Raw genomic sequence first — 111,862 nt, 5'->3', positions numbered from 1 at the left:
CCGGGGGAAGGCGTTCGTCCCCGCGCCGACTACAAGGGAGCTGTCTCGGTCAGTGCGGTGAAAGTGGACAAGAATACCCGGGTCGGGGACATCGCGCGTCTGAGCAATGATCGGCTGCGCATCGACTGCAGCCGCGGCATCGATCTCTGCACGGCAAGCCGCAAGGATGACCGGTTCAAGGATGTCAGCACGTACTTCGGCGTCGACGATCGTCGATATGACAGCATCCCTTATGAGATCGAGTTTGGTCCAGGACGTGATGGCACCCGCTGAGCCCAAGCGTACGGCGACGGCTCTCTTCGCGACCAACTCACGACGTTTTCTGGCGATAGCGCTTTCATCGCTCTTTGCCGCATGCAGCGCCGCACCTCAGGATGAGCAGCCGAAGCAGAAGCCAGCGGCCATTTTCGAGAATGGCTCGATCCTCATCGGCTCACAGCGCGTTGAACTTGGCGCCCCCGTCAAGGCATGGATTGCCGTCCTTGGTAGCGACTATCGCTTCGCCGATCCTGAGTTACCGATCATGATGATCTGGGATGAACTGGGGATCGCTGCCTACACGGGCCCAACGAAAGAACATCGCGTCAACTCAGTCTCATTCGTCCTCCGTGTCCCTCCCAGGTCATCTGGCGGCTATGAACCTCCAGGAGAAGGAATTCAGCCACGCAAGACTTTTTCGGGTGCGGTATCGTTCTCGGGCACTCCTGTGAACAATACGACGCAGGTTGATGACATACCCCGACTGAGCGGAGGTTTACTGGAAGTACACTGCAGCCAGGGAATTGCCCTCTGTAGCGCGAACAGGACAGATCAGGCGAAGCTGGATTACTCCTTCTATTTCTCCGTGGACGATAAGCGCTACAGCAGCTACATATACAAACTCAACATCGAGAAAGACGACGCTCCAGATTGAGGAGGCACGGAACCACCTTCACAAGCAGTGACCACTCGGCCTCATCATCGACAGCGGGCAATTCAACGGCGACATGAAGATCTGCGACATCCCGGCCGCCCGATGCACGATGTTTGAGATTCACTGCAGCGAGGGCATCGGCACATGCATCAGAAATCGGGTTGATGGCACTACTCGTGGCTGCTCCATCTACTTCAGGGCTGACGAAAGGCGATACGATCGCCTCCCGTACACCATCGAAGTCAGCCGCGAGACCAACTGATGTACGCTGCGGTGCCATCGAGAATCCTCCTGATTTCGTTTTCTGTGCTTGCATTTGCTGCCTGCGATGCCAAGCATGCCCCGGGCTCAGGCGAAAGCAATGCAGCCCCTTTGGCTTTCCAGGATGACTACGTCAAGTACAACGGACAGCGCCTGGATTTCACTCAGGACCTGTCCGACTGGATCAACGTGCTTGGCCCCAACCATCGCACCGCGTTTCCCGATGACCCTGGCATTGTGGTCTGGGACGATCTGGGCATCCGTGTCTACACCAACCATCCCAGGAATCAACGTGTGGTCACAGCATCAGTCACCCTTCGCGGAGAACCCGAGGATTCGCTGTCCTACATCCCACCAGGCGAAGGCGTTCGACCTCGCCAGGACTATGCCTACTCCGTTCTGGTCAACGGTGTCCGCGTAAACAAGGGCACTCGCGTAGGCGACATCGCACACCTGAGCGGAGGACAGCTACGCATTGATTGCAGTCGCGGCATAAGCATCTGTGGCGCAAGCAGGAACGATGAAAAGTTCATCCAGATGAAGATGTATTTCGGAGTGGATGACCGACGGTACGACAGCACCCCCTATGTCATCGAATTCGGCCCTGGAAGCAACCCGGCTCATTGAAATTCATCAAGTACGATCAAGACCATAGTGCGCAGTCGTCAGTGGCACGAGGATCCCTTCGACAGGCGGACCTGCTACGGCGATCTGCTTGGGGAGAAGAACCAGGTGAAGCCAAAGAAATGATCAGAAGACATCTGCTCGCCTCACTCCTTGTTCTCGTTCTTGGCGCGTGCAGCGATGCACGGACGGCAGACCCTGCGCGTGGTGGAACCAGTGCTGCGGCGGACCTGGCGTTCAACGAAGACTACGTCGAGTACAAAGGACATCGCCTGACGTTCATGCAGGATCTTGCCGCCTGGGAAAAGGTACTTGGCTCCACGCACCGCAACGCGCTTTCGGATGCCTCGGACATCGTTGTCTGGGACGACCTGGGCATCCGTATCTATACGAACTACCCAAAGGATCTGACGGTCCGCACCGTCGCCGTCACCCTGAAGGGCCTGCCTGAGGACGCGCTGGCCTACATTGCGCCCGGTGAAGGCGTTCGTCCGGGCAAGGACTACACGGGCACTGTCGCGGTCAGTGGCGTGAACGTGGACAGCAATACACGTGTCGGGGACATCGCGCAGCTGAGCAATGATCGGCTGCGCATCGACTGCAACCGTGGTATCAATCTCTGTACCGCAAGCCGCAGGGATGCCCGATTCATCCATGTCAGCACCTACTTCGGCGTCGATGATCGTCGTTATGACAGCACCCCGTATGAGATCGAGTTTGACCCGGGACGTGATGATGCGCGTTGAACCCGCGGTTTCGCCGACAGGTTCCTCTCGTTTCACGCTGCTGTTCGTACTCATACTGACTGCGGCCGGCTGTGGTTCGCATCACGTGCCATCGGCGTTCATGACCACGCCATCGCTGCCCGAAGCGGAACTGACAGAGCTCTACCCTGGCACACTGCTGAAGCAACTGGCTTTCAAGGACGTAGACGGCCCGGGCCTGCTGCTGCTTTCGCGCAGCGCGCAAGCATTGCCGGCGCAGGGCGACGCAGGACCGCTGGATCAGATCACGCTGCGTGCAGAGCTGTTCCGGCGCACCGATGAGGCGAGTCCTTGGGTTTCGCGCTGGAGCGTCGAAGATCCGGTTCAATGCGAAGGCCTGGATCTGGAGGCAGGCTATTTCCTTGATCAGGTGACAGCCACCGACCTGGACAACGACGGCCGAGCCGAGTTGACGCTGGCCAGCCACAGCGTCTGTGGCGGTGGCATTGACCCGCAGCAGCTGCGCATCGGGCTTCGCCAGGGCGAGCAGTACTACGAAGTGCGTGGCGAATCGCTGGTACACGTGGAAGGCGATGAACCTTTCGGCGGCGAGCGTCAGAACGATCCTGCGCTGGCATCAGCTGCGGCGCCGTTGCGTGCGCACATCGACAGCGTATGGGAAGCGATCAAGCGCGGGAGTTCGCCATGACCGCGCCATGGTGCCAGCGCCTGCATCCGCCCGTGCTCCTGCTGGTGCTTTCGGCTGCCGCAAACGCTGTCATCGCGCGCACGCCGCCGCCCAGTCCACTGCAACGTGCCTGCGCGGCCGACATCGAGGAACGTATCGAGCTGCGGTTCGCGGACGGCAGGCATGTAAGCGCCTGCGCACCTGGCGTCGGCGACGGCTGCGCGTACGGCAGCGGGCAGACCACGCTCGACGCTACGCCCGACCTCAACAACGATGGTCGCGCCGACGCGATCCTCACCCACTTCGGCAGCAGCTACGGTGACATCGACGTCACCCATAAACTGGTGCTGGCGCAGTGCCCGGACGGAACCTATGCGCGCCTGCTGGAGGGACGGTTCACCACGCTGGCCGCACCTCCGGCACCGCATCCGGCGTGGCCGGCGCTGGAGGCATCGCGTGACTGTCCGGGCGGCCGGGAAACGATTGCACTGCACTTCGAGCGGGCTGCCGCCCGCTACCGCGGTCCGGAACACTTCGATCCCGACAATGCCTGCACACGCTGAACGACACGGCTTGATCCAGCGCATGCCGTCGCCACGGGCGCGGTGCTATGGTGGCGCCATCATGCCCTCAGGAGTTGCACCCATGAACCGATACCGTCCCACCCACCTTGCCCTGGCCGCCCTCGCCTCGCCCCTGTTGCTGGCCGCCTGTGTCAGCACGCCAGGCCCGGAGGTGAAGGGCACGGGCCGCTGTGATGCCAGCCAGCTGGGCTGGGCGATCGGCCAGCCAGCCAACGAACCCAACATCCGCCGACTGTCCAGCGAAAGCGGTGCCGGCCTGGTCAACCCGATCGGCCCCAGCACCATCACCACCAGGGACATCCGCCAGGACCGCCTGCGCGTGTACGTGGACAAGGACAACATCATCACCGCGACCCGCTGCGAATAAGCACCGCCACAGGTTTCTGTAGAGCCGAGCCTACGCTCGGCTGCTCTCCGGTCAGGCCGCACGGAAAGCCAGCCGAGCGTAGGCTCGGCTCTACAGGGTTCAGGGTTCGGTGTACCCCGCGCAATCCGGCAGCGCCTGGTCGGGGTGGAACACCCCATCACTGAAGCGGAAAAGCCGCGTGTAGCTGCACGCTGGGTCCTGCTCGGTGCGGAGGTCCTTCTTCTTCAGCGGCCCTTTGGCCAGCGAATCCTCGAAGCGCGAGACACCGGCCGGAAACCGCGTGGCCACGGTCTGGTAGCGCAGTACCGGCATGCCCTCGGCCGCCGTCTCCAGCCCCAGTTTTGCCGAGAACCCATACTCATCGTGGCAGGCACCGGCACGCTGCTTGATGTCCTGCTCGCTGAAGCAGGCGCGGATCATCGCACTGCCCAGCCACGGCACGGTCAGCACGTCGTCGTCCACCTGGATGTCGTCCTGCAGGTGGCGCACGCGTGCCAGCTGCAGCGTGGACGCATCGGCACCGCCGCCGGAATACATGCTGCTGAACGAGACGATGCCTCCCACCAGTACATTCTGGCGGGCCCGCTGCTGCGGGTCGGTCACAGGCTCGTCGCTGCCAACACCTGGGGCCAGCCGCACGATCCACGGCCACAGCTTCAGATCGCTTTCCTGCGGCACGTCGATGCTGACGTGATAGGTGTGTGGCGTGCGCTGGCCCGGCACCTTCTCAAGTACTTCCAGCACGGTCGGCCGATCACCATCTTCGGTGACCGGCTGCACGCGCACGCACCAGGCACGATCGAGGGTGCAGTCATAGAGCCCCGCTGGTCCCGTCTCATCGGCGACCAGCACCTGCCCCAGCGGCTCCATCACATTGCCGGCAGCGTCACGCTGCTGCGGCAGGATCGAGCCCTGCGCCAACACCAGCGCCGGGGTGGCCAGCAATGCAGCACACACGGTCGTGCGGGCAACGATGGGGGGCATGGGCGGCTCCTGCGGTTGGGATTCCGATGGTAACCGTTGCCCGGGCAGAGTCGAGCCATGCCCGACTTCGCCTTTGCAGAGTCGAGCCATGCTCGACTGCTTTCTGTCGGGAAGAGCAGCCGAGCATAGGCTCGGCTCTACAGTAAGGACACGTTGTATCCGTCAATGCCCATTGCAGTCGCAGCCACCCCACCCTTTCGCCTTCGACGTCTGGCCGATGCCCGGATTGAACGTATTGCTCGGGTCCAGCTGCTTGTAGAATCCGGCCAGCGCTGGCTTGGCCGGGTACAGGTGGCCGACGTTGTGCTCGGCCGGGTACTCGGCGCCGCGCTGGTCCAGCAGTGCCCACATCGCGTGCTCGATCGCCATCGGGTCTTCGCCCTTGCGCGCGATGTAGTCCTGGTGGAACACGTGGCACAGGAAGTGCCCGTAATACAGCTTGTGCAGCAGGCGGCCATCGATATCGGCCGGCAACTGCTCGAACCAGTCGGCATCATCGCGGCGCAGGGCGATGTCCAGCGCCACGATGTCCTGCACCTGGTCGCGGTGTACCTCGCGGTAGCGCACCGCGGCGCCGGCCACGGCGAAGCGATGCAGGAAGGCCTTGCGACCCTCATCGGCCGTGCAGTGGAAGTAGCCGCCCTCATGGTCGGCAAAGAAGCCGCGCAGCCACGCCTCGGTGTCCGCTGCGTCCTGCGCGGAGACCTTCAGCAACAGATGATGCTCGTAGCGCTGGCGGAACTCGCCCATGCGCTTGGGCAGGTGCGAGGGCAGCAGGCCGGTCAGCACCTGCATCAGCCGGTCGGTCACGCCGCGCAGGCCCAACCGCTCGAACCAGCCATCGACGCGGCTCTTCAGTGCGAAGGCGGCCGGCACGCGGGCGGTGCCAAGGCGGTCGATCAACAGGAAGCTGTCCTTGCCGTAGCGTTCGCCGATGTCATAGGCATCGCGGTGGATATACTCGCCGGCAATCGGCAGGCGTTCGAAGCCGGTCAGCAGTTGGCGCCGGATCGCGGTCAGGCTGTCGGTATGGTTGCTGCCGATGTAGAAGACTTCGGCCGCCTCCTTCTCGAAGGTGTCCAGGCGCACCGCGAACACTGCCAGCTTGCCGGCAGATCCCGCTGCCTCGAAGTGGCGGCTGGGGTCGGCATTGAAGCGTGCCGGCGTATCGGCATCGACCCGGCGCACTTCCTCGGCGTAGCGTGGATCGGAGGCGGCGCGGCCATCGCCGTCCCCAACGTCGGCAGCACGGTAGTCACCCGCCTGCAGGCGCTGCAGGATCTGCTCGGGCGTATCGCCCAGCGCGATGCCCAGATGGTTGACCAGCTGCAGCTGGCCCTGTGCATCGACCTGCGCATACAGTGCCAGCTCGGTGTAGGCCGGGCCACGACGCACCAGCGCGCCACCGGAGTTGTTGCAGATGCCGCCCAGTACCGAGGCGCCGATGCAGGACGAGCCGATCACCGAATGCGGTTCGCGGCCCAGTGGCGCCAGCGTCTGCTCCAGCCGGTCCAGCGTCGCGCCGGGCAGGCACAGCACCTGGCGGCCCTCGTTCAACAGCTGGATGCCGGTCAGGCGCAGCGTGCTGATCAGCACGATCGGACGCCCATAGTCGTTGCCATCCGGGGTCGAGCCACCGGTCAGGCCGGTGTTGGCCGCCTGCAGGATGATCGCTGCCCCGCCCTGCACCGCCGCCTGCAGAACACGCCACAGCTCCAGCAGCGTACCCGGGCGCACCACCGCCAGCACCGGGCCGTCGCCGAAACGGTAGCCACGGCGGAAACGGCGGGTGGCCTTGTCGCCGGTCAGTACATGGCGGTTGCCGACCGCATCGCGCAACTGCGTCAGCACGGCATCGTGGCCACTCACGGCAGGTTGACCAGCGAATCGCGGCCGATGTCAGCGATGCGGCGCGCACCGGTCAGTGTCATCGCCACGCGCATTTCCTTGGCGATCAGGTCCAGCAGGTTGGCCACGCCGGCCTCGCCCTGCGCTGCAAGCGCATAGACGAAGGCACGGCCCAGCAGCACGGTATCGGCCCCCAGCGCCAGCATGCGCACCACGTCCAGGCCGGTGCGGATGCCGGAATCGGCGAGGATCTTCAGGTCGCCCTGCACCGCATCGGCGATGGCCAGCAGTGCGCGTGCGGTGGACAGCACGCCGTCCAGCTGGCGGCCACCGTGGTTGGAGACCACGATGCCATCGGCGCCGAACTTGACCGCATCACGTGCGTCATCCGGGTCGAGGATGCCCTTGATCACCATCGGGCCCTTCCAGAACTCGCGGATCCATTCCAGGTCCTTCCACGAAATGGACGGATCGAAGTTGCTGCCGAGCCAGCCGATATAGTCCTCCAGCCCGGTCGGATTGCCGCGGTAGGTGGAGATATTGCCAAGGTCGTGCGGGCGGCCGAACAGGCCCACGTCCCACGCCCAGTGCGGATGGGTGATGGCCTGGCCGATGCGGCGCAGCGAGGCATTCGGTCCACTCATGCCGGAGTGGGCATCGCGGTAGCGCGCACCCGGCACCGGCATGTCCACGGTGAACACCAGTGTGGTCACCCCCGCGGCCTGCGCCCGCTCCAGCGCGTTGCGCATGAAGCCACGGTCGCGCAGCACGTACAGCTGGAACCACATCGGCCGCTGGATGGCCGGTGCCACTTCCTCGATCGGGCACACCGATACGGTGGACAGGGTGAACGGGATACCGCGGCTGTCGGCCGCGCGCGCCGCCTGTACCTCACCGCGTCGGGCATACATGCCGGTCAGGCCGACCGGCGCCAGTGCCACCGGCATCGCCAGCGTTTCGCCGAACAGTTCGGTTTCCAGGCTCAGGTCGGACATGTTGCGCAGGATGCGCTGGCGCAGCGCGATGTCGGACAGGTCGGAAACGTTGCGCTTCAGCGTGTGCTCGGCATACGCGCCGCCATCGATGTAGTGGAACAGGAACGGCGGCAGCCGGCGTTGCGCTGCGGCACGGTAATCGGTGGAGGCGGAGATGATCATGGGGTCAACCGTGTGGGGAAGGTAGACGCGAGGCCCGCGCACGCCGGGCTTCGTTGTCATCGAGGGTGCGCAGCGTGGTGTGCACGAACTCGAGGTGGGCATGCGCGGCGGCGCGCGCGCGTTCGGGGTCGCCGGCCAGCACCGCGTCCATCATCTCGCGGTGCTGGTCGGACAACGGCGAGAAGGTCCTCGCCGAGGTGTAGAGCTTTTCGCGGCTCTGCGAGATGTTGGTCTGCAGCAGCTCGAACAGGCCGCGCATCACCTGCAGCAGCACCAGGTTGTGCGAGGCCTCGGCGATGGACAGGTGGAAGGCTGCGTCGGCCTCCGCCTCGCCGGTGGGGTCGTCCTTGCCGTGCGCGTCCATCATGGTCTGGAAGGCCTGGGCGATGCGTGTGCGATCCTCGTCGGTGGCACGCAGCGCCGCATGCCAGGCGGTGGCACCTTCCAGCGCGTGGCGGATCTCCAGCACGTCGAAGCGGTATTCCGGATCGCCCTGGAACAACGGCAGGTACGGCGCCAGCGGTTCATCCAGCGCCTGCCGCGCGCGCGCCGCGGGTTCGGCCACGTAGGTGCCGCCACCGACCCGTGCGGTCAGCAAGCCCTGGCTGGCCAACTGCGCGATGGCCTCGCGCAACGACGTTCGCGAGACCCCCAGCTGCACCGCCAGGGTGCGTTCGGCCGGCAGACGGTCACCCGGCTGCAGCCGCTGTTCCTGCACCAGGCCGCGCAGCTGCGCGGCCACCTTGTCCGAAATACGTTGCGTGCTCATGGCACCATTGTGGCCCGAAGCGCGCAGCGGGTGGTCGGCCTGCCGTGCATGGCTCAGGGAATCATCCAGGTCAGCCAGTAGGCCTGGGCCAGGGTGATCAGGCCGACCATCGTGGTGAAGATCAGGCTGTGCTTGACCGTGAAACGGAACAGGTCCGATTCCTTGCCGGCCAGGCCGACCGCCGCGCAGGCAATGGCGATCGACTGCGGCGAGATCATCTTGCCGGTCACGCCGCCAGTGGTGTTGGCCGCCACCAGCAGCACGTCGGACACGCCGATCTGCTGCGCCGTGGTGGCCTGCAGCGCCGAGAACAGCGCGTTGGACGAAGTATCCGAGCCGGTCAGGAACACGCCCAGCCAGCCCAGGAACGGCGAGAAGAACGGGAATGCGTCGCCGGTATGCGCCAATGCCAGTGCCAGCGTTGCCGACAGACCCGAATAGTTGGCGATGAAGGCGAAGGCCAGCACCATGCCGATCGAGTAGATCGGCATGCGCAGCTCACGCACGGTCTCACCGAAGGTCTGCAGCGCCGAACGGGCCGGCATGCGCAGCGCGATGATGGCGATCACCGCGGCAAGGATGATCGAGGTACCGGTGGCCGAGAACCAGTCGAACTTGTAGATCGCCTCGTAGCTGAGCGGTGCATCCACGATCGGCGGCATCTTCTGCACCATCTGGTCCAGGCCCGGCACCGGGATCTTCAGCACCCAGCTTTCCAGGGGGCCGCCCGCCGCGAACAGCGACTTGAACGGTTTGATACTCCACAGCGTGACCATCGCGGTGAGGATCAGGAACGGCGACCACGCCTTGGCGATCTGGCCGACGCTGTAGCGTGGCGCTTCCAGTGCCTGTGCAGCGGCCTCGGCGCTGGTTTCGGTGTCGAAGCGGAAGATCCGCACCGGCTTCCAGCGGCGCAGGAACAGGGTCAGGCAGACCAGCGATGCCAGTGAGGCGGTGATGTCCGGCAGTTCCGGGCCAATGAAGTTGGAGGTCAGGTACTGCGCGATGGCGAACGAGCCACCGGCCACCAGCACCGCCGGCCAGGTTTCCTTGATGCCACGCCAGCCATCCATGATCGCCATGATCCAGAACAGCACGATGAGGGTCAGGAACGGCAGCTGGCGGCCGGCCATCTGGCCGATCTCGAACGCGTCCAGGCCGGTGACCTGCCCGGCCACGATGATCGGAATGCCCATTGCACCGAACGCCACCGGCGCGGTGTTGACGATCAGGCACAGGCCGGCGGCATACAGCGGCTTGAAGCCCAGCCCGACCAGCAGTGCCGCGGTGATCGCCACCGGCGCACCGAAACCGGCCGCGCCTTCCAGGAAGGCACCGAAGGCGAAGCCGACCATCAGCATCTGCAGGCGCTGGTCCTCGGTGACCGACAGGATCGAGGCACGGATGATGTCGAACTGCCCGGTCTTGACCGAAACCTTGTAGAGAAACACCGCGCCGATGATGATCCAGGCGATCGGCCACAGGCCGTAGACGAAGCCGAAACCGGCCGCGCCCAGCGCCTGGGTCAGCGGCATGCGATAGAACAGCAGGGCTACGCCGAGTGCGATGGCCACGGTGATCGTGCCGGCCAGCCAGCCCTTCATCCGCAGCACGGCCAGAGCGATGAAGAAGAACGCGATCGGCAGCAGCGCGATCAGGCTCGACAACCACAGGTTGCCGGCGGGGTCGTACAGGTGTTGCCAGGGCTGCATGAAGGCTCTCGACTGGGGGCGGGATGTGCTCCACCGCACGCGGTGGGTCGCCGCGGTCGCCGATCATTGGTATTACCAATAATGATATCGATCAGACCACGTGCAGCGGATTTAACCGCCACTCCGGCGAAGCGCCTATTAGACCATAGGGCTAGACGCCATATTGGTCAGACCATCTCACAATGTAAGGGTCAGAGCCCCTGCGGGGATCTGACCCTGCCTGGGCCCTTGGGGTCGGATCCCCGCAGGGGCTCCGACCCCACTCCGCGTCAGATCTTCTTCTCCAGCCGCCGCATCACCGCCAGCACCAGCACGCACGGCACGCTCACCCCGATGGCAACCACGTACTTGCCGATGCCCACGGCGATGCCGATTGCTCATCTCGCGCTCGACGCCGAGCACGCCGCCGAGCAGCATTGCTGCGGCCACGCGCAGCAGGATCGAGACATCCTGGGTGAGTTGCATGGGCAGGCTCCGGGAGTTTCCCGGAGCGTCGCGTGGCACCCGTGGCACAGAGCTGAAGGCCACACCACAGCCCGTTCACCCGACAGCGCCGGGCCGTGTCCAACGCCTGCGCCATCTGTGATCAACGCATCACTGCGCCAGGTAGCCACCATCAATGGCGTAATAGGTACCGGTCGCGAACGAGGCGTCGTCGCTGGCCAACCAGGCCACCAGTGCCGCTACTTCCTCGGCCGTGCCCAGCCGCTTCAGCGCATGCCGCGCTTCCAGTGTCGCGCGCACCTTCGGATCCATCTTCTCCAGCAGCGGCGTGTTGATGAAACCCGGGCCGACCGCATTGACACGGATGCCATCTGCGGCATGTTCCCAGGCTGCGGTCTGGGTCAGGCCGACCACGCCGTGCTTGGCCGCTACATACGCGGTGGAACCGGCATACCCCACCTGACCCAGGATCGACGCCATGTTGATGATGCTGCCACCGGAACCCGCCGCACGCATCGCCTGGATCTGCGCACGCTGGCACAGGAATACGCTGGTCAGGTTGACGTCGATCACCCGCTGCCATCCGTCCACCGGATAATCACCACTGCTGGCCGCCGGCCCACTGATGCCGGCGTTGTTGACTGCGACATGCACGCCGCCCAGTTCCTTCACCGTGCGCTGCACTGCCGCTTCGACGGCGGCATCATCGGTCACGTCCAGCGCGACGCCGATGGCCTGCACGCCGCTGTCCTGCAGCTGTGCCACCGTGGCATCCACCGCGCCCTGCTTCAGGTCCCAGACCGAAATACGCGCACCGGATGCGGCGAGGGTCTGCGCGACCGCCAGGCCGATGCCGGATACGCCGCCGGTCACGATCGCGGTCTTGCCGGTGAGCTGGTAATCGATCATCTGCATTCTCCATCTGTGGGGGTATCGATGCGGCCTGCCGCCGCCAACGCCTCACGCTACGCCTTCATCCGTGATGACACGGGCGACAACGTGTCCGCAGGCGATCGTTCCACCCATGGAACCTCAACTCCAGTTGATGTATGGAATTGCGTACGGATATGCATGCAGAACGCCGCCGTATGTTCCACGGAAGATTCAACTTGGCCATATTGACCAATCGTTTTGACCATCTCGAAATCAAATGCGGGTGAATCAAGGCGACAATGGGAAACGTTTCCAGTTTCTTCGACACACTCATTCCAATCTGGCGTTTCCCCAGCCATCCAGCGTGCCGTCGCCACCGCATCGCAGCGGGTCTGCACAGGCCACGACCGGAACTGCATCTGCAATGCAGAGCGCATGGGCGAGGTACTGCCAGCGTCCACCTCCTGCGCACGTGCCGAGCAATGTCCCGATATTTCACTTTCGCCGATTACCGCCGCTTCGGCCATCGCCATGGCTTTGATTACCGCGCCGATCCGGAACACCTGCGCGACGATCAGTGGGCCGGCCACGGCGAGGTCAATGAACAGTTCCTGCGTGGCGGCATGAGCCTGATCGCGTCCGACGTCCATAATCGTTTCCCGTATGTGGCCACTGCCCAGCAGAGCCCCGGGTTGGCCATCCGGGTGATGCTGCAGGGGCAGGTCGACGTCCGCATTCCGCGACGCGGCGGCTTCACCCTGCGCGCCGGCACCGCCATGACCGCGCACCACCGGGAACAGGTCGAGATGACCGGCTCACATCCCGGCGAAACGCGCATGCGCGGCGTCAGCGTGATGGTGCCGGGCCAGATCGATCCGGATCTGTTCCAGCTGCCGCAGCTGGAAACAGCGCTCAATACCCACCTGGAATGCCGCCACTGGGCGATTCCGCACACCCTGCTGCCGGTGCTGGGCCAGCTGTTCGACAGCCCCTGGCAGGACGGCATCGACGCGTTGTGGCGCGAAGGCGTCGCACTGCAGCTGCTGGCCGTCGGCCTGCAAGCCGAAGATCTGCAGACCGACCATGTGCGTACGCTGCGGGCTGGCCAGCGCGAGCGCCTGGAGCGCGTGCGTGCCTACCTGCATGACGATCCCAGCCACGCGCATAGTCTGATCGAACTGGCCCAGCTGGCCTGCATGAGCCCAAGTTCGCTGCGCCGTCATTTCGCCCAGCAGTACGGCTGCTCGGTGTTCGACTACCTGCACGAACAACGCATGCGCCACGCCGAGCAGGGCCTGCGCGAGGACGGCTGGACTGTCGAGCAGGCTGCGGCCGCCAGTGGCTACCGTCACCCCAGCAACTTCGCGGCTGCGTTCCGCAAGCGTTTCGGCCTGGTACCCAGCCGCTGGCGTACCGGGCCCTCAAAGGTCGGATAGCGGCTTCTGCGCTGGTAGGTGTCGACCTTGGTCGACACGCTTTGGCACCATCGCGGATGCCGGCCAGCGGCCGGCACTACCGCAGCCGCCTGAATCGACCTGCCATGGCCCAGCCCTGGTGGGTGTCGACCTTGGTCGACACGCTTTCACTCCATCGCGGATGCCGGCCAGCGGCCGGCACTACCGCGGCCGCCGGGTATCGCGCACCCGGCGTACCTCATCAAACTCAATACACCGGCAGATCGATGTAACTGGCCTGCGCCGCGCTGTGCCAGACCCGCTGCGTGGCCTTCTGGTAGTCGCCCGGTTTGGCCAGATAGATGTTCGGCACGTAGGTCTGCGGGTTGCGGTCGTACAACGGGAACAGGCTGGACTGCACCTGCACCATCACCCGATGCCCCTTCTGGAAGGTGTGGTTGGCGTTGGGCAGGTCGAAGCGGTACGGCAGCACCTGGTTCGCCGCCAGCGGCTTCGGATCACTGAAGCTTTCGCGATAGCGGCCACGGAAGATCGCCAGCGACACCGGCAGCTCGTAGCCGCCCATCTCCGGCGTCGACGCTTCCTGGTCCGGATACACGTCGATCAGCTTCACCACCCAGTCGCTGTCGGTGCCGCTGGTCGAGGCCTGCAGGTGCACCACCGGCGCGCCGCCGATGCGCAGCGGCGCGGCCAGCGGTTCGGTGATGAAGGTCAGCACGTCCGGGCGGCCATCAACGAAGCGCTGATCCTTGACCAGCCAGGTGGTCCACATGTCGCGGTCACCGAAACGCACCGGACGCGGCACGAACGGCACCGGCTTGGCCGGGTCGGACACGTATTCCTCGAAGTCGCCCTCGCCCGCCGCCGGTGCCTGGAACGCCAGCTTGCCGCCGGCACGCAGGTACAGCGGCTTGCTGCTGGCAGCACAGCCCTTGTCGCAGCTGCGTGGCCAGCCCTTCAGGCGATCCCAGTGGTTCTCGCCGGTGTTGTAGATCAGCACCGGCGGCGTATCCGCCTTCGGCGCACCGTCCACCAGGTACTGGTCGAAGAACGGCTTGAGCACATCACGGCGGAACTGCAGCGCGGTATCGCCATCGAACTTCAGCGCGCCCAGCTCGCTACCGCTGTAGTTCACCTGGCTGTGCCGCCACGGTCCCATCACCAGGTAGTTGCGGTTGTTGCCGCTGTCGCGCCCTTCCATTGCCTGGTAGGCGTGGTTGGCACCCCACATGTCCTCCTGGTCCCACAGGCCCTGCAGCCACATGGTCGGCACCTTCAATGGCGTCTTCGCCATCACCGCGTCCAGCGCCTGGCCCTGCCAGAAGCCGTCATAGGCCGGGTGCTCCACCAGTTTCTTCCACCAGGTCAGCTGGTCCACGCCGGTGAAACGTGCGTAGTCGCCAGCCGAACCGATACGCAGGAAGGTGCTGTAGTCATCGTAGCCGAGGCTGGGCAGCGGCGTGCCCTTGCCACGCTTCTCGGTCTGCATCGCGAAGTAGTTGAAATTGACCTGACGGAACGCACCGTAGTTGAGCCAGTCGTCACCCATCCAGCCATCGACCATCGGGCTCTGCGGCGCGGCCACCTTCAGCGCCGGGTGCGGGTCGGTCAGCGCCATCACCACGGTGAAGCCCTCGTACGACGAGCCGAGCATACCGACCTTGCCGTTGCTCTCCGGCACGTTCTTCACCAGCCAGTCGATGGTGTCCCAGGCGTCGGTGGAATGGTCCACCTTGGTGTTGTTCAACGGCCCGCGCAGCGGCCGGGTCATCACGTAATCGCCCTCGGAGCCGTACTTGCCGCGGATGTCCTGGAATACGCGGATGTAACCGCCATCGACAAACACCTCGTCGCCCTGCGGCAGCAGGTCGCGCATGCGCGGCGAATCACTGCGGCTGGCGCGGCCAGCTGCGTCGTAAGGCGTACGGGTCAGCAGGATCGGCGCATTGCGCGCGCCCTTGGGCACCACGATCACCGTATACAGCCTGGTGCCATCACGCATCGGCACCATCACCACGCGCTTGTCGTAGTCACGACCGACATCGGGGGCAACGAAGGGCTTGCCGCTGATGTCCGGGGTCATCGGCGGGGTTTCGGCGGCCAGCACGGTGCTGGACAGGCAAAGGGCGATGGCTACAGCAACGGCACGCACACGCATGGAGACCCCTCCCGGCAGGAAAGCCTCAAGCCTACTCCTGCCTTGTACCGTGAAGTGTGGGCGGGCTTTGCATTCTGCGGTGGATGCAGGCAGGACTGATGGCACATGTGCGGCCAGCTGCTGCGCCCGACGGCAACCGGTCGTGCCGGCCGATCAGGCCACCGGCACTTCGTGTAGCGCCAACCAGCGCCAACGGCCATCTTCCTGCCGCAGCACCGCCAGCGATTCCCGCCATGCGGGTACGCCGCCATCGATCGAATGCCCTTCGCGATAGCGCAGCACCGCCAGCGGTGACGGCGCTTCCACCGCCTGCACGGCTTCGATGGAAATCTGCAGCCCCGGCCGCGCGCCATGGCCACCCGCGAACAGTGCCTGCACGGCATTCCGATCCAGCCTGCGGCCACCGATACCGACCATGCTGAAGTCCGCGCAGAAATGCGCCATCAGATCATCCAGCACGTCGGTGCCGACGTCGGCACGGAACCAAGCCTGCAGCTTGTCGTGCAAGTGGTGGACTTCATGTTCTGCGGTGGTATCCATCAGATGTTCTCCGGTTGCGAAAGAGTGAGCAACTGCGGCCGGCGCAGCAGCGCCATCGGCAGCAGGGTCAGTACAGCAGCCAGACCCAGCGCCACGCCGGTGGCATGGGCCGGCAGCCATTGCATGGCCAATGCCAGCAGCAGCGCGATGGCCGCGGTGCCCAGGCAGAAGCTGAGCTGGCGATTGAGGTTCCAGAGTGCGCTGGCATCACCCAGCGCCTCGCCCTCGACCCCATGGAAGGCCAGCGTCTGTGCGGTGCTGCTGCACAGGCTGCCGCCGGCGCCCATCAGCGCGAACAGCAGCCCGGCCAAGGCGACGTGCGGCTGCGGCAGCAGCGCCATCAACAGCAGGCCGCCGGCCTGCAGAAGCATGCCCGTACGCAGTACCGTGGCCGGGCCGAAGCGGGCCAGCAGGCGCTTGCTGGCCGTGATCGCCATGGCCGAGGCCAGCGCCCAGGGCAGCATCAGCGCGCCGATGCGCGCCGCACTGTAACCGGCCTGGTGCAGCTGCAGGGTACTGACCAGCTGGCTGCCGATGAATACACCGGGTACTGCCAGGTAGACCAGCATCGCCAGGCGCAGGCCGCGATGGGATAGCAATGACCAGCGCAGCAGGGGTTGCGCCTGCTGCCGTGCATGCCGCAGGTGGGCCGCCGCCAGCAGCAATGCGATCAACAGCAGTACGGCGCCGGCGGCCCGATGGCCGGGTTCACCCAGCCAGGTCAGCGCCAGCAGCAGTGCGCCCAGCGCCAGCATCGCGGTGGACAGCGCATAGGCCTGCAGGCGTGGCGCACTACGCGCGCCATCGGCCGGCATCCACGCCAGCACCAGTCCAATCGCCACCACGGCCAGCGGCAGGCTGGCCCAGAGCACACCGCGCCAGGACAACCACTGCACCAGCAGCCCACCGAGCGCGGGCGCCAGTGCCGGTACCAGCAGCGCCACCAGCAGGATGCGGCGGGTCAGCGCGCCACGCTGGTCGGGCGTGCACTGTCGGTACGCTGCCGCCTGTGCCACCGGAATCAACAGGCCACCGGCCAGGCCCTGCAGCAGGCGCCAGCCCAGTAGCCAGCCGATACCCGGTGCTGCGCCGGCCAGCGCAGCGGCAACCGCGAACAGCAGCAACGCCACCAGCAGCAGGCGACGCTCACCACAGCGCGCGGCCAGCCAGGGCGCCAGCGGAATCACCACGCTCAGGCCCAGCATGTAGGCGGTGCCCACCCAGGCCAGGGTGCTGATATCGGCGTGCATCTCCGCTGCCAATGCCGGATAGGCCACCGTGGCGATGAACATGTTGACCAGATCCAGGGCGAACACCAGCAGGAAGATCGCCTCATGGCGCAGGCGGGGGGACGGCATCGGCGGCGCTCCAGCGGGGAAGCGGCCAGCATGCCGTCCGGACCTTGTTGGAAAAACACGACGGCAGCTGCAACACTGTCAAACCTGTTTTGACAATGGATCATCATGGTCAGCCTCGATCGCTTCGATATCTTCCGCGCCGTGGTCGAGGCCGGCAGCCTGACCGCCGCCGCCGATCGCCTGGGCCTGAGCCGCGCGGTGGTCAGCTTCAACCTGAAGCGGCTGGAACAGGAGCTGGGCGTGACCCTGTTGCTGCGCAGTACCCGCCACCTGGCCCTGACCGATGCCGGCGAGCAGTTCCTGCAGCACTGCGTGCAGGCGCTGGATGCAGCGCAGGCGGCGATCGATGCCGCACGCCGCGACCAGCATCAGCTGCAGGGTGTGCTGCGCCTGACCACCACCCCGGAGTACGCACAGCTACGCCTGATTCCTGCGTTGGAGGCGTTCCGTGCACGGCATCCGGCCCTGCAGTTGCACCTGTCCACGTCACCCGCGCCGGCCGACCTGATTCCCGAACGCTTCGACCTGGCGATCCGCCTCGGCCGTCTGCCCGATTCGGGCCTGCACGCCAGCGAACTGGAACGGCACCCACTGTGCGCGGTGGCGGCTCCGTCCCTGCTGGCACGCCTGCCCTCTGCCGATGCTGCCGATGACCCCGTGCAGCTGGGCACCCTGCCCCGCCTCGGCTACCCGCGCCTGGCCGACGTGCCGGTCATCGCGCCCGACGGCAGCGACGCCTTGTTTGCCACCAACCCGGGCAATGCAGTGGTGCGCGTGGATGGTGCCAGCAGCCTGCGCGCCTTCGCCGTGGCCGGCGCCGGGGTCACCGTGCTGCCACGCTGGCTGATCGAGGACGACCTGGCCCAGGACCGGCTGCGCCCGGTGCTGCGCCAGCACCGGTTCCCGCAGCAGAGCGTGTACGCGGTCTACCCGCACAGCACGCAGCCCTCACCGAAGGTGCGGCAGCTGATCGATTTCCTGCGCGGGTGGTTCGCCACATGAAAAGGGGACGGAGGGGATCAAGTCGTTCATGCATAAGCGACTTGATCCCCTCCGTCCCCTTTTTCAGACACGGCCCTGTGCCGGGCCGTGTCTTCAGGCATCAGCGCAGCACCTGCTCCACCAGCTGTACATCCACCGTCTGCAGCGGTTCGGCGGCATTGCGCGACAGCTGTACCTGGTAACTGCCGCCGTCGATCTTCCACTGGCGGGCCTGCGCATCGTAGTGGGCCAGGGTCTTCGGCTCGGCTTCGATGCGGATGCGACGCTGTTCGCCCGGCTGCAGGGTCACCTTGTCGTAGCCGATCAGGCGGATCGGCGTGGTGCTGCCGGCCGGCAGCTTCAGGTACAGCTGGGCGACGTCGGCACCGGGGCGCTTGCCGGTGTTGCGGATGTCGACGCTGGCGACCAGGCGCGAGCCTTCCACGCTCACCTTCAGGTTTTCATAGGCGAAGGAGGTGTAGGACAGGCCGTGGCCGAACGCGAAGGTCGGGGTCAGGCCCTTGGCCGCCATCCACTTGTAGCCGACGTTGGCGCCTTCGATATCGAAATCGAACACATCGCCGAACGGCTTGGCCGGCTTGAAGCCGAGGCCGTCGATGTGCGGGCGCGGCAGCTGCGATTCGTCCGTCACCCAGGTCACCGGCAGGCGGCCGGATGGATTGACCTGGCCGGTCAGCAGCGCGGCAATGCCTTCGCCACCGCGGATGCCCGGGTACCAGGCCTGCAGCATCGCCGGCACCTGCGCCAGCCACGGCGTGCGCACCGGGCCGTTGGTTTCCAGCACCAGCACGGTCTTCGGGTTGGCCTTGGCCACGGCCGAGATCAGGGCGTCCTGGTTGTCCGGCAGCTGCATGTCCGGCAGGTCCACCGATTCGGCCGCCCACTGGGTGGCGAACACGATGGCCACGTCGGCCTGCGCTGCTGCCTTGGCCGCAGCGGCGGCGTTGGTGCCGTCCACATACTCGATGGTTGCATCCGGACGCGCCGCACGCAGCGATTCCAGCGGCGAGGACGGGTGGAAGATCACCGGGCCCGGCCAGGTGGTCGGCAGCACGCCCGGCACCGCGTTGGTGCCCTTGGCGGTCACGCCCACCATCGACGAACCACCGCCACCGATCACGCCCTTGTCGGCATGGCCGCCGATGATGACGATGCGCTTCACGCTGTCGGCCAGCGGCAGCAGGTTGCCTTCATTGCGCAGCAGCACGCTGCCTTCTTCCACCGTGCGCTGGGCGACGGCGAAACCGGCCTCGGCGTCGACCTTCTGGTGCTGCGGCGGGTTGTCGAAGTTGCCGTGCAGGAACATCGTGCGCAGGATGCGCGCCACCATGTCGTTCAGGCGCGCCTGCGGCACCACGCCGCCGTGCACGGCCAGGCGCAGCGGCTCATCGAAGAACACCGCTGCGTCGAACACTTCACCGGCCGACTGCTGGTCCAGGCCGGCCAGCGCCGCCTTCGAGCCACTGTGCACGCCACCCCAGTCGGACATCACGAAACCAGGGAACTTCCATTCCTGCTTCAGCACCTGGTTCATCAGGTAGCCGTTCTCGCAGCCGTAGGTACCGTTGATCTTGTTGTACGAGCACATCGCCACGCCCGGGCGACCGGCGTCCAGCGCGATCTCGAAGGCCAGCAGGTCCGACTCGTGCATGGCCTGTTCGCCAATGCGCACGTCGTGGAAGTTGCGACGGGTCTCCATGTCGTTCAGCGCGAAATGCTTCATCGAGGAGATCACGTGCTGGCTCTGCACGCCCTGGATCAGCGCGCCAACCATCGAACCGGCCAGCAGCGGATCTTCACCGGCATATTCGAAGTTGCGGCCGTTGCGCGGGTCGCGCTGCAGGTTGACGCTGCCCGACAGCAGGATGTTGAAGCGCTGTTGCCACGCCTCGCGGCCCATCGTCGCACCGCCGGCAAAGGCAACCTGCGGGTTCCAGCTCGATGCGGTGGACGGGCCCGAAGGCATGGCCGTGGCGAAGTCGCCCGGACGGATGCCACCCGGATTGGTCACGCCGACGCCGGCATCGGCCGACTGCTGCGACGGAATGCCCAGGCGTGCCACGCCGGGCACGAAACCGGCCGAGCCGACCGCGCCTTCCGGCAGCGGGCCACCGTCCTTGCCCAGCCCGAAGTAGCTGTGCAGCATCTGGAACTTCTCATCCTCGGTCATCGCCTTCAGCAGCAACGCAGCGCGTGCATCGGCGTTGAGGGTGGTGTCCATCCACGGCGTGTCGCCGTGCTTGTCGGCGGCGTAGGCCAGGGTCAACAGCGTCGCACGCAGGGTGCTGCCTTCCACCTTGAACGGTGCGCTGCTGGCGGCCTGGAAACCATCGCTGAAGTAGCTGGCATCGGCCTCCAGCGCCACACGCGCCGGATCGAAGCCTGCGGCCTTGGCCGATTCACCGGCCACCGCGCCGAGCAGCACCGCCGGTGCACCCAGCCGCGAACGCGTAACCAGCGCCGGCAGCTGTGCAGCACCTGCGCCGGCATCGGTATAGACCGCCACGGTGTGGCGGCCATCGTCCAGGCGCAGGTAGTTCAGGCCCGACTGGTCGGGGCCGGATTCAGCGGCGATCGGCAGCCGGGTCAGCACGGCCTGGCCGCGCTGGGTCTGGCCATCGTCCTTGCCCGCAGCAATGAAGCGGTACGCGTAGCCCAGGCCATCGGCCAGCACCTGCAGCGGATCGACCTGGCCGATGCCGCGCTGCACCTGGCGCACGCTCACCGCGTCCACCTGCAGAGTCTTCAGCTGGGCGGCCAGGGCCGGCATCGCCTCGGCGGTCGGGGCCTGTTCCAGGGTCAGCACAGTGAACGCGGCGGGGTCGGCCCAGGCTGGGGCAGCCAGTGCGGCAGACAGGGCCAGGGACAGTGCAAGCGGCTTTGTAAACGTTTTCATCGGCAGGCGTAATTCCGTTGCCAAGGCAATCGGTCCAGGGAAAGTGCCGCCGAAGGGTGCAGCGTTCATGCCGCGCAGGGGTTGCCAGGCAACGTCCCGCAGGCCGAAGGACGGGCCGGTCTGCGCCTGGGACCCTCCTCCCGGCGTGACAACCTGCCTGTCCGGGCCGCGCAAGGCGACCCAATCATGTGAAGATTGTGCGAGGGCGTTCACACCTGTCAACAGGACCTAAGTCACAGGGGCAACGTGGCCTTCGGTTATCAGTCCATCACCGGCGGTCATCAGCGCGCCGCGCGAGGCTGCTGATAATGAGGGTCCCTGGCCACGAACCGAGCCCATGACCGTACATCGCGACTTCGACCATCTCTGGCGCGACCGCTGTGACACCTCCAGCCAACGCGCGCCGCGCGTGCTGATCCGGGTGTTCGTGGCCCCGGGTGAGCTGGAGCGCAGTGTGGCGTTCTACGAGCAGTTGCAGGGCGTGGTGGCCGATGCGGGGTTCCCGTTTCCGGAGGCCGGCCTGCGTCTGGCGATGGTCGGTGCGTTCCTGTTGCTCGAGGGCAGCGAGGCGGCGCTGGCGCCGTTCACTTCGACCACGGGAACGCTGCTGGTCGACGATGTTCGGCCCTATCACGACAAGCTGGTGGCGGCTGGCGCTGAAATCATCTTCCCGCTGCAGGTGGTCCCGACCGGGGCAGCGTTCAATGCGGTGCATCCCGATGGCACGGTGGTCGAGTACGTGCATCACCGGCCGGATCCGCAGGGGCGGTGAGGGTGCGCGCGGCCGGGCTGCGCCCGGCACCCGCGGTAGTGCCGGCCGCTGGCCGGCAACCTCAGAAGCAACAGCCGAAGCAACAGCGGGCTCCTGTGGGGTGGCGGGGTGGGCCCGGTTGCGGGGGACGGCGCAAGTACGTCCATGTAGCCTCGGTCGCGCCATCCATGGCGCTCACGCCCCCGCAACCGGACCCACCCCGCCTTCGACAATTCCCTGCACGGCCTGCTGTAGAGCCGAGCCGATGCTCGGCTGCTCTTCGTTCAACTGTCGGAATATTCGATTTCGATGGAGATTCATCCACGCATGGCGTGGATCTACAATTCCTCCATGTCCTCTCCCGTCCTGCCCTGGAATGGCACGCTGCTGCTGGATGCTCACGTGGCCGTGCTGCAGGGCCACGCTGGTGGCAGCGATACGCACGCGCACTACGCCCATCAACTGTTACTGAGCGACGGCGCGCCCTGGCAGGTCGAGGTCGATGGCGTACGGCAGCAGGGCCAACGGCTGTGGCTGCCGTCATTCCAGCCGCACGCAATCCTGTCGGCGCCGGAAGCGGGCTGCACGGTGTTCCTTGAACCGGCACATGCCGATCCCGGGCAGATCCAGCAGCACCTGCACGCGCTGCCGGGCAACGCGCTGGCGCTGCACGACTGGCTGCCACGGCTGAGCCGCCCGCAGCCGCTGGACCGCCGCGTGCAGGCAGCGCTGTCCCGTATCGCCGAGCACCTGCCCGGCCCGGTGCCGGCTGCCGATATCGCCGAGGCGGCACATCTGTCGACCAGCCAGCTGCATCGGCGCTTCCAGTCCGATCTGGCGGTGACCCTGCGCGGCTGGGTGCTGTGGCAACGGCTGCGCCGCGCGCTGATGCATCATCTGCGCGGGCACAGCCTGACCGACAGCGCGCATGCGGCCGGATTCGCCGACCTGGCCCATCTGTCACGCAGCCTGCGCCGCATGTTCGGCATCGGTGCCGCACAGCTGCAGGGCCTGCAGCTGCAGGCGGCCTGACACGGCCGATCATCCGCGCCTGCGCAATCCTTCCGGCAACTCCGGCACCTCGCCATGCGGCAGTTCGCGGAACGGCGCCAGCAGCTGCCCGGGGTAATCGCGCGGATAGTCCGGTTGGCTGCCGATGCCGAGGTCGCGTTGCTGCAGCCGATAGCCGGGCGCATCGAAGGCGGTCCCCAGCAGATGATCCCAGACAGTCAGGAACAGGCCGAAGTTGACGTCGCCGGCGGTGCCGTAACGCATGTGGTGGAAGCGGTGCAGCGGTGCCCAGGCCATCACCCGGCCCAGCACGCCCGGGCGCATGTCCACGTTGGAATGCTGCAGCAGCAGCTGGATGGCAATGGCGAACGCCAGCACCACGGCCACCGGCATCGGCAGGCCCAACAGCAGCAGCGGCAGCACGCCGCCGACTGCTTCGGCCGCCTGGTGCAACGGGTGCTTCATCAGGCCATTGAAGCCGTACATGCGGGTGACGCTGTGATGTACCGCGTGCAGCCGCCACAACCAGCCGATGCGATGGCTGGCGTAGTGCACCAGGGTGATGCCGAGATCGGCGCAGATGATGGCCAGCAGCACCTGCAGCGCGAATGGCCACTGCAGCGGCCAGGCCTGCCACGGAATGATGGCTGCCAGCAGCGGCACCGCCGCGATCGACAGCAGATTCAGGCTCTCGTTGACCAGCGCATGCAGGGTGTCACGCAGGCTGTCGCCGTGGTCATGGTTGAACGCAGGGTCATAGGGCCACACGCGTTCGGCGGCGAACGAAACCGCGATGGCGACCGCCAGCAAGGCCAGCAGCCATAGCGGATCACCGTGCAGGTGGCCGACCCAGACGACGGCAGCAGCGACGAAGCCCAGCAGGAACAACGGGGCATACAGGCGGAGCATTCAGTGCTTCATGGGCAATCCGGAAAGTGAGGGGCCTTCATGCTGGCGCGGCGTATGGGGCGCCGGCTTGAACAAACGGCGCAAGCGCGTGCTGCGGGTGGATGCCGAGCTTGGTCGGCACCGTGTTCCTGCATCCACGCATGGCGTGGATCTACCGATTCGCTCCGCCTTCCCACATCCACGCATGGCGTGGATCTACAATGGCGCCCTCATCGCGCCCGGGACCGGCATGGATTCCTTCAACCTGATGCGCGCCTTCCGCCGCATCGTCGAACGCGGCGGGCTGGCCCGCGCCGCCGAAGACCTGGGCATGTCGCCGGCCGGCCTGAGCAAGCAGCTGCGCACCCTGGAAGCGCACCTGGGCGTGGTGCTGCTGCAGCGGACCACGCGGCGCATGAGCCTGACCGAGACCGGCCACGCCTATTACCGCGAATGCTGCCGCCTGCTCGACGAGCTGGAGGCGCTGGAACGCGGCATCGCCGAACAGCGCGGCGACGTGGCCGGGCGCCTGCGCGTCAATGCACCGCAATCATTCGCGCTGAGCACGCTGTCGCCGCTGCTGCCACGCTTCCTGCAGCAGCATCCGCAGCTGTCGCTGGACCTTGTGATGGAAGACCGCCTGCTCGATGCGGTGGGCGAAGGTTTCGATGTGTCGCTGCGGTTGCGTGCCGAGCTGGACGACTCGCGGCTGGTGGCGCGCCGCCTGGCCTCGTTGCAGCAGGTGCTGTGCGCGGCTCCGTCCTACCTTCAGCAGCATCCGGCACCGCAGGCGGTGGACGATCTGCAGGCGCACAGCGTGCTGGCCTACAGCCTGTCCGACTCGCCCGGCAGCTGGCCGCTGCTCGGCCCCGACGGCCAGGTGACCATCACCCTGCCGGCGCGCGTCACCGTCAACAACAGCCTGCTGCTGCGCGACCTGCTGGTGGCCGGCATGGGCATCGGCGCCCTGCCCTCGTTCCTGGCGGCACCGGCGCTGGCCCGTGGCGAACTGCAGCAGGTGCTGCCCGACCACCGCTATCCGCCGCGCTTCGTGCATGCGGTCTACCCCACCTCGCGCCACCTGCAGCCCAAGGTGCGTGCCTTCATCGATTTCCTGCACGCCGAGCTGCCCGGCTGCGCGGGCCTGGATTCGTAACCGCCAGCGAAAACTGAGCTGCCCGCGGCGCGCTGTTTCAGCCACGCCGCGCTGCCTACTCTGCCGCCTCCCCTCTCACCGATGGCAGGCAGATGTCTTCCGTTCCTTCCCCCGCCACCGCCGCGCCGGTGGTCGATTTCTTCCACGACGTGGTCTGCGGCTGGTGCTTCGTGCTGGCCCCGCGCCTGCAGCAGGTCTCCGCCGAACTCGGCATCCAGGTGCGTCACCGCAGCTTCGTGCTGCAGGACTCGCGCGCGCAGATGGTCGAGGTGTTCGGCTCGATGGAGCGCGCCAAGGCGATCATCCTGCGCCACTGGACCGACTGCGCCGCGCATGAAGACAGCGCGCGCATCGATATCGAAGGCATGCGCGCACAGGACTTCGAGTATCCGTCCGGCTGGCTCGGCGCACTGGCCTGCCAGGCCGCCGGCGTGCTCGGCGGCAATGATGCCCATGGCGCGATGTTCGACGCGGTGCAATGGGCGCACCTGCACCAGCACCGCAACATCGGCGATGCCGAAGTACTGCTGGATATCGCCGAAGCGCTGGGCCATCCCCGTGGCGCCTTCGCTGACCACATGCGCAGCGACGCAGTGCGCCAGCGCGTGCAGGCCGACCGTGCCGACGCCGCTGCCCTCGGCATCCGTTCCATTCCCACCGTGATCGGCGGCAACGGCCTGCGCCTGCAGACCCTGCCGCTGCCGCAACTGCGCCAGGCCCTGGCGCACCTGGTCGCGGCCTGAGCCGCACCATCCCCACCCCAAGGAGATTCCCCATGACCCCACGTACCCTGGCCACCGCGCTGGCCCTGCTGCTGGCCGGCACCGCCGCTTCCACCACCGTGTCCGCGCACGAACGCGTTCCCTCCGGCCAGCAGGTCGGCACCAGCCCCTGGGGGCCGAAGGACGAGATCGGCCGCCTCAACCTGATCACCGAAGCCTCGCGTGCGGCGATCCTGTCGCGGGTCAGCGGCGGCAAGGCCTATGACCTGGCCACCGAATACTACGTCGGCATGCCCAGCTGGCAGGATGCCGGCGACCCGCACTACCAGTTCTGGATGACCCACACCCCGCGCGGCACGGTGATGGATGATCCGATGGGCGTGGGTGAAACCATGAACCTCACCCGCAGCTACACCGGCACCGCATTCTCGATGTACAGCCACACCGGCACCCACATCGATGCGCTGAACCACTTCGGCATCCACGGAAAGATCTGGAACGGCTTCGAGGCCGACAAGCACCTCGGTGACCGTGGCTGGAATGTCACCGGCATCGAGAAATTCCCGCCGCTGATCGCGCGTGGCGTGCTGATCGACGTGGCCGGCGCCAAGGGCGTGGACATGCTGCCTGACAGCTACCGAGTCACCCGCCAGGACCTGAAGGATGCGCTGGCACGCCAGCAGGTGAAGCTGCAGCAGGGCGACGTGGTGCTGATCCGCACCGGCCGCATGCGCCTGTTCGAACAGCCCAAGGCCTACATGGCCAACCCGCCGGGCATGGGCCTGGACGCGGCGCGCTTCCTGGTGGAGGACAGCGGCGCGATGATCGTCGGCGCCGACAACCTCAGCTTCGAGACCTTCCCCTCGGAGGTGTCCGACGACTACGTGCCGCTGCACACCTACCTGCTGGCCCAGCAGGGCGCGCCGATCATCGAGCTGGTGGCGCTGGACGAACTGGCCCGCGACAAGGTCTATGAGTTCGCCTTCATCGGCGGCCCGCTGAAGATCCGCGGCGGCGATGCCGCGCCGCTGCGCCCGGTCGCGCTGCCGGTGCGCCCGTAACCGGGGCCTGCGGGGGTGCCGCCCCTGGTCGGCATTCCCTCCCATGCCGGGTGGGTGCCGACCTTGGTCGGCACTCCTTTACCCCTTCAGCAACCTGAAACCCGACCTTCCGATTTCATTAGTAATTCTACTCACAAGGCGAGTAGCATGTCCGGTCTCAGCCCCTGATACCGGCCCGTCGATACTCGCGCCATGCCCGCCGTTTACGCCCGCTCCTGCCGCTTCCAGCCCGCCCGGCGCCTCCCTTGGAGGACCGGCTGATGGGTGCCGTCGTCGCCCTCGACCGGCTGCTGGACGGGCGCCAGCTGTGGCGCGGCCCGGCTCGCCAGGGACCGGCCAGCGACCACCTGGCCAGCGGTCACCCGGCACTGGACGCACGCCTGCCCGGCGGTGGCTGGCCGGCCAGCGGGCTGTGCGAGGTGCTGCAGGCCGCGCCCGGCGTGGGCGAGCTGGCCCTGGTCTGGCCGGCGCTGGCGAAGCTGAGCCAGCACGACCGCCCGATCGTGCTGGTCGCCCCGCCCTACCGCCCGCATGCCCCGGCCTGGGCTGCAGCCGGGCTGGACCTGGCCCAGCTGCAGATCATCCACGCCGCGCCGAAGCAGGCGTTGTGGGCTGCCGAACAGTGCCTGCGCTCGGCCGCCTGCGCGGCGGTACTGTGCTGGCCACACCAGGCCGACGACCGCTCACTGCGCCGGCTGCAGGTGGCTGCCGACAGCGGCCAGTGCCTGGGCTTCGTGTTCCGCGAGGCGCAGGCAGCGCGCAACCCCTCCCCGGCCAGCCTGCGCCTGCAGCTCGACCACGGCCAGGTGCGGGTGCTGAAGTGCCGTGGCGGCCTGCCACCCGCACAGCCGTTGCCACTGGCCATCGCCCACTGAGGCCGCGTCATGCATTGGGCCTGCCTGTTGTTGCCGCAGCTGGCACTGGACAGCGTACTGCGCCTGCAGCCGGACCCGCAGCGGCCACTGGTGCTGCTGCAGGGGCCGGCACAGCGCCGCGTGCTGCGTGCGGTCAGCCCGTCGGCACGCGCAGCGGGGCTGCGCCCGGGCATGCTGCTGTCGGCTGCGCAGGTGCTGGTGCAGGACATGCACCTGCACGACTACGACCCGAACGCCGAACAGCACACCCGGCAGCTGCTGGCCAGCTGGGCCTACGCCTACAGCTCGCAGGTCAGCCTCGATTTTCCGCACGCGCTGGTCATGGAGATCGGAGCCAGTCGCGCCCTGTTCGGTGACTGGCTGACGATCGAAAAGCGCCTGCGCGGCGAACTGCATGAGCTTGGTTTCCGCCATCGCCTGGTGGCCGCACCCACCGCGCATGCCGCGCGCGTGCTGGCCAACGTCCACGACGGCCTCGGCATCGATGCGCAGCAGCTGCCAGCAGCACTGGCGCAGCTGCCGTTGCCGCGTTGCGGCCTGCCCAGCGACGCGGTGACCGTGCTCGGTCGTTCCGGGCTGCGCACGCTGGGTGCGGTGCTCGAACTGCCGCGCGACAGCCTGGCCCGGCGCTTCTCACCCGAGGTACTGCAGCAACTGGATGCGCTGCGCGGCCTGCCCACCGCGCCACTGCGTTACTACCAGCCACCGGACCGTTTCGATGCGCGCATCGAATTCGAATACGAGATCGAATCCAGCCAGGCCCTACTGTTCCCGCTGCGTCGCCTGCTGCTGGACCTGGCCGCGTTCCTGTGTTCGCGCGATGGCGGCGTACAGCGCTTCGACCTGCACTTCGAGCATGACCTGCTGCCGGCCAGCGTGCTGACCATCGGCCTGCTGGCACCCGAGCGCGATCCCGCGCTGCTGTTCGAGATCGCACGCAACCGCATGGAAGCCTTCGCCCTGCCCGCCGGCAGCCGTGCACTGCGCCTGCAGGCCGAGCAACTGCCACCGTTCGTGCCCGCCGCGCGTGACCTGTTCGACACCCGGCCGGCACAGGCGATGCCCTGGAACCAGCTGCGCGAGCGCCTGCGGGCGCGGCTGGGCGATGACGCCGTGCAACCGCTGGCGGTGCAGGCCGACCATCGCCCCGAACGCGCCAATGGCACCCAGCCCGCGGCCAAGCCTCCATCGTACTGGCCGCTGCGCCCCGGTTGGCTGCTGGACACGCCGCAACCGCTGCGTGATCCCCGCCTGCGTATCATCGCCGGGCCGGAGCGGATCGAATCGGGCTGGTGGGACCAGGCCGATGCGCGCCGCGACTACTACGTGGTGGAAACCGCACACGGCCAGCGCGGCTGGGCGTTCCGCACTCGCAATGATCCGCATGCGCCGTGGATGCTGCACGGCTGGTTCGGCTGAGCCGTCATGCACAACGAACTGCCCGGCTACGCCGAACTGCACTGCCTGTCGGCCTTCAGTTTCCAGCGTGGCGCCTCGATCGCCGAAGAACTGTTCGCGCGCGCTGCCGGCCAGGGCTACCGCGCGTTGGCGATCACCGACGAATGCTCGCTGGCCGGCATCGTGCGTGCCTGGCAGGCGGCGAAGACGCATGGCGTGGCGCTGATCGTCGGCGCCGAATTCCAGGTCGAGGACGGGCCGAAGCTGGCCCTGCTGTGCACCGACCAGGCCGCCTATGCCGGCTTGTGCCAGTTGATCACCACCTGCCGGCGGCGCGCGGCCAAGGGCGAATACCGCTGCCTGCGCGAGGACCTGCTCGGCCTGCCCGACGGCCTGCTGTGCCTGTGGCTGGACCGGCAACCAGCGGCCACCGAACTGGAACTGTTGCGTGCCGGCTTCGATGATCGGCTGTGGTTGGCGGTGGAACTGCACCACGAACACGACGACGCACGCCGCCTGCAGCAGCTGCAGGCCTTCGGCGAACGCCACCGCCTGCCGCTGGTCGCCAGTGGTGATGTGCACATGCACGTGCGCCGCCGCCGCGCCCTGCAGGACACGCTGACTGCGATCCGCCACCGCTGCAGCGTGGCCGAGGCCGGCTGGCGCCTGTTCCCCAACGGCGAGCGCCACCTGCGCCCGCGTACCGCGCTGGCCCAGCTGTATCCACCCGAACTGCTGGCCGAGACCCTGCGCATCGCCGAGCGCTGCCACTTCACCCTGGAGCAGCTGCAGTACACCTACCCGCGCGAACTGGTACCCGAGGGCCACGACCCGGACAGCTGGCTGCGCGTGCTGGTCGAGCGTGGCATCCCCTGGCGCTGGAAAGGCGGCATCGAACCGGCACAACGCAAACAGATCGAGCACGAACTGGCATTGATCCGGGAGAAGAACTACGCCTCGTACTTCCTCACCGTGCAGGACATCGTGCGCTTCGCGCGCAGCCAGGACATCCTCTGCCAGGGTCGTGGCTCGGCGGCCAACTCGGCGGTGTGCTTCGTGCTGGGCGTGACCGAGATCGACCCGGCGCGCAGCAACCTGCTGTTCGAGCGTTTCATCTCCGCCGAGCGCGACGAGCCACCGGATATCGACATCGACTTCGAGCACGAGCGCCGCGAGGAAGTGCTGCAGTATGTATTCAAGCGCTATGGCCGCGAGCGCGCCGCCCTGACTGCGGTGGCGATCAGCTACCGTGGCCGCAGCGCGATCCGCGACGTGGCCCGCGCGCTCGGCCTGCCGATGGACCAGGTCAACGAATTGGGGGCGGCGATGGACCACTGGGGCGGCCACGTACCGTTGCCGGAGACCCTGCGCGAGCGCGGCTTCGATCCGGAAACCCCGCTGATGCGGCGACTGCTGGCGCTGACCACCGAACTGATCGACTTCCCCCGCCACCTGTCGCAGCACCCGGGCGGCTTCGTGATTTCCGAGCATCCGCTGTCAACCCTGGTGCCGGTGGAGAACGCGGCGATGGCCGACCGTACCGTCATCCAGTGGGACAAGGACGATCTGGATGCCACCGGCCTGATGAAGGTCGACTGCCTGGCGCTGGGCATGCTCACCGCCATCCGCAAGTGCCTGGCGATGCTGCAGCAGCATGGCCTGCACAGCGGGCGCATGGATGCGATTCCCGATGAAGACGGCCCGACCTACGACATGATCTGCGCCGCCGACACCATCGGCGTGTTCCAGATCGAGTCGCGCGCGCAGATGGCGATGCTGCCGCGCCTGCAGCCACGCGAGTTCTATGACCTGGTGATCGAGGTGGCGATCGTGCGCCCCGGCCCGATCCAGGGTGACATGGTCCATCCTTACCTTGAGCGGCGGCGGATCCTGCGTGAACAGGGACCGGACGCGTTGAACGACCCGGACAACCCGCTCTACCCGCCACAGCTGAAGCGCGTGTTCGCGCGCACCCTCGGCGTGCCGCTGTTCCAGGAACAGGTGATGCAGCTGGCGGTGGATGCGGCCGGCTACACCCCGGGCGAGGCCGATGTCCTGCGCCGCTCGATGGCCGCATGGAAACGCCGTGGCGGCCTGGAACCGCATCGCGAGAAGCTGCTGGCCGGCATGCTCAAGAACGGCTTCAGCCGCGAATACGGCGAGCACCTGTTCGAGCAGATCAAGGGATTCGGCGATTACGGCTTCCCGGAAAGCCACGCCGCCAGTTTCGCCCTGCTGACCTATGCCAGCTGCTGGCTGAAGTGCCATCACCCGGCCGCGTTCACCGCCAGCCTGATCAACAGCCAGCCGCTGGGCTTCTACAGCCCCGACCAGCTGCTGCAGGACGCGCGCCGGCATGGCATCCGCGTGCTGCCGGTGGACGTGCGCCACAGCGACTGGGACTGCACGCTGGATTTCGGCAAGGGGCCGGCGGCGATCCGGCTCGGCCTGCGCCTGGTCGATGGCTGCAACGAACCCGCCGTGCAGGCCATCATGCGTGAACGTGCGCGGCGCCCGTTCGACGATGTGGGCGACCTGTGCCAGCGCACCGCCCTGGATCGCCGCCAGCAGGGCCTGCTGGCCGATGCCGGTGCGCTGCGTGGGCTCAGCGGCCATCGCCATCGTGCACGCTGGGATATCTCCGGCGTGGAGAACCGGCTGCCGCTGTTCGACCAGGCCCGCGCCACCGCCGAAGCCCGCGTGGCGCTGCCCCTGCCCAGCACCTGGGAAGACATGCAGGCCGATTACCGCAGCACCGGCACCACGCTGGGCCGCCACCCGATCTCGTTCCTGCGTGCGCAACTGCGCAACCGCGGTTGCCTGGATGCCGCACAGCTGGCAGACCACGGCCATGGCCGACGCGTACGCATCGCCGGCCTGGTACGCATGCGCCAGCGCCCGCAGACCGCCAGCGGCGTCACCTTCCTCACGCTCGAGGACGAGACCGGCATGGTCAACGCCGTGTTCTGGCGGCACCTGGCCGACCGCCAGCACCGCGTACTGGTCGACACCCAGCTGATGCAGATCGACGGCCGCCTGGAACGCGTTGATGGCGTGCAGCATGTCATCGTGCAGCGCATGCACTGCCTGGATGAACTGCTGCAGGGACTGCGCAGCCACAGCCGCGATTTCCATTGACGATACACAACGTCACACAACGAACTGGCCATTGCCGGTCCGCATCCGCTATCGTCGGCACATCCAAGGAAGGACGACGCCATGCCCCGCGCACTGCTGCTGACCACGCTGGTGGTCTCGACCCTCGCCCTGCTTGTTTCCGGCTGGACCGCCTGGAGCCTGCATCGCAGCCAATCACCACAGCGCATCATCGAAGCACGCGGGCTGGTCATCCACGATGCAAGCGGCCAGCCGCGGGTGATCCTCGGCGCACCGGTTCCCGATCCGCTCAGCCAGGGCCGTACCCAGGGGCCGCGCGCCACCGCCTTGTCCGGCCTGATCCTGCTCGGCCCCGACGGCTCCGAACGCGGCGGCTACGGCACCAGCGACCGCGGCGGCGAAGCCCTGCTCACCCTGGGCGATGCCACCGGCACCACCGAAGTGTTCAAGGTCGTCGCCAATCCGGACCGTGGCGCCAGCCTGATGGTCAAGCACCAGAACAACACCGGCGCCATGCTCACCTCCTGGCAAGGCAAGCCGGAGCTGATGTTCGTCGATGACAGCGGCCAGTCCTACTACGTGCGCCCCGGCGCCAACGCCGCGCCCTGATCGGCTTCTGTAGCGTCGAGCCATGCTCGACTGCCGGTCATGTAGAGTCGAGCCATGCTCGACTGCTTCTACANTAGCGTCGAGCCATGCTCGACTGCCGGTCATGTAGAGTCGAGCCATGCTCGACTGCTTCTACACAACAGCAGCCGAGCATGGCTCGGCTCTACAAAAGCGAAGCAAAGTCGAGCAAGCTCGACGCTACAGACCGCACACCGCTGCCAGATCATCGGCCAGCTGCCGCAGCTGCGCCGATCCCAGCGCCGCACACGTAATGCGCAGCCCATGTCCCGGCGCTGCCACCGCGAACACTTCGCCTGCGCGCACATGCCATCCGCGCGAAGCCAGTGCCAGCACCTGCGGATGGCTGTCGGTTGGCAACGGCAGCCACAGGTTCAATCCTTCCATCGGTTGCGGTGTCGGCACGCCCCGCGCACGCAGCAGTTCCTGCAGCGACTGCAGGCGCTGCTGGTAACGCTCACCTGCCGAGGCGATCTTCGCCCGCTGCGTCGCCGACGCCAGCACCGAAGTCGCCGCATCCTGCAGCAGATGGCTGACCCAGCCGGTGCCGGACGCCAACCGCAACCGCAACCGCGATGCGGTCTCCTCATCGCAGGCCAGCCAGGCCAGCCGCAGGTCCGGACCCAGTGGCTTGGACAACGAACGCAGCACGGCCCAGCGACGACCATCCAGCGGCAGCACCGAGTGATAGGCCTGCTGCGAAAGCAGCGCGTAGTGATCGTCGATCAGCACCGCCACCTGCGGGTAGGCCGCCAACAGCTGCCGCAACGCCCGCGCCCGCTTCGCATCCAGGCTGGCCCCGGTCGGGTTGTGCGCGCGCGGGGTCAGCAGCACCGCGCGTGCGCCAGCCTCCAGTGCCGCACGCAGCGAATCGACCTGCATGCCATGCGCGTCCACCGCCACCGGCAACGGCGCATGGCCCACCGCATTGAGCACGTTGAGGCTGCCGAGGAAGCACGGATCCTCCACCGCGATGCGATCCCCCGGCAACAACCACGCCGCCAGCAGGCGTTCGATGCCGTCGACCGCGCCATGGGTCAGCTCCAGCGCATAGCCCTCCGGACAGTCCGCATCCAGCGAGGCGCGTGCCAGCGCCTGCAACCTCGGGTCGACCGTGCCTACGCCGTACAAACGCGGCGCTGCCGGCGCCAGGCGCAGGTTCGGCAGCAGGCGCGGGTCCGGGTTGCCACCGGCGAGGTCCTGCAGGGCCAGCCCTGGCGTGCTGCCCTCGCGCGCCAGCGTCGGCGGTAATCCGCGCACCACCGTGCCACGACGGCCCGCCGTGCTGGCCAGGCCCGCCGCATCCAATCGCTTGTAGGCAGCGGCCACCGTATTGCGGTTCACCCCCAGCTGCTCGGCCAGTTCACGCACCGGCGGCAGCACGCTGCCGGCCGGCAAGCGGCCCTTGCCGATGCCGTCGCGGATGCTGTCGAAGATCGACTCGGCGCTATGCCCGGTGATTTTCATTTTGTCCTATGCCAAAATATCTCTTGTCCTGTGCCAGTGTATCCCACCCTGGCCGCCCTGCATTGGAGGTGCCCGCATGCCCCTTGCCGCTGCCGACTGGCCCGTCGCCCAGTCCGTTGAACAGATCGCCGCCAACCTGGTCACGGTGCGCCAACGCATCGCCGACGCCTGTGCACGTGTCGGCCGCGACCCGGCCAGCGTGCGCCTGCTGCCGGTCAGCAAGACCGTCGATGACGCCCGCATCCGCATGGCGGTGGCCGCAGGCTGTCACGAACTGGGCGAGAACAAGGTGCAGGAGGCGCAGCGCAAGGCCGAAACAATGGCCGACCTGGGCGTGCACTGGTCGGTGATCGGCCATCTGCAGACCAACAAGGCGCGCTACGTGGCACGCTTCGCCAGCGAGTTCCAGGCGCTGGACAGCCTGCGCGTGGCCGAGGCCCTGCAGCAGCGCCTGCAACTGGAAGACCGCACGCTGGATGTGTTCGTGCAGGTCAACACCTCGGCCGAGCCGAGCAAGTATGGGCTGGAACCCGACGCAGTCGAGGCCTTCGTGCAGCAGCTGCCGGCCTTCGATCGCCTGCGCGTGCGCGGCCTGATGACCCTGGCCATCTTCACCCCCGAGGTCGAGCGCGTGCGCGCTTGCTTCGTGCGCCTGCGTGACCTGCGCGACCAGCTGCAGCGCGTCGCCCCGCCCGGCCTTGACCTGTCGCAGCTGTCGATGGGCATGTCCGGTGATTTCGAAGTGGCCATCGAGGAAGGTGCCACCGTGGTCCGCGTCGGCCAGGCCATTTTCGGCGCCCGCGCCACCCCGGACAGCTTCTACTGGCCGAACAGCGGAGCCCCGGCATGAAGCACGCGGTTGTGCTGCAACACGTTGCCTTTGAAGACCTCGGCACCCTGCAACCGTTGCTGCTGGCCCAAGGCTGGCAGCTGCAGGTGCTGCAGGCCGGTATCGACGCGCTGGACTCCGCCGCAACAGCCGACCTGCTGGTGGTGCTGGGCGGCCCGATCAGCGTCAATGACACAGCGACCTATCCCTTCGTCACCGACAGCATCGCCCTGCTGCAGCGCCGGCTGCAACAACAGCGGCCGACCCTGGGCATCTGCCTGGGTGCACAGCTGATGGCCCGTGCACTCGGTGCCAGTGTCGCTCCCAGTGGCGGCAAGGAGATCGGCTTTGCGCCACTGCTGCTGACCGATGAAGGCCAGCGCTCGCCGCTGCAGGCCCTGCAGGGCATTCCCGTGCTGCATTGGCATGGTGAGGCCTTCGAACTTCCGGCCGGCGCACGCCGCCTGGCCAGCACGCCGGCCTGCCGCCACCAGGCCTTCGCCATCGGCCACCACGCGCTGGCCCTGCAATGCCATCCGGAACTGGACGCGCGCCAGTTCGAGCGTTGGCTGATCGGTCACACGCTGGAGCTGGCCCAGGCTGGCATCGATCCCAACGACCTGCGCGCGCAGGCGCGTCGCTATGGCGCACCACTGGCCGCGGCCGCCACCGCAATGTTCGACCATTGGCTGCAGGACCTGCCGGAGACACCACGATGAACTACCGATTGCAGATCCACCGCGATGGTGCCCACTGGGGCCACTTCGACTGCAGCGGCCCCGATGCCCTGCAGCGCATGGACAGCATCGCCGCGCAGCTGCCTGCAGACCAGGGCTTCCAGTTGAAGCGGCAGAAGGGCGTCGGTGAAGAGCGCATCCTGTCCAGCAATGCCGATGGCCTGCGTGTACTGGCCGCGCAGATCCAGTACCGCGATATCTGACGATCGTCACGGTAGAGCCGGCCGCTGGCCGGCACTGGAATCTGCCGGCCAGCGGCCGGCACTACCCCGGCTGTTCGCCCGCGTGCGAAGCTTCACCGATGTTGACCCTGCAACGCGGCAACCATCGCGGGCTGCTTGTCGCCCCGCGCTGGCCCTCCACCCATATCCAGATCGAAGCAGAGGTGCTGCAACGCCTGCTCGATGCGCAGGCACTCCTGCCCACCGAACTGCGCCTGCTGCTCACGCGCGGCTTCGAATCACGCCACAGTCGCCTCGGTGGGTTCCGCCGCGCGGTGCGGCGGCTCGGCATTGCGGTGTTCCGCACCTGCTACCCGCAGCGCCGCGATGAAGTCGATGCCATCTTCGGTGCCAACGGTCACGACATCGATGGCCGTCACGTCGATATCTCCATGGTGTTGCACGGCCAACGACTGCGGCTGCTGCCACTGGGCGTGTTCACGCCACCCAACTGGCAGGCGCGCCGCGTCAGCCGCCATGCCTGGGCGGTCGCGCAGGTGAAGCACAGCCTGCAGCACTGCGGCTTCCAACTGCACCCCAACCCGACCGAAGCACTGCAGATCCATTGCGACTACCTGCCCCGGTAGTGCCGGCCGCTGGCCGGCAGCGGTACGCTGCACCACCCGCCATAGGCTGACGCACGCCCTCATGCAGGCGATACTCCCACCATGTTCGACGTACCTGCCCACCTGCATGGCGTCGCCTGCGATCTTCAGCAACGGCTCGATCGCATCCAGGCGCAGGCCAGCAACAACGACTACCGGCTGCTGATCGATGGAGAAGCACTGCGCTTCCCCGATCGCATCTACGCCGACGCTACGCGCCTGGAACGCCTGGCATCTTCCTTGCCGGGTGATCACCGCCTGCTGTGCCTGTGCCTGGCCACCCGGCATCCCGATGGCTTCCTGCGACAACGGGCTGTTGAGGCATTGGGGCAGGCATCGGTGCCGTGGGTTCTGGCATTCCACCTGGCGCTGCTCAGCGAGTATGTCGAAGAGATCGCGCTGACGATCGACCACCATGCCCGGAAGATTGGCCTGGCCGCCTACGCACCCTTGGCCCGCGAGAACGCCGCCTTCTTCGAACGGTGTATGCAGCGTGCCGCAAGCTATTGGAATGCCTACCACCGGCAGCGGCATCCAGCGCTGCGCACGTTTCCCGCCCACCGCTTGCTGCTGGAGATACGCAGCGCCAGCCGCGCGGGCTGATCGGCCATCCAATGCATCGGCCCCGCACTACAGATGCAAATGATTCTCTTTTGCTGTAAGGTGCAGCCGCTGCCCTTGCCGCCGCGGGCTGTTCCCTTTCCCAGTTGTCGCCCGCCCCGTGTCCACGCCTGTCGAACCGACGGATGTCGCGCAGCTGTGCGCGGCCCATTACCGGCCGCTGCACGCCCATGTCCGCCGCAAACTCCCGCAACGCAGCGACGCCGATGACGTCGTCCAGGAAACCTGGCTGCGTGTCGTCAAGGTCGCCGCCAGTGGCCTGCTGAGCAATGGCCGCGCGTACCTGTACCGCGTTGCCCACAACCTGATTGCCGACCATTACCGGCAACGCCAGCGCCGTCGCGAAGAAGCGCTGGATGACACACAGCTGCATGCCATCGCCGATCCTGCGCCGCTGCCTGAACAGCGCCTGCTCGACGCCGAACAGCTGCGCCATCTCGATGCAATCGTCGCCGCGCTGCCGCCGCGCTCGCGCCAGGTCTTCCTGCTGGCGCGTGTGGAACAGATGGCTCTGGCCGAGATCGGCCGCCAGCTGGGCATCAGTCGGCAGACCGCGCACGGCCATCTGCTGCGCGCCCTGGTCGCCCTGCAGCAGGTACCGGGTGCATGAGCCAGGACGCGATCACACGCGAAGCCGCCCGCTGGTGGCTGGATGGACACGATGGCACCCGCGACGAGAACGCGTTCGACCAGTGGTGCCGGGCCGATCCGCGCCATGTTGCGCAGTACCAGCATCTGCAGCAGCTGTGGCAGGCCGGTGCCACGTTGCCCAGCCTGCAACGGCAGCAGCAGCGCAGGCAACGCCGCCGCCTGCGCGAGGCCGGCATTGCCGTGCTGTTGCTGTGCGCGCTCGGGCTGTACAGCCGCCACGCCTCGCCGCCGGCCGCGCAGGTACTGCGCACCGCCGCTGGCGAGATCCGTGATGAAGCCCTGCCGGACGGTTCGCATGTGCTGCTGTCGCCGGGAAGCGAAGTCCATGTGCGCGTCGATGCACAACGCCGCCAGCTCCAGCTGCAGCGCGGCCAGGCCTGGTTCCAGGTCGCTGCCGATGCCGATCGGCCATTCCAGGTGCATACCCCGCAAGGCACTGTCACCGCACTGGGGACCGCATTCGATCTTGCCGTGCAGGGCGACAGCAGCGTGGTCACAGTCACCGAGCACAGCGTCCGCGTAGAGAGCGGCACCGCCAGTGCACAGGCCAGCGAGGGTCAGCAGATACGCTTCAACGGACACGCGCCTTCTGCTGCACATCCTGCAGACGGTGGCGTCCTGGCCTGGCGCGAGCGGCGCCTGCACTGGGTTTCGGCCCCTCTGGCCGACGTCACCCAGGGCCTGGACCGCTGGCACGGCGGGCATACCTGGATCATCGGTGCACGGCTTCGCCAACAGCCAGTCACCCTGCTGGGCAATGCCGAGGGTGCCGCCAGCAATCGCGACCAACTGGCCATGCAGCTGCATGTGCGGGTACTGCGCCTCGGCGCGGGTGTGCAGGTGTGGCTGCCGCCACGCTGGGAGCAGCGCGGTGCACCCTGACATCCGGCCCAGCACTGCGTCTACCCAGGATGACGACGCCCTGCGTCAGCCCCTGGAGCCCCCGATGCTGTGCCCCCGCCCCCTTGTCCTCGCCCTGTCGCTGGCCTGCGCCAGCACCGTCCCACTGCTGCCCAACAACGCCCACGCGCAGGCCGCCACGCGTTCCTACGATCTGCCCGCCCAACCGCTGGCCGCCGCACTGGACGCCTACAGCCGGCTGACCGGCGTCGATCTGGTGATCGGCTCGGCGCTGCCTGCAGGCCATGCCGCGCCTGCCCTGCGCGGAGACTTCGACGATGCACAGGCGTTGTCGCGCCTGTTGGCAGGCAGCGGCCTCCGCCCACGCTTCATCGATGCGCGTCGCGCCACGCTGGAACCGGCACCTGCCGAACGCAGCGATGGCAGCCGTCGTACCGGTCCGCTGCGCGTGCAGGGCACGACCGCGCACGCCCATGCGCCTGGCACTGGTGCCAGCCAGTATGTACCGGCCACCCGTGATGGCTTCGCTCCCACGGTCGGCAGCGAACGTTTGGCAATGGCCGAACGCCAGGAAGGCAACAGCCTGCTGCGTTCGATGCCGGGCACCCACAGCTTCCATTCGCGCAGCCAGCCCGGCCTGCAGGTCAACATCCGCGGCATGACCGGTGCCGGCCGGGTCAACACCATGATCGACGGTGTCACCCAGACCTTCCGCAACAACGCCGGGCATGGCTCGGGCGGCCCATTCGCCTATGTTGACCCGTTCCTGCTGGCCGGCGTGGACGTGCAGCGCGGTGCGGTCGCCGGTGGTGATGGCGCCGGCACGCTGGCCGGCAGTGCCAACTTCCGCACACTGGACATCGACGATCTGCTCGGCGAAGGCCGCGACTGGGGCCTGCGTGCGGGCTATCGCCATGGCAACAACGGCTATGGCAGCGGCCGCACCTTCGCCGGTGCGTGGCGCCACAGCGAGGACGGCGGTGACCGCCAGTTCGGCCTGCTCGCCGCCGCCAGCAGCAGTCGCAGCAGCGAGTACGCCACGGCGCGCGGGCAGAAAAACAATGCCGACCCCGGCAGCCAGCAACCCAGCAGCTGGCTGTTGAAAGCGCGCCTGCAGCCCAGTGACCAGCATCGGCTCGACCTGAGCCACATGCGTTACGAAAACGACTTCTACCACAACTATCCGTGGCAGATTTCCGCGCGCAACCAGCGCGCCAGCTACCACTACACGCCCTATTCGCCGTGGATCGACCTGCGTGCGACGTTTGCCAGCAACAAGACCCGGCTGTTCTACCCGCCGGTGGAGGACTCCAGCTACATCGGCCGCCGCACCCACAGCAGCCTGAGCAGCTGGACCGTGGACAACACCAGCCGCTTCGACATCGGTGCACTGCAGGCACGCTGGAACACCGGTATCAAGCACCAGTCGGACATCTACGTGGCCGACACCCCTGTCCTGCGTGGCGCCAATCCGCAGGGCCGCAGCCAGCTCGACAGTGTATTCAGCACGCTGGAGCTGCAGTACGACATCTATGCCCTGACCGCAGGACTGCGCCAGGACCGCTTCGGCATCCGTGGACACATCCCGGTGTGCTCGGATGTGCCCGGCCAGTGCGCGGAGATCAATGGCGGCGACATCGACGTGCGTCGCACCGAGCGCGCACTCAGCCCGAGCCTGGCGGTCTCACTGCAGGCCACCGATTGGCTGCAGCTGTTCGCCGAGGTCTCGCGCACGTCGCGGCCGCCGCGCGTGCAGGAAATGTTCTTCGAGAAGATCCCGCTGGAGGACGCCAGCGTCGCCGACGGCATCGGCGCCAATCCGTTCCTGCGCCGCGAGCGCTCGCGCAACCTGCAGTTCGGCGCCAACCTCAGCACCGACTCGCTGCTGGTCGACGGTGACCTGGCGCAGCTGCGGGTCACCCGCTTCGACAACCGCATCCGCGACTACATCAAGCCGCAGTACCTGCTGATCGTGCATCCGCCGGAAGTGGAACCGTTCGTGGTGCCGATCGACAGCGATCCGCAGCTCACTGCCTGGACCGATGTGCTGGACGCCGACGACTTCAGCGCCACCACGCGCTGGATGAACCACCCCGGCGTGGTGCGCATGCGCGGTATCGAGCTGGAGGCGCACTACGCCAGCGAGCACTACCACGCCACGCTGAGCTGGACCCGCTCGCACACCAGTGCGCCGGCCATCGAGTTCGTCAACCTGGAAGACATCACCGCCCTGCCCGACCGCTACTGGACGCTGGACGTGGGCGGCCGCTGGTGGCAGCAGCGCGTGCAGGCCGGCCTGCGCGCCGAGTACTCCGGCCCGACCGAGGAAGGCTACGACTTCTTCCAGACCCGCAAGACCAGCGGCACCGGCGTGCTGCTGGACTTCTACGCCAGCTTCAAGCCCCAGCCGAACACCACGCTGTGGCTGAACATCGAAAACCTGCAGAACAAGGCCTATGACAACAATGCCTCGATCGACAGCATCTTCAGCCCGATCCTGGACCGCGGCAACGGCCGTGGCCGCACCATCTCGATGGGCGTCAATGTCGCGTTCTAGCCGCCACTGGCTGCCGCTGTGCCTGCTCGCGCTGGCGTCGATGGCCAGCGCGCAGCCGCTGCCCGGCAAGGTGGTCGACCTCGCCAATGGCCGGATCCTGGACGAATCTACGTTCGTACAACGCACTGCCGCCGCCCAGCGGTTGCTGCTGGGTGAACGGCATGACCTCGACAGTGATCATGCCGCCCAGCGCTGGCTGCTGCAGGCGTTGCAGCAGCAGCGCCCGCAAGGTGCCCTGGTGCTGGAAATGATTGCCAGCGAGCGCCAGCCGCGCCTGCAGCGGGTGCAGCGCTGGCTGGCCAAGGGCAACCATGCCGACGGCACGAGGCTGCAGGAGCTGCTGGACTGGGATGCGCGCTGGCCGTGGGCTGCCTATGGCGGGCTGGTGCAGGACGCCACCGCTGCCGGCATCCCGTTGTTCGGTGGCAATCTCGCGCGCGCCGAGGTCAACGCGCTGTTGGCATCGACCAGGGCGGTACAGTTCCCCGTGGCCACTGCGCGGCAGCGCCTTGCGGAGGTGGTGCTTGCCCAGCACGCAGAGGCCGCACCGATGCTGGATGGCATGTTGGCCGTGCAGCAGGCCCGCGACACACGGATGGCACGGGTGCTGCTCGATGCACCCGCACCGGCGCTGCTGGTTGCCGGGCGCTGGCATGTACTGCGCGGCACCGGAGTACCAGGCTACCTGGCTCTGGACGTACCAGCACTGGTGATTGCGCTCGCCTCACCTGGCGAAGCCATCGATGCGTCTGACGCCGACCTGCTATGGGTGCTGGACGATGAGTGAGCGCGGCCAACACTGGCAGGCGATCGCGATCAGCATCGGCCTGCACCTGCTGCCCTTGCTGCTGCTGGTGCACTGGGTGGCCACGCCCCCCTTGCTGCCCCCGCCGGAACAGGACGTGCGCATCAGCCTGCGCCTGCTGGCACCGGCCACACCTCCGCAACCGGTCGAGGAACGCCAGGCCGATACCCCCAGCCAGGCGCAACAGGCGCGTGCGTCGCAGCCGACCAAGTCGCCCCCTCCGCCGAAACCCACCGCCGCGCGCGAGGGCGAGTTGGCCGCCAGCGAAACGGGCGGGACGGGTCGAAAGCCGCTGCCGGTCGCCCCGCCTGCGGCCGCGACCGATGCAAGTCCCGCACCGGCATCGATCACGGCCGCGCCGCCCGCTCCAGACGCGCCGCCGGCGGACTTCCAGGCCGGCGCCGCCAGCGACCAGTGGGAAGCCCGCCTGATGGCGCGGCTGGAACGCTACCGCTACTACCCCGCCGCCGCACGCTCGCGCCGGCAGCAGGGGACGGCCTGGGTCAGGGCCAGCATCGACCGCGAAGGTCGCCTGCTGGCCCTGCGGCTGGAGCAGTCCAGTGGCCAGCCGATGCTCGATGACGGCGCGCTGCAGACCTTCCGTCGCGCGCAGCCGCTGCCGCCCATTCCCGTGGAAATGAAGGCACCCCAGGAACTGGTGGTACCGGTGGAGTACTACCTGCGCTAGGCGCTGAGGGCCTCCGCCTTGATGTCGGGAATTGCGAGGCAGTCTGCGACCTCAACTCCGGTTGAGGTCAAATGGAACTGGCGCAACAGAGTAGTCCGCCATGTGCAACGATCGCGCCCACGTGCAGGGCCGAGCCCATGCTCGGCTGCTCAGCGCGAATGGCAGCCGAGCATGGGCTCGGCTCTACCGTTCCCCGCTTACGTCCATGCTGGGTCTGCCGTGAAATCGATGGTCAGCCAGAACGTACTGCCACGGGCGTCCAGCCGCACCGCGATCTCGTCACGCATCGCATCGACCTCGCCCACTGAGCCCAGCGGTGTGGCCGGGTCGGCCAGCACGTGGATCTCGATGAAGCGCATCCGCCCCATCTTCGCCACATGGCTGGTGAAGCCGGCATAGCCGTGCTCGGCGACGAACGCCTGCATCACCTGCTGCACGCGTCGGTCCAGATCATCCGGCGCCACCTGCAGCACTTCGCGCATGGCCTTCCACGCGCTGCGCGCCGGCACCGGCAGCACCGCCAGACTGATCAACGCCAGCACGATCGAATCCAGGTACGGCACCCAGTGGTGCCACTCACCGCCGTGCAGGATCAGCGCCAGCACGAAGGCCAGCACCACCGCCAGGCTCATCAATCCGCCCAGCAGCCAGCCGCGCACGTCCAGCCACAACAGAGCAGAGCGCAGGTGCCGCGCACGCTGCGCGACGAATGCCGCCATCGCCAGGTTGCTGGCACTCAGCAGTGCCGCCCACCACAGCGCGGGCCCGAACTTCACTTCGTGCCCGCCCGTCGTCAAACCAATTACCGCGTTGGCCAGCGCATACACGCAGGCCAGCGACAGGATCACACCGCCCAGTGCCTCGACCATCGGCTCAAGGTGCCAGTAGCCATACTGGAAGCGCGGGCTCTGCTCCCGCGCCACCAGCCGCAGCACCGACAACGACACCAGGGTCAGGGCGACGTCGACCAGGCTGTACACGCCGTCGAACAGGATGGCCTGCGATCCCACCAGCAGGCCACCGCCGAAGCCGACCGCGCTCACCGCCAGGGTGGCCCCGATCGAGAACTTCAGGATGCGTTGCTCGCGCGCGGTATCCATCGTTCGCCGAAGGGCCGACCGTCGCCGGTCAGGCCTTCAGCACCTCCACCTTGTACGAGGTCACATCGCCGCCCTGCTCGATGATCAGCCCGTGCACGTCCGACTCGAAGCCCGGGAAGCGGGCATTCTGCTCGCGGGCGATGCGCAGCGACTGGATGATCGGCTCATCGCTGTCGCCGAAACGCTCGCCCGGCATGATGGTGGGAATGCCCGGCGGATACGGGACCAGCATGGTCGCCGCGACACGGCCACTGAGCTGCTCGATGTCGACCCGCTCGATCTCGCCCTTGACCAGGTGGTTGTAGGCATCGGCCGGGGTCATCACCGGCGTCGGCAGGTCCACGTACATCTCGCGCATCACCTTGGCCACCGAGAAATCCTGGTTGAACGCGTGCAGCGCGTCGCACAGGTCGCGCAGGCCCCAACCGGCGTAGGCATTCGGATAGTCGGCGGCCAGCGTCGGCAGTGCCTGGCTCAGCGGCGCATTGCGGTCGTACAGCTCCTTGAACGCCATCAGCTCGGTGACGAGGGTGCTCCACTTGCCCTTGGTGATGCCCATCGAGAACAGGAACAGCACCGAGTACAGGTTGGTCTTCTCCACGGTGATGCCGCGGCCCCACAGGAACTTGCTCAGCACCGCCGCCGGGATGCCCAGCTTGCCCATGCTGCCGTCCATCGCCAGGCCCGGAGTCAGCAGGGTCACCTTGATCGGGTCGATCAGCACATAGTCGTCGACCAGGTTCTCGAAGCCGTGCCAGTGCGCATCCGGCTGCAGGTACCACTCCTCGCGCTTGGCCACCAGCGGCGCTGGCGTATCGCCCTTGTCCAGGCTGCGCTCGACCTGGGTCGGCTGCCACACGCTGAACCACCAGTCATCGCGGCCGAGATCATCGCGGACGTGCAGCATCGCGCGGCGGAAGGCGATGGCCTCGTCGTGCATTTCCTGCACCAGCGAACGGCCGGCATCGCCTTCCATCATCTTCGAGGCCACGTCACAGGCTGCGATCACCCCGTAGTGCGGGCTGGTCGAGGTGTGCATCATGAACGACTCGTTGAAGCGCTCGGCATCCAGGTTGCGCTGCGCCGAATTGCGCACGTGGATCATCGACGCCTGCGAGAACGCCGCCAGCAGCTTGTGGGTCGAATGCGTGGTGAAGATGATCGCATCCTGCTCACGCGGCTTGCCCTTGGCCATGCCGTAATGGTTCTCGTAGAACGGGTGGAACGCGGCGTAGGCGTACCAGGCTTCGTCGAAATGCAGGAAGTCGACCGCGCTGCCGATCTCGTCGGCGATCTTCTCGGCGTTGTAGCACAGGCCGTCGTAGGTCGAGTTGGTGACCACCGCGATGCGCGGCTTGGAGCCAGCCTTGTAGGCCTGGCTGGCCAGCGGGTTGGCAGCGATGCGCTGCTGCAGCGACTCCGGCGTGAACTGATCCAGGCTGATCGGACCGATGATGCCGTGCGCATTGCGGCTGGGGGTGAAGTACACCGGCACCGCACCGGTCATGATCAGCGCGTGCAGCAGCGACTTGTGGCAGTTGCGATCGACGAACACCACGTCACCGCGCGCCACCGTGCCATGCCAGACGATCTTGTTGGCGGTGGAGGTGCCGTTGGTGACAAAGAACGTATGGTCGGCACCGAAGTTGCGTGCCGCCTCGTTCTCGGCGTCCTTGATCGGGCCGGTGTGATCGAGCAGCGAACCCAGCTCCGGTACCGAGATCGACAGATCGCTGCGCAGGGTGTTCTCGCCGTAGAACTGATGGAATGCACGGCCGACCGGCGACTTGGTGAACGCCACGCCGCCGGCATGGCCCGGGGTGTGCCAGGAGTAGTTCGACTCGGCTGCATGGTGGATCAACGCCTTGAAGAACGGCGGCAGCAGGTTCTTCATGTAGTCTTCGGCCGCGCGCATCACCTGCCGCGAGATGAAGCTCTTGGTATCTTCGAACAGGAAGATGAAACCGTGGATGTACTTGAGCAGCTTGCTCGGCACCTTCTCGATGGTGCGGCGCTCGCCGTACAGGAACACCGGCAGGTTGGCGCGGCGTGCGCTCTGCTCGCGCAGGAAGGCGGTCAGGCGCTGGAACTCGCCATCCACCTCTTCACTGCCGTCGATCGAGATCAGCACCGCCGAGGCCGCCACGTAGGTGCGGGCACCGGCGCGGGCATCATCCAGGTTCAGGCCGCACAGCACGCGCTGGTCGTTGCTGCGCAGCTCCTCCACCAGGGCGCGGATCAGGATGCCGCCGATGCGCGGCGACTCGTAGTCGTTGTCGATGACAATGACCGGATAGTCCAGGGACTTGAAGTACACGTTGATTCTCCTTGTCTAACTCAGGAACGCTGGGCGCCGGCGCTGATCGCCGAGGCCTCGCGGGCGCGCTGCCGCTGCTGGCGGCGCTCCTCGCTGAAGAAGGGATAGAACACGGTGATGAACAGCACGAACAGGAAGGCGTACTGCACGATGGTTCCCGACGAGCCGTAGATCGCCCACAGGCAGTACACGACGGTCAGGCTGGTCAGGGTCCAGAACGCACCGGTGTGGACCAGGGTGTGCGAACGCTCGACCACGAAGTAGCAGGCCACGCACGAGTAGATGTAGGGCAGCAGGGTCAGCACCACCGCCGCCGAGGTGATCACGTCGAACTGTGCAGACGCGGTCTCCGAGGTGGAGGTGACCAGCACCGCCAGCGTCATCAGCACCGCCACGATCAGCACGCCCTTGACCGGCACATCATCCTTGTTGGTCTTGCTGAAGATGCTCGGGAACAGGCCGTCATCGGAGGCTGCCTTGGCGCTCTGTGCGGTTAGCAGGATCCAGCCGCCCAGCGAACCGGCAGCGCCGATGAAGGCACAGAGGCTGACCAGCGCACCGCCCCAGCCACCGACGGCCTTGGCGGCAGCCAGTGCGAACGGCGCATCGGAAGTCTGCAGTTCGCCATTGGGCACCATGCCCATGATCACCGAGGAACTGGCGATGTAGGCGATGGCGGCCAGGAACACACCCGCCAGGGTGGCGCGGGCCACGTTCTTTTCCGGATTCTCCACCACGCCGGCGGTGACCGAGGCCGATTCGACGCCGATGAAGGCCCACAGGGTGAGTGCCGCGGCACTGGAGATCGCGCCGAAGTTGGATTCACCCGACACGTTGTAGGCGCCCTTGAAGATGTCGGCATCGAAGAAGAACCAGCCGAAGATGGCGATGCCCAGGATCGGCACCAGCGCGAAGCTGGTGGTGACCGTCTGCACGCGGCTGACGAAGGCCGGGCCGATCATGTTGGCGAAGCTCAGCGCCCACACCAGCACCAGCACCGCGATGCAGCGCACCAGCGGCTCGGACAGGATCGGGAAGAAGTAGCTGAAGTAGCCCACCGCCGCGATCGGGATGGCAACGTTGCCGATCCAGTTGGCGAACCAGTAGATGGTATTGGTCTGGAAGCCCATGTAGGGCCCGAACCAGTCGCGCGCATAGGCATAGGGACCGCCGGCCTTCGGTGCCAGCTTGCCCAGCTTGGCGAAGACGAAGGCCAGCAGCAGCGCACCGGCGGTGGTGATCAGCCAGCCCCAGATCGAGGCGGTGCCGATCTTGGCCAGACTGGACGGCAACAGGAACACGCCTGAGCCCATCATGTTGCCGGCGACGAGGAAGGTGGCTCCGACCACCCCGATTTTCTTTGCTTCTGCCATGACAATCTCCTGTACTGGCATGAGCCCGGTACAACCGGGCGTGGGGACGGTTACGCTGGCGTACGACCGCTGGCGCTTATTTGATGAAGTTGTATTGCAGGCTGCCCTGCACCCGGACCGTGTCGCCGCGCGCGCCCCCCTGCTGTTCCAGGCGGCCGTACAGCAGCTCCATGCCCATCGTCCACGACGGCGCCGGGCTCCAGATCAGGTTGAACACGCCGTAGCGGCTCTGACGGAATGCGTCGGCCGCCAGTGCGGCATTCCGCTCCAGGGTCAGCTGGCCGATGATCAGGTTCGAACGCCACAGCCCGGACCAGTAATGCGTGTAGCCAATGAACCCACCGTGCAGGTCCAGCGCATCGAGGCGGCCATCGGCACCAACCACTGCGTCCAGTCCGGAACCGGTCAGGTCGGCGGTATAACGGCTGAGGCCGCGCCCGCCGAGCGCGCCGAACAGCAGCAGGTCGCGCTCGCCCACCGAGGCCGAACCGCTGAGTTGCAGGCCACCGGCCATGCGCCGGTCGCGCTCGCCAACGCCGTCATAGGCCAGGCTGCGTGCCACTGCGCCAAGCTGCAGGTGGCCCCAGTCGCGCTCCATGCGCGCAGTCACCGTCACATCCGGCAGCCGGTTCACGGCGGCGCGCTCATCGCTGGCACCGGCCAGTTCGGTCTTCGGATCTTCGGCGGCGACGGTCAGGGTGTTGCCCTTGCCCATCGCGAAACTGTGGTGGATGCCTGCCACCAGCAGGTAGCCGGCACCGCCGGGACCTGCGAAATCCAATGTATCGGGCAGGCTGTCCGGATCCATGAAGCTGGAGTAGCCGTAACCGGCGTAGGTATTGCCGAGCTGGCCATAGGCATGGCGCAGCCGGAATTCGTAGCCGTCACTACTGCCGAAGAAGTCGTTCTCCAGGTAGAAGCGCAGGTTGCCGTGCGTGGTCGGACGTCGCGCCTCGAAGCTGAAGCGGGTCTGCTTGGCATGGATGTTGAAGTTCGAGACATCACGATGACTGCCACCCACCGGCATCGACGAGGGAATGAACTGATCCTCATCGCCCGCTGCACGCGAATCGGCGATGGCATCCAGCTTGGCGTAGCCGCCGATACGGATCACCGTGTCAGTACCCGGAATGGCGAAGAAGCCCTTCAGATCCGGATCGGTCGGGCCGGCCGCACTGTCCGGTCGCGACGCGGCGGTGGACGGATCGGCTACCGACTCACGCTGCGGCAGCACCGGCTGTGCCACGCCCGGTACCTGCGTGGGGTGCAGCAGGTTGGCAGTGCTGGCAGGCGCGACCACGGCGGCGGGTGCCTGCGCGGTGGCAGGCCCAACGGTTGCATCGTGCTGCTCAAGGCGGTCCAACCGCTGCTGCATGCCCTCCAGCGCCTGCCGCATGGCCGCAATCTCGCGACGCAGCGCCTGTGCGTCCTCCTTGTCATCCGCCTGCGCATACGCCGGCGTGATCGCCAGTGCGGTCACGCAGGCCAGGCTCAGTACCGCCACGCGCATTGCATCCTCCCTGGACGACCCCTGTTCGCAGCACGCAGACGGGGCGCACGCATGCGCCGCTCCGGCCTCGCGCTGCCGTTGCTGGAAATGCGGATACTGCGTCGACGACACCGGCCAGCCTGCGCATGGCAGGCAACAGGACGATGACACTGCCCTGCCCGCACCGATGTCGACGCCATCAAGGCCGCGCTGCCAGAGAGGTGGCGACCGCAGCGGTCTGGGTAACAAGCACAGGGTGAGAGTGTCGTGAATGGCTGAGCCGACCGGCCCCGATCAGGGCCTGGCGAGCGCGGCATCCATTGCGCGTTGACGCTGTATTCCATGCGTCACAGGCTAATTCGCCTGTCGTTTTTGGCCTTGATTGGAATCAAGGCGCGAGGCTTGATGTCAGTCACTATTCAGACGTGACGACGAACAGGTGATGCGCAGGCCGAAGCATCGATCCTGATCACGGAAAGCAACAGGCCCGCATGCTGCCATGCGGGCCTGTGGGTCATTCACGATGGGCGGCGCGACTCAGCGCGGGCCCAGCACCGTCTGCAGGTCTGTACCCTGCGGCAGGCCGGCGCGACGCTGCACCTGGCCCTGTGCGTCCTGGAACAGGATGCCCGGCGTGCCCTGGAAGCCCATCTCGATCATCAGCACCTGATTGGCGTCGAGCTTGCCAGCGATCTCGCGGCTGATGTTCGGCAGCGCCTTGATGCCACCGCGATCAAAATCGTGCTCGTTCTGCAACAGTGCTGCACTCGGGTCACGCGCGGCGAGGATCGCCGCGGCCTTGGCCGGGCTGTCCTCGCGGATCACGCCAACCATGATGTGACGCAGCTGCACCTTGCCGGCATCAACCCACGGCCGTGCCGCTTCCCAGAACTTGTGGCAGTACGGGCAGTTGGCATCGCTGAAGGTATAGACCACGCGCGGCGCGTCGGCCTTGCCATCACGTACCCACGCACTGGCTTCCAGCTTGGTCCACATCTTGGCCGACATCGGCGCGGCGACCAGCTTCTCGACGGCCTCGGCGGCCACGTCGTTGCCCTCGGAATCGAACAGGCTGCCTACCAGTACGTGCTTGCCGTCGGCGGTGACGTAGGCCGCGGCCGGTTGCTGGCCGCCCACCACACCCGCAAAGCCGCGCAGGCCACCCGGTGCATCGAACTCGGCAACGACCTCGAAACCGTGCTTCTCGATGCCCTTCAGCACGGCCGGACGGTCGCCCTTGGTGGCAGCGGCCGGAGCAGTTGCCGCCGGGGCCGTCTTGCCCGGCGGGGTCTGGGCCTGGCTGCAGGCGGCCAATGCCAGCATGACCGGCAGCAACAGCACCGCCGGAGCGATGCGCATGGAAGTCGACAACATGGGAACTCCGTAGTGAGATGCCCGCGCAGGCTACCGCAGCCGGCGCAGTTTGTGTTCAAGGCCGGCCGCAGTCAGTTCGCCCAGGTGCAGTTCACGCAGGCGCCCATCGGCACCGAAAAAGAGCGTGGAAGGATACGCCTGCACGCCGAGCACGGTTGAAGCGACAGCGTCATCATCCAGCAACACGTTGCCCAGCATCAGTCGTTCGCTGGCAAGGAAACCCTGGACCTCCTCCAGGGTTTCGCCCTGGTTGAGGAATACGAACTGCACGTCATCATGTGCCTGTTGTGCCGCCGCCAGCACCGGCATCTCACGGCGGCAGGGCCCGCACCATGTGGCCCACAGATTCAGCACCAGCGGCTTGCCGCGGAACTGCTGCAGATCGATACGATCGCCTTGAAGGTCCGCCACCTGCAGCGCCGGCAACGGCATCTGCCGCTCCTGCCAGGCCGACAGCAGCAGGCCACCACCCGCCCAGAGCAGCACGCCAATCAGAGCGCTGGCCAGCACCGGCGCACGCAGCGCAGGCCACCGCCGCAAGCGCCACAACCCCAAGGCCAGACCTGCCACCAGCACCACCGCCAGGTGATAGCCGCCGTCGGCGATCTGCAGAATGCCCCAGGGCGCCTCGCGGTAGAGCGCGAAGTTCAGGGCGACAAAACTGATGCGGCCACACAACAGGCCGATCAACAGCATGTCCAACACCATGCTTGCTGCCGATGGCAGCGGCGCTTCGCCTTTCCTGCGTGGCCACAGACGGGCAACAGCCATGGCCAGCAACATGCAAACGAGGATCAACACTACCGGCATGGGAACCGGTCCAACACTCGACATCAGCCCACCTGCTCAATCGTCCACTGCCTGCATGGTCGAAGCGTCGCGCCCAGGTTGCAAGCGCTGCCCGACATCAGGCATCAGGCGGCACTTCGGCCCAACTGCACACCCGACGGTGCCTGCAACCCCCGCAGGCTGCCTGCGACCGAGGGCATCAGGGGCCGCTCACGCCGCTTGCTGTTGACGTGGCGGCGATAGTTGGCCGGTGTCATTCCCACGATACGAAGGAACAGGCGACGGAAAGCGCTCTGATCGGCATAGCCCACGCCCCAGGCGACTTCGTCGATGCCGCCCCCCTGCTGCAGCAGGGTCTGGGCCTTGGCAATGCGCAGCCGCTGGCAGTATTCGATCGGGCGCAGACCGGTAGCCCGAAGAAACCGTCGCTGCAGCGTGCGCGGCTCCAACCCGGAAACCTCGCAGATCGCAGCCAGGGTGGCACCTCGTGCCGCAGTGGTATGCAGCCACCGCTGCGCCTTCAGCACGTCGCGATCACCATGAGCGAAATTGGCACTGAAGCGCTCCAGGTCCTGCTGGATCGGCGCCGGCACGGTGATGCCCAGCTGCTGTGCGACAGCGCTGGCCACGCCCTGCCCATGCAGCCGGTACAGCAGGCGCAGGCCGAGGAAGCGCCACGCCTGTGATCCTCCCACCGTCAGCAGATCGCCATCATCCACCAGCGCCCGCTCACTGGGCACCCAGCTCGCGGCCTGCGCCTGCAGGCCCGGATGACGCCCCAGATCAGGCCCGCTTACCGTGCGCCCCGCCAGCAACCCGGCGCGCGCCAGCACGCTGACCCCGTCGCTGGCGGCGGCCAGCAGACTGCCACCGTCGTAGTGCGCGCGCAGCCAGTCCAGCAGCACTTCCTCGGCACGCAGGCAGGCACCTGCGCTGATCTGGCCGGGAACAGCGATCACCGCCGGAATGGCTGCATCGAGCATTTCCGCACCGGCGATGCGATGTACGCCAGTCTGGCTGGCCGGCACGATCCAGCGTGTGACCACCACGCGCTTGAACGGCCGACGCTGCTGCTGGGCCAGGCGATTGGCGACGTGCGCCATCTCCGCCAGCACCGAAGCGGCGGACGGATCGCCTCCGGGATACTCGACCACCGCGACCTCCACGAATCCCTCGTTCCTGATTCCATCCACTGACCACCTCCTCGGTTCGTTGCAGGCCATCGAATGGCCGGTTCAGGCGAAGGGTAGGAACTGGTCCAGCGGCAGGGCTATGAAGAAAGTTGCAAAGTGCGCTGAATACGCACACCGCTGCAAAGCCTTGACTCTCGACCAGACTCAAGGCTTCACAATGGCCGGCAGCCCCCGCAGGAATCCGCCATGAACATTGGACAACTGGCCCGCCAGGCAGGCGTGCCGATCGATACGGTCCGCTACTACGAACGCCAGCAGCTGCTGCCGACGGCGGCCCGCTCGGCCGGGGGTTACCGCATCTTCGGCGAGCCGGATCTGCGCCGGCTGCGCTTCATCCGCCGCGCCAAGGCACTGGGCTTCAGCCTGGAGGAGATCGGAGAACTGCTCGCGCTCAGTGATCGCCACCAGCAGGACATGGGCAGCGTGCGCGACACCGCGCAGGCCCGCCTGCAGGACATCGCACAACGGATGGCCGAACTGCAGCGCATGCACATCGCGCTGTCGCAGCTGGTCGACGCCTGCCCCGGCCATGGCGCGCTGGACCAGTGCCCGATCCTGGCCGCTCTGACCGACGACACCACGGCCGCAGGCGACTGACATCGGCCTCGCAACACGCGTGAAGAAAAGTGCAACAAATGCTTGCCAACCCCCTGGGGCAAGGCTATTATTTCGCTCCTCAGCGACGTGGGGCCATAGCTCAGCTGGGAGAGCGCCTGCATGGCATGCAGGAGGTCAGCGGTTCGATCCCGCTTGGCTCCACCAATCTTTCGGCATTAGGCCGTCGAAAGGTCGCTAAAGAACATTGATGAGAATTGCGTCCCCATCGTCTAGAGGCCTAGGACATCACCCTTTCACGGTGGCGACCGGGGTTCGAATCCCCGTGGGGCCGCCACTCATCACGAACAACGAGGACCCGGCCGATAACCGGGTCTTTTTTGTTCACCGCCTACCGGCATTCAGCTTGTGGCGTTGCGGTTCCCCTGCCCTCGTGGCTGCGGTTGAACCGGAACGAAAAAAGTTCAAAAAAGACTTCCACAAACGTGAACACGCAGGTATGATAGGCGGCTCGGTAACACGGGGCCATAGCTCAGCTGGGAGAGCGCCTGCATGGCATGCAGGAGGTCAGCGGTTCGATCCCGCTTGGCTCCACCACTTTCGACATTAGGCCGTCGAAGGTTCTACAACTTGAAGTTTTTCGTGCGTCCCCATCGTCTAGAGGCCTAGGACATCACCCTTTCACGGTGGCGACCGGGGTTCGAATCCCCGTGGGGACGCCAGTTTCAAAACGGACTCTGCTCCCGGCAGATCATCCGGAGTTTCATGGGGCCATAGCTCAGCTGGGAGAGCGCCTGCATGGCATGCAGGAGGTCAGCGGTTCGATCCCGCTTGGCTCCACCACTTCGACATTAGGCCGTCGAAGGATCTACAACTTGAAGTTTTCGTGCGTCCCCATCGTCTAGAGGCCTAGGACATCACCCTTTCACGGTGGCGACCGGGGTTCGAATCCCCGTGGGGACGCCAATTCTTTAAAACCCCGGCTTCGGCCGGGGTTTTTCTTTGTCTGCGATCTGCCATCCAGCCCGCCCCCATCCACGCAGGGCGTGGATGGCTTCATCCTCGACCACACCTCAGAACCGGCGATACATCCCGATCGATGCCGGCGCGGTGGGCGCGAAGCCAAACTGCGCATACAACCGGTGCGCTTCACCATCGGCAAGCAGGCTGACGTACGCCGATGGCGGCAGGTTCGCCTGCATCCAGCCATCCAGGCGACGCATCACTTCCTTGCCCAGGCCCTGCCCCTGCAGCCGCGGCAACACGGCGATATCGCAGACCTGCAGGTGGCAGCCACCATCACCGACGATGCGCCCCATCGCTACCAGCTCACTGCCCTGGTACGCACAGACACCAAACAGCGTATTGGGCAGTGCGCGCGCTGCGGCCTCCTGGCTCTTGGCACTGAGGCCCGCCAGCACGCGCAGCTGGCAGTAGTCCTCGACCGTGGGCACGGCCTCGCGGAACTGGCAGGCGACGGAATCGTTCATGCGGTATCTCCCTGTAGGTCGGGCTATCCTGCCGCATCCACGTCGCAGCTGCTGCGACCCATGCCGGCAGAACATCCATGTGCTATTCCGCCCTGATCCGCGCCGACTACGCCAAGCTGGTCCGCGAGTTCGGCGCCATCCTGTCGCTGGAAGATTTCGCGGAGCTGTACGCGCATGATCCCGGCAAGAAGCGCCCGAAGACGCCCAAGGCCATGGACGACGGCTTTGCCGCTGCGCGCACCGAGCAGGGCCGCGACATCGTGGCAAAGATCCAGCAATGGCACGCGCAGGAACATCACGATCTCGAGGCGGAGCTGGCGCGCCAGCGCGAACGACGCGATATCGCCAACGCCACGCTGGCGACCCGCCCCACCCAGAAGGCACGCAACGACCTGCGCGTGGCCGGCAACCGCATCGATCGTGCGCAGGCTCGGCTGGAAGACCTGCACCGGGTACAGCTGCTGCCGCGTGACAACCGCATTTTCCCCGGCACCTACGCACCGGTGATGGTCAGCGAGGGCGGCAAACGCGTGATCAAGCCGATGCGCTACCAGTGCCGGCTGCCGGACAAGCCCGCGCGCAACGACGTGCTCTATCCGGGCACCTACAACGCGCGGCGCGACAGCCTGGAAGGCTATTGGCGCGGCGCGTTCGGCCTGCGTCATGGCGTGGTGGTGGTGCAGGCGTTCTACGAGCACGTCCCCCGACATGCCATCGCCGGGCGCACGCTCGACGCCGGCGAGAAGGAAGATGACGTGGTGCTGGAGTTCCGCCCCGATCCACAGCGTGACCTGCTGTTGGCCTGCCTCTGGGCCGAATGGGAGGGCCCGGAAGGTCGCCTGCTGTCATTCGCCACGATCACCGACGCGCCTTCGCACGACGTCGCCGCTGCAGGCCATGATCGCGGCGTGGTGCCGATCCGCAGGGAGCACCTGGACGCTTGGCTCAATCCCGATCCGGATGACCTGGCCCGGCAATACCGGATTCTCGACGACCGTGAGGACGTCCGCTATGTGTACGAGGAAGTGGGCTGAACACTGCGCGCAGATGAAAAACCCCGCCTGGGCGGGGTTCCTGGATCAGGGATTGCCGCCGCACATCGCCTCTTCGCAGAAGGCCTGTTCCTGCAGGCATTGTTCGACCTCACCGCCCCGTGCGATACAGCTCTTGTAGAGCTGGAAACAGGGCTGGCCGCACCACGCGGCAGAGGCCGTACCACCGAAGACCGCCATTGAAAGGACACCCGCAGCAACCATGCGCTTGATCCACTTCTTCATGCCACTCTCCTTGTAGGCCTGAGCATTCAGGCCAGAGCAGCATACGCTCGTGGTCTCCGCCAGAGCCAGTCAGGCCTTGACCCGGGAGCGACCCACCGCGCGCACCAGCGCCTGGCACAGATCCGCCGACAGGTACGGCTTGACCAGCAGCACGCCGGTCAGCATCGACGCGGGCAGCTGCTCAGCCAGCATCCCGGTCGCCAGCACGAACGGCACGCCACGTGCCGACAACGCTGCGGCCACCGGTTCGCTGGTCTCGTTCCGCGCCAAGCGGTAATCGAGCAGCGCCACGTCTGGAGAGCTTTCCTGCAGGAGCCGCAGCGCCTCGTCCACACTCGCTGCAAGCCCGACCACGGTCGCACCGGCGTGCACCAGCTGCATCTGCAGCAGTGCGGCGCTCATCTCGTCGTTCTCTACCACCAGCACCCTCAGGTCCTGCAACACTGTCATCGGCTACTGCTCCTGGAGGCATTCAAGCCGCCGCAGTATAGCCACCACAGAGCCGAAGCCGACAGGAAGCGCCCTGTTTGGCCTTGCCTCTATGAAAGGCCTGCCAACCTCGGTTACACTCGCACGCTGCCTGCCGGTGTGGCGGAATGGTATACGCAGCTGACTCAAAATCAGCCGGGGGTAACCCCATGAAGGTTCGAGTCCTTTCACCGGCACCACAGCATCAAAGGCCAGGTCCTCGACCTGGCCTTTTGCTTTTCCAGGTCCGGGGCGGCCACACTGCCCGGCATGCCTGCCTCGCGCCTGCCGTCACTTCCAGACACCCTGCCCGCACGCCTGCGCGCCCTGCGGGTGGATGATGCGGTTGCATGGTCCCGCTACCTCTCTCTACCAGGCGTGATCGAACACACCAGCTGGGGCGACATCTCCGAAGCTGCATTGCGCCAGCAGGTCGCCAGCTACCGACCTGCGTCCCCCGACCCGCGCTGGGCGCTGGTGGATGCCCACGATCGCTTGATCGGCACCTTCGGCCTGAACGGAATCGATCTCCAGCATGGCCGCGGCGAGCTGGCCTATGACCTGGACCCGCACTGGCAGGGACAGGGGCTGGCCACGCAGGCGGCGCGCGCGGTGCTCGACTGGGGCCATGCGGTACGGTCGCTGACGCGCATCCAGGCGACCGTCCTGGACAGCAACGCCCGCTCGATCGCCGTGCTGGAACGCCTCGGCATGCAGCGCGAAGGGCTGCTGTGCGCCTATCGCAAGGTGCGGGGCCATCCCCGGAACTTCTGGATGTACGCCCACCTTGAAGGCACCGTCGCGTCACCCCTTTGAAATACAACTGCGACTTCTGACAAGGTTGTCACTAGACGCAGCGCACACTTTTCTTGCCAGCCTCACGTACATCTGCCTATCGTGATCCTGCCGGATCCGGGGGCGGGGGAATGCATGACGTTGCGTGCTGCACTGTTTTTTCTGGTCACGCACGCGCTCGTCATTGCCTTGATCGGCCCCCAGGACCCGGTGGGCTCCTATCTTCTGCTGATCACCGCTCCTCTGTTGGCCGCACTGGCCTGCCTGAGGCGCGCACGGGACAGCCAGGCCGCCTGCAAGTGGCGGATGCTGGGCGCCGCCGTCGCCCTGTTCTCGCTTGCATTGCTGGCCCTGCTGTACCGCAACCTGGCTGGCCTCGACCCTGCGCAGATGACCGCGTCATCGTTGATCCTGTACGTGTTCTACCGGATTCCACTGACCTACGTGGCCGCCAGCCCGGGCGGCGGGAATCGCTACATCCGTGCCGTGGACCTCGGGATCATCGCGCTGCTATGGCTGCTGTACTACGGGCATACGCGGGCGATGGCGCCACTGAACACCGCCTTGTGGACGCAGTGCCTGAACACCATGAGCAGCGTGCAGAACAGCCTGGTGTTCTGCTTCGCACTGATCCGTTTCCTGGCCGAGGACAATCCGGACCGCCGCGATTTTTTCCGGACGCTGACGATCTACGCGCTGGGCTACTTCCTGCTGGCCTTCTACATCAATACCTATCAGCCGCAGGTGCCCGACGGCAACTGGGGCGACCTGCTGATCAGTGGACTGTTCGTACTGCTGGCGGTCATGGCCGGCAACAACCGCCGCCCAGCGGTGCCGGTATCGCGCAGCCTGCGGCGCATCGTCGATGCCGGCGTGCCGCTGATGCTGCCGTTGCTGCTGATGATGGTAGCGCTGCTGGTCGCACGCCTGCAGCCGACCCTGGCCACGGTCGGCTTCATCGGCGCCCTGCTCGGCTATGCGCTGCGCAGCGTGCTGAGCCAGATCGAAATCCAGCGCCAGCGCGATGAGCTGGAAACGCTGGCCCGGCGCGATCCGCTGACCGGGCTGGGCAACCGGCGCAGCTTCGATGAATCGCTTGGCGCGGCCCACCGCCGTGCCCGCCGCCAAGGCCTTGGCCTGGCCGTGCTGATGATCGACATCGATCACTTCAAGCGGCTCAATGACACCTACGGTCACCCTGAAGGTGACCGCCGCCTGCGCGCTGTTGCGGCGATTCTCGACGGCTGCCTGCAGCGCGGCGATGACCTGCTGGCCCGCTACGGTGGCGAGGAGTTCATTGCCGCCCTGCCCTCATCCGATACCTCGCACGCGCTGGATCTGGGCGAACGGCTGCGCGCTGCTGTCGAACATGCAGCACTGCCTGCCCCGCACGGCCATGTGACCATCAGCGTCGGCGTGGCCTGGCAGGCTGCCGGCGACGAGCGCGAGCCGGATGACCTGGTCGACCGCGCCGACCAGGCCCTGTACCGGGCCAAGCACGCCGGCCGCAACTGCGTGCAGCTCGCCCCGGACGCGACGACCGGGGAGGAGGCTGACGGACGCCGTGCCTAGACCGCGTGCAACGCGGCCACCCCGTGCGGATGGCCACCCCCGCCCTGCACACGGAAGCTCGCTACGGTCTGCAGCAGCTGCGCCGATTGTTCCTCCATGCTGCGTGCCGCCGCCGAGGCCTCCTCGACCAGGGCCGCGTTCTGCTGGGTGCCCTGGTCGATCAGATCGACCGCATGGTTCATCTGCTGGATGTCATCGCTCTGCTGCTGCGAGGCGGTGCTGATCTCGGTCATCAGGTCGCTCACCCGGCGGACGTTGGTCACGATCTCATCCATGGTGCGGCCCGCACTCTCGACCTGGGCAGTGCCGGCCCCCACATTGGCAACCGACTCGTCGATCAGGTGCTTGATCTCCTTGGCCGCGCTGGCCGAGCGCTGCGACAGCTCGCGGATCTCGGTGGCGACCACGGCGAAGCCACGGCCATGTTCGCCCGCACGCGCCGCTTCCACCGCTGCGTTCAGCGCCAGGATGTTGGTCTGGAAGGCGATGCCATCGATCACCCCGATGATGTCGACGATGCGTCGCGAGGACGCGTTGATCACCGCCATCGTTTCGACCACCTCGTGCACCACGCTGCCGCCACGCGCAGCGACATCGGCCGCGCCACCGGCCAGCTGGCTGGCCTGGCGTGCGTTGGTGGCGGTGCGCTGCACGGTCTCGGCCAGGCCCTTCATCGACACCGCGGTCTCCTCCAGCGAGGCGGCCTGCTGCTCGGTGCGCCGCGACAGGTCACTGTTGCCCTGCGCGATTTCGGTCGCGCCCACCGCAATGGTGTCGGCGGCGAACTTGATCTGGCCGATGATGGCGGCCATCGCCTCGACCAGCGCGTTCACGCCCTCGCACAGCTCCGCGATCGAACCCTGCTTGTCCGTCATCGCAACGCGTCGGGTCAGATCGCCCTGCTTGGCAGCGGCCACCACTTCCCTGGTCTGCGCCACGGCGCGCTGCATGGCCTGGTTCTCATGCACCTGCGCGGTGATGTCGGTTGCGTACTTGACGACCTTGAACGGCTTGCCGTTGAGGTCGAGGATGGGGTTGTAGGAGGCCTGGATCCAGACCTCGCGCCCGCCCTTGCCCAAGCGGCGATACTGGCCGGCATCGTATTCGCCACGCCCGAGCTTCTCCCAGAACCGGCGATACTCATCGCTGCTGCGATGGCCCGGCTCGACGAACAGCGAGTGGTGCTGCCCACGCACCTCATCCAGGCTGTAGCCGGTGACGGCGAGGAAGTTCTCATTGGCCGAGAGGATGCGCCCGTCCATGCCGAATTCGATCACTGCCTGCGATTTGCCGATCGCCGCCAGCTGCCCGGCCGAATCGGCCGCCTGCAGTTTCTGCGCGGTGATGTCGGTGGCGAACTTGACCACCTTGTACGGCCGTCCCTGACGATCCAGGACCGGGTTGTACGACGCCTGGATCCAGATCTCGCGCTGGCCCTTGCCGAAGCGCCGATACTGTCCGGCGTCATATTCGCCGCGCCCCAACCGCGCCCAGAAGTCGCGGTATTCGGCGCTGCGCGCCTGCTCGGCATCGACGAACAGTGAATGGTGCTTGCCCTGGATCTCCTCCAGCCGGTAGCCCATTGCCTGCAGGAAATTGTCGTTGGCCTGCAGGATGGTGCCATCGAGCGCGAACTCGATGACGGCCTGCACGCGATGCAGCGCCGCGACCTGCGCTTCCAGTTCGGCGCGGTCGGTTGCCGCCGGCTCGGTGCGGGTGCGCTGATGCGGAGCAAGGGCGCCCAGCAGCGCGCGCCACGGCGACCAACGGGTATGCAGCTCGGCCGGCGCCTGCGCGCCCGCCGTGAAGCCTGGAATGAGCATTGTCTGATCCTCGGTGTCCGGTAAGCGGTTGCGACCCGACGGGCGGGATGCCCGGCGGCAACTTCAGTTGCTTGGGACTACAGGTACCGGCAGGCACCCCTCGAGCGGCTGGCAAGAACGTCTGGTGCGGGTGCGATCGGCATAGGCAACGGCGGAACACACAGCGCGGACCGCCCATCGGGGGCAGCCTGGGGTCCTGCAGCGGGTGACTGGAGCGGGATCCAGAGGGGATATCGGCGATGGGGTTCGGGGCTTTAGCGGGATTCCGCGACGTCCGTCGCAACTCCAGGCATGCGCGCAGGAATGCGATAGACGATCGCCGTGTACTTCACTTCCTGCTCACGCGCGACGGGCACGCCCCCCAGGGATTCGGCCAGACGCCGGCTCGGCGCGTTCTGCTCGGCCACCGGATAGCGGAATGCCGCGCATCGCAGGCGCCCGGAAGCCCACGACCACACCGCCGCCACGGCTTCCCGGCCGTAGCCCTGGCCATGCATCGCTTCATCGATCCAGATGCCGAGTTCGGGTTCGGCGTCCATGGTTCGATGCAGGCCGGCCAGACCAAGGAAGGCGCCATCGTCACGTCGGCGGATGACAAAGGTGATGTCCGTCCCCTCGGCGATGGTGGGCAACCACGCCTGCCAGACCGCAGTGAAGGCCTCCTCCGACGGCGGCGGCTCGAAGGCCATGTAGCGTGTCAGCCCCGGCGTGATCGCTGCGAACACCTCATCGGCATCCTCCGCCGTGAAAGGCCGCAGGCACAACCTCGCACTTTCGATCACCCGGTTGCCTGAGGTCATGTCCTGCACCACGATTTCATTGCATCCAGCCTCGCTCATGAGGCGCGTGCAGCGCAAGCCGAAAGGGCCATGACCAACGGGGGATTCCCGGACGCCGGGAAACGGCCAGCATGCAGTGACCTGAAGGATGTTCACGGACACGGAGATCACATGCTTACACGCTTGGCCAGCTACTTCTTCCTGGGTCTGTGCAGTACCGGTGCCCTGGCTGCCGATGCCGCCTATCGGCCGTCCTTCCATCCCGACCAGCTGAAGGGTCCGCCTGCCGGTCGCCCGAACGAGGTACTGGTGCTGGGCAGCCCGCACCTGTCCAGCCTGCCGAAGACCTTCAAGCCAGCAATGCTGGAGCCCCTGCTGCAGCGACTGCAGGCCTGGCAGCCAACGGTGATCGCGGTGGAGAACCTGTCCGGCCTGCAGTGCGACTTCATGCGCCGCAATCCAGGCCGCTACGCCGGAAGTGTCGAGGACTACTGCGTCGATCCAGCACCGGCGCAGGCCGCGACCGGCCTGGACGTTCCCAGCGCCAATGCCGAGATGGAACGCCTGCTTGCGGACTGGCCGAGCGAACCCAGCGCCGCCCAGCGGCGCCGATTGGCCGCGGTTTTCCTCGCTGCGGGCGAGAACGGTTCGGCCGTCGTGCAGTGGCTGCGGTTACCCAGTGAAGAGCGTCGTGCCGGTGACAGCCTGACCCCTGAACTGGTGCGCTACCTCGACACCCGCATGGCCAAGCCGAACGAAGTGGGCATGGTCGCAGGCGTACTGGCCGCACGGCTGGGCCTGGAACGGCTGTGGTCGGTCGACGACCACACCGCGGATTCGCCCACGCCGGCATCCCGGAAGAAGGCCTACGCTGCCGCCATCAGGGCCGCCTGGGACAATCCCTTCGTCGAGACGCGAATGGCCGCTGACGAGCAACTCGAAGCCAATCTCGACAAACCCGAGGGGCTGCTCGAGATGTATCGCGCGTACAACAGCGCGGACGCCGCGATGATGGCCTACAACAGCGACTTCGGTGCGACCCTGGTCGAGCCGTCGCCGGAGGGCTTCGGCCGCAACTACGTGGGCTACTGGGAAACCCGCAACCTGCGCATGGTCGCCAACATGCGCGACGTACTCGGGCAACAGCCGGGTGCGCGCATGCTGACCATCGTCGGCGCCTCGCACAAGGGCTACTACGAGGCGTACCTCAACCTGATGCACGACGTGCAGCTGGTCAGTTCGGATGAAGTGCTGCGTTGAAGCCAGGCGCGGATCGCAGGGATGATGGCGGTGCCCTCAGCGCCATCATCCTGCGCCCTTCCTGCCTGCCCGCCACAACACGAGACTGGCGCCGCCGATACAGGACAGCGTGAACACCAGCAGGGCGATGGCACCGCCCTGCAGGACCGGCAGCAACGCCTGCGCGTGCAGATCGTCGCGCACTTCTTCCAGGCGCAGGCTGGCGGCCAGCGCCAGGCACCAGCCGACCATTGCCGGGGCATACGCCCGCAGCGCAACCGGGCTCCAGACTTTCATGGGATCACCTGCTCGAGTGGGGATGCGCGCAGTATTCGCGCGCGTCCTCTCACAGCCTGAGATCAGCCTTCGGCGGTTTCGGAATCATCGCCGGGCAGCTCGCTGGCCTCGCCCTGCACCTGCACGTTGTTGCGACCCAGCGCCTTGGCCCGGTAGCACTGGGCATCGGCAGCGGCCACGGCCTGATCGACGCTCATCCCACCGGCCAGCGGCGCGATACCGATGCTGGCGCCGACCCGCAGCCGGTCCTGGTCCCACGGAATGGAAAGAGATGCCAGCGTGTGCAGCAGCTCAGCGCCGATGCGGGCAGCGCGTCGCGGCGTGCACCCGGACAGGATCACCGCGAATTCGTCGCCCCCTAGCCGCGCCACCACGTCCGAATCTCGCACGCCGTGGCGCAGCACACTGGCCACTGCCCACAGCACGGCATCGCCGGCCAGATGGCCCCAGGTGTCGTTGACCGGCTTGAAGCGATCCAGATCGATGTACATCAACGAGGCCGCCTGGCCGGTGCGCTCGACGCGGGTGATGGCCTGCTGCAGGTGCACCTCGAAACCGCGACGGTTGCTCAGCTCGGTCAGCGGATCGATCTCGGCCAGGTGGCGGGCTTCGCGCTGGCGTGCACGCTGCTGGGTGTCGTCGCGCAGCACCCAGACCGCGCCGCGCACGTGGCCTTCGTCACCACGCAACCAGGCGCGGGTCAGGTCCACCGGTACGGTGGCGGTGCCGAGGCGAAGCAACAGATCGGCATGCAGGTCCACCGCATTGCTTTCCGGGTCCAGCAGTACCGACACGTCCAGTACCGAGCCGGGCGCGTACTCGGTGGTCAGCGCCAGTACGTCCTGTACCTTGTGTCCGGCCAGCGACAGCGCACCATCGCCCGCCAGCGTGCGCACCGCGGCGGCATTGGCATAGTCGATGCGGCCATCGAGGCTGACGCTGAGCACCAGGTCGGCCACTGCATCCAGCGTGATGCGGCTGCGTTGTTCACTCTCGAACAGACGCTGCTCACTGCTGCGCTGGGCGGTGATGTCCTGGATCTGCGACACGAAATGCAGCGGCTCGCCGTGCTCGTTGCGCACCAGCGATACCGACAGCCGCGCCCAGATGATGCGCCCGTCGCGGTCGAGATAGCGCTTTTCCAGGTGATAGTGGCTGCGTCGTCCGGCCAGCAGGTCCTGCACCAGGGCCAGGTCGGTCTGCAGGTCGTCGGGATGGGTCAGCCGCTGGAAATCGACCTGCAGCAGTTCTTCGCGCGGATAGCCCAGGATCCGGCACAGCGCGTCGTTGACGTCCAGCCAGCGCCCTTCCAGCGACACCAGTGCCATGCCCAGTGCGGCGGAGGTGAACGCGCCCGCGAACTTCTCCGCCGACAGCCGTGCTTCGGCGCGCGCCTGCAGGATCTCGGTAATGTCGATGGCCATGCCGACGTAGCCGATGCGTGCTCCATCGGCGCTCTCCATGCGGCTGATCGACAGGCGCACCTGGCGTGACTGGCCATCCTTGCGCAGCAGCGTCCACTGCCGCGAGTAGGTCTGCCCGTCGGCACGCGCGCTCAGCGCCTCGAACACGCCAGGAAGATTGCCATCAGCATCGGCCAGCGGTTGCAACCAGGCTTTCAGTTCGGCCGGATCGTGGAAGGCATCGAGGCGGCGCTGGCCGACCACCTCCGGCGCGGTGTAACCGAGCAGGCGCTGCGCGCCGGTATTGAACAGGGTGATGGTGCCGTCGGTATCGGTGGCGATCACCGCCACCTCATCGGACGCATCGACCACCGCCTGCAGGCGCTGGCGGGTCTCGGCGGCGTCCTGCCGGGCCTGCTGCAGCTCGGTGACGTCGGCATGGGCGCCGGCCATCCACAGCGGCCTGCCCTGCCCGTCCCATTCGAAGACGCGGCCGCGGTCCTGGATCCAGATCCACTGGCCATTCTTGTGGCGCATGCGCAGCAGGCAGGCGTAGTTGTCGCTGCGCCCTTCGAAATGGTCGTCCAGCGCCGCGTCGGACAGCGCGATGTCATCGGGATGGACCAGCTTCAGGAACGTCCTCTGGCAGATCGGTTCCAGTTCTTCCAGGCGGTAGCCGACGATCTCGGCCCAGCGTGCGTTGACCCGCATCTCGCCGGTCTGCACGTTCCATTCCCAGGTACCCGCAGCGGTGCCATCGATGATCATCGCCAGCCGGCGGCGTTCTTCGGCCAGCTCCTGCAGGCGCCGCTCGAGCAGCCCGTTGCCGTTGTTTCCCTGGCCCGCCATCAATCCGGCCCCCTGCCGGCGCGGGCAGGCGCCGACCGCAGCGAAGCGCTGCAGCCTGCGACGAAGACGGCGGGTCGTGCTGGCGTCATGGCCCTCCCCAGCGACAGCGGGGAGGCCGAACGCCCCCCTCAGGCGCAAGTGTGCGCAATCACGGGGAAAACCGACAAGTCCCCCGCCCCGGATCAACCGTGACGGGGGGCACGATCTTCAGCTGCGCTTGGCCCGGGCGAAGGCCTCGGCCAGGGCATTGTTGGCCGGTGGGGCCGACGGGCCGGGGCGGCCGCCATTGCCCTGGCCGCGGTTCGGCCCACGGTTCTGCCCGCCGGCGTCGCGGCGCGGCCCCTGACCCTGGCTGCGCTCATCGCGCTGGCCCGGGCGGCTGGTGGCCTGGCCCGGGGTGTCGTCCAGGCGCCGGGTCAGGGCGATGCGCTTGCGCGGCACGTCCACCTCCAGCACCTTGACCTTGACGATGTCGCCGGCCTTGACCACGTCGCGCGGGTCCTTCACGAAGGTATCGGACAGCGCCGAAATGTGGATCAGGCCGTCCTGGTGCACGCCGATATCGACAAACGCCCCGAAGGCGGCGACGTTGCTCACCACCCCTTCCAGCACCATGCCTTCGCGCAGGTCCTTGATGTCCTCGACGCCTTCGGCGAAGCGCGCGGCCTTGAACTCCGGACGCGGATCGCGGCCCGGCTTCTCCAGTTCCTTGAGGATGTCGCGCACGGTCGGCACGCCGAAGGTGGCATCGGTGAACTGCTCGGCCTTCAGGCCGCGCAGGAAGCTGCCATCACCAATCAGCGCCTTGATCGGGCGCGCGGTGCTGGCCACGATGCGCTCAACCACCGGATAGGCTTCGGGGTGTACCGCCGAGGCGTCCAGCGGCTGGTCACCATCGGCGATACGCAGGAAGCCGGCACACTGCTCGAAGGTCTTCTCGCCCAGGCGCGCGACCTTCAGCAGGTCCTTGCGACGCTTGAACGGGCCGTTGTCGTCACGATGGCGCACGATGTTCTCGGCCACCGTGACCGACAGGCCGGACACGCGCGACAGCAGCGCGGCCGAGGCGGTGTTGACGTAGACGCCGACCGCGTTCACGCAGTCCTCCACGCGCGCGTCCAGCGCCCGCGCCAGGCGGTACTGGTCCACGTCGTGCTGGTACTGGCCGACGCCGATCGCCTTGGGTTCGATCTTGACCAGTTCGGCCAGCGGATCCTGCAGGCGGCGCGCGATCGACACCGCGCCACGCAGCGACACGTCCAGGCCCGGGAACTCCTTGGCCGCGAACTCGGACGCCGAGTACACCGACGCACCGGCCTCGCTGACCACCACCTTCTGCAGCTTCGGGTTGGCGGTCGCCTTGATCGCTTCGCCGGCCAGCTTGTCGGTTTCGCGGCTGGCGGTGCCGTTGCCGATCGCGATCAGTTCCACGTTGTGCCTGGCGCACAGCTGCTTGATCGTCTGCAGCGACTGCTCCCACTGGCGGCGCGGCTCGTGCGGGTAGATGGTGTCGGTGGCGACCAGCTTGCCGGTGGCATCGACCACGGCGATCTTGCAGCCGGTGCGGATGCCCGGGTCCAGGCCCAGCACGGTCTTCGGCCCAGCCGGCGCGGCCAGCAGCAGATCCTTCAGGTTGTCGCCGAACACCGCGATGGCTTCGGCTTCGGCCTTTTCGCGGGCCTGGTTGAAGAGGTCCAGCAGCAGATGGGTGTGCAGCTTGGCACGCCAGGTCAGGCGGCAGGCATCCAGCAGCCAGCGGTCGGCGGCACGGCCCTGGTCGGCGATGCCGGCCTTGCGCGCCACGCGCCCTTCGGCGTACTGGTGGCCGGCCTCGGCCTCGCTGCCCGGGTCCAGTTCCAGGAACAGGATTTCCTCGCGGCGCGCACGGAACAGCGCCAGCAACCGGTGCGAGGGAATCTTCGCCAGCGACTCGGCGTGTTCAAAATAATCGCGGTACTTGGCGCCTTCGGTTTCCTTGCCCTCGGCCACGCGCGCGCGGATCACGCCGGTCTCGCCCAGCCAGGTCCGCAGCTCACCGACCAGCGCGGCATCTTCGCCCCAGCGCTCCATCAGGATCGCGCGTGCACCTTCCAGCGCGGCCTTGGTGTCGGCCACGCCCTTGTCGGTGTCGACGAAACCGGCGGCAAAGACCTGCGGGTCCTGCGTCGGGTCGGCCAGCAGGCCATCGGCCAGCGGCTCCAGACCGGCCTCGCGGGCGATCTGGGCACGGGTACGGCGCTTGGGCTTGTACGGCAGGTACAGGTCTTCCAGCCGGCTCTTGGTGTCGGCGGCCAGGATGTCATTGCGCAGGTCGTCGCTGAGCTTGCCCTGCTCGCCGATGCTGGCCAGCACCGCCGCGCGACGGTCTTCCAGTTCGCGCAGGTAGGTCAGGCGCACTTCCAGGTTGCGCAGCTGGGTGTCGTCCAGGCCCCCGGTCACTTCCTTGCGGTAGCGCGCGATGAACGGAACGCTGGCGCCCTCATCGAGCAGGCCGACGGCGGCACGCACCTGGGCGGACTGGGCACCGATCTCGTCGGCGATGGTCTGGGCGATCTGCTGGGCGAGCGCGCTCTGGGCGTTCTTGGCGTCGTGCATTGCTTCAGGTCTATGCCGCGTTTCGGGAAGACCCCATTCTGGCAATCCACGACGGAGCCGGACAAGGCATTGACAGGGGGCGAGGTTCAGCGGCGAGGCCGGAGTGGACGCCGGCATCCTGGCGAAGAGAGGGCTCGGACTGGCCCTGGGCTGGGATGCCGGCGCGGGCGCGCGATGGTGGGCGCGCCCTGCCGCGTGTTGCGAAGGTCAGCGGTAGTGGCGGGCGGCGCGCTGCATGACGATATCGTCACGCATGCTTTCCAGGGCCATCAGGCGGACCTTGCCGACACCCTGCAGTTCCATGAACCGCTCCGTGTAGAACTCCGGCCCCAGCGCGGTGTCGGCGCGGGATTTGCTGAAGCCGTAGGGCACCACGCCCTTCTCGCCATCCTTGCTACCACCGACATAAAGAACGATTGCCATGTGATGTATTCCTCCAAATTGCTACTGCGTACTGCACTCGATGAGCGATGCTGCGAGCTCATCGAGGAAGAGCTTACCGCGTCGAACCTGACTGGAACGTCACGAAGGCTAATGACGATCGGTTGCATGCAGATGACTGCGGGATCGCAGCAGAATGCTTACGGATCTTTAACTTCCGGCTAACGAATCCGCGGGGATTCCCGCCAACGGCGCAGCCCCTCGTGGCTTGGTCGCGAAATGCGCTTCATGTGATTGGGTCGGTCGGGGTGGGTGCGCGGGACACGCCGTAAACCCGTCCCTGGGGGCTCGATGGCGCCATCCATGGCGCCAACGGTCCCGCGCACCCACCCCGACCGACCCCCGACAGTTTTCGGGCACGTCCAGCCACGGAAAAGAAAAAAGAAGACCAAAAGCAAAAGCGGCCTGGCCGGCTCGCTTTTTGTAGAGCCGAGCCCATGCTCGGCTGCTTTCAGGCCAGTCCGCGAAGCCGAGCGCGGGCTCGGCTCTACACGAGCAAGCGCAGCGCGCGACCCGCTTTTGCTGTTCTTTATTCTCTTCCGTGGCCTGGCGCGCACGGAAACTGTCAGCGGCCGGGTGGGTGGGGCTGGCGGGGTATCCGCGGCATGGATGCCGCGGCTAAGCCCCCATGGATGGGTTCACGGCGTCCCCGCCAGCCCCACCCGCCCGGCCAGCCCCCAGGAAGCAGGCATTCCGCGACCACCCACGAGGGGCTGCGCCGTTGGCTGGAAACTACGGCCACCAGCCGCGCCCGAACCGGGCGAAATGATCGGCCGCGCGCTCGAATGGATTGCGCGCACTCACCCCGCCGCACAGCAGGTACACCGGCAGGTACAGCGGCCCCAGCACCATGTACTGGTACACGTGCGCGCGTTCGTGGTCGTCCAGCCGGATCAGCGGCTCCACGCCCCACCCCGCCTGGTGCGCATAGGTGCGGCAGGAAATGCCCAGGTCCTGCCCGGTGTGCAGGATCACATTGCCCAAGGTGATCGCCCCACCCGGCCCCCACGGCCAGCGATCGAACACCAGCGCACAGTCACGGCTGCTCCAACGCAGCGTCGCCCCGCCAAGCATGCCGGCCAGCCCGCCGATCACACCGAACAGTGAATTGGGTGACGTCCACACCGCGCCCAGCACCTGCAGCGCGCGCAGCCAGACCGGCCAGGGCTCTGGAACGGTCTTCAATCGGCCTCGTTCGGCATCAGCAGCCACAGGATCAGATAGACCAGGATGCCGGGGAAAGCCGCCGAGCCGATCGAGACCAGCACGAACACGATCCGTACCAGCGTGGGGTTCCAGCCGAAGCGGTGGGCGATGCCGCCCATCACGCCGGCAATCATGCGGTCGTTCAATGAACGTGACAGCGTGCGCGGCGTGGTGTTCATGGCAGTCCTCCAAGGCTACGGGAAAAAGCAGTCGAGCATGGCTCGACTCTACACCGCCCCCATGTCTACGGCGTGCGGTGGCGCAGGGCCTGCAGGCGTGCGCCGAACCAGGCGGCTGCGGTCTGTTCAGGCTGCCCCGGGCACTGGATGCGATAGGGCTTGCCGCTCATGCTGCTCTGGCTGGCGGCGCGCTCGATGAACTGTTCGGCGCTGTCCACCATGTCCTTCTTCAGCAGGTAGTCGTACTTGCGCTGCAGGTGCGCGCGCGCATCGCTGCCGTCGTACCAGCTGCCATTGCGCTGGAACCGGCATTGGGAGCCGTCCAGGCTGGAGATCAGCTGGGCGATCTCCCGCCGTGCATCCGCACTGGGTGCGGCCTGCGCAACAGGGGCAGCCAGCAGCAGCGTGGCAAGCAGCAACGAAATCCTTCGCGACATCATCATTCTCCATGCAGTCGAGCATGGCTCGACGCTACAAAAACGAAGCAGGCCTTACGCGTCGCGCGCCTTCAGCCAGCCATCGATCGTGGCCGGCACTTCGCGCTGCGCGCGGCCGGACACGTAGATGCCGATATGGCCGCCACGGAAACTGGACTCGGTGTAGTCCTCGGTGCCCAGGCGTCCACGCATCGCGCGCGAGGCATCCGGCGGCACCAGATGGTCCTGCTCGGCATAGATGTTCAGCACCGGCAGGGTCACCTGCGACAGATCCACCGCTTCCTCGCCGATCCGCACCGTGCCGTTCATCAACCCGTTGCCCTGGTAGAACTGCTTGATGAAGTCGCGGAAGGCCTCGCCCGCCAGGTCCGGTGAATCGAAGATCCACTTCTCCATGCGCAGGAAATCCTCCAGCGCCGCCTTGTCATCGAGGATGTCGAGCAGGCCCACGTACTTCTGCACGTTCAGGCGGAACGGCTTGAGCATCAGGTAACTGGCATTCATCAGGTCGGCCGGGATGTTGCCCAGCGTGTCCACCAGCAGGTCCACGTCCACCTGCTGCGCCCAGTGCGAGAGCATGTTGTCGGCGGTGTGGAAATCGACCGGGGTGACCATGGTGATCAGCTTGCCCAGCTTCTGTCGGCGCAGCGCGGCGTAGCACAGCGCGAACACGCCGCCCTGGCAGATGCCGAGCAGGTCGACCGGTCCACCACTGCGCGCGCGCAGCGCATCGACCGCGCCATCGATGTAGCGCAGCAGATAGTCCTCCAGGGTCTGGAAGCGCTCCGAGCGATCCGGGTAACCCCAGTCCAGCACGTAGACGTCCTGCCCCAGCGCCAGCAGCTTCTGCACCAGTGATCGATCGGCCTGCAGGTCGACCATGTACGGCCGGTTGACCAGCGCGTAGACGATCAGCAACGGCGTGCGGCGGGTCGGTGCCTGTTCGCCGACGAAGCGGTACAGCACCACCTTGCCGTCGCGCCAGACTTCCTCGCGGGCGGTGACGCCATAGTCCACGTCTTCCACCTGCGGCAGCAGCTTCAGCCCTTCCATCAGCTTGCGCTGCATGGCCAGGGTTTCCTGCATCAGGTCATCGGCGTTGAAGCCCAGCGGTCCTTTCATCGGTCACGCGTCCGCGTGGAAGTACGGGGCGCTGCCTTTGGTGCCGCCTTTTTCGCAGGCGCCTTTTTCGCAGCCGCCTTCTTTGCCGGCGCGGCCTTCTTCGCGGCCTTGCGCGCGACCGGCTTCACCTTCGCCGGCGCCGGCTGTGCCACCGGATCGACCTCGCCCGCACCGGCCATGGCCACCACCTGTGCCTGCAGGCGACGCAGGCTGCGCTCCAGCTCGGCGATGCGGCGGTGCGCGGCGTCCATCTCGCTGCGGGTCGGCAGGCCGATCCGTTCACTCATCTGTTCCACCTCGCGCTGCAGGCCGGCGCGCAGCCGCATCTGTGCGTTGCCCAGCGCGGCGTACACCTGCTGGAACGGCTCGGACATGGCGACCTTGGCATAGGCCTCCTCGGCCACTTCGATCCACAGGTCGAACATCGCGCGGGCGCTGGTCAACTGGCTGCCCGGCTGCTCGTGCTCGGCCAGGCGCTGCTCGAACAGCGCGAAGGCCTCGTCCAGCGCCTGCTTGATCTGATCGACATAGGCGCGCGAATGCTGCTGGTATTCCTCCTGCGCCCGCAGCAGCGCCTGCCAGCGCGCCTGGTGCTCACGACCGGGCCCGAACGCCGGGCTCTGCAGCCACGGGCCGGCCTGCAGCTGGAACTGCTGCAGCCAGGCGGCAAACTCCGGTACAGCGGCGCCAGCGTGGGTGCTGCCACGGGCCCCCTGCAGCATCCATTGCAGCATGCCGTCGCCCTGCCCCTGCACCGCCTCGCGCCAGGCCTGGGCCACGTCGGCGCTGCTGGCGTCGCGGCCGGCGAAACGCGCGGCGACTTCCTGCATGGTGCCGTACCAGCTGCCCGCCTGTTCGCGGAAGCGGCGCACGGCATCTTCCGGCGCACCCTGCCCCTGTTCGGGCAGCAGCTGGCCCCACCAGTCGAACAGCCGTTGCCAGCTGCCAGGGTCATCGCCAGCCGGCGCACCGGGCGTGGTCGCATGGCGCAGGGCATCGCCCCAGGCGCCGAAGTACTGCCGGGCCAGGGTTTCGAAATCGCTGCTGCCGGCGTCGTGGGCCGAGCTGCTCATCGCAGGCCTCCGCAGGGCTGGCTCATGGCTTGGGGATACGCAGGGTCTTGCTGATCATCAGCGACCCGGACAGGGCGAACAACAGCACCATCGGGTGCAGCTGCCACGGGCCGATCTGCCACTGGCCGAACCAGATGTTCTGGCCGATGGCATCGGTACCGGCGGCGATCGCCAGCACGATCACCAGCACCAGGCTGGTCGGAATCGGGGTGCCCTCGAAATACGTGACCTTGCCCTCGTCGCCGGCCAGTGCCTCGGCGGTGACGTTGTAGCGCGCCAGGCGACTGACACCGCAGCAGACGAAGTAGCTCAGCACCAGCCAGTCCCAGCCGCCCTGCATGCCGCAGGCGTAGGCCAGCGCCGCCGGGGCCACGCCGAAGGAGATCACGTCTGACAGCGAATCCAGCTCGCGGCCCAGGGTGGAACTGGACTTGCGCCAGCGCGCGATGCGCCCGTCGAGGGCGTCGAAGATGAAGGCCAGCGGGATCAGTGCCATGCCGAACAGCAGGTAGCCGCGCTCGCCGTCCTGCAGGAAGCGCATCGCGGCAAACACCGCACCGGTGCCGCAGAAAGCATTGGCCAGGGTGAACCAGTCGGCCAGCTGGAATTCGCGCAGCATCGAGAAGTGACGTTTCATGGGGTCTCACGGAGCATCAAGGCCCACAGGTTACCGCGAGCGCCGCCGCCGGCGACAGCGGCGGCAGGGTCCATCCTTCACCGCGCCCTCACCCGCCCTCACCAGCGGTGAATTTTTCGCCACCCATCTTGACAGCCTAGGGGGGTGGCGCCTGTCGCGGCTTATCCACAAAGTTGCCCACGCGTAATCCACACCCCCTGTGGACAACCAGATCTCACCGACTGCGACGCTGGACATTTCCTCATCACCCCGCGGCGGGGTTTCCCTACTTCCCAAGCCACAACGTCAGCGCTATGGTCAGCGGCGGACCCGCCGCCGCCACGTCCGAAACCCTGCAACGGACGATGATGATGCTGGATGCTTCCACCCTGGCCGCGCAGCTGCGGCAGCCCCATGGCGAGGCCGCGCTGGCGGTGGCCGACTCGATGAACCGCAGCAATGGCGCGCTCAACCTGGCCGCGATCGGGCTGCTGGCCGTCGGCACTGGCGAACGGGTCCTGGAGATCGGCCCCGGCAATGCGGCCTTTGCGCCGCTGATGCTGCAGGCCACCGACAGCCACTATCTCGGTATCGAGCTGTCCACTGCCATGGTCGAGGCCGGCAACCAGCGCCTGGCCAGCGCCGGGTTGGCCGAGCGTGCCGCGATGCGATACGGCGACGCCCATGCCCTGCCAGTCAGCGATGCCGCGATGGATGCGGCGCTGGCGGTCAATACCCTGTACTTCTGGCCGAACCTGGCCCCAGTGCTGGACGAGTTGGCGCGGGTGCTGCGCCGGGGCGGCCGCCTGTGCCTGGCCTTTGGCGATGCCAGCTTCATGCGCAGCCTGCCATTTGCTGCCGACTTCCAGCTGCATGAGCTGGACGCGGTGGAGCTGGCGCTGCGTGTGTCGGGCTTCCGCGTCTCGGCCTGGCGCAGCCACCGCGAAATCGCGAGCGGCAATGACGGCCAGACCCGCGAAAAGCACTTCCACCTGCTGCTGGCACAGCGGCGCTGAAGTGGTAGAGCCGGCCGCTGGCCGGCTGCCCCGGCATTCCGGATTGCCGGCCAGCGGCCGGCACTACCCAGCCTGCATTCGCCGCCAGCGAGCAACACAGAACACCTGCATCACCAGTGGCCGGCCCACCGCAGCCGCCGCAACGACGGTGATCCGACCACGTGGTAGAGCCGGCCGCTGGCCGGCTGCCCCGGCATTCCGGATTGCCGGCCAGCGGCCGGCACTACCCAGCCTGCATTCGCCGCCAGCGAGCAACACAGAACACCTGCGTCAGCAGTGGTCGGCCCACCGCAGCCGCCGCAACGACGGTGATCCGACCACGTGGTAGAGCCGGCCGCTGGCCGGCTGCCCCGGCATTCCGGATTGCCGGCCAGCGGCCGGCACTACCCAGCCTGCATTCGCCGCCAGCGAGCAACACAGAACACCTGCATCACCAGTGGCCGGCCCACCGCAGCCGCCGCAACGACGGTGATCCGACGACGTGGTAGAGCCGGCCGCTGGCCGGCTGCCCCGGCATTCCGGATTGCCGGCCAGCGGCCGGCACTACCCAGCCTGCATTCGCCGCCAGCGAGCAACACAGAACACCTGCATCACCAGTGGCCGGCCCACCGCAGCCGCCGCAACGACGGTGATCCGACCACGTGGTAGAGCCGGCCGCTGGCCGGCTGCCGCGGCATTCCGGATTGCCGGCCAGCGGCCGGCACTACCCAGCCTGCACCCGTCGCCGCCAACGCGCAAAGCAGAACACCTGCATCACCAGCATGGCCACCAGTCCCAACGGCCACGCCCACCACAGCCCCGGCAGCCCATGCCGCGCCTGCAACCACACCGCCAGCGGCAGCTCCAGCAGCAGTACCGCCGCCATGCCCAGCAACGCTGGCAACATCACCGTGCCACTGCCTCGCATCACTCCGACCAGCACCGTGCTGCCCCCCATCGCCAGCACGCCCCATACCACCGTGCGCAGCTGCGATGCGGCCAGTTCGCGCACCTCTGCGGCCGCCAGAATCAGCCCGGTCAGCCAGGGTGCCAGCGCCACAACCAGTACCACCACCGCGCTCAGCATTGCCAGTCCAAGCAACACGCCGGTGCGAGCGATGGCGGGCAGCCGTGCCGTACGCCCTGCGCCCATCGCATGCGCCGCGAGGATGGTGGCGGTAATGCCCAGTGACATCGCCGGCAGCTGCACCCAGCTCATCAACTGGTTGACCGCACCATAGGCGGCCGTGGCCGTGTAGCCGTAGCGGTTGATCCAGCCCAGCAACACGATCTCGGCAATGGCCAGACTGAGCATCTGCAACGAGGACGGCACGCCGATGCGCAGCATCGCGCGGATGATCGCGCCATCGAAACGGATGGTGCGCAGCAGCTCATGCCCCGGCGCCAAGGGGTGCCCCATCCGCTGCCAGCGCCACATCAGCCAGACCAGGGCCAGCAACGAGGCGAATGCCGCCGAGACTGCCGCACTGGCCGCGCCCAGCTGCGGCAGGCCCGCCCAGCCCAGGATCAGCAGCGGCGTGCACAGCAGGCCGATCGCCGTGGCCAGCAGCAGCGCATGCAGTGGCGTCGTTGCATCCCCCACTGCGCGGCTCACGGCAGTGGCCAGCCACAACAGGAAGAACACCGGAGCCCCCAGCAGCAGGACGCGTGCATAGACAATGGACTCACTGAGGACCGGCGCCGGCGTACCCAGTGCCGCCAGCAGTTGTGGCGCGAAGCCGCCGCCCACGGCCATCACCAGCACCGACAGCAGCAGGATCAGCGCCACCGCACTGCCAGCCACCGCGCGTGCCTGTTGCGGGCGGCCCGCGCCCCAGGCCTGGCCGATCAGCACCATCGCGCCCGTGGCCAGGCCCATCACCAGTGCCAGCAGCAGGAAGAAGACCGGGAAGAACGCAGCGGCTGCAGCCACTGCCTGTGTGCCGAGCAGATGGCCGAGGTAAATGTTGTCCAGCGTGCCTGCGGCCAGCTGCAGCGCGTTGGTCAGCAGCATCGGCAACAGCAGGGTCAGGTAGGTGCGCCACAGTGGTGGTGCAACCGGGGGCGTCGGATGTACAGGGGTGCTCATGGGAGTCTCTGGGCAAGGCGCCGCCCTGCCCGGCGTTTCCGCCAGCAAAGCAAGCACAGGGGAAGCGGGCCGTGGCCCGCGGTCAGGTGGCGCCGTCGCTCAGCAACGGCGCGATGGCTCAGCCGCCAGCGTCTTCGAAGGTCAGGCGCAGGGCGTGGGCGCGCACATCCGCGGGCCAACTCCGCAGCGCCGCTTCCAGGCCCGCGCGGTCATGCGCGAACAGGACACGGATCGCCTCCTCGAAACCCGGCAGGTCACCGGCGATGGTCTGCAGGAAGTGATAGGTACGCTCGCTGTGGCGGCGCTGGCGGTCCTTGTCGGCACCGGCACGGCTGGCCGCTTCCACCAGCCGGCGAAGCACCACCGAGGCCCCACCCGGCTGTTCGGCCAGCCACGCCCAATGGCGTGGCAACAGCGTCACTTCGCGGGCGACCACGCCCAGCTTGGGGCGGCCACGGCCACGTGGGGTTGCGGGCGCCTCTTCGGCCGTGACGTCGGCATCCGTCTCCACGGCGGCGGGAAACGCTTCGTTTACCCGCGCCAGGAGTTCTGCGTCACTGCCGCGCGTATCGAAATCGCGAGTGCGGCCGGTGGCGTTGTCGAACACCAGCAATGGTCCGGCAGCGTTGTCGGCGCGCAGCTGCTTCAGCGCCAGCGCGGCCACTTCCGGGGTACCGGAAGCGACCAGGCGATGGCCGTCGAAACAACTGAAGGGAGGGAGTCGGGACGCAGGCATGGCAATGGCATCAGAGGCGATGCGCAAATATTGCCCGGGTAATTTGATTCCGTCAATATTGTCCGGGTATTAATTTGCCAGAAGAGCGTACCAACCACGGTTGGCAGCTACCCGATTTCCCGGTTCACAGGCGGCTGAAGGACCAGCTCACCATGCGCCCGTCCTTGTACGGCATCACGCCGTGGAACGGGCGCGGGTCGGCGTCGAACACCAGCGGCAGGAAGTTGCGGTCGCCCTCCCACATCGGCAGGGTGTCCAGCTTGTCCAGGTCCACCCACTCCAGCGTGCCTTCGTGGTTGCCGCCGTGCGGGGTGCCCTCGAATCCATCGATGACGAATACGAAGCCCAGCCAATCCTCGCCGTGCTTGCCGAAGCCTGGCCAGCTGATGGTGCCGCGCAGGCGCATGCTGGTGCAGTCGATGCCGGCTTCCTCGGCGATCTCGCGGCGCATGCTGGCCGCCACATCCTCGTCCGCTTCGATCTTGCCGCCCAGGCCGTTGTACTTGCCCAGGTGGTGGTCACCGGGACGGGTATTGCGATGGATCATCAGCACCTTGCGACGATCAGGCGACAGCACATAGCCCAGGGTGGCGACGATCGGGGTGTACGGCATGGGGCAGCATCCAGCGGCAGGTCAGCCGTGGATTATGGCCGATCAGCGCACCAGCGACAGGCGGCGCTCGGCAGGTGTGCCAGCACCGTCGGGATCGCGGCGCAGGGTGGCCACGCCGTGGCCGCGCTCGGCCAGGTACTCCAGCCACTTGCCGAGGAAGGTGTTCATCCGCATGCGGTGGCTGATCAGCTCCGCCGGCGGCGGATACAGGCCCATCGTGTCCTGCCAGCGGCGGCCCACGTAGCAATGGGTGGTCTCGGCCTGGCGCGCGTCACGGTACAGGCGCACATAGGCCGACGGATCCGGCTCGCCGGTGACCGGGTCGGCCAGGTCGTAGGTCAAGCGCAGTTCCACCGTGTAGCGGTGGCACTCGATCACGTCCAGGCGCACGTCCAGGCCGTCGCCGATCGAGGAAATGTAGCTGCCCGCCACCAGTCCGGCCGGTTCGAACAGGCGCACCAGGTGGCGGTAGTTTTCCGCGTACAGGCCCATGAGCCAGCTCAGCCGGCTCAGGCGGGGAATGCGTTCGGTGCGGGGCAAGGCTCGGGCCATGGGTCGATCCTACACGTTGGTGCTTCAACGTGGGGGCGCGCACGTGCAAGCCAACCCCTGGGTAGTGCCGGCCGCTGGCCGGCAGCCCTGCATCGCAGCCGAGGGTTCATCGAGCAGCCGGCCAGCGGCCGGCTCTACCAGCTCTGAGGATCAATACAGCTCGCGCTGCAGCCCCAGCGTGGCCAGCACCTTGCTGGAAATCTCCTCGATCGAGGTATGGGTGGTGCTCAGGGTCGGAATCCGCTCCATCTGGAACATCACCTCCGCTGCAGCCACCTCGCGCTTGCAGGTGTCGAGGTTGGCGTAGCGCGAGTTCGGGCGCCGCTCCTGGCGGATCTGCTGCAGCCGGTCGGGATCGATGGTCAGGCCGAACAGCTTGCGCCGGTAGGCACGCAGCCGCGGCGGCAGGCGGTCGCTTTCCAGGTCTTCGTCGGTCAGCGGGTAGTTGGCCGCGCGCACGCCGTAATGCAGGGCCAGGTAGATGCAGGTGGGCGTCTTGCCGGCGCGCGACACCGCCACCAGGATCACGTCGGCATCGTCGTAGTTCACCGCGATGCCGTCGTCATGGGTCAGGGCGAAGTTCATCGCGTTGATGCGGCGGTGGTAGGTGTCGAAATCGACCATGCCATGGGCCTGGCCGACCCGGGCCAGGCGCGGGGTGGCCAGTTCGCGCTCCAGCGGTTCGATGAACGGCGCGAACACATCCAGCATCAGCGCGCCGCTGTCGGCCAGGATCAGGCTCAGGCTCTGGTCCACGCAGGAGTTCACCACGATCGGCCGGACCTGGTACCGCTCCCCTGCCGCCTGGATCCGGGCACAGGCTTCACGCGCTTTTTCGGGGTCGTCGACAAACGACATGCGATCGGTAATGAAGCTGAACCCGGAGAACTGGGTGAGCAGGCTATGCCCAATGGTTTCAGCGGTGATACCGGTTCCATCGGAAACGTAGAACACCGGACGGATGGTCGACATGCGCGCTTTTACCCCCTACGAAGCCTAAAAAGGCCGCCAGCACAAGCTTGTGCCGACGGTACTCTGCCCGGCATCATATCGGCTTCTTCCTACGGACGCGGCCATTCCAGCCCGCCTCGGGCGATGGCCAAACGGAGCATCGCGCTTGAACGAGAACATCCTGTGGTTGCACGAACTGCGTCTGGCCGATCTGGCCCGCGTAGGCGGCAAGAATTCGTCGCTGGGCGAGATGATCGGCAACCTGGCCGGTCTGGGCGTTTCGGTGCCGGGCGGTTATGCCACCACCGCTGAAGCCTTCAAGGACTTCATCGCGCACAACGATCTGTCCAAGCGCATCTTCGACAAGCTGGCCACGCTGGACGTCGAGGACGTCAACGCGTTGACCGCAGCGGGCAAGGAAATCCGCACCTGGGTGATCGATGCCCCGCTGCAGCCGCAGCTGGACCAGGACATCCGCAGCGCCTACGCCCAGCTGAGCGCCGACAACGGCGGCGGCGACGTGGCCGTGGCCGTGCGTTCGTCGGCCACCGCCGAGGATCTGCCGGATGCCTCCTTCGCCGGCCAGCAGGAAACCTTCCTCAACGTCACCGGTGCCGACGACGTCGTGCACAAGGTCAAGGAAGTGTTCGCCTCGCTGTACAACGACCGTGCCATCGCCTATCGCGTGCACCACGGTTTCAAGCATGAGGACGTGTTCCTGTCCGCCGGCGTGCAGCTGATGGTGCGTTCGGGCGTCGGTTCCTCCGGCGTGCTGTTCACACTGGACACCGAGTCCGGCTTCCGCGACGTGGTATTCGTCACCTCGTCCTTCGGCCTGGGCGAAATGGTCGTGCAGGGCGCGGTCAACCCGGACGAGTACTACGTCTACAAGCCCACCCTGCAGGCCGGCAAGCCGGCGATCCTGCGCCGCTCGCTCGGCAGCAAGGCGATCCGCATGGTGTATTCGGATGTTCCGGGTGAGCGCGTCAGGATCGAGGACACCCCGGCAGAACTGCGCACCACCTTCTCGATCAGCGACGAGGACGTGCAGGAACTGTCCAAGCAGGCGCTGGTCATCGAAAAGCACTACGGCCGCCCGATGGATATCGAGTGGGCCAAGGACGGTGTCAGCGGCAAGCTGTTCATCGTGCAGGCGCGCCCGGAAACGGTGAAGTCGCGCAGCCATGCCACCCAGATCGAGCGCTTCGCGCTGACCGAAAAGGGCGGCAACGTGCTGGCCGAGGGCCGCGCCGTCGGTGCCAAGATCGGTTCGGGCGTGGCCCGCGTGGTCAAGACGCTGGACGACATGAACCGCGTGCAGCCGGGCGACGTGCTGATCGCCGACATGACCGATCCCGATTGGGAGCCGGTGATGAAGCGCGCTTCGGCCATCGTCACCAACCGTGGTGGCCGTACCTGCCACGCCGCGATCATCGCGCGCGAGCTGGGCGTGCCGGCCGTGGTCGGTTCGGGCAACGCCACCAAGGTCATCGAAGATGGCCAGCTGGTCACCGTCAGCTGCGCTGAAGGCGATACCGGCTTCATCTACGAAGGCAAGCTCGGCTTCGAGCGCACCACCACCGATCTGGGCAACATGCCGCCGGCACCGCTGAAGATCATGATGAACGTGGCCAACCCGGAACGTGCCTTCGACTTCGGCCAGCTGCCGAACGCCGGCATCGGCCTGGCCCGCCTGGAAATGATCATCGCCAGCCACATCGGCATCCATCCGAACGCGCTGCTGGAATACGACCGCCAGGATGCGGCGACGAAGAAGAAGATCGACGAGAAGATCGCCGGTTACGGTGATCCGGTCAGCTTCTACGTGGACCGCCTGGCCGAAGGCATCGCCACCCTCACCGCCTCGGTTGCACCGAACGCCGTGATCGTGCGCCTGTCGGACTTCAAGTCCAACGAGTACGCCAACCTGATCGGCGGCAGCAACTACGAGCCGCACGAAGAGAACCCGATGATCGGTTTCCGCGGCGCCAGCCGTTACGTCGATCCGAGCTTCTCGGCCGCCTTCGCGCTGGAGTGCAAGGCCGTGCTGCGCGTGCGCAACGAAATGGGCCTGGACAACCTGTGGGTCATGATTCCGTTCGTGCGCACCCTGGAAGAAGGCCGCAAGGTCATCGAGGTGCTGGAACAGAACGGCCTGAAGCAGGGCGAGAATGGCCTGAAGATCATCATGATGTGCGAAGTGCCGTCCAACGCACTGCTCGCCGATGAGTTCCTGGAGATCTTCGACGGCTTCTCGATCGGCTCCAACGACCTGACCCAGCTCAGCCTGGGCCTGGACCGCGATTCGTCGATCGTCGCGCACCTGTTCGACGAACGTAACCCGGCAGTGAAGAAGCTGCTGTCGATGGCGATCAAGTCGGCACGTGCCAAGGGCAAGTATGTCGGCATCTGCGGCCAGGGCCCGTCCGATCATCCGGATCTGGCCGAGTGGCTGATGCAGGAAGGCATCGAATCGGTGTCGCTGAACCCGGATACCGTGGTCGATACCTGGCTGCGCCTGGCCAAGCTGAAGACCAACGGCTGATGCCGTGATGGCCACAGGCTGACGTCGTGTTCATCGGCGTCGGCCGATACTGCTGCTGCACGCAAGCCCCGCCTCTGCGGGGCTTCGTGTTTCTGGCGTCCATGTACGCCCTGCCCCGCGCAGATTCCCCCCGCAGCAAAGGACTTCCGCATGATCGCCGCAGCAGCACCCGCCCCCGCCGCAACACCCTGGTTCCACTCGCTCGATTGGGAACGCCTGCTGGAGACCTACGGCGTGCCATTGCTGGCCGCGATCGTGGTGCTGCTGGTCGGCATGTGGGTGGCACGACGCCTGTCCAATGCGATGCCACGCGCCACCGCGCGCATGGGCGTGGACCCGATGCTGGGCAATTTCCTGCGCAACGTGGTGTACGCCGCATCGCTGGTGATCGTGGTGGTGCTGGCGATCGGCACGCTGGGCGTGCAGATCACCCCGCTGCTGGCCGTGCTTGGCACCGCCGGCCTGGCGGTAGGCCTGGCGCTGAAGGATTCGCTGTCCAACATCGCCTCGGGCGTGATGCTGGTGACGCTGCGCCCGTTCCGCGTCGGTGATGTGGTGACGGTGGCCGGACAAACCGGCACGGTGCGCGAAGTGCGCATCTTCCAGACCGTCATCACCGGTGCCGACAACCAGCACACCACCATTCCGAACACGTTGATCACCGCTGCGCCGATCATCAACCTGACCGCCGAGCCGACCCGCCGCGTCGAACTGGTGGTGGGCATCGGCTATGAAGACAACATCCAGCTGGCGCGCGACACCGCGCTGGCGCTGATGAAGGCCGACCCGCGCGTGTTGCAGACGCCGGCACCGGACGTGGTGGTGTACGAGCTGGGCGCGCACGCGATCAATCTCGGCATTCGCTGCTACGTGAAGTCGGCCGACTGGTTCGGTACCAAGGTCACGCTGCTGGAACAGCTCAAGCTGGGCTTCGACAAGGCCGGCATCAACATCCCGTATCCGCAGCAGGACATGCATCTGTACCTGCATGGCAAGGATGGCGGCGTGGTCGAGGCCGACGCGCTGGTGCGCGACAAGCCCTGATCCGACACAGAAATGCCGGCCAGCGGCCGGCACTACCCTGCCCCGCGCGCCCCGGTAGTGCCGGCCGCTGGCCGGCACCCACCCCATCTCCATACACCGGTAGTGCCGGCCGCTGGCCGGCAGCCTCCAGGATCAGGCGGCGACGCTTTCTTCCAGCGTTGGGTAATCGGTGAAGCCGATCGCGCCTCCGCCGAAGAACGTCGCCCGATCCGGCGGGTTCAGTTCCGCACCCAGACGCAGGCGCTCCGGCAGATCCGGGTTGGCGATGAACGGGCGACCGAAGCCGATCAGGTCGGCCCAGCCTTCCGCCAGTGCCTGCTCGGCGCGCTCGGCGGTGTACTTGCCGGCGTAGATCAGGGTGCCCGGGTAGATCAAGCGCAGCGCCTGCTTGAACGCCACTGGCATCAGCGGTGCGTCATCCCAGTCGGCCTCGGCGATGTGCAGGTAGCCCACGCCCAGCTCGCCCAGCAGGTGTGCCGCCGCCAGGTAGGTGGCCTGCGGCGTATCGTCCACCGCGCCCTGCAGCGTCGTCAGCGGCGCCAGACGAACACCGACGCGGTCACCACCGGCTACTGCAGTCACCGCCTGCACGACCTCGCGCAGGAAACGCAGCCGGTTCTGCAGCGAGCCGCCATAGCCGTCGCTGCGCTGGTTGGCCTGCGAGTCGATGAACTGGTTGATCAGGTAGCCATTGGCCCCGTGCAGCTCAACGCCATCGAAGCCGGCGGCCAGCGCATTGCGGGTGGCCTGCGCGTAGTCGGCGATGATGCCCGGAATCTCGGCCTCGGCCAGCGCGCGCGGCATCGAGTGCTGGATCATCTCGCCCACGCCCGCTTCCGGGCCGGCGCCGGTGGGGTCGACAAACACCTTCACGCCCTCGGCCAGCAGCGCCGACGACGACACCGGCGCGGCACCATCGGGCTGCAGGGCCACGTGCGAGACCCGACCCACATGCCACAGCTGGGCGTAGATGCGGCCACCAGCAGCGTGCACGGCGTCGGTCACCTGGCGCCAGCCCTGAACCTGCTCCGGGCTGTGGATGCCCGGGGTCCAGGCATAGCCCTGGCCCTGCGGGCTGATCTGGGTACCTTCGCTGACGATCAGGCCGGCGCTGGCCCGCTGCGCGTAATAGGCAGCCATCTCGGCAGTGGCAACATTGCCGCCTGCCGCGCGCGAGCGGGTCATCGGCGGCATCACGATACGGTTGGGCAGGGTCAAGGCGCCCAGGCGGTGGGGGGTGAACAACATGGCGGCGATCTCTTGCGGGGGGGGTGACCGCAAGGATGGGGATGGATGCCGCAGCGCAACAGGCGGATCGCGGCAAAACAGTTGTGCCTTGCAGGCAAGGATGGCGTAGCCGGGGGTCAGAGCCCCTTCCTGCGGAACGGGATCCGACCCCGCGCGCAACCGGGGTCGGATCCCTTTGCAACGCAGAGGGCTCTGACCCCGAAGCCGGCTACAGCGTGGGCTCGATCAATGCCCCGCCATGCGCCACGCGGTCATAGCAGGTGCGCACCACGTCTTCGCCGTACTTGATCTCCAGCCGGCGCACGATGAAGTGGCCGCGCGCCATGTCCTGGTAGTAATCGGTGAACATCGTATTGAGCGTCGCACCGGCGGCCGCACCCACGATCGGCACCGCCTGTGCGGCGAATTTCTCGGTGACCACCACGCCGAAGCGCGCGGCCACCTTCTCCACCATCTTCGCCAGCAGCTTGCCGGCTTCCTTCGGCGCCACGCCCAGGGTGAGGTCGCGGCCGGTCACCACGCGCCCGGCCAACTCGGCCGACAGGTGGCGCATCACATCGGCGGTGAAGCCACGGGCCAGGTAGTAGCCGGTCTCACTGGCGTCATCGCGCGGCGAGTTGCCGCCCAGCGCGAACACCTCCAGGCAGGCCTGGCGTGTGCTGAACTCGGACAGGTCGAAGCCCTCGCTACGGGCCACGTCGGCTACCGCACGCATCATGATGGTGGTCGATACCGGCAGCTCGATGAACAGCGCGGCAAAACCAAAGGCGCCGCCCACCGCACCGGAGGTCGCTGCCGCCAGCTTGTGCCAGCGGGTGGATGCCCCCTTGCCGGGCGTGTTGTCCATGCTCCACAGCGCCGCCTGCGCCGACTTGGACAGTGCTGCCTGCACCGCACCGTGGATGCGGCCGGAGACCGCCTTGGGCAATGCCTTCACCGCGAACTCCAGTGGCGTGCCGACCAGGTTGGCCATGCGCGCGGTCAGGGTCGGTGCTTCCAACAGGGTCATCGCCCGCTGCAGGTCAGACCAATCGCGGGCGTCGTGGGCAATGTCGCGGGGGAGCAGGATGGGCTCGTTCATGGCGCCGATCTTAGCGCCAGGGAGTTGAACGGAGGGTAGTGCCGGCCGCTGGCCGGCAACCTGATACACGTCACGAAGGCCGCTGAATTGCCGGCCAGCGGCCGGCACTACCAGTTCGCGTGTCACCCGGTAGTGCCGGGCCATGCCCGGCGGCGGCGTTCAAGCAGTCGGCAGGCCCGACAGCGCGCCCATGAACTGGCGGTAGTGGCGCAGCTCGGCGATCGAATCATGCACGTCGCTCAGTGCGGTGTGGTTGCTGTTCTTGCCCACGCCGGCGGCCACGTTCGGCGCCCAGCGCTTGGCCAGTTCCTTCACCGTGGACACGTCCAGATTGCGATAGTGGAAGTACTTCTCCAGGCGCGGCATCTGGCGGTGCAGGAAGCGGCGGTCCTGGCAGATGGAGTTGCCGCACATCGGCGACAGGCCGGCCGGGATCCACTGCGCCAGGAAGTTCACCGTCTGTGCCTCGGCCTGGCCGAGGGTGGTGGTGCTGTCCACCACGCGCTGCCACAGGCCCGAACGGCGGTGCTGGTTGCGGTTCCACTCGTCCATCGCTTCCAGTGTTTCCAGCGGGTGGTGGATGGCAAATTCCGGGCCTTCGGCCAACACGTTGAGCTGGGCATCGGTGACAACGGTCGCGATCTCGATGATCGAATCATTGTCGGTATCCAACCCGGTCATCTCCAGGTCGATCCAGATCAGTCGTTCGTTGGCCGCGCCGTTGTCCGCCATGTGTCGCCTCGCTGCTGGGCAGGCGCGCGGCCTACCGGTGGTGGAAAGAGGCGCCCATCATACCCGTTCGCCCCTCAACCCTCGCCGCCGTGGTCTTCCAGCAGCAGCGGTGGCTTGCCACGCTTGGCGCGGAAATAGTTGGTCAGGCGCATGCTGGCGTCCTTGGCCAGCACCCCGCCGTGGATCTCCACCCGGTGGTTGTGGCGGGCATCGCCGAGCAGGTCGAACACGCTGCCGCAGGCGCCGGTCTTGGGATCGCTGGCGCCGTAGACCAGCCGCGAGACACGCGCATGCACGATCGCCATCGCGCACATCGCGCACGGCTCCAGGGTCACGTACAGCGTGCTGCCAAGCAGGCGATGATTGGCCAGCCGCTTGCCACCGGCACGCATGGCCACGATCTCGGCATGTGCGCTTGGGTCGTGCGAGGCGATGTTGAGGTTCCAGCCCTCACCCAGCAGTTGGCCGTCGGCGCCCACCAGCACCGCCCCCACCGGAATCTCATCGAACTCGCGCTGCGCGCGTTCGGCCAGCGCCAGCGCATGGCGCATCCAGTGTTCGTCGGCGTCGTGCACCGGTACACCCAGGGCATCGGTCATGGCGGTTCTCGTGTGTCTGCAGGGCCAGGATGGCCGCCGGGGCCGCATTGTACGCCCGGGGCCGTGCAGGCGCCGCTAACGCGCGTCGAAGCGCTCGCGGGCCGCATCCAGCGCCGGGAAGTTGTGCTCGGCCCAGCGGTCCAGGGCGGACAGCGTCTCGACCAGGCCGCGCGCAACCTCGGTCAACCTGTACTCGACATGCATCGGCTTGCTGCCCAGATCGCAGCGCTCGACCAGACCGTTGCGCTCCAGTTGGCGCAATGTCTGCGTCAGCACTTTCTGCGAGATGCCTTCGATCTTCCGCAGCAGCGCGCCGTTGCGTTGTGGGCCCTGCGCCAACGCTGGCAACAGCAGCATTACCCACTTGCCGGAGATCAGTGCCAGCGCATCGCGCGCCGAGCAGTCGGCGGCATAGACATCACCGGGATAGGCCATGGTTACCTCAAGGTACGTAATTGCGACAGTTCGCCGGCATCGCGAGGATGGTCGCACACTCCAACACGCCCTCTGCTCATGCGCGCCCTGATCCTGCTGGCCCACCCCGAACCCCGTTCCTTCAACGCCCACCTTGCCACGCAGGCCGCCGAGCAGTTGCGGCAGGATGACCTGCAGGTGAACGTGATCGATCTGTATGCGCAAGGCTTCGACCCGTTGGAAGCCGCGCACCACCATCCTCAACGCCTGCAGCCCGGCCGCTTCGATGCCCAGCGCGAACAACGGCACAGCGCCGAACAAGGCCAGCTGCCTGCCGAGGTGCAACGCCATCTGCAACTGCTGCAGGCCACCGACCTGCTGATCCTGCAGTTCCCGCTATGGTGGTTCGCTGCACCGGCCGCCCTCAAGGGCTGGCTGGACCGCGTGCTGGTCTACGGGCCGATGTACAACAGCCGCCAGCGCCACGAACACGGCGTGATGCGCTGCAAGCGTGCATTGCTGAGCGTCACCACCGGCTCATCGGCACGGGCCTGCGCGATCGACGGCCGCGAGGGCGATACCCGGCTGCTGCTCTGGCCGCTGATGTACAGCCTGCGCTATGTTGGCTTCGACGTGATGGAACCGCATGTGGTGCACGGCGTGCGTTCCGGACTTCCGCCAGACCGTGTGCAGGCGCACGACGAGGCACTCGCCACGGCTGCCCGCGACTACCGCGAACGGCTTGCCCGGTGGTCGCAGTGGCCGACTGTGCCCTTCAATGACAGCGAGGATTTCGAAGAAGGTGTGGTGCTGCGCGCGGAAGCACCTGCGTTCAGCCCCTTCATCCGCCATCGCGATGCGGGATGACGCCGCGCCTGCACGCGCTACCGGAAAGCCTCATACTGCACGCTCCTGCTAAGCACCTTGGTGAACACATGACCACCCTGCGCCCCTCGCGCGCCGACGATGGCGCCGCCCTCGTCGCACTCTGGCGTCGCGCCGTCGACGCCACCCACGACTTTCTCAGTGCCGAAGACCGCCAGGCCATCGATGCCGAAGTGGCAGGCTTCCTGCCGCAGGCGCCGATGACCGTCGCTGTCGATGCACGGGACCAGCCACAGGGCTTCATGCTGATCGACGGCAGCCACATGGAAGCGTTGTTCATCGATCCCGACGTGCGCGGCACTGGTATCGGCCGGCAGCTGCTGCAGCACGCACTGGCGCTGCACCCGCAGCTGAGCACCGACGTCAACGCACAGAATGCGCAGGCCGTAGGCTTCTACCTGCGCATGGGCTTCGTCGAAACCGGTCGTTCGCCACTGGATTCCCAGGGCCGCCCGTATCCCCTGATCCATCTCCGGCACAAGGCCTGACATCCGTTGGCAGCCGCCGCGTGCTAGCGTGGCTGCTTTCGATCAAGGAACGCCGTGCATGGATGGTGCAAAAGCCCTGTTGACCCTGTTTGCGCTGGGCATCAGCCTGGTCTGGATCCTCGTGCCGTTCGCCATCTTTGCCGTGCGCAACCTGCTGCGCGAGGTACTGCTCGAGCAGCGCCGTACCAATGCACTGCTCGAGCATATCGGCGGCTACCGCATTCCAAAGCCGCAACCCGAACCGACCGTCTGGCGCGCGCCCTGAGCGGGAACGCGCCAGGCGTGGATCAGGCCGTCGCCTCGAACGCCGGTGAGTACTGCACCTCGCCCTGTGCCAACGGAGGCTGCAGGCAGAGTGCCTGGAAGTACTCCGCCGGCACACCCGGCAGCACCAGGCCTGGCTCGGCACGGAAGCCGAAGCGGCCGTAGTACGCCGGCTCGCCCAGCAGCACGCAGCCCTGTGCGCCCTGTTGTCGCAGGGCTTCCAATGCTGCCCGCATCAACGCCGCACCGATGCCCTGCCCCTGCCATTCGGGCAATACCGAGATCGGCCCCAGGCCAAACCAACCGCGACTGCCATCGCTGATCGATACCGGCGAGGCCGCCACATGGCCGGCCAAGTGTCCATCCACCTCGGCCACCAGTGAAACCGCCAGCTCGCCGCGCACGCGAAGCGCATCGACGATGAACTGCTCCGTGTGGCTGCTGTGTGCCGCGTTGGCAAAGGCAGCGCGGGTCAACGCATGGATGCCGGCGATGTCAGCGGAATTTTCGGTACGAAGAATGTAGTTCAAGGGACACCTCGGTCGACGCGGCATTGCCGCGCCATGGAAACACAATGGAAAAGAAGCGATGCATCGTGCATCAGCGATTGTCCAGCTGCGGGCGCACCGCGACCAGTCCGGCACGATTGATCCGGTAGGGGCGGCCATCGTGCGAACTGATCAGGCGCTTGTTTTTCAGCTTCCTGAAGACGGCCAACGTGCAATCGCTCAGCAGCAGTCCTTCACGGTTGAAGCATTCGACACCGCGCACGCGGCCTGAGCCATCACGGCTGCAGGCAATGCAGCCACCCTGGGCGAGGACGTGCAGCGTCCTCTGCTCCGCTCGGGAGATATTCATGGAAAGAGAGATCCTGCGTAATCGGAAATGCGGACGACACGGGCTGCCAACAGCGCCCGGCCAAGGAACCACGCATTCGATAACCGCTCCCGGAAGACACACGGGAAGGGTTATCCGATGACGACACTCTCCAACATGAAAAACCACACTCGGTAGACACCTGCAGCTTGCAGGTGGCGTCACACTAACCAGCGCTCCACGGCCAGTCAACGCCCTGGCGCGAAAGCCGGGTGATAATCGAGCCTCCATCTGCAGGACGCGAACATGGACTGGGTTGCCCAGGCACGCGCATTGGCCACCGAAGCCCACGCAGGGCAACAGGACAAGGCCGGCCACCCCTATATCGAGCATGTGGCGCGAGTGGCGGCGGCGATCCGCGACGATGACATGGCCAAGGCCGCAGCGTGGCTGCACGATGTGGTCAAGGACTGTCCGGACTTCGCTGACCGGATGCAGGCGTTTCCACCGCCGATTCGCGACACGGTCAACCTGCTCAGCCGCCACAGCGCGCAGGATGCAACCCACTATTACGCACGCATCCGTGAACATCCACTGGCCTTGAAAGTGAAGCTGGCCGATATCGCGGACAACGCCCATCCAAGGCGCCTGCGGCAGCTGGCCCCCGCGCTGGCCGAGCGCCTGCGCGGCAAGTACAGCATGGCCCTCGCTGCACTGGGCCAGCGTCAATCGTCGTCGGATGCGGGGAGCGGAGCCACGCCGCAGCAGCGCCTGCAGCACCTGATGGAGGCGGCCTGCTCGCTGGAGCAGTGTGTTGGCGGACCTGGATCCACCACGGGCACCCGCGACACGTCACTGTCCGCACACCACGCGGCCCTGATCAGGGTTCGCGACATCGTGCTCGCCGAGCTGGAGACGCAGATGGAACCCGTCGCGTTCGCCATCTGGAGCGACATGCATATCCGGGCCTGACCGGCCGTGGACTCCACCGGCCGAACGCTGTTTCTTGGCAGCATGCGGTGATCCCTGCTGCGTTGCAGCAGTACAATGCCCGGCTCCCCGCCCCCATCGCGCCCCCGCATGAGCCCCAACTCTTCCCTGGCTGCGCGGCTGACGCCCCGTCAGCGCACCCTGATCATCCTCGCCCTGTCACTGGGCGGCTTCGCCATCGGCACCAGCGAGTTCGCCAGCATGGGCCTGATGCTGGAAATCAGCCGTGGGCTGTCGATCTCCGAAACCCAGGTCGGCCACCTGATCAGCGCCTACGCCATCGGCGTGGTGGTCGGTGCGCCGATCCTGGCCTTCGTCGGCGCCAGCTTCCCGCGCCGCAAGCTGCTGCTGGCGCTGATGGGTTTCTATGCCATTGGCAATCTGGCCAGTGCGCTGGCCCCGAACTACGGCACGATGCTGGTGGCACGTTTTGTTGCCGGCCTGCCGCACGGCGCCTACTTCGGCGTAGCAATGCTGGTCGCAGCGGCGATCAGCCCCGCCGGCCAGCGCGGCCAGGCGATGTCGCGGGTGCTGCTGGGCCTGTCGATCGCGATCCTGGTCGGCAATCCGCTGACCACCTGGCTCGGCCAGCAGCTCAGCTGGCGCACCGCCTTCGCCCTGGTCAGCGTGCTGGCCATTGCCACCGTGGCGATGATCGCGCGCTTCCTGCTGCCGGACCCGGATGAGGTGCGAACTTCGCCGATGCGCGAACTGCGCGCGTTCAATACCACCCAGGTGTGGCTGGCACTGGCGATCGGCGCGGTCGGCTTCGCCGGCATGTTCTGCGTGTTCACCTACCTGGCACCCACCCTGGTGCAGGTCACCGGCGTGGCTGAATCGTGGATGCCGCTGGCGGTGGGCGTGTTCGGCATCGGCGCGATCATCGGCAACATCGCCGGTGGCTGGCTGGTGGACAAGTTCCACTTCAAGGCCGCCGCCGTGGTGCTGCTGTGGTCGATCGTGATGCTGCTGCTGTATCCGCTGGCCGCACAGTCGGTGTGGACCATCGGCCCGATGATCATCACCGTCGGCACCATGGGCGCGCTGGCTGCGGTGCTGCAGACCCGCCTGATGGACGTGGCCGGCGAGGCGCAGACCTTGGCCGCCGCCTCCAACCATGCCGCCTTCAATACCGCCAATGCACTCGGCCCGTGGCTGGGCGGCATGGCGATCAGCGCCGGCTTCAGCCCGGCCAGCACCGGCTACGTCGGCGCGGCCACCGCGATCGGCGGCCTGCTGCTGTGGTGCGTGGCGGTGATGCTGGACAAGAAGCGCAAGGCCGCCGTCGCCGGCAGCCACTGACTACCGTGCCGGGTCGTCAGTCGCCACCCCTGCGGCGGCGGCGATCCGGTCGCAGCATCGCCACATCGCCCGCCGCCAGCGTCGGCCGCGCCAGCTCACCACGCTTCACGCGGTCCAGCACCCGCCGCGAATTGGCGGCGCAATCAATGCCTTCCGGCCGCGCCTGGATGTCTTCGATCAGAGCCAGCAGGTGCGTCCGGCTCTGTGCCAGCCGCAACTGCAGCGCCTCGATGTCGACCACCTTCTGCTGCAGCATCGTGATCAGTGCATCGTGCTGCCACTGGCCCATGTCCGGTGGCAGCAGCGCGCGGATCTCGTCCAGGCTGAAGCCTGCGCGCTGTGCACCGGTGATCAGCTCCAGCAGCAGTACCGCCTGCTCCGGGTAATCGCGGTACCCATTGGCCTGGCGCTGCACTGTCAGCAGTCCGGCGTCCTCATAGAAGCGGATCCGCGACGCTGCCAGGCCCGTGAGGCGGGCCAGCTCACCGATCTTCATCTGCCTGAATCCTCGACATTGGAACCCGTTGACCTTCAATCAAACTTGAAGGTTAGCGTAGCGCCATTCCCCTGTCCTGGAGCTGTCCGATGTCGCTGTTCTCGCCCCTGGCACTGCCTTCCGGTGCCGTCATCCGCAACCGCATCGCCAAGGCGGCGATGGAGGAAAACATGGCCGACGACGATCACGCGCCCTCGGCCGCGCTGCTGGAGCTCTACCAGCGCTGGGCCGACGGCGGCGCCGGCGTGATCATCACCGGCAACGTGATGGTCGATGGCCGCGCCATGACCGGCCCGGGCGGCGTGGTACTGGAAGACGATCGCCACCTGGAGCGCTTCATCGCCTGGGCCGACACCGCGCGCTCGCGCGGGGTGCAGATGTGGATGCAGATCAACCATCCCGGGCGGCAGATGCCGGCCGCCCTCGGCCAACCGGCATTGGCGCCTTCGGCGGTCCCCTTGGACATGGGCGCACTGTCCAAACAGTTCGCGCCGCCGCGGGCGATGACCGAGGCGGATATCGAAGACGTGATCGCCCGCTTCATCCGCAGCGCCGAGCTGGCCGAACGTGCCGGTTTCAGTGGTGTGGAAATCCATGCCGCGCACGGCTACCTGCTCAGCCAGTTCCTGTCGCCACTGTCGAACCGTCGCGAGGATCGCTGGGGCGGCAGCCTGGACAACCGTGCACGCCTGCTGCTGGAGATCGTGCAGGGCGTGCGCGCGGCGGTGTCGCCCGCCTTCGCAGTGGCGGTGAAGCTCAACTCCGCAGATTTCCAGCGCGGCGGCTTCTCGCCCGAGGATGCGCGCGCCGTGGTGGAGATGCTGGCGCCACTCGGCGTGGATCTGGTCGAGCTGTCCGGTGGCAGCTATGAAGCACCGGCCATGACCGGCGCCGCGCGCGACGAGCGCAGCCTGGCCCGCGAGGCCTACTTTCTGGAGTTCGCGCGTGAGATCGCCACGGTGGCGACGATGCCGCTGATGGTCACCGGCGGCATCCGCCGCCGCGCGGTGGCCGAGCAGGTACTGGACAGCGGCGTTGCGATGGTCGGCATTGCCACCGCGCTGGCGATCGAGCCGGATCTGCCACACCACTGGCAACAGGGCCGCGACCAGGTGCCCGCGTTGCGCAACATCAACTGGCGCAGCAAGCCGCTGGCGGCCAGCGCACACATGGCGGCGGTGAAATACCAGTTGGCTCGGCTGAGCCGCCGCCGCCCCACCGCGCCGGGTGTCTCACCGGTATGGGCACTGCTGCTGGCACAGGCGGCCGGTAAATGCCGGACCCGCCGCTACCGGCGCTGGATCGGTGCACGCGCGGGCGGCAACTGAGCGGGCAGGCTTCTCATCGTCGAAGCGATGCTCCACCATCTGCACGATCGGCGGCAATCCGTCGCCGGTCGCAGCACGCAGAAGGAACCACCGTGGCAGCAGGACCAACCAGGAACCGCGAAAAGCTGCTCGATGACCTGCTCTCGCTGGGCCGCAACTGGGCGCTGGCGATCGCCATCGCCGGTGCCGGTGCAGCGGTCCATTACAGCGAGTCGGTGTACGAAGCAGGAATCTGGCGCGGCCTGCTGCCCACGATCTGCTTCCTGGTCGCCATCGTCTGGATCGTGCTCAGCATCATCCGCTTCGACCTGACCATCCAGCAGCACTTCGAGCGGAAGCTGTCGCGCTGGCTCAGCCGCCTGCTGTATGTCGTGCTGCTCGGCACCGGTATCACCGCCGTGTTCTTCGTCACCGAGCTGGCGGAGAACAACCACATCGCGCGGATGTGCGACTCGGTGGCCAACGAACCCGGCAGCCGCATCCACAGGTCGGCCGAATGCCAGCGCCTGTACCAGCACCGCGCGGCCTACCGGCAGCGGCTCGAGTCGGCCGAGGGCGAGTTCGACTGAGGACGTCGCGCTGCATGCGTTTGACGCACGCGAAGAACACACGGCGTGGATATGCGGTCGGGCACAGTAGCTGCGCCCCCCCCTTCCGTATGACAACTCCGGCCCGCATGCTCCACCACCCCGCCCCTGCCTGCCACGATGCCGTTGCCCTGCAGGCGGGTGTACTCGGCGGGGTACTCGGCGTGGCGCTGTTCAAGGCGATCGCCCTGTCGGTACTGACCAACGGCTCGTTGATGGCGACGGGATTGTGGCTGCTGGCCTGCGCCGTGCTGGGCGCCTGGGCGCTGGCCGCCTACCTCGCGTGCCTCGCGCTGAGCCGCCGCGTCTTCGTGCTGATGCTGGCACTGTGCACGGTGCTGGTGGTCTGCATCGCCTGACCACGCAAGTGCCCGACTATCACCAAAACGTTACAAAATAACAAGTGCGATCGGTCGGATTGTGCGTGCCCAGCATCACGGATTGGAATGCCATGGCCGCTCCGGCATCACCCCGAGACCACCCATGACCCTGCAGCCCCTGTACCGCGCCGCCCTGACCGCCATCGCCCTGGCATCGCTCAGTGCCTGCGCCACCTATGACGACAGCAACATGCACCAGGCCTGCCAGGAATCGCCGCACCTGAAGGATCTGCCGCGCGACGTGGCCGCCCGCGAGAGCCGTTGCAACAAGGGCATGGAAGTGTGGTCGAGCGAGCGCAAGGGCAGTGACCGGCCGATCGACCTGAGCGGCAAGAAGAAGGATCTGTAATCGTGGCCGGCGCAGCCTGCACGGCTGCGCCTTCACCGTGAGGGTCAGGCGGCCATCCCGAACCAGCGCTGCAACGCCTGGGGCAACCCCGTCTTATCACCGCCCGCGTCGCAGGCCCAGGCGACGATGCCATCGGGGCGGACCAGAACCGCGCCCAGCCCCAGCACGCCCTCCTGCTCCGACATGATGCATGGAGGGCGTTGCGGCAAGCATTCAACAGCCTGCAGCAACGGAGCCCCTGTCTCGAACACCAGCAGCGCGCCCTGCCCTGCCCTCAGCACCTCCCCTGGGCGGCGGCCATCGGCCAGCAGGACGTCCGGTACGCTGCGACCGACCAACGGATGGCCATCGCCCAGATCGAGCTGCTGGGCAACGCCCCAGACCCGTTCGGCCAGATAGGTCGCACCATCACGGGTGTCGGCCAGATCCGCCATCACCGTCGCCAGCGCGCGTGCGCCAGTCCCCGGACGCATCAGCGCAACCTGCGCGCGTGACCAGTCCAGCACCCTGGCGCCGATCGGATGGCGTTCGGCCTGATAGCTGTCCAGCAGTGCCTCATCAGCATCACCCCGCACCACGGCGGCCAGCTTCCAGCCGAGGTTCATTGCGTCACCGATACCGAGGTTCAACCCCTGCCCACCCAAGGGCGAGTGCATGTGCGCGGCGTCACCGGCCAGCAGCACGCGGCCGTTGCGATAGGCCGTGGCCTGGCGTGCGGCATCGGTCCAGGTGGTGGCCAGATGCAGCGCGGTGATCGTTGCATCGCGGCCGGAGACCCGACGCAGCAACGCCTGCGCGGCACCCTGGTCGAGCACGGTCCGATGGCCAGCACCACCGTCGAAATCGGCCAGCGCCAGCACATCCGGTGGATTGAAATTGCACATGCCGTGCGCGGTGTACTGGCGCCCCGGCGTGAGCACCGACGGATCTGCCAGCTCGACCCGCAGCGAATGGCCGGTGAACTCCGGCTCGGTGCCAGCGAAGCTGAAGCCCGACTGCTTGCGCACGGTGCTGCGGGCACCATCGCAACCGACCAGCCAACGGCCGTATACCCTGCCGCGTCCGGTCTGCACCGCAACCTGCGCCTCCTCCGCTGTCACCGCCTGCACTGCGCAACCGCGGTCGATGCGTACGCCCAACCCGCTTGCCCGCTCGGCCAACACCGCCTCCAGCGCCTGCAGCTCAATCGCCATCTGCACCCCCACCGGCGTTGGCAGTCGCCAGCGCCAACGCTCGATGTCCACGTTGTCCAGCGCGAACGGGATGCCAGCGAAATGGCCACCCAGCGGCCGCGGCTGCGCCAGCCAGTGAGCCGTGCCGGGTGGTGGTGCGCCCTTGTCCGGTTTCAGCACCTGGCTGGCGGCGACCGCGTCCAGCAGACCGCGCCGGTCCAGCGCTTCCAGCGTGGGCGCGTTCAAACCGCGCAGTCCAAAGGGCAGCCGCTTCAGCGGTGATTCGGGCACCTCGGCCTGCTCCAGCACCGCGACCGAACACCCGGCCAGGGCCAGTTCGCAGGACAGGAACAGACCGACCGGGCCAGCGCCGGCAATCACGACGTCGTACACCATGGGAATTCCTTGTGAGCACCGGGCCGGCGCTCTGTAGATTCGAATGTTACACTCGGTGTACGTTTCAACAAGTGAACCGCCCATGACCCCGCCTCCGGGCCGCCGCGAGCAGCGCAAGGCCGAGACCCGCCAATTGATTTCGGACGTCGCCACCGAACTGATCATCCGGCACGGCTTCGAAGCCGTGTCCATGTCCGGGATTGCCGAGGCCGCCGGGGTCTCGCGCAAGACGGTCTTCAACTATTTCGCCAGCAAGGAGGACCTGGTGTTCGACCGCGACGAGGAAGCGCGGGCGCTGCTGCGCGAGGGCATGGCGGCGCGCAGCGGCCTGACTCCACTGGCCGCCTTCCAGTCACTTGTCCGCGAACTGCTGGACCGTGGCCATCCCCTGCTGCGGATCAATGGCGGCGCGGCCGCCTTCTGGGCCACCGTGGCCGGCAGCCCGGTGCTGGTCGCGCATGCTGGTCGCGCATGCACGCCGATTGCAGGCCCAGCTGACCGATGACCTCGCACAGTTGATGGCGGTCTCCGCAGGCCGGGACACCAATGACGCAGAAGCCCGACTGGCCGCGGCCATGCTGATGGCATCAATGGTGGCCGCCTATGAGAAGGGACTGGCCAGCCAGCTGCAAGGCGAGGATCCGCGCGAGGCCATGGTGCAGGTGATCGTGCGTGGTGCCACCGGCGTGCTGGCGGCCCTCGCCGGCACCCCCTACACGGACCCGCACGCACGTCCATAGCGCATGCGGGGGATAGGTCACGAAGTGTTGCAAATGCTAATCTTTCTCATTTGCAGCCATGCCAACTCCCCCCATGCCCCGTCCGACAGCCTTGCAGCGCGCCCTGTGCCTTGCGTTTACCCTGCCCCTGGCCCCGCTCGCGCAGGCCGCCGAGCCCCAGACTGCCGCCCCCAGGGACCTGGACAAAGTGGAGGTCCGCGGCCGCGCCCAGACGCTGTACCGGGTGGACGATGCGGCGGTCGGCACCCGCACCGATACACCACTCGAGCAGGTTCCACAGTCGATCCAGGTGATCCCGCGCGAGTTGATCGACGACCAGGCCGCGCGCCAGGTGACCGACCTGTACCGCAGCATCAGCGGCATCAGCTTCTTCAGCTATGCCGGGGTGACCCTGCGCGGATTCCGCCAGGAGAACGTGCTCTATGACGGCCTGCGCGGTGACCCGTATGCCGGCTTTTCGGTGCCGCAGCTGTTCAACATCGAGCGCGTGGAAGTACTGAAGGGTCCGGCCGGTGCCTTGTATGGCGGCGGCGATGCCGGGGGTGTCATCAACTATGTGACCCGCAAGCCCAGGGCCACCGCCGAACGGCGCATTGAAGTGCAGCTGGGCAACAAGAACTTCCGTGCCGGCTCGATCGAAGGAACCGGCCCGCTGAACACCGCCGGCACCGTTCGCTACCGTGCCGGCCTGTATGCCGACGGCGAACAGGGGCTGCGCTGGAATGCCGACAGCGAGAGCGTGATCGGCGATGCCTCTCTGGCCTTCGACATCGGCCGGACCGGCGAGCTGGTGCTGCAGTTCACCAACATCACCCAGGACCTGGGCGGCAACCGCTTGCGCGGCGTGCCGGTGAACGATGCAGGCACCTTCCTCACCGATCGCCGCTGGAACCACAACGAGGCCAGCGACTTTCTCGACATGCGGGCCAAGGTGGCGCTGGCACAGTATCGCTTCGCGCCACGCGACACTCTGGACGTGGATTTCGCCGCCCGCTGGTTCAGCAACAACGAACACCAGATGTACCACGAGCCGATGGGACTGATCGATCGTGACCGCGATGGTGTGGCCGAGTGGATGACGCGCCAGCTGCGCAACCAGATCCGCGACAACGAGGCGTTCACCGCCAACGCCAATGCGGTCTGGAGGATCAACACCGGCGCAGTCGAGCACAAGGTGCTGTTTGGCGCCGATGTGTACCAACTGGATGCGGATTTCACTGCGCAGACCGCCAACAGCGCCGACCTTGCGCGCGGCGCCGGGCCGGTACGCGGCATCGATCTGTTCCACCCGATCTATGGGGCCAGCACCTGGCATGACTACAACCTGGGCGCCCTGCCCTGGCGCAGCACCTCCACCCGCAGCACGCGCCACGGTGCCTACCTGCAGGACGAACTGGCGCTGACCACACGCTGGCATGTGCTGGCCGGGTTGCGCTGGGATGGCTTCAAGGACGACGACCGCATTGGCCGCAGCAGTGTCGATGGCAGCGACCTCAGCTGGCGCCTGGGCAGCACGTTCACCGTCCGCGACGGCTTGAACATCTACGCCAACGTGGCCAGCGGTTTCGTGCCGCAAAGCGCGGCCAACCAGAATCCCGCTGCCGGCGGCCCGTTCGATGCCGAGCGCAGCAAGCAGTGGGAGGTCGGCATGAAATCCCTGTTGGCCGATCGCGTGACCTTGAACATGGCGGCGTACCGCATCGACCGCAGCAACATCGTGCAGGCCACCGGTGAAGTAATGGACGGGGTGAACCAGCTGGCCGCGCTTGGGCTGGTGCGCAGCACCGGCATGGAACTGGACCTGCTGGCCGACGTCACCGAGCGCTGGGTGGTGAACCTGACCTACGCCTACAACGACGCACGGGTGAAGGACGCCGGCCCGAACGGCATCACCAATGCCTCCGGTGGCCGCTTCGCCAATGCACCGCACAACAAGCTGGGGTTGTGGACCCGCTACGACCTGCCGGCGATCAACTCCGCCATCGGCTTTGGTGCCGATCATGTGGACGAGCGCGTGAGCCTGGATGGACAGACGGTGAAGGCCCATACCGTGTTCGACATGAGCTGGAAGACCACGTGGAAGCAATGGCAGCTCCAGGCCAACGTCAAGAACCTGTTCGACAAGGTGTATGCCGCCAGCGGCTTCATCGAGCGCAACGGGCACTTCCCGGGCGAGCCGCGGCGGGTGTATGTGCAGGCCGCCTACAGCTTCTGAAAGGGCGCCCCTGTGGCTGAGCCCACCAAAGGCAAGCGGTCATTGCGTGACACGGGTTCACCCGTTTCCGAAACCTCCGATGCTTCCAGTCACTTGTGCGCGACCACCTCCGCCTATAGCGTCGCCGTTGCCCAAGGAGGGCTGTCAAAGGAGTGGAACATGAAGATGGGATTCAAACTGTCTGTTGTTGTCACCGCCATTGCACTGACGCTTGGAATCGGCAGCGCGACCGCTCAACCGGATCGCTGCCGCCCTTGTCACGACGCTTATAGTGATTGCCTGGCCGCCGGCAAGGGCGAGAAGGTGTGTTACCCCGCGTTCGTCGCCTGCATGGCGAAGGGCAACTGCGGGCTCCCGTAACCGAAAGCCAGTTTCTGACGCCGCTCGCAGAGCGCACCGAGGGGAGGTGGCAACCCACCTCCCCTTCGAGCGTCAGTGCGAGCATGCCACCAGCATCGAGCGGGTGGCCATCTGGATGGAGGTGAACCCATTCTTGTTCGCCACGGCAATGGTGTTGCCGTCGTCGCCATCCTTGCTGAAGACCACATAGCCTCCTGGGCACATCTGACCAGCCTTTTCGTAGCAGCCATTCCAGGAACTGGAACCGCTGCAGTCGATGGAAACGCCACGGCGTCCATCGGGGGAGACGGTCATCCTGGCGGTGGTGCAGCCGCCCAGCGCGGCAACGAACAGCAGCGGGACAAACAACTTCATGGACACTTCAAGGCCTTGGGATCAGCGAACGGGCGCCAAGGCTGGCGTGCCCGGATTGCGGGAACCTTGCGCCAAGCGGCCCTTAGTGTCACCGGATGCCCTGAAGGCACGCCATGTTCACGCAATGTTCCTGTAATACGGTGCCGGCCCGTGCCGAAGCCGGCCTGGCGCCCCCGTTCCCGACCCACTCCCGCCGATGCACATCCTGCTGATCGAAGACGAATCCGAACTGGCCGCTACCTTGAAGTCCGCCCTGCAGCGCGAGCGCTACGTGGTGGACCTGGCCAGCACCCTGGCGATGGCCCGCGAAGCAGCCCTGCTCGGATCGCACGACCTGGTGTTGCTGGACCGCACCCTGCCCGACGGTGACGGGCTGGGATTGATTTCACTGTTGCGTGAGCGCAACCCCGGGGTACCGATCATCGTGCTCAGCGCGCTGGGGCAGTTACCGGACCGCATCGCCGGCCTGGATGAAGGGGCCGACGACTACCTGGCCAAACCCTTCGCACTGGAAGAACTGTTCGCGCGGATCCGTGCAGCCGGGCGCCGGCCGAGCGGCATGCAGGTAGAGCCGGTGAGCATCGGCCGGCTGCTGTTCGACCCCGCTTCGGGCGAGGCCAGCGTGGGCGGACAGCGGCTGGAGCTTCCGCGCCGCGAGATCCGCGTGTTGGCGGTCCTCGCCCGCCGACTGGGCCGCACCGTGCTGCGCGAGTCCATTGAAATGGCGGTGTACGGCTTCGACGACGGCATCCATTCCAATACGCTGGACTCGCATGTCTCACGCTTGCGGCGCAAACTGGCCGACGCGGATGCGAGGGTGGAAATCCATGCCATCCGGGGTGTCGGCTATCTGATGCGGGAAACGAAGTAATGGCGCTTCGACCCTCACTGAAGCGCCCGCTGATCGTCAAAACGCTGATCTACCAGCTGCTCGCACTGCTGGTGGCGTTCTTCGCGCTGCTGATGGTGCTGGTGCGTGTCGACAGCGGCGGCTACTACACCATCCAGACCTTCGCCCCGGTGGCGGCAGAGGCCGTTCACCGCGACAGCAAGGGCGAACTGTATGTGGAACACACACCGGAGCTGGACGAACTGCTGAAGATCGTCCCCGGCGCGTGGTTCATCGCCGAGGATGAACATGGGCACCATGTGACCTTCGGCGACGTTCCGCCTGCCTATGCCTCGCTGGTCGGCGCCCTCGACGGCATTCCCTACGGCGACCTGCGCGGACGCGGCCGCAACGATGGCCTGGCCACGGTGATACGCCAGCACAGCGGTCCGGCCGGCAAGCTGACCATCATGGCGCATGGCGAAACCGATACGCTGACTTGGCAGATGGCGTTGGCTGCACACATCATCACCCTGCCGATCTTCCTGCTGCTGGGCCTGGCCACCATCATCCTGACCCCGATCATCGTGCGTCGCGCTCTGGCCGGCGTGGAACGCATCGCGCAGGAAGCACGCAACATCTCCGCCAGCCGCCGCGGCATCCGCCTGACAGAGACCGCAGTGCCGGTAGAGATCGCCCCCCTGGTGACCGCGGTGAACGAAGCGCTGGACCGCCTGGACGAAGAGCACGAACGGCAACGCCGCTTCATCGCCGCCGCCGCCCATGAGCTGCGCACGCCGATCGCCATCCTGCGCTTGAAGATCGATGCGACCGATGATTCCACCTCGCGCAGCCTGGCCGTGGAAGTCGCTCGGCTGGCAACGCTGGCCGAGCAGCTTCTGGACCTGCACCGCATGGAAGAAAATGGCCCGAAGGACTCCCTCAACCTGGCGCGCGTAGCCAAGCGGGTCGTCGCCGATCTGGCCCCCCTGCTGATCCAGTCCGACAAGACGGTCGCCCTGGCGGTGGAACCGAATTTCCCGGTACTGGGCGAGCCCGGCGCCATCGAACGTGTGCTCTCCAACCTGGTGCTGAATGCCGCCGAGCACGGTGGGCGCCACATCATCGTGCGCGTGCAGGGCAGCAGCCTTGAGGTGGAAGACGATGGCCCCGGCATTCCGGTCGACCAGCGCGAACGCGTGTTCGAACCCTTCCAGCGCCTGCGCCCCCGGCAGACAGGCGCCGGATTGGGCTTGAATCTGGTGCGGCAGGTGATGGACCGCCACGGCGGCCACGTCACGATTCTGGATGCACCCGCTGGCGGTGCCCTGATCCGCGTCGAGTTCCCGCTGCATCCAGGCGTCACCGGTGCGCCGGCGCCGGCGCACTGAGCGCCTCCCCCACGTGGATGACTCTCGGCTGTCCAGGCGCAGCGGCCGCGGTTGAGGCGCAAGGTTGCGGCAATGTTCGCTGCCCAGCATTCAGGTGAGTGGCACCCCTGAGGGTGCTGCGTCCGGATCTGACAGGAAGCCTGCATGTGACCCAGGGAGCTCCTCCACCGTCCTCTTCCACGCGCACTGTGCCACTGCGGAATTCGCCGGGCCTTACGTCTGCCGCATGGAATCGTCGCCCACGCTCTGGCCCCGCGCTCGGCCTGCAACATTGGCCACTGTGGCTGCGGACAGTTCCCGAAGTCGAGCGCACCGGCATGCTGCTGCGGCTGTTCGGCGCCTTGTTCCTGCTGCTGCCCGGCATTGCGCTGGTGGCTTCAACGTATCGGCACACGAGTGCAGCGGCGACCGCTGCCGTATTCCTGTTCGTCGCCGTGCATGCCGCCCTGCATGGGCTGGCAGCATGGCGAGCGGCAACCTCGCGCCCAACGCCACCGCTGCTGCGCGCTCTGGATGGTCATGCCGCCGGGGCAATGATTGCCAGTGCGCTGCCGATCGCCATCGGTGCAGGCATGACGAAGCTGCCGGTTGCAACGTTCTTCTGGTTGTTGGCCGGCGCGGCGAGTCAACTCTGCGGTGCGCGGCTGGCAAGCCACCGCCTGCGCAATGCGCTGCTGGTTCTCGGTAGTGGCCTGCAGTTCATCGCCGCAGCACTGCTCGCCCTTCCTGCCGGACGCTGACACGACGATAGACCCGCAAGGTTCACGCAATCCAGCGCATCGAGACTCGACAGACCTCCACTTCTGCCACGACAGACGTGCACTTCTTCTGTCGCGAGGACTACCGATGACCTGTCTCCCCTGGATGCTGCGCAGATGAGCGCCGTACCGCGCAAGCGCCGTCGTGCGCTCATCATTGCTGTCGCCCTGCTGTGCAGCGCGCTGATTCTGTTTGCCTGGCTTCGGCCCGCACCGCCACCACAACTGCAGGTTGCACCGGTCGTTCGCGGCAACATCGAACAGGTGGTGGAGGCCACTGGCACGCTGAAGCCCTCGCGACTGGTAAGCGTGGGTGCACAGGTTTCTGGCCGCATCGACACCCTGCATGTAAAGCTGGGCGACAAGGTGAGGGCCGGCGATCCCATCGCCGATATCGACTCGCGGACCCAGCGCAATGCACTGCTGAGCGCCCGGGCCGCACAGCGCACCGCGCGTGCCAACCGCGATGCATTGGCCACCGACCTGCGCCAGCTCGAGCTGACACTGCATCGACAACGGCAGCTGGTCGCGTCGCAGCTCGTGGCACGCGCCGACGTCGATGCGGCCAAGGCCAGGGTCGATGCCACCCGGGAACAGATCGCCGCGCTGGAAGGTGAGATCGTGCGGCGGCAGACCGAGGTGGATATCGCGCAGACCAACCTCGAGTACACCCGTATCACCGCCCCCACCGACGGCACCGTGCTGGCCGTGGTGGCGCGCCAGGGGCAGACCGTGAACGCGGTACAGAGCGCACCGACCATCGTGATGCTGGGAAACCAGGACGTGATGACGGTATACGCGGAGATTTCCGAGGCAGATGTCGTGCATACCTCCATTGGCCAGGAAGCGTTCTTCACCATTCTTGGCGACGCAGGACGTCGCTACAGCAGTACGCTGCGCGACATTGCGCCGGCTCCCGAATCGATCACCAACGAAGACACCTCCGGCTTCGCTCCGGCAGGTGCTTCGGCGGGCGCCAGCCGCACCGCCATGTACTACAACGGCCAGTTCGACGTAGACAACGCCGATGGCCGCCTGCGCAGCTACATGACGGCGCAGGTACGCATCGTGCTGGGGCGCGCCAAGGGCGTGCTGACCATTCCCTCGGCCGCGCTGGGTGCGCGCGCCACCGATGGCAGTTACAGCGTGCAGGTGCGCGGCGCGGATGGCCACCCGGCCCTGCGGCGCATCACCACCGGGCTGGACGACCAGATCAACGTGGAAGTGCGCAGTGGCCTGCAGGAGGGCGAGCAGGTGGTACTGGCGCAGACCGGCGATGCTGCCACCACAGCCGCCGCGCAGCCATGATGGACGTGACGCAGGACGCACCACTGCTGCGCGTGCGCGGCATCCGCCGTGAATTCGCAGCCGGCGAACAGACCCTGGTCGTGCTCGACGGCATCGACCTGGATATCCGCGCCGGTGAGCTGGTGGCCATCGTCGGCCAATCCGGCTCGGGCAAATCCACGCTGATGAACATTCTGGGCTGCCTGGACCGGCCCTCGGCCGGCGCGTATCAGATCACCGGTCGCGAGACCGCGCAGATGTCACCGGACGAACTGGCCGAACTGCGCCGTGAGCACTTTGGTTTCATCTTCCAGCGCTACCACCTGCTGACCGACCTGACCGCGCTGGGCAACGTGGAAGTTCCGGCGATCTATGCGGGGATGCCGGCTGCCACGCGCCACGCCCGCGCGGCCGAGCTGCTGGCGCGGCTTGGCCTGGGCGAGCGCCTGCAGCACCTGCCTGGCGAACTGTCAGGCGGCCAGCAGCAGCGTGTTTCGATTGCGCGCGCACTGATGAACGGCGGCGCGGTGATCTTCGCCGATGAGCCGACGGGCGCACTGGATACACATTCAGGCCAGGAGGTGATGAAGATCCTGGGCGAGTTGCATGCCGAGGGCCACACCGTGGTGCTGGTTACCCACGACATGGCCGTGGCCGAACATGCACAGCGCATCATCGAAATCCGCGATGGCCGCATTGTCGATGATCGTGCCACGGGCAGGCTCCTGCTGGCAGGAGCGCCAGCGACGGCCCTGCCGCAGCGCAGCGAAGGCAGTGGCTGGCAGGCCATGCGCGACCGCTTCGGCGAAGCCTTCCGCATGGCCCTGCGCGCGATGAACGCGCACCGCATGCGTACCTTCCTGACCATGCTCGGCATCATCATCGGCATTGCATCGGTGGTGGCGGTGGTGGCGCTGGGCACCGGCGCACGGCAGGCCATCCTGTCCAACATCTCCTCGCTGGGCACAAACACCATCGAGATCTATCCGGGCTCCGGCTTCGGCGACGTGCACGCCGCACAGGTGGAAACCCTGACGCCCGGCGACAACATGGCGCTGGCCGGGCAGCCGTTCGTGGACAGCGCCACGCCCGGCGTCGCCAGCAGCGGCACTACCCAGCGCGGCAACCGCTCGGCCAACGTGCAGATGCAGGGCGTGAGTGAGCAGTACTTCCGTGTGCACGGCTTGAAGCTGGGCGAAGGCGCCTTCTTCGGCCCACCTGCCGTGGCAGGCTACCAGCAGGTGGTGGTGATCGATGCCAATACGCGTGCACGGTTCTTCGCAGCACAGGAAGACCCGATCGGCCAGACCCTGCTGCTGGGCAACGTGCCGGTACGCGTGGTGGGCGTGGTGAAGAAGGACGCCGGCGCCGTCGGCGACGCCTCACTGCTGCGGGTGTGGCTGCCCTACACCACCACCATGGCGCGCATGCTGGGGCAGAGCCATGTGTCCAGCATCACCGTGCGCGTCTCCGATGCAATCAGCATGGAAGTGGCCGAGCGGGCCATCGGGCGATTGCTCGCACGCCGCCACGGCAGCACCGATTTCTACATGAGCAACAACGCCCAGATCCGGCAGTCCATCGAACAGACCACCGGCATCCTTACCATGATGATCAGCTCCATCGCCGCCATCGCGCTGGTGGTGGGTGGAATCGGGGTGATGAACATCATGCTGGTGTCGGTGACCGAGCGCACACGCGAGATCGGCGTGCGCATGGCGGTGGGCGCGCGACGCAGCGACATCCTGCAGCAGTTCCTGATCGAATCGGTGCTGGTGTGCCTGCTCGGCGGAATGCTCGGTATCGGCGTAGCCCTGGCGCTGGGCGCCGCGTTGGAGCTGGCCAACGTGGGTTTCAGCCTGGTGTTCTCTGCCAATTCGATTCTGGCCGCCTTCGCCTGTTCCAGCCTGATCGGCATTGGTTTCGGCTTCCTGCCAGCGCGGCGCGCCGCCCAGTTGGATCCGGTGGAGGCGCTGGTTCAATAGCCACTGCACTGCCTGCAGTGGCGGCAGGTTCGCGCAATGTCTGCAGGGTCTACTGCAGCTACCGACAATGTCCGCACAGGAGCTTGACGATGTTCATGAAACCAGGAAGAGCCGCGCTGTTGCTGGCGGCGGCTGCGAACCTGTTGGTGTTGTTGCCTTACTCCGGCGACGCCCATGCGCAACGCGGCGACCGCTACAGCCCGCAGTGGAACCAGGACTACCGTGACCGCGATCGTGATGCATGGGAGCGCCGTGAGCGTGAGCGCGAACGTGATCGGGAACGCGAGCGCCGCCACGAGGCCAGGACAACCGGCGTAGTGGTGGGTGTAGTGGGCGCGGCGGTGGTGGCTGGTGTGATTGCCGCAGCCGCCAAGCGCGAACGCGAGACCCGCGAGCGCGCCGACTACTGCATACGCCGCTACGGCAACTATGACCGCCGCAACGATACCTACCGCAGCGCCGACGGCTACACCTATCCCTGCCGCTGACTGCCCCCCAAGGAAAAGGAACCCATGACCAGGACCACATTGTTGATTGCACTCTGTGTTGCCCCGTTGCTTGCCGCAGCCGCACCGGCCGACCCTGGACAGGGCTATATCGATTCCACGTTCACCGCGATGGACGCCAACAAGGATGGGCACGTCGACAAGGCCGAGTACGCGAGATTCCAGCAGGAACGTTTCAGCAGAAAGGCCGATTCGATCGACGTCGCATTCAAGGAAATGGATGCCGACAAAGACGGAAAGATCAGCAGGAAGGAAGCCGCGGTGGTGCCGGAAATCGCGAAGTATTTCGCGGGACTGGATACTGATGGCGATGGCTATCTGTCGCTGAAGGAGATGCAGCAGGCGATGGTGGCCGCACAGACGGCAGATGCTCCGACAAGGTAGCGCCCCGATACGGGTAGCTGCCCACCATGGTGGGCCAAGCGCCTGATCGCGCTTCATTACCGGATGCCACGTCGCATCGCTTTGGTAGGTGCCCACCTTGGTGGGCACGACTCCGTCACCACGCGCGAGGACCCGAACGCCCACCAAGGTGGGCATCTACCAGGTAGCGCGACGCTCAGCGCACCTTGTACAGCACCGCCGCACCGGGGCGCGGCTCGAACGCCGGAACCGTCTGCTGGGTGAGGGCCGCGCCCTTGGCATCCCACACCAGCGTTTCCACCGGGTATTCATCCTTGCGGGTCATCTGATCGATCTTGGCGACAACCACCGTCGCAGCAGCCGGCACCTCCGGATTCCAACCAAATACACCAATGCGGCCGTAGAACACCGCGGGTGCAGAGGCATCCAGCCGGCGGTCCGGGCACATCACCAGCCCACGATCGAGCATGACCCGCAGTGCGCCGACCGGCACCTTTTTCACTGTAGGCGTGGTGCGCTCGTTGCTGTGGCCGGGGCAGACATTGGCAGCGCGGGTAACCATGTCCTCGGCCACCTGGCGGTCGGATTGTGCGAAGGCTGCGGCCGGGATCAGGCAGAGGCCGAGCAGTACACGCGTGGACGTCTGGGTCATTGCAGGTTCCTGTGATGGATGCCAAGCGAACTTAGCAATGCCGGTCCTCCGAGTTGCAAAGACCACGTGATGCTGTAGGCCAGCCCCACGCAGCCTTCGTCTTCACGGAACCAGGCAGCGTTCCACCTGCCGCGACTGCACGTGGCAGGCGTTCACTACTGCTGACGCAGCAGGTTCCGGATCGCCTAACGGATCCGGCCCGGCGCCCGTGCCAGACGCATGATCCCGTCCGGTGGAATGACGGTTCCATCGTCCATCACGATAAGCATGTCAGCGACTTCGCCCTCGTGCCCCTGCTTCGCAGTGGTCACCAGGATGTTCAATGGATCCGTCCGGATATCGTAGCCGCCACCGATGTGCTTCAAGGTTCCGATTTGGTTCCAATCAATTTCCATGGCCAGCTCTTGGATTCAGGCATTTCATGATGCCATGCGCCGGGTGGTTGGGCGAGCTGAGATAGACGGCATCTGGATGCGCCCTGCCCTCTAGTGAAAGACCCCATGCAACATCAAGGCCCCTTATCATGCGGGCTTGGGGGCTCTACATGCCCGGTTGACGCTTGCAAGGCAGTACCTGGATGTCTATGGAATGGCGCCCCTCGGGCTGGGGCCAACGTGTGACACGCTCGCCACACTGGCGGTTGCGGCTGGATGGCGAATGCATCGAGCTGAACATCGCAGGCCAACAGTACCGGCAGCGCGTGGATGACGATCACAGCGTGCAGGTCATTCCTGGGCTTTTCTGGGCCAGCGTTTCATTGCAGACCGACAGCGGTTCCGTGTCCGTGGGCGGCCTGCCCAACGGGCAAGCGTCCCAGCTTGCAGCGGCTGTGCGGACCCTGCTCTTCGCGCGCAGCACGCGTGGGCGCAAGGGCCTGTTCGAGGACATCCTCGAGCAGATCCAAGCCTGGTTGAGCGCGGCGGACGCACTGACTGATCGAGGTCACGCCAGCCGACGCTGGATCACCCATGAGCAGCAGCAGGCGTTGCTGGCTGATCGGCCCGCCCTGCCGCTCTCCCCGGATGAGCTGGAGAGTCTGTTCCTCGATGCGAACGTGCACGGCGACCTGCGCTCCAGCCGCCATCTGGTTGCGCTTGAGGCACTGAATGACTGGCATCTGGATTGGCCCGCCATCTGGGCCGACGCCAACGCGACCATGGCAACGCGTGAGCAGGTGCTGGCCAAGGACTTCCTCGACCGGGTCGAGAGCAAGCCCCTGACCGAGGAACAGGCCCGCGCCGTCATCTGCTTCGACAACCGCGTGCAGGTCGTGGCCGCGGCCGGCTCCGGCAAGACCTCCACGATGGTCGCCAAGGCGGCCTATGCCATCGACCGCGGCTTCGTCGAACCCGAGCGGATCGTGATGCTCGCCTTCAACAAGGACGCTGCCAAGGAGCTGGAGGAACGCGCGCAGCAATCCTTCGACCGGCTCGGCATGGGCGATACCGTGGTGGAGGCCCGGACCTTCCACGCCCTGGGCCTGGCCATCATCGCCAAGGCAACGGGACGCAAACCCGACATTCCGGAATGGGCCATCGACGCGACGCAGGGCTTCAACAAGCTTGCCGAACTGGTGGACGACCTGAAGGACCGCTCGACCCACTTCCGCACCCAGTGGGATATGTTCCGCCTGGTGTTCGGGCGCGATCTTCCGCCGTTCGGTGCCGAAATGATGGCCGATGGCTACGACCGCGATGGCACGCCCTATATCCGCACACTGCAGGGTGAGCGGGTGAAAAGCCTGGAAGAGTGCGTCATCGCCGACTGGCTGTTCTACAACGGCGTGACCTACGACTACGAACGGCGCTACGAATTCGATACGGCGACCGACACCCATCGCCAGTATCGCCCCGATTTCTATTATCCGGACGCCGGGCTGTATCACGAGCACTTTGCGTTGGATGCCGGTGGCCAGCCGCCAAAGCATTTCGCCAACTACGCCGAAGGCATGCATTGGAAGCGCGAGCAGCATGCAGCGCGTGGCACGGCTCTTGTCGAGACCACCTCGTATGGCCTGCGCAGCGGAGACGCCCTGCGCCATCTGGCCGAGAGGTTGGACGAGTCCAACGTCGAGCTCGACCCGAACCCGGACCGCGAGCTGCCCGACCAGGGCGCCAGACCAATGCCGGACGCAGACCTGATCGGCTTGATGCGCACCTTCATTGCCCATGCCAAGAGCAACTGCCTGACGCTGGACGCTATGGCCGCACGCCTGCGGCAGATGCCCGAAGACCAGTTCAAGGAACGCTACCGGCGCTTCCTGGAAATCGCCGGGCCGGTTCTCCAGGCCTGGGACGAGGCATTGGCGGACGAGCGTGGCATCGACTTCGAAGACATGCTCAACATGGCGGCCGGGCTGCTGGAACAGGGTCACTATGAATCGCCCTACGATCTGGTGATGGCGGACGAGTTCCAGGATGCCTCGCGGGCCCGCGCTCGCCTCTGCCGCGCCCTGGTCAGCCAACCGGGCCGCCACCTGTTTGCGGTGGGCGATGACTGGCAATCGATCAATCGCTTCGCCGGCGCCGATGTTTCGGTGATGACCGGATTCCGCGAATGGATGGGACACGGCCAGGTGCTGAAACTGGAACAGACGTTCCGCTGCCCACAGGCACTGTGTGATGTGTCCAGCCGCTTCATCAGCCGCAATCCCGCGCAGATCACCAAGGAAGTTCGCTCTGCTGCGCCGGCTATGGGCCCGGTGCTGCAGGCGTTCCAGATGAATCGGCGTGAGGAGGTGCAGGATGGTGTTCGCCAGTACCTCGCCAAGCTGCACCAGCAGCTGCTGTGCGGGGCCGTTCCACAGGGTCGCACTGGCCGCGTGACGATCTTTGTCCTGGGGCGCTACCGCGCGGATCAGGGTGCAGTGCCTTCGGATTGGAAGACGGCCTTCGGCAGCACAATGGACGTCGAGTTCCTGACCGCGCATCGATCGAAGGGGCGCGAGGCGGATTACGTGATCCTGCCGGGCATGATCAATCGCAGCTTCCCGAGCCTGAGGTCGGATGATCCGGTGCTTTCGCTGGCGATGCCGGAGGGTGATGCCTACCCACTGAGCGAAGAGCGACGCTTGTTCTATGTCGCGCTGACGCGGGCGCGACGGTCGGTTGCGATGTTCACGCTGCAGGGCAAGCACTCGCCATTCCTGGATGAGCTGGTGAAGGACGGGGCGGTGGAAGTGACCGCGATTTCAGGCGCGGCCATCCACGAAGAGCGCTGCCCGGTGTGCAAGGTGGGCGTGTTTGTGGATCGCAATGGGCCGCATGGAGCCTTCCGGTCGTGCTCAAGCTATCCGCTGTGCCATAACAAGCCGAACGGCGGGCGTCGGGGATGAGTGTATCTGTCTTCATGCATAGGCGCTCGCCCATCTCACGTGGTGCAAGATGACCTGATTGTTCGATGGCCGTGTGACGGCCGCGGAGGCAGCAAGCAGGCCCGAGATGGATGGCTGCAACGTCCCCTCCAAGCCAATGACGAGCCTGCGCCTGATTCACGCGTACTTGTCGCATATCAATAACGACAAGAGTGGCGTCGCACACCAAGCCAGGAAACGACACCTCATTGGAAATCCAGCACCATCCAGACAACCCGTCAGCCGCACCACCGCCGGTCCAGAGTTCCTCCTACGGCTTACTCACCATCACGATAGTCGATCTGCGGCCGGGGAAAAATCTTCCCAAACCAATGGGGGAGATCAGGCCTGTCCTACGTTAGTGGATACCAGTCAGTCTCGCGCAGGGAGAACGTTGACCAAACCGGAGCAGTACTGCATCCAGATGCTGAAAGCGTTCGACGCAGAGGCCAATGACAATCAGAACTCCATGATCTCGCTCATTGAACATCAACGTGCAGTGGGCATGTCCCTCGAAAACTACGTTCCGTACGGGATCATCGATCTCATTGACACGCGAAATTCGATCGGCGAGAAATGGCGCTCAGTGACGGAAGATGCGTCATGTTCCAAGTGGTGGACCCAGGTCCAGAACAATATATGTGGGCACAATAAATGCACACCAGATCGATCCTTTTTGCAGCCATTTTCGTGGTCACTTCAACTACCTGCTCAGAACAAACGGCCTCTGACCAGAGCAGCATGTCAACGACGGCAGAACGAGCCGTTTCGCGGACCGCCAACCCGGATCAGGCACCACACGCCATCGCGTCGCAGCAATCAAAAATTGGCGGACTCATTGACTCCAATGCAGTTGCACAGCGCCTGTGCACTGGAGACTGCAGAGACGCCGGACCGTTGCAGGCAAAATCGCTAGAAGAAGCCGAGTGGCTGATCCGCCACAAGTATCCATCGCAAGCCGAACTCGAGCGACTGCGTTCAGAGTCGCTGGATGTACTGCAACAAAAAGCGTCAGCGGGTGACCCCAATGCCTCTGCGGTGCTGGGAAAACGGATTGCCATGGACAAAAATTTCACGGACGGCCAGGTGATGCTCCGAAATCAGGTGCTATCAGGCAACTTCTACGCGCTATACGCGATCTCGGAGTCGTACCGCGAATCGAAAGTGCCAAACGCGGTAGATGGTGCAGCCTACCTCCGTTTGGCCTACATCATGGGCGATC

109 protein-coding genes, 7 tRNA genes and 2 pseudogenes (2 of these 118 cut by a window edge) are annotated in these 111,862 nt (G+C 66.6%); 64 read left to right on the top strand and 54 right to left on the bottom strand.

Going from position 1 to position 111,862, the window contains the following annotated elements; all coding sequences use genetic code 11:
• Positions 1-273, top strand: the final stretch of a protein-coding gene (locus D5301_RS15105; protein WP_153856121.1) for a hypothetical protein. 351 nt of this gene lie to the left of the window's left edge; only the last 273 of its 624 coding nucleotides appear in the window; its start codon lies off the left edge, out of view; it ends in the stop codon at positions 271-273.
• A complete protein-coding gene (locus tag D5301_RS15100; protein WP_153856120.1) occupies positions 260-913 on the top strand; it encodes a hypothetical protein in 654 nt (217 codons plus the stop codon). Before D5301_RS15105 ends, D5301_RS15100 begins: the two co-directional genes overlap by 14 nt.
• Here the strand turns inward: D5301_RS15100 and D5301_RS15095 are convergent.
• Positions 882-1,193 carry a hypothetical protein gene (locus tag D5301_RS15095; protein ID WP_153856119.1) on the bottom strand — a complete coding sequence of 104 codons (312 nt, stop codon included), beginning with the start codon at positions 1,191-1,193 and terminating at the stop codon, positions 882-884. The two genes, D5301_RS15100 and D5301_RS15095, sit on opposite strands and share 32 nt — an antisense overlap.
• Here D5301_RS15095 and D5301_RS15090 point away from each other — a divergent pair.
• The 5 genes from D5301_RS15090 to D5301_RS15070 all read left to right on the top strand — a co-directional run bounded on the left by D5301_RS15090 (position 1,175) and on the right by D5301_RS15070 (position 4,141).
• Entirely contained in the window at positions 1,175-1,801 is a 627-nt protein-coding gene (locus D5301_RS15090; protein WP_153856118.1) for a hypothetical protein, read from the top strand. The genes D5301_RS15095 and D5301_RS15090 overlap by 19 nt on opposite strands.
• Positions 1,798-2,544 (top strand): hypothetical protein, encoded by a 747-nt coding sequence (locus tag D5301_RS15085; protein ID WP_153856117.1) that lies wholly within the window; start codon positions 1,798-1,800, stop codon positions 2,542-2,544. The genes D5301_RS15090 and D5301_RS15085 overlap by 4 nt, the downstream gene beginning before the upstream one ends.
• The gene (locus D5301_RS15080; protein ID WP_194936646.1) at positions 2,453-3,211 is read left to right on the top strand and encodes a hypothetical protein; all 759 of its coding nucleotides are present in this window, start codon (positions 2,453-2,455) and stop codon (positions 3,209-3,211) included. Before D5301_RS15085 ends, D5301_RS15080 begins: the two co-directional genes overlap by 92 nt.
• Positions 3,208-3,753 carry a hypothetical protein gene (locus D5301_RS15075; protein WP_153856115.1) on the top strand — a complete coding sequence of 182 codons (546 nt, stop codon included), beginning with the start codon at positions 3,208-3,210 and terminating at the stop codon, positions 3,751-3,753. Before D5301_RS15080 ends, D5301_RS15075 begins: the two co-directional genes overlap by 4 nt.
• A gap of 82 nt (positions 3,754-3,835) precedes the next feature.
• On the top strand, positions 3,836-4,141 hold the full coding sequence (locus tag D5301_RS15070) for a hypothetical protein (protein ID WP_110712675.1): 306 nt from the start codon (positions 3,836-3,838) through the stop codon (positions 4,139-4,141).
• Positions 4,142-4,240: 99 nt separating this feature from the next.
• Here the strand turns inward: D5301_RS15070 and D5301_RS15065 are convergent, their stop codons facing one another.
• The 8 genes and pseudogenes from D5301_RS15065 to D5301_RS15030 all read right to left on the bottom strand — a co-directional run bounded on the left by D5301_RS15065 (position 4,241) and on the right by D5301_RS15030 (position 12,365).
• Complete coding sequence (locus D5301_RS15065) at positions 4,241-5,125, bottom strand: hypothetical protein (RefSeq protein ID WP_110712676.1); 885 nt, start codon at positions 5,123-5,125, stop codon at positions 4,241-4,243.
• A 162-nt stretch (positions 5,126-5,287) separates the two neighbouring features.
• Positions 5,288-6,994 carry a D-lactate dehydrogenase gene (gene dld, locus D5301_RS15060; protein ID WP_164161560.1) on the bottom strand — a complete coding sequence of 569 codons (1,707 nt, stop codon included), beginning with the start codon at positions 6,992-6,994 and terminating at the stop codon, positions 5,288-5,290.
• Complete coding sequence (gene lldD / locus D5301_RS15055; protein WP_153856114.1) at positions 6,991-8,130, bottom strand: FMN-dependent L-lactate dehydrogenase LldD; 1,140 nt, start codon at positions 8,128-8,130, stop codon at positions 6,991-6,993. The genes dld and lldD overlap by 4 nt, the downstream gene beginning before the upstream one ends.
• A 4-nt stretch (positions 8,131-8,134) precedes the next feature.
• Complete coding sequence (gene lldR, locus D5301_RS15050) at positions 8,135-8,899, bottom strand: transcriptional regulator LldR (protein WP_153856113.1); 765 nt, start codon at positions 8,897-8,899, stop codon at positions 8,135-8,137.
• 53 nt (positions 8,900-8,952) lie between these two features.
• Positions 8,953-10,611 (bottom strand): L-lactate permease, encoded by a 1,659-nt coding sequence (lldP, locus tag D5301_RS15045; RefSeq protein WP_153856112.1) that lies wholly within the window; start codon positions 10,609-10,611, stop codon positions 8,953-8,955.
• Positions 10,612-10,880: 269 nt separating this feature from the next.
• Positions 10,881-11,076 (bottom strand): annotated as a pseudogene (locus D5301_RS24480) (hypothetical protein).
• Positions 11,077-11,205: 129 nt separating this feature from the next.
• Positions 11,206-11,964 carry an SDR family NAD(P)-dependent oxidoreductase gene (locus D5301_RS15035; protein WP_153856111.1) on the bottom strand — a complete coding sequence of 253 codons (759 nt, stop codon included), beginning with the start codon at positions 11,962-11,964 and terminating at the stop codon, positions 11,206-11,208.
• A 56-nt stretch (positions 11,965-12,020) separates the two neighbouring features.
• Entirely contained in the window at positions 12,021-12,365 is a 345-nt protein-coding gene (locus D5301_RS15030; protein ID WP_153856110.1) for a hypothetical protein, read from the bottom strand.
• A gap of 45 nt (positions 12,366-12,410) precedes the next feature.
• On the opposite strand from D5301_RS15030, the gene D5301_RS15025 reads away from it, so the two are divergent.
• Positions 12,411-13,364, top strand: coding sequence for an AraC family transcriptional regulator (locus tag D5301_RS15025; RefSeq protein WP_153856109.1), 954 nt, complete (start codon positions 12,411-12,413; stop codon positions 13,362-13,364).
• Between the two features lie 226 nt (positions 13,365-13,590).
• Here the strand turns inward: D5301_RS15025 and D5301_RS15020 are convergent, their stop codons facing one another.
• From D5301_RS15020 to D5301_RS15010, 3 genes are all read right to left on the bottom strand, one after another.
• Positions 13,591-15,501, bottom strand: a complete 1,911-nt coding sequence (locus D5301_RS15020) for a CocE/NonD family hydrolase (RefSeq protein WP_153856108.1) — start codon at positions 15,499-15,501, stop codon at positions 13,591-13,593.
• 153 nt (positions 15,502-15,654) lie between these two features.
• Complete coding sequence (locus tag D5301_RS15015; RefSeq protein ID WP_153856107.1) at positions 15,655-16,041, bottom strand: DUF4440 domain-containing protein; 387 nt, start codon at positions 16,039-16,041, stop codon at positions 15,655-15,657.
• Positions 16,041-17,399: an MFS transporter gene (locus D5301_RS15010; protein ID WP_110712683.1), complete on the bottom strand. Its 1,359-nt coding sequence runs from the start codon at positions 17,397-17,399 to the stop codon at positions 16,041-16,043. Before D5301_RS15010 ends, D5301_RS15015 begins: the two co-directional genes overlap by 1 nt.
• A gap of 105 nt (positions 17,400-17,504) precedes the next feature.
• Here D5301_RS15010 and D5301_RS15005 point away from each other — a divergent pair, with 105 nt between their 5' ends.
• Positions 17,505-18,401, top strand: coding sequence for a LysR family transcriptional regulator (locus D5301_RS15005; protein ID WP_110712684.1), 897 nt, complete (start codon positions 17,505-17,507; stop codon positions 18,399-18,401).
• Positions 18,402-18,501: 100 nt separating this feature from the next.
• Here the strand turns inward: D5301_RS15005 and D5301_RS15000 are convergent, their stop codons facing one another.
• Entirely contained in the window at positions 18,502-21,297 is a 2,796-nt protein-coding gene (locus D5301_RS15000; RefSeq protein WP_153856106.1) for a glycoside hydrolase family 3 C-terminal domain-containing protein, read from the bottom strand.
• 337 nt (positions 21,298-21,634) lie between these two features.
• Here D5301_RS15000 and D5301_RS14995 point away from each other — a divergent pair, with 337 nt between their 5' ends.
• Positions 21,635-22,069, top strand: coding sequence for a VOC family protein (locus D5301_RS14995; RefSeq protein WP_153856105.1), 435 nt, complete (start codon positions 21,635-21,637; stop codon positions 22,067-22,069).
• Between the two features lie 306 nt (positions 22,070-22,375).
• Complete coding sequence (locus tag D5301_RS14990; RefSeq protein WP_153856104.1) at positions 22,376-23,080, top strand: AraC family transcriptional regulator; 705 nt, start codon at positions 22,376-22,378, stop codon at positions 23,078-23,080.
• Positions 23,081-23,089: 9 nt separating this feature from the next.
• Here the strand turns inward: D5301_RS14990 and D5301_RS14985 are convergent, their stop codons facing one another.
• The gene (locus D5301_RS14985) at positions 23,090-23,968 is read right to left on the bottom strand and encodes a sterol desaturase family protein (RefSeq protein WP_153856103.1); all 879 of its coding nucleotides are present in this window, start codon (positions 23,966-23,968) and stop codon (positions 23,090-23,092) included.
• Positions 23,969-24,152: 184 nt separating this feature from the next.
• On the opposite strand from D5301_RS14985, the gene D5301_RS14980 reads away from it, so the two are divergent.
• From D5301_RS14980 to D5301_RS14950, 7 genes are all read left to right on the top strand, one after another.
• Positions 24,153-25,103, top strand: a complete 951-nt coding sequence (locus D5301_RS14980) for a LysR family transcriptional regulator (RefSeq protein WP_194936645.1) — start codon at positions 24,153-24,155, stop codon at positions 25,101-25,103.
• Between the two features lie 92 nt (positions 25,104-25,195).
• Positions 25,196-25,846, top strand: coding sequence for a DsbA family protein (locus tag D5301_RS14975; protein WP_153856102.1), 651 nt, complete (start codon positions 25,196-25,198; stop codon positions 25,844-25,846).
• A 32-nt stretch (positions 25,847-25,878) separates the two neighbouring features.
• Positions 25,879-26,886, top strand: coding sequence for a cyclase family protein (locus D5301_RS14970; RefSeq protein WP_110712689.1), 1,008 nt, complete (start codon positions 25,879-25,881; stop codon positions 26,884-26,886).
• Positions 26,887-27,146: 260 nt separating this feature from the next.
• Positions 27,147-27,761 (top strand): translesion DNA synthesis-associated protein ImuA, encoded by a 615-nt coding sequence (gene imuA, locus D5301_RS14965; RefSeq protein ID WP_153856101.1) that lies wholly within the window; start codon positions 27,147-27,149, stop codon positions 27,759-27,761.
• A 9-nt stretch (positions 27,762-27,770) separates the two neighbouring features.
• On the top strand, positions 27,771-29,180 hold the full coding sequence (locus tag D5301_RS14960) for a DNA polymerase Y family protein (protein ID WP_153856100.1): 1,410 nt from the start codon (positions 27,771-27,773) through the stop codon (positions 29,178-29,180).
• A gap of 6 nt (positions 29,181-29,186) precedes the next feature.
• Positions 29,187-32,297, top strand: coding sequence for an error-prone DNA polymerase (locus tag D5301_RS14955; protein ID WP_153856099.1), 3,111 nt, complete (start codon positions 29,187-29,189; stop codon positions 32,295-32,297).
• An 81-nt stretch (positions 32,298-32,378) separates the two neighbouring features.
• Positions 32,379-32,885: a hypothetical protein gene (locus D5301_RS14950; protein WP_153856098.1), complete on the top strand. Its 507-nt coding sequence runs from the start codon at positions 32,379-32,381 to the stop codon at positions 32,883-32,885.
• Positions 32,886-33,083: 198 nt separating this feature from the next.
• Here D5301_RS14950 and ptsJ read toward each other — a convergent pair whose 3' ends face one another.
• Positions 33,084-34,370 carry a transcriptional regulator PtsJ gene (ptsJ, locus tag D5301_RS14945; RefSeq protein ID WP_153856097.1) on the bottom strand — a complete coding sequence of 429 codons (1,287 nt, stop codon included), beginning with the start codon at positions 34,368-34,370 and terminating at the stop codon, positions 33,084-33,086.
• A gap of 76 nt (positions 34,371-34,446) precedes the next feature.
• Between ptsJ and D5301_RS14940 the strand changes: the two genes are divergently transcribed.
• From D5301_RS14940 to D5301_RS14895, 10 genes are all read left to right on the top strand, one after another.
• On the top strand, positions 34,447-35,220 hold the full coding sequence (locus tag D5301_RS14940) for a YggS family pyridoxal phosphate-dependent enzyme (protein ID WP_110712693.1): 774 nt from the start codon (positions 34,447-34,449) through the stop codon (positions 35,218-35,220).
• A complete protein-coding gene (locus D5301_RS14935; protein WP_110712694.1) occupies positions 35,217-35,918 on the top strand; it encodes a glutamine amidotransferase in 702 nt (233 codons plus the stop codon). Before D5301_RS14940 ends, D5301_RS14935 begins: the two co-directional genes overlap by 4 nt.
• The gene (locus D5301_RS14930; RefSeq protein WP_110712695.1) at positions 35,915-36,139 is read left to right on the top strand and encodes a hypothetical protein; all 225 of its coding nucleotides are present in this window, start codon (positions 35,915-35,917) and stop codon (positions 36,137-36,139) included. The genes D5301_RS14935 and D5301_RS14930 overlap by 4 nt, the downstream gene beginning before the upstream one ends.
• A 98-nt stretch (positions 36,140-36,237) precedes the next feature.
• Positions 36,238-36,744: a hypothetical protein gene (locus D5301_RS14925; protein ID WP_110712696.1), complete on the top strand. Its 507-nt coding sequence runs from the start codon at positions 36,238-36,240 to the stop codon at positions 36,742-36,744.
• Between the two features lie 81 nt (positions 36,745-36,825).
• Positions 36,826-37,365 carry a hypothetical protein gene (locus D5301_RS14920; protein ID WP_153856096.1) on the top strand — a complete coding sequence of 180 codons (540 nt, stop codon included), beginning with the start codon at positions 36,826-36,828 and terminating at the stop codon, positions 37,363-37,365.
• Between the two features lie 118 nt (positions 37,366-37,483).
• Positions 37,484-37,993, top strand: coding sequence for a sigma-70 family RNA polymerase sigma factor (locus tag D5301_RS14915; RefSeq protein WP_164080209.1), 510 nt, complete (start codon positions 37,484-37,486; stop codon positions 37,991-37,993).
• On the top strand, positions 37,990-38,916 hold the full coding sequence (locus tag D5301_RS14910) for a FecR domain-containing protein (protein WP_110712699.1): 927 nt from the start codon (positions 37,990-37,992) through the stop codon (positions 38,914-38,916). The genes D5301_RS14915 and D5301_RS14910 overlap by 4 nt, the downstream gene beginning before the upstream one ends.
• 64 nt (positions 38,917-38,980) lie before the next feature.
• A complete protein-coding gene (locus D5301_RS14905; RefSeq protein WP_153856094.1) occupies positions 38,981-41,452 on the top strand; it encodes a TonB-dependent receptor in 2,472 nt (823 codons plus the stop codon).
• The gene (locus tag D5301_RS14900) at positions 41,439-42,239 is read left to right on the top strand and encodes a ChaN family lipoprotein (RefSeq protein WP_153856093.1); all 801 of its coding nucleotides are present in this window, start codon (positions 41,439-41,441) and stop codon (positions 42,237-42,239) included. The genes D5301_RS14905 and D5301_RS14900 overlap by 14 nt, the downstream gene beginning before the upstream one ends.
• On the top strand, positions 42,232-42,945 hold the full coding sequence (locus D5301_RS14895; RefSeq protein WP_110712702.1) for an energy transducer TonB: 714 nt from the start codon (positions 42,232-42,234) through the stop codon (positions 42,943-42,945). Before D5301_RS14900 ends, D5301_RS14895 begins: the two co-directional genes overlap by 8 nt.
• 197 nt (positions 42,946-43,142) lie before the next feature.
• Here D5301_RS14895 and D5301_RS14890 read toward each other — a convergent pair whose 3' ends face one another.
• The 7 genes from D5301_RS14890 to D5301_RS14860 form a co-directional block, all read right to left on the bottom strand.
• Entirely contained in the window at positions 43,143-44,045 is a 903-nt protein-coding gene (locus tag D5301_RS14890) for a cation diffusion facilitator family transporter (RefSeq protein ID WP_153856092.1), read from the bottom strand.
• A 28-nt stretch (positions 44,046-44,073) separates the two neighbouring features.
• Positions 44,074-46,362 carry an Orn/Lys/Arg decarboxylase N-terminal domain-containing protein gene (locus tag D5301_RS14885; protein WP_324187329.1) on the bottom strand — a complete coding sequence of 763 codons (2,289 nt, stop codon included), beginning with the start codon at positions 46,360-46,362 and terminating at the stop codon, positions 44,074-44,076.
• Between the two features lie 20 nt (positions 46,363-46,382).
• On the bottom strand, positions 46,383-47,735 hold the full coding sequence (gene adiC, locus D5301_RS14880) for an arginine/agmatine antiporter (RefSeq protein WP_006461445.1): 1,353 nt from the start codon (positions 47,733-47,735) through the stop codon (positions 46,383-46,385).
• A 76-nt stretch (positions 47,736-47,811) separates the two neighbouring features.
• Positions 47,812-49,245 carry a DcaP family trimeric outer membrane transporter gene (locus D5301_RS14875; RefSeq protein WP_153856091.1) on the bottom strand — a complete coding sequence of 478 codons (1,434 nt, stop codon included), beginning with the start codon at positions 49,243-49,245 and terminating at the stop codon, positions 47,812-47,814.
• 516 nt (positions 49,246-49,761) lie between these two features.
• The gene (gene dsbG, locus D5301_RS14870) at positions 49,762-50,598 is read right to left on the bottom strand and encodes a thiol:disulfide interchange protein DsbG (protein WP_153856090.1); all 837 of its coding nucleotides are present in this window, start codon (positions 50,596-50,598) and stop codon (positions 49,762-49,764) included.
• A 30-nt stretch (positions 50,599-50,628) separates the two neighbouring features.
• Positions 50,629-51,432 (bottom strand): TlpA disulfide reductase family protein, encoded by an 804-nt coding sequence (locus D5301_RS14865; protein ID WP_153856089.1) that lies wholly within the window; start codon positions 51,430-51,432, stop codon positions 50,629-50,631.
• An 80-nt stretch (positions 51,433-51,512) separates the two neighbouring features.
• Positions 51,513-52,580, bottom strand: a complete 1,068-nt coding sequence (locus D5301_RS14860) for a helix-turn-helix domain-containing protein (protein WP_110712708.1) — start codon at positions 52,578-52,580, stop codon at positions 51,513-51,515.
• 186 nt (positions 52,581-52,766) lie between these two features.
• On the opposite strand from D5301_RS14860, the gene D5301_RS14855 reads away from it, so the two are divergent.
• The 7 genes from D5301_RS14855 to D5301_RS14825 all read left to right on the top strand — a co-directional run bounded on the left by D5301_RS14855 (position 52,767) and on the right by D5301_RS14825 (position 54,101).
• Entirely contained in the window at positions 52,767-53,177 is a 411-nt protein-coding gene (locus D5301_RS14855) for a heavy metal-responsive transcriptional regulator (protein ID WP_110712709.1), read from the top strand.
• An 89-nt stretch (positions 53,178-53,266) separates the two neighbouring features.
• Positions 53,267-53,342 (top strand) — tRNA-Ala (locus D5301_RS14850).
• A gap of 54 nt (positions 53,343-53,396) precedes the next feature.
• Positions 53,397-53,472, top strand: a tRNA-Glu gene (locus D5301_RS14845).
• A gap of 184 nt (positions 53,473-53,656) precedes the next feature.
• Positions 53,657-53,732 (top strand) — tRNA-Ala (locus D5301_RS14840).
• A gap of 49 nt (positions 53,733-53,781) precedes the next feature.
• Positions 53,782-53,857: transfer RNA gene (locus tag D5301_RS14835), tRNA-Glu, on the top strand.
• 45 nt (positions 53,858-53,902) lie between these two features.
• A tRNA-Ala gene (locus tag D5301_RS14830) sits at positions 53,903-53,978 on the top strand.
• Positions 53,979-54,025: 47 nt separating this feature from the next.
• Positions 54,026-54,101: transfer RNA gene (locus D5301_RS14825), tRNA-Glu, on the top strand.
• 107 nt (positions 54,102-54,208) lie between these two features.
• Here D5301_RS14825 and D5301_RS14820 read toward each other — a convergent pair.
• Positions 54,209-54,625: a GNAT family N-acetyltransferase gene (locus D5301_RS14820; RefSeq protein ID WP_153856087.1), complete on the bottom strand. Its 417-nt coding sequence runs from the start codon at positions 54,623-54,625 to the stop codon at positions 54,209-54,211.
• Positions 54,626-54,702: 77 nt separating this feature from the next.
• Between D5301_RS14820 and D5301_RS14815 the strand changes: the two genes are divergently transcribed.
• On the top strand, positions 54,703-55,659 hold the full coding sequence (locus D5301_RS14815) for an SOS response-associated peptidase family protein (RefSeq protein ID WP_153856086.1): 957 nt from the start codon (positions 54,703-54,705) through the stop codon (positions 55,657-55,659).
• Positions 55,660-55,704: 45 nt separating this feature from the next.
• Here the strand turns inward: D5301_RS14815 and D5301_RS14810 are convergent, their stop codons facing one another.
• On the bottom strand, positions 55,705-55,902 hold the full coding sequence (locus D5301_RS14810; RefSeq protein ID WP_010484956.1) for a hypothetical protein: 198 nt from the start codon (positions 55,900-55,902) through the stop codon (positions 55,705-55,707).
• Between the two features lie 69 nt (positions 55,903-55,971).
• On the bottom strand, positions 55,972-56,352 hold the full coding sequence (locus tag D5301_RS14805) for a response regulator (protein ID WP_110712712.1): 381 nt from the start codon (positions 56,350-56,352) through the stop codon (positions 55,972-55,974).
• A gap of 132 nt (positions 56,353-56,484) precedes the next feature.
• Here D5301_RS14805 and D5301_RS14800 point away from each other — a divergent pair.
• The 3 genes from D5301_RS14800 (at position 56,485) to D5301_RS14790 (ending at position 58,737) form a co-directional block, all read left to right on the top strand.
• Positions 56,485-56,570 (top strand) — tRNA-Leu (locus tag D5301_RS14800).
• A 70-nt stretch (positions 56,571-56,640) separates the two neighbouring features.
• Positions 56,641-57,186, top strand: coding sequence for a GNAT family protein (locus tag D5301_RS14795; protein WP_153856085.1), 546 nt, complete (start codon positions 56,641-56,643; stop codon positions 57,184-57,186).
• A 114-nt stretch (positions 57,187-57,300) separates the two neighbouring features.
• The gene (locus tag D5301_RS14790) at positions 57,301-58,737 is read left to right on the top strand and encodes a GGDEF domain-containing protein (protein WP_153856084.1); all 1,437 of its coding nucleotides are present in this window, start codon (positions 57,301-57,303) and stop codon (positions 58,735-58,737) included.
• Here the strand turns inward: D5301_RS14790 and D5301_RS14785 are convergent.
• On the bottom strand, positions 58,734-60,560 hold the full coding sequence (locus D5301_RS14785) for a methyl-accepting chemotaxis protein (protein ID WP_153856083.1): 1,827 nt from the start codon (positions 60,558-60,560) through the stop codon (positions 58,734-58,736). The two genes, D5301_RS14790 and D5301_RS14785, sit on opposite strands and share 4 nt — an antisense overlap.
• A gap of 254 nt (positions 60,561-60,814) precedes the next feature.
• On the bottom strand, positions 60,815-61,399 hold the full coding sequence (locus tag D5301_RS14780; protein WP_228756416.1) for a GNAT family N-acetyltransferase: 585 nt from the start codon (positions 61,397-61,399) through the stop codon (positions 60,815-60,817).
• Positions 61,400-61,510: 111 nt separating this feature from the next.
• Between D5301_RS14780 and D5301_RS14775 the strand changes: the two genes are divergently transcribed.
• A complete protein-coding gene (locus D5301_RS14775; RefSeq protein ID WP_153856082.1) occupies positions 61,511-62,599 on the top strand; it encodes a DUF5694 domain-containing protein in 1,089 nt (362 codons plus the stop codon).
• A 45-nt stretch (positions 62,600-62,644) separates the two neighbouring features.
• On the opposite strand, the gene D5301_RS14770 is transcribed toward D5301_RS14775, so the two are convergent.
• The 10 genes from D5301_RS14770 to D5301_RS14725 all read right to left on the bottom strand — a co-directional run bounded on the left by D5301_RS14770 (position 62,645) and on the right by D5301_RS14725 (position 72,817).
• On the bottom strand, positions 62,645-62,875 hold the full coding sequence (locus D5301_RS14770) for a hypothetical protein (RefSeq protein ID WP_094000872.1): 231 nt from the start codon (positions 62,873-62,875) through the stop codon (positions 62,645-62,647).
• Between the two features lie 62 nt (positions 62,876-62,937).
• Positions 62,938-65,127, bottom strand: a complete 2,190-nt coding sequence (locus D5301_RS14765; protein ID WP_153856081.1) for a PAS domain-containing protein — start codon at positions 65,125-65,127, stop codon at positions 62,938-62,940.
• Positions 65,128-65,334: 207 nt separating this feature from the next.
• Complete coding sequence (locus D5301_RS14760) at positions 65,335-67,722, bottom strand: Tex family protein (protein ID WP_153856080.1); 2,388 nt, start codon at positions 67,720-67,722, stop codon at positions 65,335-65,337.
• Between the two features lie 207 nt (positions 67,723-67,929).
• On the bottom strand, positions 67,930-68,145 hold the full coding sequence (locus D5301_RS14755) for a hypothetical protein (RefSeq protein ID WP_006452005.1): 216 nt from the start codon (positions 68,143-68,145) through the stop codon (positions 67,930-67,932).
• Between the two features lie 750 nt (positions 68,146-68,895).
• Complete coding sequence (locus D5301_RS14750; RefSeq protein ID WP_153856079.1) at positions 68,896-69,348, bottom strand: hypothetical protein; 453 nt, start codon at positions 69,346-69,348, stop codon at positions 68,896-68,898.
• Positions 69,345-69,548: a PspC domain-containing protein gene (locus tag D5301_RS14745; protein ID WP_010484929.1), complete on the bottom strand. Its 204-nt coding sequence runs from the start codon at positions 69,546-69,548 to the stop codon at positions 69,345-69,347. The genes D5301_RS14750 and D5301_RS14745 overlap by 4 nt, the downstream gene beginning before the upstream one ends.
• A gap of 65 nt (positions 69,549-69,613) precedes the next feature.
• Positions 69,614-69,988, bottom strand: coding sequence for a YfeK family protein (locus D5301_RS14740; RefSeq protein WP_049444649.1), 375 nt, complete (start codon positions 69,986-69,988; stop codon positions 69,614-69,616).
• Between the two features lie 51 nt (positions 69,989-70,039).
• Complete coding sequence (locus D5301_RS14735) at positions 70,040-71,107, bottom strand: class III poly(R)-hydroxyalkanoic acid synthase subunit PhaC (RefSeq protein ID WP_049444628.1); 1,068 nt, start codon at positions 71,105-71,107, stop codon at positions 70,040-70,042.
• Positions 71,104-72,180 (bottom strand): class III poly(R)-hydroxyalkanoic acid synthase subunit PhaE, encoded by a 1,077-nt coding sequence (gene phaE / locus D5301_RS14730; RefSeq protein ID WP_153856078.1) that lies wholly within the window; start codon positions 72,178-72,180, stop codon positions 71,104-71,106. The genes D5301_RS14735 and phaE overlap by 4 nt, the downstream gene beginning before the upstream one ends.
• 22 nt (positions 72,181-72,202) lie before the next feature.
• The gene (locus tag D5301_RS14725; protein ID WP_014647547.1) at positions 72,203-72,817 is read right to left on the bottom strand and encodes a phosphatidylcholine/phosphatidylserine synthase; all 615 of its coding nucleotides are present in this window, start codon (positions 72,815-72,817) and stop codon (positions 72,203-72,205) included.
• 344 nt (positions 72,818-73,161) lie between these two features.
• On the opposite strand from D5301_RS14725, the gene D5301_RS14720 reads away from it, so the two are divergent.
• Positions 73,162-73,812: a class I SAM-dependent methyltransferase gene (locus tag D5301_RS14720; RefSeq protein ID WP_153856077.1), complete on the top strand. Its 651-nt coding sequence runs from the start codon at positions 73,162-73,164 to the stop codon at positions 73,810-73,812.
• A 703-nt stretch (positions 73,813-74,515) separates the two neighbouring features.
• On the opposite strand, the gene D5301_RS14715 is transcribed toward D5301_RS14720, so the two are convergent.
• From D5301_RS14715 to D5301_RS14695, 5 genes are all read right to left on the bottom strand, one after another.
• Positions 74,516-75,880 carry an MATE family efflux transporter gene (locus D5301_RS14715; protein ID WP_153856076.1) on the bottom strand — a complete coding sequence of 455 codons (1,365 nt, stop codon included), beginning with the start codon at positions 75,878-75,880 and terminating at the stop codon, positions 74,516-74,518.
• Between the two features lie 118 nt (positions 75,881-75,998).
• On the bottom strand, positions 75,999-76,616 hold the full coding sequence (locus D5301_RS14710) for a DUF2239 family protein (RefSeq protein ID WP_153856075.1): 618 nt from the start codon (positions 76,614-76,616) through the stop codon (positions 75,999-76,001).
• Between the two features lie 124 nt (positions 76,617-76,740).
• Entirely contained in the window at positions 76,741-77,229 is a 489-nt protein-coding gene (locus D5301_RS14705; protein WP_153856074.1) for an 8-oxo-dGTP diphosphatase, read from the bottom strand.
• Between the two features lie 42 nt (positions 77,230-77,271).
• Positions 77,272-77,781 (bottom strand): DUF1249 domain-containing protein, encoded by a 510-nt coding sequence (locus D5301_RS14700; protein ID WP_049398213.1) that lies wholly within the window; start codon positions 77,779-77,781, stop codon positions 77,272-77,274.
• 150 nt (positions 77,782-77,931) lie between these two features.
• Positions 77,932-78,753 carry a pyruvate, water dikinase regulatory protein gene (locus D5301_RS14695; RefSeq protein WP_110712723.1) on the bottom strand — a complete coding sequence of 274 codons (822 nt, stop codon included), beginning with the start codon at positions 78,751-78,753 and terminating at the stop codon, positions 77,932-77,934.
• A gap of 145 nt (positions 78,754-78,898) precedes the next feature.
• On the opposite strand from D5301_RS14695, the gene ppsA reads away from it, so the two are divergent.
• Both ppsA and D5301_RS14685 read left to right on the top strand, forming a co-directional pair.
• Entirely contained in the window at positions 78,899-81,277 is a 2,379-nt protein-coding gene (gene ppsA / locus D5301_RS14690; protein WP_153856073.1) for a phosphoenolpyruvate synthase, read from the top strand.
• A 150-nt stretch (positions 81,278-81,427) separates the two neighbouring features.
• A complete protein-coding gene (locus D5301_RS14685; protein WP_110712725.1) occupies positions 81,428-82,321 on the top strand; it encodes a mechanosensitive ion channel domain-containing protein in 894 nt (297 codons plus the stop codon).
• Between the two features lie 132 nt (positions 82,322-82,453).
• Here D5301_RS14685 and D5301_RS14680 read toward each other — a convergent pair whose 3' ends face one another.
• From D5301_RS14680 to D5301_RS14660, 5 genes are all read right to left on the bottom strand, one after another.
• Positions 82,454-83,569 (bottom strand): alkene reductase, encoded by a 1,116-nt coding sequence (locus D5301_RS14680; protein ID WP_153856072.1) that lies wholly within the window; start codon positions 83,567-83,569, stop codon positions 82,454-82,456.
• A gap of 208 nt (positions 83,570-83,777) precedes the next feature.
• The gene (locus D5301_RS14675) at positions 83,778-84,650 is read right to left on the bottom strand and encodes an EcsC family protein (protein ID WP_153856071.1); all 873 of its coding nucleotides are present in this window, start codon (positions 84,648-84,650) and stop codon (positions 83,778-83,780) included.
• A 159-nt stretch (positions 84,651-84,809) separates the two neighbouring features.
• Positions 84,810-85,382: an oligoribonuclease gene (orn, locus tag D5301_RS14670; protein ID WP_110712728.1), complete on the bottom strand. Its 573-nt coding sequence runs from the start codon at positions 85,380-85,382 to the stop codon at positions 84,810-84,812.
• A gap of 74 nt (positions 85,383-85,456) precedes the next feature.
• Positions 85,457-85,981, bottom strand: a complete 525-nt coding sequence (tadA, locus tag D5301_RS14665) for a tRNA adenosine(34) deaminase TadA (protein WP_110712729.1) — start codon at positions 85,979-85,981, stop codon at positions 85,457-85,459.
• A gap of 75 nt (positions 85,982-86,056) precedes the next feature.
• Positions 86,057-86,416, bottom strand: coding sequence for a helix-turn-helix domain-containing protein (locus D5301_RS14660; RefSeq protein ID WP_153856070.1), 360 nt, complete (start codon positions 86,414-86,416; stop codon positions 86,057-86,059).
• 78 nt (positions 86,417-86,494) lie between these two features.
• Between D5301_RS14660 and D5301_RS14655 the strand changes: the two genes are divergently transcribed.
• From D5301_RS14655 to D5301_RS14645, 3 genes are all read left to right on the top strand, one after another.
• On the top strand, positions 86,495-87,262 hold the full coding sequence (locus tag D5301_RS14655; protein ID WP_153856069.1) for an NAD(P)H-dependent oxidoreductase: 768 nt from the start codon (positions 86,495-86,497) through the stop codon (positions 87,260-87,262).
• 68 nt (positions 87,263-87,330) lie between these two features.
• Positions 87,331-87,768: an acetyltransferase gene (locus D5301_RS14650; protein WP_153856068.1), complete on the top strand. Its 438-nt coding sequence runs from the start codon at positions 87,331-87,333 to the stop codon at positions 87,766-87,768.
• A gap of 58 nt (positions 87,769-87,826) precedes the next feature.
• The gene (locus tag D5301_RS14645) at positions 87,827-88,033 is read left to right on the top strand and encodes a hypothetical protein (RefSeq protein ID WP_153856067.1); all 207 of its coding nucleotides are present in this window, start codon (positions 87,827-87,829) and stop codon (positions 88,031-88,033) included.
• A gap of 22 nt (positions 88,034-88,055) precedes the next feature.
• Here the strand turns inward: D5301_RS14645 and D5301_RS14640 are convergent, their stop codons facing one another.
• Positions 88,056-88,562, bottom strand: coding sequence for an N-acetyltransferase (locus tag D5301_RS14640; protein WP_153856066.1), 507 nt, complete (start codon positions 88,560-88,562; stop codon positions 88,056-88,058).
• A 70-nt stretch (positions 88,563-88,632) separates the two neighbouring features.
• Entirely contained in the window at positions 88,633-88,890 is a 258-nt protein-coding gene (locus tag D5301_RS14635) for a YjhX family toxin (protein ID WP_110712735.1), read from the bottom strand.
• Between the two features lie 264 nt (positions 88,891-89,154).
• Between D5301_RS14635 and D5301_RS14630 the strand changes: the two genes are divergently transcribed.
• Entirely contained in the window at positions 89,155-89,820 is a 666-nt protein-coding gene (locus tag D5301_RS14630; protein WP_153856065.1) for an HD domain-containing protein, read from the top strand.
• Positions 89,821-89,928: 108 nt separating this feature from the next.
• Positions 89,929-91,140 carry an MFS transporter gene (locus tag D5301_RS14625; RefSeq protein WP_110712737.1) on the top strand — a complete coding sequence of 404 codons (1,212 nt, stop codon included), beginning with the start codon at positions 89,929-89,931 and terminating at the stop codon, positions 91,138-91,140.
• A 16-nt stretch (positions 91,141-91,156) separates the two neighbouring features.
• On the opposite strand, the gene D5301_RS14620 is transcribed toward D5301_RS14625, so the two are convergent.
• Positions 91,157-91,636 carry a MerR family transcriptional regulator gene (locus tag D5301_RS14620; protein WP_153856064.1) on the bottom strand — a complete coding sequence of 160 codons (480 nt, stop codon included), beginning with the start codon at positions 91,634-91,636 and terminating at the stop codon, positions 91,157-91,159.
• 89 nt (positions 91,637-91,725) lie between these two features.
• Between D5301_RS14620 and D5301_RS14615 the strand changes: the two genes are divergently transcribed.
• The 4 genes from D5301_RS14615 to D5301_RS14600 all read left to right on the top strand — a co-directional run bounded on the left by D5301_RS14615 (position 91,726) and on the right by D5301_RS14600 (position 94,280).
• Complete coding sequence (locus D5301_RS14615; RefSeq protein ID WP_153856063.1) at positions 91,726-92,964, top strand: NADH:flavin oxidoreductase/NADH oxidase family protein; 1,239 nt, start codon at positions 91,726-91,728, stop codon at positions 92,962-92,964.
• 92 nt (positions 92,965-93,056) lie between these two features.
• The gene (locus tag D5301_RS14610) at positions 93,057-93,533 is read left to right on the top strand and encodes a hypothetical protein (RefSeq protein WP_180847881.1); all 477 of its coding nucleotides are present in this window, start codon (positions 93,057-93,059) and stop codon (positions 93,531-93,533) included.
• A 107-nt stretch (positions 93,534-93,640) separates the two neighbouring features.
• Entirely contained in the window at positions 93,641-93,910 is a 270-nt protein-coding gene (locus tag D5301_RS14605) for a hypothetical protein (protein ID WP_153856062.1), read from the top strand.
• Between the two features lie 124 nt (positions 93,911-94,034).
• Positions 94,035-94,280 (top strand): hypothetical protein, encoded by a 246-nt coding sequence (locus D5301_RS14600; RefSeq protein ID WP_110712742.1) that lies wholly within the window; start codon positions 94,035-94,037, stop codon positions 94,278-94,280.
• 44 nt (positions 94,281-94,324) lie between these two features.
• Here D5301_RS14600 and D5301_RS14595 read toward each other — a convergent pair whose 3' ends face one another.
• On the bottom strand, positions 94,325-95,848 hold the full coding sequence (locus D5301_RS14595; protein ID WP_153856061.1) for an FAD-dependent monooxygenase: 1,524 nt from the start codon (positions 95,846-95,848) through the stop codon (positions 94,325-94,327).
• An 82-nt stretch (positions 95,849-95,930) separates the two neighbouring features.
• On the opposite strand from D5301_RS14595, the pseudogene D5301_RS14590 reads away from it, so the two are divergent.
• The 3 genes and pseudogenes from D5301_RS14590 to D5301_RS14580 all read left to right on the top strand — a co-directional run bounded on the left by D5301_RS14590 (position 95,931) and on the right by D5301_RS14580 (position 99,163).
• Positions 95,931-96,588: pseudogene (locus D5301_RS14590) on the top strand (TetR/AcrR family transcriptional regulator).
• Between the two features lie 73 nt (positions 96,589-96,661).
• The gene (locus tag D5301_RS14585; protein WP_153856060.1) at positions 96,662-98,803 is read left to right on the top strand and encodes a TonB-dependent receptor; all 2,142 of its coding nucleotides are present in this window, start codon (positions 96,662-96,664) and stop codon (positions 98,801-98,803) included.
• Positions 98,804-98,962: 159 nt separating this feature from the next.
• Positions 98,963-99,163, top strand: coding sequence for a hypothetical protein (locus D5301_RS14580; protein WP_153856059.1), 201 nt, complete (start codon positions 98,963-98,965; stop codon positions 99,161-99,163).
• A gap of 72 nt (positions 99,164-99,235) precedes the next feature.
• Here the strand turns inward: D5301_RS14580 and D5301_RS14575 are convergent, their stop codons facing one another.
• Entirely contained in the window at positions 99,236-99,517 is a 282-nt protein-coding gene (locus D5301_RS14575; protein ID WP_153856058.1) for a hypothetical protein, read from the bottom strand.
• A gap of 196 nt (positions 99,518-99,713) precedes the next feature.
• Here D5301_RS14575 and D5301_RS14570 point away from each other — a divergent pair, with 196 nt between their 5' ends.
• The 7 genes from D5301_RS14570 (at position 99,714) to D5301_RS14540 (ending at position 106,657) form a co-directional block, all read left to right on the top strand.
• Positions 99,714-100,388 (top strand): response regulator transcription factor, encoded by a 675-nt coding sequence (locus D5301_RS14570; protein ID WP_110712747.1) that lies wholly within the window; start codon positions 99,714-99,716, stop codon positions 100,386-100,388.
• Positions 100,388-101,737 carry a HAMP domain-containing sensor histidine kinase gene (locus tag D5301_RS14565; protein ID WP_153856057.1) on the top strand — a complete coding sequence of 450 codons (1,350 nt, stop codon included), beginning with the start codon at positions 100,388-100,390 and terminating at the stop codon, positions 101,735-101,737. Before D5301_RS14570 ends, D5301_RS14565 begins: the two co-directional genes overlap by 1 nt.
• A 317-nt stretch (positions 101,738-102,054) precedes the next feature.
• Positions 102,055-102,477, top strand: coding sequence for a hypothetical protein (locus tag D5301_RS14560; protein WP_228756415.1), 423 nt, complete (start codon positions 102,055-102,057; stop codon positions 102,475-102,477).
• 135 nt (positions 102,478-102,612) lie between these two features.
• Positions 102,613-103,803 carry an efflux RND transporter periplasmic adaptor subunit gene (locus D5301_RS14555; protein ID WP_153856056.1) on the top strand — a complete coding sequence of 397 codons (1,191 nt, stop codon included), beginning with the start codon at positions 102,613-102,615 and terminating at the stop codon, positions 103,801-103,803.
• Positions 103,803-105,767 (top strand): MacB family efflux pump subunit, encoded by a 1,965-nt coding sequence (locus D5301_RS14550; protein ID WP_343200927.1) that lies wholly within the window; start codon positions 103,803-103,805, stop codon positions 105,765-105,767. Before D5301_RS14555 ends, D5301_RS14550 begins: the two co-directional genes overlap by 1 nt.
• Positions 105,768-105,856: 89 nt before the next feature.
• On the top strand, positions 105,857-106,255 hold the full coding sequence (locus D5301_RS14545) for a hypothetical protein (protein WP_110712751.1): 399 nt from the start codon (positions 105,857-105,859) through the stop codon (positions 106,253-106,255).
• 24 nt (positions 106,256-106,279) lie between these two features.
• A complete protein-coding gene (locus tag D5301_RS14540; protein ID WP_153856054.1) occupies positions 106,280-106,657 on the top strand; it encodes an EF-hand domain-containing protein in 378 nt (125 codons plus the stop codon).
• Between the two features lie 175 nt (positions 106,658-106,832).
• Here D5301_RS14540 and D5301_RS14535 read toward each other — a convergent pair whose 3' ends face one another.
• Positions 106,833-107,288 (bottom strand): hypothetical protein, encoded by a 456-nt coding sequence (locus D5301_RS14535; RefSeq protein ID WP_153856053.1) that lies wholly within the window; start codon positions 107,286-107,288, stop codon positions 106,833-106,835.
• Between the two features lie 185 nt (positions 107,289-107,473).
• The gene (locus D5301_RS14530) at positions 107,474-107,683 is read right to left on the bottom strand and encodes a hypothetical protein (protein ID WP_153856052.1); all 210 of its coding nucleotides are present in this window, start codon (positions 107,681-107,683) and stop codon (positions 107,474-107,476) included.
• A 188-nt stretch (positions 107,684-107,871) separates the two neighbouring features.
• On the opposite strand from D5301_RS14530, the gene D5301_RS14525 reads away from it, so the two are divergent.
• Entirely contained in the window at positions 107,872-110,622 is a 2,751-nt protein-coding gene (locus D5301_RS14525; RefSeq protein ID WP_153856051.1) for a UvrD-helicase domain-containing protein, read from the top strand.
• A 672-nt stretch (positions 110,623-111,294) separates the two neighbouring features.
• Positions 111,295-111,862: the 5' portion of a hypothetical protein gene (locus D5301_RS14520; RefSeq protein WP_153856050.1), read on the top strand. 131 nt of this gene lie beyond the right edge of the window; only the first 568 of its 699 coding nucleotides appear in the window; its start codon is at positions 111,295-111,297; the stop codon falls past the right edge of the window.

It is taken from the genome of Stenotrophomonas sp. MH181796, from assembly GCF_009659995.1.
GTDB classification, from domain to species: Bacteria; Pseudomonadota; Gammaproteobacteria; order Xanthomonadales; family Xanthomonadaceae; genus Stenotrophomonas; species Stenotrophomonas riyadhensis.
Note: the sequence above shows the minus strand (reverse complement) of the source record. Positions and strands in the feature narration are given on the sequence as shown.

Excerpts from the sequence above, each read along its gene's own strand:
- D5301_RS14585 (WP_153856060.1), top strand. The coding sequence starts at position 96,662 with ATGCCCCGTCCGACAGCCTTGCAGCGCGCCCTGTGCCTTGCGTTTACC.
- D5301_RS14605 (WP_153856062.1), top strand. The coding sequence starts at position 93,641 with ATGCTCCACCACCCCGCCCCTGCCTGCCACGATGCCGTTGCCCTGCAG.
- tadA (WP_110712729.1), bottom strand. The coding sequence starts at position 85,981 with ATGACCGATGCCCTGGGTGTACCGGTGCACGACGCCGACGAACACTGG.
- D5301_RS14760 (WP_153856080.1), bottom strand. The coding sequence starts at position 67,722 with ATGCACGACGCCAAGAACGCCCAGAGCGCGCTCGCCCAGCAGATCGCC.
- D5301_RS14705 (WP_153856074.1), bottom strand. The coding sequence starts at position 77,229 with ATGCCGTACACCCCGATCGTCGCCACCCTGGGCTATGTGCTGTCGCCT.
- D5301_RS14575 (WP_153856058.1), bottom strand. The coding sequence starts at position 99,517 with ATGAAGTTGTTTGTCCCGCTGCTGTTCGTTGCCGCGCTGGGCGGCTGC.
- D5301_RS14960 (WP_153856100.1), top strand. The coding sequence starts at position 27,771 with ATGCATTGGGCCTGCCTGTTGTTGCCGCAGCTGGCACTGGACAGCGTA.
- D5301_RS14980 (WP_194936645.1), top strand. The coding sequence starts at position 24,153 with ATGGCGTGGATCTACAATGGCGCCCTCATCGCGCCCGGGACCGGCATG.
- dsbG (WP_153856090.1), bottom strand. The coding sequence starts at position 50,598 with ATGTTGTCGACTTCCATGCGCATCGCTCCGGCGGTGCTGTTGCTGCCG.
- D5301_RS14660 (WP_153856070.1), bottom strand. The coding sequence starts at position 86,416 with ATGGCCTATCCCGGTGATGTCTATGCCGCCGACTGCTCGGCGCGCGAT.
- D5301_RS14995 (WP_153856105.1), top strand. The coding sequence starts at position 21,635 with ATGACCGTACATCGCGACTTCGACCATCTCTGGCGCGACCGCTGTGAC.
- D5301_RS15030 (WP_153856110.1), bottom strand. The coding sequence starts at position 12,365 with ATGCGCTCTGCATTGCAGATGCAGTTCCGGTCGTGGCCTGTGCAGACC.
- D5301_RS14555 (WP_153856056.1), top strand. The coding sequence starts at position 102,613 with ATGAGCGCCGTACCGCGCAAGCGCCGTCGTGCGCTCATCATTGCTGTC.
- D5301_RS14785 (WP_153856083.1), bottom strand. The coding sequence starts at position 60,560 with ATGCTCATTCCAGGCTTCACGGCGGGCGCGCAGGCGCCGGCCGAGCTG.
- D5301_RS14925 (WP_110712696.1), top strand. The coding sequence starts at position 36,238 with ATGTTGACCCTGCAACGCGGCAACCATCGCGGGCTGCTTGTCGCCCCG.
- D5301_RS14685 (WP_110712725.1), top strand. The coding sequence starts at position 81,428 with ATGATCGCCGCAGCAGCACCCGCCCCCGCCGCAACACCCTGGTTCCAC.
- D5301_RS14920 (WP_153856096.1), top strand. The coding sequence starts at position 36,826 with ATGTTCGACGTACCTGCCCACCTGCATGGCGTCGCCTGCGATCTTCAG.
- D5301_RS15010 (WP_110712683.1), bottom strand. The coding sequence starts at position 17,399 with ATGCCGTCCCCCCGCCTGCGCCATGAGGCGATCTTCCTGCTGGTGTTC.
- D5301_RS14700 (WP_049398213.1), bottom strand. The coding sequence starts at position 77,781 with ATGGCCCGAGCCTTGCCCCGCACCGAACGCATTCCCCGCCTGAGCCGG.
- D5301_RS14710 (WP_153856075.1), bottom strand. The coding sequence starts at position 76,616 with ATGCCTGCGTCCCGACTCCCTCCCTTCAGTTGTTTCGACGGCCATCGC.
- D5301_RS14530 (WP_153856052.1), bottom strand. The coding sequence starts at position 107,683 with ATGGAAATTGATTGGAACCAAATCGGAACCTTGAAGCACATCGGTGGC.
- D5301_RS14540 (WP_153856054.1), top strand. The coding sequence starts at position 106,280 with ATGACCAGGACCACATTGTTGATTGCACTCTGTGTTGCCCCGTTGCTT.
- D5301_RS14615 (WP_153856063.1), top strand. The coding sequence starts at position 91,726 with ATGTCGCTGTTCTCGCCCCTGGCACTGCCTTCCGGTGCCGTCATCCGC.
- D5301_RS14905 (WP_153856094.1), top strand. The coding sequence starts at position 38,981 with ATGCTGTGCCCCCGCCCCCTTGTCCTCGCCCTGTCGCTGGCCTGCGCC.
- D5301_RS14790 (WP_153856084.1), top strand. The coding sequence starts at position 57,301 with ATGACGTTGCGTGCTGCACTGTTTTTTCTGGTCACGCACGCGCTCGTC.
- D5301_RS14625 (WP_110712737.1), top strand. The coding sequence starts at position 89,929 with ATGAGCCCCAACTCTTCCCTGGCTGCGCGGCTGACGCCCCGTCAGCGC.
- D5301_RS14970 (WP_110712689.1), top strand. The coding sequence starts at position 25,879 with ATGACCCCACGTACCCTGGCCACCGCGCTGGCCCTGCTGCTGGCCGGC.
- D5301_RS14695 (WP_110712723.1), bottom strand. The coding sequence starts at position 78,753 with ATGTCGACCATCCGTCCGGTGTTCTACGTTTCCGATGGAACCGGTATC.
- D5301_RS15020 (WP_153856108.1), bottom strand. The coding sequence starts at position 15,501 with ATGCGTGTGCGTGCCGTTGCTGTAGCCATCGCCCTTTGCCTGTCCAGC.
- D5301_RS14580 (WP_153856059.1), top strand. The coding sequence starts at position 98,963 with ATGAAGATGGGATTCAAACTGTCTGTTGTTGTCACCGCCATTGCACTG.
- lldP (WP_153856112.1), bottom strand. The coding sequence starts at position 10,611 with ATGCAGCCCTGGCAACACCTGTACGACCCCGCCGGCAACCTGTGGTTG.
- D5301_RS14810 (WP_010484956.1), bottom strand. The coding sequence starts at position 55,902 with ATGAAGAAGTGGATCAAGCGCATGGTTGCTGCGGGTGTCCTTTCAATG.
- D5301_RS14865 (WP_153856089.1), bottom strand. The coding sequence starts at position 51,432 with ATGTCGAGTGTTGGACCGGTTCCCATGCCGGTAGTGTTGATCCTCGTT.
- D5301_RS14545 (WP_110712751.1), top strand. The coding sequence starts at position 105,857 with ATGTTCATGAAACCAGGAAGAGCCGCGCTGTTGCTGGCGGCGGCTGCG.
- D5301_RS15025 (WP_153856109.1), top strand. The coding sequence starts at position 12,411 with ATGTCCCGATATTTCACTTTCGCCGATTACCGCCGCTTCGGCCATCGC.
- D5301_RS14720 (WP_153856077.1), top strand. The coding sequence starts at position 73,162 with ATGATGATGCTGGATGCTTCCACCCTGGCCGCGCAGCTGCGGCAGCCC.
- D5301_RS14635 (WP_110712735.1), bottom strand. The coding sequence starts at position 88,890 with ATGAATATCTCCCGAGCGGAGCAGAGGACGCTGCACGTCCTCGCCCAG.
- D5301_RS14560 (WP_228756415.1), top strand. The coding sequence starts at position 102,055 with ATGCTGCTGCGGCTGTTCGGCGCCTTGTTCCTGCTGCTGCCCGGCATT.
- lldD (WP_153856114.1), bottom strand. The coding sequence starts at position 8,130 with ATGATCATCTCCGCCTCCACCGATTACCGTGCCGCAGCGCAACGCCGG.
- D5301_RS14755 (WP_006452005.1), bottom strand. The coding sequence starts at position 68,145 with ATGGCAATCGTTCTTTATGTCGGTGGTAGCAAGGATGGCGAGAAGGGC.
- D5301_RS14765 (WP_153856081.1), bottom strand. The coding sequence starts at position 65,127 with ATGGCGGGCCAGGGAAACAACGGCAACGGGCTGCTCGAGCGGCGCCTG.
- D5301_RS14895 (WP_110712702.1), top strand. The coding sequence starts at position 42,232 with ATGAGTGAGCGCGGCCAACACTGGCAGGCGATCGCGATCAGCATCGGC.
- D5301_RS15005 (WP_110712684.1), top strand. The coding sequence starts at position 17,505 with ATGGTCAGCCTCGATCGCTTCGATATCTTCCGCGCCGTGGTCGAGGCC.
- D5301_RS14570 (WP_110712747.1), top strand. The coding sequence starts at position 99,714 with ATGCACATCCTGCTGATCGAAGACGAATCCGAACTGGCCGCTACCTTG.
- D5301_RS14950 (WP_153856098.1), top strand. The coding sequence starts at position 32,379 with ATGCCCCGCGCACTGCTGCTGACCACGCTGGTGGTCTCGACCCTCGCC.
- D5301_RS14780 (WP_228756416.1), bottom strand. The coding sequence starts at position 61,399 with ATGAGCGAGGCTGGATGCAATGAAATCGTGGTGCAGGACATGACCTCA.
- D5301_RS14600 (WP_110712742.1), top strand. The coding sequence starts at position 94,035 with ATGACCCTGCAGCCCCTGTACCGCGCCGCCCTGACCGCCATCGCCCTG.
- D5301_RS14745 (WP_010484929.1), bottom strand. The coding sequence starts at position 69,548 with ATGAACACCACGCCGCGCACGCTGTCACGTTCATTGAACGACCGCATG.
- D5301_RS14930 (WP_110712695.1), top strand. The coding sequence starts at position 35,915 with ATGAACTACCGATTGCAGATCCACCGCGATGGTGCCCACTGGGGCCAC.
- lldR (WP_153856113.1), bottom strand. The coding sequence starts at position 8,899 with ATGAGCACGCAACGTATTTCGGACAAGGTGGCCGCGCAGCTGCGCGGC.
- D5301_RS14630 (WP_153856065.1), top strand. The coding sequence starts at position 89,155 with ATGGACTGGGTTGCCCAGGCACGCGCATTGGCCACCGAAGCCCACGCA.
- D5301_RS15095 (WP_153856119.1), bottom strand. The coding sequence starts at position 1,193 with ATGGCACCGCAGCGTACATCAGTTGGTCTCGCGGCTGACTTCGATGGT.
- D5301_RS14875 (WP_153856091.1), bottom strand. The coding sequence starts at position 49,245 with ATGCGCGTGGCGGTACTGAGCCTGGCCTGCGTGACCGCACTGGCGATC.
- D5301_RS14725 (WP_014647547.1), bottom strand. The coding sequence starts at position 72,817 with ATGAAACGTCACTTCTCGATGCTGCGCGAATTCCAGCTGGCCGACTGG.
- D5301_RS14645 (WP_153856067.1), top strand. The coding sequence starts at position 87,827 with ATGGATGGTGCAAAAGCCCTGTTGACCCTGTTTGCGCTGGGCATCAGC.
- adiC (WP_006461445.1), bottom strand. The coding sequence starts at position 47,735 with ATGGCAGAAGCAAAGAAAATCGGGGTGGTCGGAGCCACCTTCCTCGTC.
- D5301_RS14900 (WP_153856093.1), top strand. The coding sequence starts at position 41,439 with ATGTCGCGTTCTAGCCGCCACTGGCTGCCGCTGTGCCTGCTCGCGCTG.
- D5301_RS14565 (WP_153856057.1), top strand. The coding sequence starts at position 100,388 with ATGGCGCTTCGACCCTCACTGAAGCGCCCGCTGATCGTCAAAACGCTG.
- D5301_RS14735 (WP_049444628.1), bottom strand. The coding sequence starts at position 71,107 with ATGAAAGGACCGCTGGGCTTCAACGCCGATGACCTGATGCAGGAAACC.
- D5301_RS14595 (WP_153856061.1), bottom strand. The coding sequence starts at position 95,848 with ATGGTGTACGACGTCGTGATTGCCGGCGCTGGCCCGGTCGGTCTGTTC.
- D5301_RS15015 (WP_153856107.1), bottom strand. The coding sequence starts at position 16,041 with ATGGATACCACCGCAGAACATGAAGTCCACCACTTGCACGACAAGCTG.
- D5301_RS14935 (WP_110712694.1), top strand. The coding sequence starts at position 35,217 with ATGAAGCACGCGGTTGTGCTGCAACACGTTGCCTTTGAAGACCTCGGC.
- D5301_RS15090 (WP_153856118.1), top strand. The coding sequence starts at position 1,175 with ATGTACGCTGCGGTGCCATCGAGAATCCTCCTGATTTCGTTTTCTGTG.
- D5301_RS14650 (WP_153856068.1), top strand. The coding sequence starts at position 87,331 with ATGACCACCCTGCGCCCCTCGCGCGCCGACGATGGCGCCGCCCTCGTC.
- imuA (WP_153856101.1), top strand. The coding sequence starts at position 27,147 with ATGGGTGCCGTCGTCGCCCTCGACCGGCTGCTGGACGGGCGCCAGCTG.
- ptsJ (WP_153856097.1), bottom strand. The coding sequence starts at position 34,370 with ATGAAAATCACCGGGCATAGCGCCGAGTCGATCTTCGACAGCATCCGC.
- D5301_RS14675 (WP_153856071.1), bottom strand. The coding sequence starts at position 84,650 with ATGAACGAGCCCATCCTGCTCCCCCGCGACATTGCCCACGACGCCCGC.
- D5301_RS14955 (WP_153856099.1), top strand. The coding sequence starts at position 29,187 with ATGCACAACGAACTGCCCGGCTACGCCGAACTGCACTGCCTGTCGGCC.
- D5301_RS14525 (WP_153856051.1), top strand. The coding sequence starts at position 107,872 with ATGGAATGGCGCCCCTCGGGCTGGGGCCAACGTGTGACACGCTCGCCA.
- D5301_RS15075 (WP_153856115.1), top strand. The coding sequence starts at position 3,208 with ATGACCGCGCCATGGTGCCAGCGCCTGCATCCGCCCGTGCTCCTGCTG.
- orn (WP_110712728.1), bottom strand. The coding sequence starts at position 85,382 with ATGGCGGACAACGGCGCGGCCAACGAACGACTGATCTGGATCGACCTG.
- D5301_RS14820 (WP_153856087.1), bottom strand. The coding sequence starts at position 54,625 with ATGAACGATTCCGTCGCCTGCCAGTTCCGCGAGGCCGTGCCCACGGTC.
- D5301_RS14815 (WP_153856086.1), top strand. The coding sequence starts at position 54,703 with ATGTGCTATTCCGCCCTGATCCGCGCCGACTACGCCAAGCTGGTCCGC.
- D5301_RS14985 (WP_153856103.1), bottom strand. The coding sequence starts at position 23,968 with ATGCTCCGCCTGTATGCCCCGTTGTTCCTGCTGGGCTTCGTCGCTGCT.
- D5301_RS15035 (WP_153856111.1), bottom strand. The coding sequence starts at position 11,964 with ATGATCGATTACCAGCTCACCGGCAAGACCGCGATCGTGACCGGCGGC.
- D5301_RS14715 (WP_153856076.1), bottom strand. The coding sequence starts at position 75,880 with ATGAGCACCCCTGTACATCCGACGCCCCCGGTTGCACCACCACTGTGG.
- D5301_RS14550 (WP_343200927.1), top strand. The coding sequence starts at position 103,803 with ATGGACGTGACGCAGGACGCACCACTGCTGCGCGTGCGCGGCATCCGC.
- D5301_RS14655 (WP_153856069.1), top strand. The coding sequence starts at position 86,495 with ATGCGCGCCCTGATCCTGCTGGCCCACCCCGAACCCCGTTCCTTCAAC.
- D5301_RS15065 (WP_110712676.1), bottom strand. The coding sequence starts at position 5,125 with ATGCCCCCCATCGTTGCCCGCACGACCGTGTGTGCTGCATTGCTGGCC.
- D5301_RS14620 (WP_153856064.1), bottom strand. The coding sequence starts at position 91,636 with ATGAAGATCGGTGAGCTGGCCCGCCTCACGGGCCTGGCAGCGTCGCGG.
- D5301_RS14740 (WP_049444649.1), bottom strand. The coding sequence starts at position 69,988 with ATGATGTCGCGAAGGATTTCGTTGCTGCTTGCCACGCTGCTGCTGGCT.
- D5301_RS14805 (WP_110712712.1), bottom strand. The coding sequence starts at position 56,352 with ATGACAGTGTTGCAGGACCTGAGGGTGCTGGTGGTAGAGAACGACGAG.
- D5301_RS14795 (WP_153856085.1), top strand. The coding sequence starts at position 56,641 with ATGCCTGCCTCGCGCCTGCCGTCACTTCCAGACACCCTGCCCGCACGC.
- D5301_RS14770 (WP_094000872.1), bottom strand. The coding sequence starts at position 62,875 with ATGAAAGTCTGGAGCCCGGTTGCGCTGCGGGCGTATGCCCCGGCAATG.
- D5301_RS15080 (WP_194936646.1), top strand. The coding sequence starts at position 2,453 with ATGTCAGCACCTACTTCGGCGTCGATGATCGTCGTTATGACAGCACCC.
- phaE (WP_153856078.1), bottom strand. The coding sequence starts at position 72,180 with ATGAGCAGCTCGGCCCACGACGCCGGCAGCAGCGATTTCGAAACCCTG.
- D5301_RS14890 (WP_153856092.1), bottom strand. The coding sequence starts at position 44,045 with ATGGATACCGCGCGCGAGCAACGCATCCTGAAGTTCTCGATCGGGGCC.
- D5301_RS14680 (WP_153856072.1), bottom strand. The coding sequence starts at position 83,569 with ATGTTGTTCACCCCCCACCGCCTGGGCGCCTTGACCCTGCCCAACCGT.
- D5301_RS14775 (WP_153856082.1), top strand. The coding sequence starts at position 61,511 with ATGCTTACACGCTTGGCCAGCTACTTCTTCCTGGGTCTGTGCAGTACC.
- D5301_RS15070 (WP_110712675.1), top strand. The coding sequence starts at position 3,836 with ATGAACCGATACCGTCCCACCCACCTTGCCCTGGCCGCCCTCGCCTCG.
- D5301_RS14975 (WP_153856102.1), top strand. The coding sequence starts at position 25,196 with ATGTCTTCCGTTCCTTCCCCCGCCACCGCCGCGCCGGTGGTCGATTTC.
- D5301_RS15000 (WP_153856106.1), bottom strand. The coding sequence starts at position 21,297 with ATGAAAACGTTTACAAAGCCGCTTGCACTGTCCCTGGCCCTGTCTGCC.
- D5301_RS14990 (WP_153856104.1), top strand. The coding sequence starts at position 22,376 with ATGGCGTGGATCTACAATTCCTCCATGTCCTCTCCCGTCCTGCCCTGG.
- D5301_RS14940 (WP_110712693.1), top strand. The coding sequence starts at position 34,447 with ATGCCCCTTGCCGCTGCCGACTGGCCCGTCGCCCAGTCCGTTGAACAG.
- D5301_RS15100 (WP_153856120.1), top strand. The coding sequence starts at position 260 with ATGGCACCCGCTGAGCCCAAGCGTACGGCGACGGCTCTCTTCGCGACC.
- D5301_RS14910 (WP_110712699.1), top strand. The coding sequence starts at position 37,990 with ATGAGCCAGGACGCGATCACACGCGAAGCCGCCCGCTGGTGGCTGGAT.
- D5301_RS14855 (WP_110712709.1), top strand. The coding sequence starts at position 52,767 with ATGAACATTGGACAACTGGCCCGCCAGGCAGGCGTGCCGATCGATACG.
- D5301_RS14535 (WP_153856053.1), bottom strand. The coding sequence starts at position 107,288 with ATGACCCAGACGTCCACGCGTGTACTGCTCGGCCTCTGCCTGATCCCG.